This is a genomic window from Bacillus sp. AK031, assembly GCF_053903065.1.
The window spans coordinates 288358-403700 of the sequence record NZ_CP096424.1; the positions used below are offsets into that span (position 1 = coordinate 288358).

At 41.0% G+C, this 115343-nt stretch carries 88 protein-coding genes, 2 pseudogenes and 1 riboswitch (2 of these 91 only partly in view); of the genes and pseudogenes, 57 read left to right on the top strand and 33 right to left on the bottom strand.

The features are described from left to right. The 5 genes from M1E09_RS01420 to M1E09_RS01440 form a co-directional block, all read right to left on the bottom strand. A protein-coding gene (locus M1E09_RS01420; protein WP_456273129.1) for a L,D-transpeptidase crosses the window boundary here: on the bottom strand, positions 1–1175 show its 5' portion. 301 nt of this gene lie to the left of the window's left edge; only the first 1175 of its 1476 coding nucleotides appear in the window; it begins with the start codon at positions 1173–1175; its stop codon lies off the left edge, out of view. A gap of 416 nt (positions 1176–1591) precedes the next feature. Then, a complete protein-coding gene (locus M1E09_RS01425) occupies positions 1592–2092 on the bottom strand; it encodes a hypothetical protein (protein WP_456273130.1) in 501 nt (166 codons plus the stop codon). Between the two features lie 164 nt (positions 2093–2256). Continuing rightward, complete coding sequence (locus M1E09_RS01430) at positions 2257–2985, bottom strand: amino acid ABC transporter ATP-binding protein (RefSeq protein WP_456273131.1); 729 nt, start codon at positions 2983–2985, stop codon at positions 2257–2259. Next, entirely contained in the window at positions 2982–3626 is a 645-nt protein-coding gene (locus M1E09_RS01435; protein WP_456273132.1) for an amino acid ABC transporter permease, read from the bottom strand. The genes M1E09_RS01430 and M1E09_RS01435 overlap by 4 nt, the downstream gene beginning before the upstream one ends. A gap of 66 nt (positions 3627–3692) precedes the next feature. Further along, positions 3693–4484 (bottom strand): transporter substrate-binding domain-containing protein, encoded by a 792-nt coding sequence (locus tag M1E09_RS01440; RefSeq protein ID WP_456273133.1) that lies wholly within the window; start codon positions 4482–4484, stop codon positions 3693–3695. A gap of 813 nt (positions 4485–5297) precedes the next feature. Here M1E09_RS01440 and M1E09_RS01445 point away from each other — a divergent pair. Beyond that, positions 5298–6871, top strand: a pseudogene (locus tag M1E09_RS01445) (IS1182 family transposase). Between the two features lie 119 nt (positions 6872–6990). On the opposite strand, the gene M1E09_RS01450 reads toward M1E09_RS01445, so the two are convergent. Both M1E09_RS01450 and M1E09_RS01455 read right to left on the bottom strand, forming a co-directional pair. Then, positions 6991–7626: an S-layer homology domain-containing protein gene (locus M1E09_RS01450; protein WP_456273134.1), complete on the bottom strand. Its 636-nt coding sequence runs from the start codon at positions 7624–7626 to the stop codon at positions 6991–6993. A gap of 6 nt (positions 7627–7632) precedes the next feature. After that, positions 7633–8037, bottom strand: coding sequence for an S-layer homology domain-containing protein (locus M1E09_RS01455; RefSeq protein WP_456273135.1), 405 nt, complete (start codon positions 8035–8037; stop codon positions 7633–7635). 1878 nt (positions 8038–9915) lie between these two features. On the opposite strand from M1E09_RS01455, the gene M1E09_RS01460 reads away from it, so the two are divergent. After that, positions 9916–10407 (top strand): hypothetical protein, encoded by a 492-nt coding sequence (locus M1E09_RS01460; protein WP_456273136.1) that lies wholly within the window; start codon positions 9916–9918, stop codon positions 10405–10407. 121 nt (positions 10408–10528) lie between these two features. Here M1E09_RS01460 and M1E09_RS01465 read toward each other — a convergent pair whose 3' ends face one another. Continuing rightward, a complete protein-coding gene (locus M1E09_RS01465) occupies positions 10529–12190 on the bottom strand; it encodes a M4 family metallopeptidase (RefSeq protein WP_456273137.1) in 1662 nt (553 codons plus the stop codon). Positions 12191–12849: 659 nt separating this feature from the next. On the opposite strand from M1E09_RS01465, the gene M1E09_RS01470 reads away from it, so the two are divergent. The 10 genes and pseudogenes from M1E09_RS01470 to M1E09_RS01515 all read left to right on the top strand — a co-directional run. Beyond that, complete coding sequence (locus M1E09_RS01470) at positions 12850–13392, top strand: helix-turn-helix domain-containing protein (RefSeq protein ID WP_456273138.1); 543 nt, start codon at positions 12850–12852, stop codon at positions 13390–13392. A 24-nt stretch (positions 13393–13416) separates the two neighbouring features. Next, positions 13417–14412: an ABC transporter ATP-binding protein gene (locus tag M1E09_RS01475; protein WP_456273139.1), complete on the top strand. Its 996-nt coding sequence runs from the start codon at positions 13417–13419 to the stop codon at positions 14410–14412. Positions 14413–14428: 16 nt separating this feature from the next. Continuing rightward, positions 14429–15451: an ABC transporter ATP-binding protein gene (locus M1E09_RS01480; RefSeq protein ID WP_456273140.1), complete on the top strand. Its 1023-nt coding sequence runs from the start codon at positions 14429–14431 to the stop codon at positions 15449–15451. Positions 15452–15518: 67 nt separating this feature from the next. Continuing rightward, the gene (locus M1E09_RS01485; RefSeq protein ID WP_456273141.1) at positions 15519–16742 is read left to right on the top strand and encodes a dipeptidase; all 1224 of its coding nucleotides are present in this window, start codon (positions 15519–15521) and stop codon (positions 16740–16742) included. Positions 16743–16762: 20 nt separating this feature from the next. Beyond that, complete coding sequence (locus M1E09_RS01490; RefSeq protein ID WP_456273142.1) at positions 16763–18382, top strand: ABC transporter substrate-binding protein; 1620 nt, start codon at positions 16763–16765, stop codon at positions 18380–18382. A gap of 79 nt (positions 18383–18461) precedes the next feature. Then, positions 18462–19397 carry an ABC transporter permease gene (locus tag M1E09_RS01495; protein ID WP_456273143.1) on the top strand — a complete coding sequence of 312 codons (936 nt, stop codon included), beginning with the start codon at positions 18462–18464 and terminating at the stop codon, positions 19395–19397. 18 nt (positions 19398–19415) lie between these two features. Then, positions 19416–20315, top strand: coding sequence for an ABC transporter permease (locus M1E09_RS01500; protein ID WP_456273144.1), 900 nt, complete (start codon positions 19416–19418; stop codon positions 20313–20315). A 19-nt stretch (positions 20316–20334) separates the two neighbouring features. Then, positions 20335–21189: an alpha/beta fold hydrolase gene (locus M1E09_RS01505; protein ID WP_456273145.1), complete on the top strand. Its 855-nt coding sequence runs from the start codon at positions 20335–20337 to the stop codon at positions 21187–21189. 24 nt (positions 21190–21213) lie between these two features. Further along, positions 21214–22059, top strand: coding sequence for an alpha/beta fold hydrolase (locus M1E09_RS01510; protein WP_456273146.1), 846 nt, complete (start codon positions 21214–21216; stop codon positions 22057–22059). Positions 22060–22285: 226 nt separating this feature from the next. Beyond that, positions 22286–22396: pseudogene (locus M1E09_RS01515) on the top strand (ATP-binding cassette domain-containing protein); the annotation flags it as partial. 58 nt (positions 22397–22454) lie between these two features. Here M1E09_RS01515 and M1E09_RS01520 read toward each other — a convergent pair. Further along, positions 22455–24632 carry a peptidase M6 gene (locus M1E09_RS01520; RefSeq protein WP_456273147.1) on the bottom strand — a complete coding sequence of 726 codons (2178 nt, stop codon included), beginning with the start codon at positions 24630–24632 and terminating at the stop codon, positions 22455–22457. Between the two features lie 447 nt (positions 24633–25079). Between M1E09_RS01520 and M1E09_RS01525 the strand changes: the two genes are divergently transcribed. From M1E09_RS01525 to M1E09_RS01560, 8 genes are all read left to right on the top strand, one after another. Further along, complete coding sequence (locus tag M1E09_RS01525) at positions 25080–25832, top strand: transporter substrate-binding domain-containing protein (RefSeq protein ID WP_456273148.1); 753 nt, start codon at positions 25080–25082, stop codon at positions 25830–25832. 50 nt (positions 25833–25882) lie between these two features. Next, complete coding sequence (locus M1E09_RS01530) at positions 25883–26542, top strand: amino acid ABC transporter permease (protein ID WP_456273149.1); 660 nt, start codon at positions 25883–25885, stop codon at positions 26540–26542. Beyond that, on the top strand, positions 26535–27269 hold the full coding sequence (locus M1E09_RS01535; protein WP_456273150.1) for an amino acid ABC transporter ATP-binding protein: 735 nt from the start codon (positions 26535–26537) through the stop codon (positions 27267–27269). Before M1E09_RS01530 ends, M1E09_RS01535 begins: the two co-directional genes overlap by 8 nt. An 87-nt stretch (positions 27270–27356) precedes the next feature. Further along, positions 27357–28553 (top strand): M20 family metallopeptidase, encoded by a 1197-nt coding sequence (locus tag M1E09_RS01540; RefSeq protein ID WP_456273151.1) that lies wholly within the window; start codon positions 27357–27359, stop codon positions 28551–28553. Positions 28554–28850: 297 nt separating this feature from the next. Beyond that, the gene (locus M1E09_RS01545; RefSeq protein ID WP_456273152.1) at positions 28851–29048 is read left to right on the top strand and encodes a hypothetical protein; all 198 of its coding nucleotides are present in this window, start codon (positions 28851–28853) and stop codon (positions 29046–29048) included. Positions 29049–29203: 155 nt separating this feature from the next. Further along, positions 29204–30808 (top strand): gamma-glutamyltransferase, encoded by a 1605-nt coding sequence (gene ggt, locus M1E09_RS01550; RefSeq protein WP_456274867.1) that lies wholly within the window; start codon positions 29204–29206, stop codon positions 30806–30808. Between the two features lie 25 nt (positions 30809–30833). Continuing rightward, the gene (locus tag M1E09_RS01555) at positions 30834–31385 is read left to right on the top strand and encodes a chromate transporter (RefSeq protein ID WP_456273153.1); all 552 of its coding nucleotides are present in this window, start codon (positions 30834–30836) and stop codon (positions 31383–31385) included. Further along, the gene (locus tag M1E09_RS01560) at positions 31382–31912 is read left to right on the top strand and encodes a chromate transporter (RefSeq protein WP_456273154.1); all 531 of its coding nucleotides are present in this window, start codon (positions 31382–31384) and stop codon (positions 31910–31912) included. Before M1E09_RS01555 ends, M1E09_RS01560 begins: the two co-directional genes overlap by 4 nt. Positions 31913–31980: 68 nt before the next feature. Here the strand turns inward: M1E09_RS01560 and M1E09_RS01565 are convergent, their stop codons facing one another. Then, positions 31981–33123: an SEC-C metal-binding domain-containing protein gene (locus M1E09_RS01565; protein WP_456273155.1), complete on the bottom strand. Its 1143-nt coding sequence runs from the start codon at positions 33121–33123 to the stop codon at positions 31981–31983. A gap of 242 nt (positions 33124–33365) precedes the next feature. Between M1E09_RS01565 and M1E09_RS01570 the strand changes: the two genes are divergently transcribed. Together M1E09_RS01570 and M1E09_RS01575 are read left to right on the top strand one after the other, a co-directional pair. Further along, positions 33366–33773, top strand: a complete 408-nt coding sequence (locus M1E09_RS01570; protein WP_456273156.1) for a hypothetical protein — start codon at positions 33366–33368, stop codon at positions 33771–33773. Between the two features lie 67 nt (positions 33774–33840). Continuing rightward, positions 33841–34362, top strand: a complete 522-nt coding sequence (locus M1E09_RS01575; protein WP_456273157.1) for a type 1 glutamine amidotransferase domain-containing protein — start codon at positions 33841–33843, stop codon at positions 34360–34362. A 44-nt stretch (positions 34363–34406) separates the two neighbouring features. Here the strand turns inward: M1E09_RS01575 and M1E09_RS01580 are convergent, their stop codons facing one another. Both M1E09_RS01580 and M1E09_RS01585 read right to left on the bottom strand, forming a co-directional pair. Further along, positions 34407–34961 carry a hypothetical protein gene (locus M1E09_RS01580; protein ID WP_456273158.1) on the bottom strand — a complete coding sequence of 185 codons (555 nt, stop codon included), beginning with the start codon at positions 34959–34961 and terminating at the stop codon, positions 34407–34409. 14 nt (positions 34962–34975) lie between these two features. Beyond that, positions 34976–35413, bottom strand: coding sequence for a hypothetical protein (locus M1E09_RS01585; protein WP_456273159.1), 438 nt, complete (start codon positions 35411–35413; stop codon positions 34976–34978). A gap of 191 nt (positions 35414–35604) precedes the next feature. Here M1E09_RS01585 and M1E09_RS01590 point away from each other — a divergent pair, with 191 nt between their 5' ends. The 6 genes from M1E09_RS01590 (at position 35605) to M1E09_RS01615 (ending at position 42241) form a co-directional block, all read left to right on the top strand. Further along, the gene (locus M1E09_RS01590; RefSeq protein ID WP_456273160.1) at positions 35605–36741 is read left to right on the top strand and encodes a sensor histidine kinase; all 1137 of its coding nucleotides are present in this window, start codon (positions 35605–35607) and stop codon (positions 36739–36741) included. A gap of 451 nt (positions 36742–37192) precedes the next feature. Further along, positions 37193–38143: a hypothetical protein gene (locus M1E09_RS01595; protein ID WP_456273161.1), complete on the top strand. Its 951-nt coding sequence runs from the start codon at positions 37193–37195 to the stop codon at positions 38141–38143. A gap of 87 nt (positions 38144–38230) precedes the next feature. Then, entirely contained in the window at positions 38231–38872 is a 642-nt protein-coding gene (locus tag M1E09_RS01600; protein ID WP_456273162.1) for a DUF4129 domain-containing protein, read from the top strand. Positions 38873–38884: 12 nt separating this feature from the next. After that, the gene (locus M1E09_RS01605) at positions 38885–40009 is read left to right on the top strand and encodes a DUF4350 domain-containing protein (RefSeq protein WP_456273163.1); all 1125 of its coding nucleotides are present in this window, start codon (positions 38885–38887) and stop codon (positions 40007–40009) included. Next, entirely contained in the window at positions 40006–40935 is a 930-nt protein-coding gene (locus M1E09_RS01610; RefSeq protein WP_456273164.1) for an AAA family ATPase, read from the top strand. Before M1E09_RS01605 ends, M1E09_RS01610 begins: the two co-directional genes overlap by 4 nt. Next, positions 40886–42241, top strand: coding sequence for a DUF58 domain-containing protein (locus M1E09_RS01615; protein ID WP_456273165.1), 1356 nt, complete (start codon positions 40886–40888; stop codon positions 42239–42241). The genes M1E09_RS01610 and M1E09_RS01615 overlap by 50 nt, the downstream gene beginning before the upstream one ends. On the opposite strand, the gene M1E09_RS01620 is transcribed toward M1E09_RS01615, so the two are convergent. Beyond that, on the bottom strand, positions 42219–43199 hold the full coding sequence (locus tag M1E09_RS01620) for a stage II sporulation protein M (RefSeq protein WP_456273166.1): 981 nt from the start codon (positions 43197–43199) through the stop codon (positions 42219–42221). The genes M1E09_RS01615 and M1E09_RS01620 overlap by 23 nt on opposite strands. Before the next feature lie 109 nt (positions 43200–43308). Here M1E09_RS01620 and M1E09_RS01625 point away from each other — a divergent pair, with 109 nt between their 5' ends. After that, positions 43309–44121 (top strand): RDD family protein, encoded by an 813-nt coding sequence (locus M1E09_RS01625; RefSeq protein ID WP_456273167.1) that lies wholly within the window; start codon positions 43309–43311, stop codon positions 44119–44121. A 108-nt stretch (positions 44122–44229) separates the two neighbouring features. Here M1E09_RS01625 and trhO read toward each other — a convergent pair whose 3' ends face one another. After that, positions 44230–45204: an oxygen-dependent tRNA uridine(34) hydroxylase TrhO gene (gene trhO, locus M1E09_RS01630; RefSeq protein ID WP_456273168.1), complete on the bottom strand. Its 975-nt coding sequence runs from the start codon at positions 45202–45204 to the stop codon at positions 44230–44232. A 276-nt stretch (positions 45205–45480) separates the two neighbouring features. Then, a riboswitch (cyclic di-GMP riboswitch) is annotated at positions 45481–45566 on the top strand. A 70-nt stretch (positions 45567–45636) separates the two neighbouring features. Between trhO and M1E09_RS01635 the strand changes: the two genes are divergently transcribed. Continuing rightward, complete coding sequence (locus tag M1E09_RS01635) at positions 45637–46680, top strand: GGDEF domain-containing protein (protein ID WP_456273169.1); 1044 nt, start codon at positions 45637–45639, stop codon at positions 46678–46680. A gap of 39 nt (positions 46681–46719) precedes the next feature. Here the strand turns inward: M1E09_RS01635 and M1E09_RS01640 are convergent, their stop codons facing one another. After that, positions 46720–46917, bottom strand: coding sequence for a hypothetical protein (locus tag M1E09_RS01640; RefSeq protein WP_456273170.1), 198 nt, complete (start codon positions 46915–46917; stop codon positions 46720–46722). Positions 46918–47086: 169 nt separating this feature from the next. Between M1E09_RS01640 and M1E09_RS01645 the strand changes: the two genes are divergently transcribed. Continuing rightward, positions 47087–48001 carry an acetamidase/formamidase family protein gene (locus tag M1E09_RS01645; RefSeq protein WP_456273171.1) on the top strand — a complete coding sequence of 305 codons (915 nt, stop codon included), beginning with the start codon at positions 47087–47089 and terminating at the stop codon, positions 47999–48001. A 406-nt stretch (positions 48002–48407) separates the two neighbouring features. On the opposite strand, the gene M1E09_RS01650 is transcribed toward M1E09_RS01645, so the two are convergent. Continuing rightward, positions 48408–50177: a dihydroorotate dehydrogenase gene (locus tag M1E09_RS01650; RefSeq protein WP_456273172.1), complete on the bottom strand. Its 1770-nt coding sequence runs from the start codon at positions 50175–50177 to the stop codon at positions 48408–48410. 294 nt (positions 50178–50471) lie between these two features. Next, positions 50472–51392, bottom strand: coding sequence for a UDP-N-acetylmuramate dehydrogenase (gene murB, locus M1E09_RS01655; protein WP_456273173.1), 921 nt, complete (start codon positions 51390–51392; stop codon positions 50472–50474). A gap of 849 nt (positions 51393–52241) precedes the next feature. Here murB and M1E09_RS01660 point away from each other — a divergent pair. The 8 genes from M1E09_RS01660 to M1E09_RS01695 all read left to right on the top strand — a co-directional run bounded on the left by M1E09_RS01660 (position 52242) and on the right by M1E09_RS01695 (position 61298). Beyond that, the gene (locus M1E09_RS01660; RefSeq protein WP_456273174.1) at positions 52242–54770 is read left to right on the top strand and encodes an LPXTG cell wall anchor domain-containing protein; all 2529 of its coding nucleotides are present in this window, start codon (positions 52242–52244) and stop codon (positions 54768–54770) included. A 51-nt stretch (positions 54771–54821) separates the two neighbouring features. Next, complete coding sequence (locus tag M1E09_RS01665) at positions 54822–55520, top strand: class D sortase (RefSeq protein WP_456273175.1); 699 nt, start codon at positions 54822–54824, stop codon at positions 55518–55520. A 215-nt stretch (positions 55521–55735) separates the two neighbouring features. Continuing rightward, the gene (locus M1E09_RS01670; RefSeq protein WP_456273176.1) at positions 55736–56206 is read left to right on the top strand and encodes a hypothetical protein; all 471 of its coding nucleotides are present in this window, start codon (positions 55736–55738) and stop codon (positions 56204–56206) included. Between the two features lie 99 nt (positions 56207–56305). Continuing rightward, positions 56306–56440, top strand: a complete 135-nt coding sequence (locus M1E09_RS01675) for a hypothetical protein (protein WP_456273177.1) — start codon at positions 56306–56308, stop codon at positions 56438–56440. Positions 56441–56744: 304 nt separating this feature from the next. After that, entirely contained in the window at positions 56745–57605 is an 861-nt protein-coding gene (gene rbsK, locus M1E09_RS01680) for a ribokinase (protein ID WP_456273178.1), read from the top strand. 275 nt (positions 57606–57880) lie between these two features. Next, entirely contained in the window at positions 57881–59179 is a 1299-nt protein-coding gene (locus tag M1E09_RS01685; RefSeq protein WP_456273179.1) for a UDP-glucose dehydrogenase family protein, read from the top strand. 97 nt (positions 59180–59276) lie between these two features. Then, positions 59277–60551, top strand: a complete 1275-nt coding sequence (locus M1E09_RS01690) for a nucleotide sugar dehydrogenase (protein ID WP_456273180.1) — start codon at positions 59277–59279, stop codon at positions 60549–60551. Between the two features lie 39 nt (positions 60552–60590). Then, on the top strand, positions 60591–61298 hold the full coding sequence (locus tag M1E09_RS01695) for a WecB/TagA/CpsF family glycosyltransferase (RefSeq protein ID WP_456273181.1): 708 nt from the start codon (positions 60591–60593) through the stop codon (positions 61296–61298). A gap of 234 nt (positions 61299–61532) precedes the next feature. Here the strand turns inward: M1E09_RS01695 and M1E09_RS01700 are convergent, their stop codons facing one another. Together M1E09_RS01700 and secA2 are read right to left on the bottom strand one after the other, a co-directional pair. After that, the gene (locus M1E09_RS01700; protein WP_456273182.1) at positions 61533–62432 is read right to left on the bottom strand and encodes an accessory Sec system S-layer assembly protein; all 900 of its coding nucleotides are present in this window, start codon (positions 62430–62432) and stop codon (positions 61533–61535) included. 64 nt (positions 62433–62496) lie between these two features. After that, entirely contained in the window at positions 62497–64872 is a 2376-nt protein-coding gene (gene secA2, locus M1E09_RS01705) for an accessory Sec system translocase SecA2 (protein ID WP_456273183.1), read from the bottom strand. 203 nt (positions 64873–65075) lie between these two features. Here secA2 and M1E09_RS01710 point away from each other — a divergent pair, with 203 nt between their 5' ends. Further along, positions 65076–66494 carry an S-layer homology domain-containing protein gene (locus M1E09_RS01710; RefSeq protein WP_456273184.1) on the top strand — a complete coding sequence of 473 codons (1419 nt, stop codon included), beginning with the start codon at positions 65076–65078 and terminating at the stop codon, positions 66492–66494. 33 nt (positions 66495–66527) lie between these two features. Here M1E09_RS01710 and M1E09_RS01715 read toward each other — a convergent pair whose 3' ends face one another. After that, positions 66528–67499, bottom strand: a complete 972-nt coding sequence (locus M1E09_RS01715; RefSeq protein WP_456273185.1) for a C40 family peptidase — start codon at positions 67497–67499, stop codon at positions 66528–66530. 477 nt (positions 67500–67976) lie between these two features. Here M1E09_RS01715 and M1E09_RS01720 point away from each other — a divergent pair, with 477 nt between their 5' ends. Both M1E09_RS01720 and M1E09_RS01725 read left to right on the top strand, forming a co-directional pair. Beyond that, positions 67977–72995, top strand: a complete 5019-nt coding sequence (locus M1E09_RS01720) for an Ig-like domain-containing protein (protein WP_456273186.1) — start codon at positions 67977–67979, stop codon at positions 72993–72995. Between the two features lie 130 nt (positions 72996–73125). Further along, complete coding sequence (locus M1E09_RS01725; protein WP_456273187.1) at positions 73126–73584, top strand: hypothetical protein; 459 nt, start codon at positions 73126–73128, stop codon at positions 73582–73584. 1159 nt (positions 73585–74743) lie between these two features. Here the strand turns inward: M1E09_RS01725 and M1E09_RS01730 are convergent. After that, positions 74744–75499 carry a transposase gene (locus tag M1E09_RS01730; RefSeq protein WP_456273188.1) on the bottom strand — a complete coding sequence of 252 codons (756 nt, stop codon included), beginning with the start codon at positions 75497–75499 and terminating at the stop codon, positions 74744–74746. A 273-nt stretch (positions 75500–75772) separates the two neighbouring features. Here M1E09_RS01730 and istA (M1E09_RS01735) point away from each other — a divergent pair, with 273 nt between their 5' ends. Then, on the top strand, positions 75773–77347 hold the full coding sequence (gene istA / locus M1E09_RS01735; RefSeq protein WP_456273189.1) for an IS21 family transposase: 1575 nt from the start codon (positions 75773–75775) through the stop codon (positions 77345–77347). Further along, a complete protein-coding gene (istB, locus tag M1E09_RS01740) occupies positions 77344–78108 on the top strand; it encodes an IS21-like element helper ATPase IstB (protein WP_456273190.1) in 765 nt (254 codons plus the stop codon). The genes istA (M1E09_RS01735) and istB (M1E09_RS01740) overlap by 4 nt, the downstream gene beginning before the upstream one ends. Positions 78109–78563: 455 nt before the next feature. On the opposite strand, the gene M1E09_RS01745 is transcribed toward istB (M1E09_RS01740), so the two are convergent. The 3 genes from M1E09_RS01745 to istA (M1E09_RS01755) are packed head-to-tail and all read right to left on the bottom strand — an operon-like array spanning position 78564 to position 81060. Continuing rightward, positions 78564–78764 (bottom strand): hypothetical protein, encoded by a 201-nt coding sequence (locus tag M1E09_RS01745; protein WP_456273191.1) that lies wholly within the window; start codon positions 78762–78764, stop codon positions 78564–78566. Next, positions 78761–79516, bottom strand: coding sequence for an IS21-like element helper ATPase IstB (gene istB, locus M1E09_RS01750; protein ID WP_456274868.1), 756 nt, complete (start codon positions 79514–79516; stop codon positions 78761–78763). The genes M1E09_RS01745 and istB (M1E09_RS01750) overlap by 4 nt, the downstream gene beginning before the upstream one ends. Beyond that, positions 79513–81060, bottom strand: coding sequence for an IS21 family transposase (gene istA / locus M1E09_RS01755; protein WP_456273192.1), 1548 nt, complete (start codon positions 81058–81060; stop codon positions 79513–79515). The genes istB (M1E09_RS01750) and istA (M1E09_RS01755) overlap by 4 nt, the downstream gene beginning before the upstream one ends. Before the next feature lie 572 nt (positions 81061–81632). Here istA (M1E09_RS01755) and M1E09_RS01760 point away from each other — a divergent pair. The 4 genes from M1E09_RS01760 to M1E09_RS01775 all read left to right on the top strand — a co-directional run bounded on the left by M1E09_RS01760 (position 81633) and on the right by M1E09_RS01775 (position 88699). Next, entirely contained in the window at positions 81633–81773 is a 141-nt protein-coding gene (locus M1E09_RS01760) for a hypothetical protein (RefSeq protein WP_456273193.1), read from the top strand. A gap of 33 nt (positions 81774–81806) precedes the next feature. After that, positions 81807–82091, top strand: coding sequence for a nuclease-related domain-containing protein (locus M1E09_RS01765; protein WP_456273194.1), 285 nt, complete (start codon positions 81807–81809; stop codon positions 82089–82091). Between the two features lie 1514 nt (positions 82092–83605). Beyond that, positions 83606–87925, top strand: coding sequence for a S8 family serine peptidase (locus M1E09_RS01770; protein ID WP_456273195.1), 4320 nt, complete (start codon positions 83606–83608; stop codon positions 87923–87925). 402 nt (positions 87926–88327) lie between these two features. Beyond that, positions 88328–88699 (top strand): hypothetical protein, encoded by a 372-nt coding sequence (locus M1E09_RS01775; protein ID WP_456273196.1) that lies wholly within the window; start codon positions 88328–88330, stop codon positions 88697–88699. 427 nt (positions 88700–89126) lie between these two features. Here M1E09_RS01775 and M1E09_RS01780 read toward each other — a convergent pair whose 3' ends face one another. The 5 genes from M1E09_RS01780 to M1E09_RS01800 form a co-directional block, all read right to left on the bottom strand. Further along, positions 89127–90272, bottom strand: a complete 1146-nt coding sequence (locus M1E09_RS01780; protein ID WP_456273197.1) for an acyltransferase — start codon at positions 90270–90272, stop codon at positions 89127–89129. A gap of 193 nt (positions 90273–90465) precedes the next feature. Next, positions 90466–91593, bottom strand: coding sequence for an S-layer homology domain-containing protein (locus tag M1E09_RS01785; protein WP_456273198.1), 1128 nt, complete (start codon positions 91591–91593; stop codon positions 90466–90468). 685 nt (positions 91594–92278) lie between these two features. Further along, complete coding sequence (locus M1E09_RS01790) at positions 92279–93325, bottom strand: S-layer homology domain-containing protein (protein WP_456273199.1); 1047 nt, start codon at positions 93323–93325, stop codon at positions 92279–92281. Positions 93326–93597: 272 nt separating this feature from the next. Next, positions 93598–95769: a 5'-nucleotidase C-terminal domain-containing protein gene (locus M1E09_RS01795; RefSeq protein WP_456273200.1), complete on the bottom strand. Its 2172-nt coding sequence runs from the start codon at positions 95767–95769 to the stop codon at positions 93598–93600. A 232-nt stretch (positions 95770–96001) separates the two neighbouring features. After that, the gene (locus tag M1E09_RS01800) at positions 96002–98281 is read right to left on the bottom strand and encodes a S8 family peptidase (RefSeq protein ID WP_456273201.1); all 2280 of its coding nucleotides are present in this window, start codon (positions 98279–98281) and stop codon (positions 96002–96004) included. A 364-nt stretch (positions 98282–98645) separates the two neighbouring features. Here M1E09_RS01800 and M1E09_RS01805 point away from each other — a divergent pair, with 364 nt between their 5' ends. The 9 genes from M1E09_RS01805 to M1E09_RS01845 all read left to right on the top strand — a co-directional run bounded on the left by M1E09_RS01805 (position 98646) and on the right by M1E09_RS01845 (position 111406). Beyond that, positions 98646–100061, top strand: coding sequence for an N-acetylmuramoyl-L-alanine amidase (locus tag M1E09_RS01805; protein WP_456273202.1), 1416 nt, complete (start codon positions 98646–98648; stop codon positions 100059–100061). Positions 100062–100199: 138 nt separating this feature from the next. After that, positions 100200–101342, top strand: coding sequence for a polysaccharide pyruvyl transferase family protein (locus M1E09_RS01810; protein ID WP_456273203.1), 1143 nt, complete (start codon positions 100200–100202; stop codon positions 101340–101342). A gap of 451 nt (positions 101343–101793) precedes the next feature. After that, positions 101794–102261, top strand: coding sequence for a PssD/Cps14F family polysaccharide biosynthesis glycosyltransferase (gene pssD / locus M1E09_RS01815; RefSeq protein WP_456273204.1), 468 nt, complete (start codon positions 101794–101796; stop codon positions 102259–102261). Further along, the gene (gene pssE / locus M1E09_RS01820; RefSeq protein WP_456273205.1) at positions 102258–102740 is read left to right on the top strand and encodes a PssE/Cps14G family polysaccharide biosynthesis glycosyltransferase; all 483 of its coding nucleotides are present in this window, start codon (positions 102258–102260) and stop codon (positions 102738–102740) included. The genes pssD and pssE overlap by 4 nt, the downstream gene beginning before the upstream one ends. Before the next feature lie 21 nt (positions 102741–102761). Further along, positions 102762–104276 (top strand): murein biosynthesis integral membrane protein MurJ, encoded by a 1515-nt coding sequence (gene murJ / locus M1E09_RS01825; RefSeq protein WP_456273206.1) that lies wholly within the window; start codon positions 102762–102764, stop codon positions 104274–104276. A 242-nt stretch (positions 104277–104518) separates the two neighbouring features. After that, on the top strand, positions 104519–107656 hold the full coding sequence (locus M1E09_RS01830) for a M14 family zinc carboxypeptidase (RefSeq protein WP_456273207.1): 3138 nt from the start codon (positions 104519–104521) through the stop codon (positions 107654–107656). A gap of 86 nt (positions 107657–107742) precedes the next feature. Then, positions 107743–108633 carry a UTP--glucose-1-phosphate uridylyltransferase GalU gene (gene galU, locus M1E09_RS01835; RefSeq protein WP_456273208.1) on the top strand — a complete coding sequence of 297 codons (891 nt, stop codon included), beginning with the start codon at positions 107743–107745 and terminating at the stop codon, positions 108631–108633. Positions 108634–108883: 250 nt separating this feature from the next. After that, entirely contained in the window at positions 108884–110344 is a 1461-nt protein-coding gene (locus M1E09_RS01840) for an MBOAT family O-acyltransferase (protein WP_456273209.1), read from the top strand. Positions 110345–110359: 15 nt separating this feature from the next. Next, entirely contained in the window at positions 110360–111406 is a 1047-nt protein-coding gene (locus M1E09_RS01845; RefSeq protein ID WP_456273210.1) for a hypothetical protein, read from the top strand. A 683-nt stretch (positions 111407–112089) separates the two neighbouring features. Here M1E09_RS01845 and M1E09_RS01850 read toward each other — a convergent pair. The 4 genes in view from M1E09_RS01850 to M1E09_RS01865 are tightly spaced (each overlapping or abutting the next) and all read right to left on the bottom strand, a layout consistent with a single transcriptional unit that may run on beyond the window. After that, on the bottom strand, positions 112090–112416 hold the full coding sequence (locus M1E09_RS01850; protein WP_456273211.1) for an EamA family transporter: 327 nt from the start codon (positions 112414–112416) through the stop codon (positions 112090–112092). After that, a complete protein-coding gene (locus M1E09_RS01855) occupies positions 112409–112756 on the bottom strand; it encodes an EamA family transporter (protein WP_456273212.1) in 348 nt (115 codons plus the stop codon). Before M1E09_RS01855 ends, M1E09_RS01850 begins: the two co-directional genes overlap by 8 nt. Next, complete coding sequence (locus M1E09_RS01860; RefSeq protein WP_456273213.1) at positions 112749–114509, bottom strand: DUF6020 family protein; 1761 nt, start codon at positions 114507–114509, stop codon at positions 112749–112751. Before M1E09_RS01860 ends, M1E09_RS01855 begins: the two co-directional genes overlap by 8 nt. After that, positions 114502–115343, bottom strand: the 3' portion of a protein-coding gene (locus tag M1E09_RS01865) for a glycosyltransferase family 2 protein (RefSeq protein WP_456273214.1). Its footprint extends 100 nt past the window's final position; the window shows 842 of its 942 coding nt (coding positions 101–942); its start codon lies beyond the right edge, outside the window; its stop codon occupies positions 114502–114504. Before M1E09_RS01865 ends, M1E09_RS01860 begins: the two co-directional genes overlap by 8 nt.

A 115343-nucleotide genomic window follows, 5' to 3' on the forward strand; every position in this document is an offset into this window, starting at 1 on the left:
GGCTGCAATACCCTGTTTTGAACGAAGAATGTTCCTTCAGGAGTGGAGTCGTTTTTGCCAAGACCGACTGTTTTCTTGCTTATTATATAGGGGGAGCTTTCAACCATAAGGGTAAACGAGTCTTTGGCGATGGTCACCTTAACCGGATTGAACGGAATTTTTACCGAGGAATTCGAGGATTTTTCCTTAATATTTGGATAGATCATTTCGTCTAAAGTTTCAGCATTCTTATTGTAGACCCAGCCCCCATTACCGGAAAAAGCGGGGGAGGCCTGGTTCGAGTTTAAAAAGAGTTCTTTTGGAATAAAGCTGAGATAATTGTCGGGATAATCACCTGCAAGAGAGGCAAGCTCAGGAGGGGGCGTCCCCTTTTCATCAATATATGCCTTCAAAGCAGTCCTCAACAGGTTTGTACTGATGTAGGTATGTGAATAGGCGTCGTTCGATGCGTGAAGATTCTTTAAGAAACGTATCCGGACAGGTTGATCAAGTGTGGAATTGTATTCAGCAATGACGAACGCCTGATCTTTTATTTGAGCACTCTTTAAAGGCAGCACTTCCAGCGACAGGTCAGCATCCGTTGTCATAACACCATACAAAAGCACATTCTTATTTGATAGCTCATTGCCCATGCTGACGGCTCTATCATATAATGACTCCTCAACTTCTTTGGGTGTGGTATCTTCTGGGAAGTAGAAAACATAAGGGATATCTTCACTTTCATATACAACTTCCATGCCCGTATCCCAATCCAGCAAGCTCGAAGCCATCATTCTCATCGAGTCCGCTTTCCAGAGTACCATTCCTAAAATAAAAAGGTTTAATAAGACAAGAGACGCAATGACGGTTTTCAGGTGAAAGGGTATTTTAGTGGGGACTTCCAGTTCGTGATCATGATCCACTGATTTCATCAGTTCCTCAATGGACTTACAGGCTGTTTTCGCCTTGAAATAGTAGGGGGAGTCCGTCTGAGCGGCTTTTTGATAGTGATGATAAGCCTTGGCCAACACTCCTTCTTCTTCCCACTTTTTTGCAAGGTGGTAGTGAGCCTCAGGAGATTGAGGGTCTTTATACCGGAGGAATTTTTCAAAATACTGAGGGTCGCTTTTCGATATATATAGATTTTTGTGCAGTTTTACCAGGTTCTTTTTTACATGGCTGTCAAAAAGGCTCATGTTCTATCCTTCCTTTCTTTAAAGTCTCAGGAATCTGTCCCCTAAAAAAGGAGCAGGGGTTCACGTACTTTATTATGCTCTTCTTGTTCTTTATAATGAACTTAGTGTTAAACATACTGTACAATATTTAAAGGGGAAAGTAAAGAGAATTTTCTTTATTAAGAACAATAGGGTGGTAGAAGAAGTCGGGGCTTGGAACATAAGCAATTAGGTTCTGTATGGTACGAAGAGTGTGTAAGTTTTATACAGCTAATCTATTAACAGGTTAAAGGTGGAGGAGGTCTTGACACTGTTCTTCAAGGAAATATTCAGTAGGATTTAGGAGAGGGAATCCCATCTGAATTTTAGTTTATTAACACATTAACGGGCTAAAAGGGACAGTCCCTCTTAACCCGTTAATGTGTTAAAAGTTACTTTTAATGATTATACTTCTTCATAGCTTCCAGCATATTGAACTTGTCAAAAGGGATGATTCTCACAAACAGCAATAAGCCGGTTTTTAGTTTTGCAAGCGAATGACTCAGGCCTATATCAGTTACTGGTATGATGCCGCTTGAAGACTGGTAGATATCTTCCAAGTAAATCAAATGATTTTCAATGTCTATGGAATGGATGGAATAAAGGGAAGTAAAGGAATTTCTCACGGCTTCTATTACTTCTTTTTGAGTTTCTTCATTGAAGGAATCCGTATAGTTTTCATCAAAAATGATAGGCTTCTGGTCTGTAAACTTTTCATGAATAAGGAATTCCCAAAGGAAATCTGACTTTAAGTTGGTAGGAACACTGACTTTCCCGTTCATCCTCATAATTAATATCTCCGCAGCTTTCAAAATATGCTGCGCTGGTACTGAATCGATGATATTCGTGTTTATGTGCACCTGTACCTGGCGATATTTTTTGTACTCTTCTATGTTCATACTTTTCGCTCCTCACCACAAAATTTATTTAAAGAGGGTCTTTATTAATTTTTTTGGTAAGGGTTCTTCTTCAACTAAACTATAGCATTTTGAATAAGCGCATGACAGGCACGCATCGGTTTTTGTCGAATAAAAAAGTATCAGCAAGGGCTGATACTCTTTTGTTATAATACCTTTCCAAGAAAAGCCTTAGTCCGCTCATTCTTTGGATTTCCAAACAACTCACTGGGCACATCCTCTTCGACAATATAACCACCGTCCATGAAGATGACACGGTCTCCAACTTCCCTGGCAAAGCCCATTTCGTGAGTAACGACCACCATCGTCATTCCTTCGCGGGCGAGGTCTTTCATGACTTCGAGAACCTCGCCGATCATTTCTGGGTCAAGTGCTGAAGTCGGTTCATCGAACAGCATGACTTTTGGCTCCATTGCGAGGGCACGTGCTATGGCAACACGCTGTTTTTGTCCGCCTGATAACTCTCCAGGATAGCTGTCTGCTTTTGCCTCAAGACCTACTTTTTTCAGCAGTTCCGTTGCTGTTTTTTTTGCGGATTCTTTGTCGACCCCTTTTGTTTTCATAGGAGCCAGAGTAATGTTTTGCAGCACTGTTTTATGTGGGAAGAGGTTAAAGTGCTGAAACACCATGCCTGTTTCCTGCCTGATTTTATTGATATTGATTTTTGGATCGGTAATATCTTTTCCATTTACAATTACATTGCCGCCAGTAATTTCCTCCAGTTTATTTAAGCACCTGAGGAAGGTGCTTTTCCCGGAACCAGAAGGGCCGACCACACATACCACTTCCTGTTCATTGACCTCTGTGCTGATATCTTTTAACACTTCGAGGTCACCAAAGGATTTCTTAAGGTTTCTCACTTGTATGACACTCATCGCAGTTCATATCTCCTTTCTATGAAGTCACCGAGTTTAGTAAGAAGGTAAATGAGGACGAAATACATTAGTGCGACGGTTCCCCAAATTTTAAAGGCTTCAAAAGTGGCAGAGACCGCCGTCTGTCCTCTTTGTGTCAGCTCTGCAACACTGATAACGGACAGCAGCGAGGTATCTTTCAGGCTTATGATAGCCTGATTGACAAAGGCGGGAAGCATTCTTCTTAAGGCCTGCGGCAGAACGATATAGCGCATTGTCTGGCCACTCGACAGCCCTAGTGTCCTTGCTGCCTCTGTCTGGCCTTTATCGATCGATTGGATCCCTGCACGTATGATTTCAGCAATATAGGCACCGGCATTTATGGTAATCCCAATGATTCCGGCCGGGATCGGATTGAGTGAAACGAAATCGAGTGAGTTCAAACCGAAATAGATAAAGAACAATTGAACCAGGAAGGGAGTTCCCCGAACGAAGTTAATGAACCATATGGCGATCCACTTTAAAGGTGCAATCGGTGATAAGCGGAACAGTGCCACGACCAATCCCAGAATGAACCCTAACAGCAAACCAATGACAGTTATGTAAGCAGTAAGTTGTAATCCATCCCATAACATCGGGAGTATTTCTATTATGACATCCATGGCTTTTCTCCTTTCGTGCTGTGTAATTTAAAAAAGACAGCGCGCAGCAGGGCGCGCTGTGTAGTTTTACTCTTCCAGGTAGCGGTTCAGGATCTCATCATATTCACCGCTGTCGCGAAGCTTTTGAAGTCCACTGTTGATTTTATCAAGTAATTCCTGATTTTCACCCTTCAACACAGCTATACCATATTGGTCACCGTTCAGGCGGTCTCCGACTGTTTTCAAGCCAAGATCTTTCGTTTTGATGGCATAGGCAATTACCGGATAATCCTCAATCAGTACGTCAGCATTTCCGTTGGCGACTTCCTGGAACATGGACGGGCTGTCATTGAATTGGCGGATTTCCTTGATGCCGACTTCATCTTTCAGTTCTTCAGCTTTGTCAGCGCCTGTCGTACCATTTTTAACTGCAACGATTTTACCCTCTAAATCTTCGACACTTGTAATATCATTGTTATCTTCAGAGACTACCAGAGTCAGGCCGGCGTCAAAGTATGGATCAGAAAAATCCACTTTTTCTTTTCGCTCATCTGTGATACTCATCCCTGCGATGGCTACATCGAGCTGATCTGCCTGGATGGCAGGGATGATACCGCCGAAGTCCATTGGCTTTAATTCAATATTGAACCCTTCTTCTTCTGCAATTGCCCTGATCAGGTCAATATCAATTCCTTTATACTCTCCGCCTTCTTCAAATTCAAAAGGGGGATAAGTCGTATCTGTTCCCACCGTGTATGTAGTACCTCCATTGTCGCCCGAACCTTCATCCCCGCTGTCATTCGCGGCGTTGTTCGTTCCGCATGCTGCCAGAACCAGCACAAGAGCCATTAGTAAACTAAATAAACTTCCTTTCTTCATCGAACCCCTCCAAAAAATAGATTGATAATTCTGTATATAATTACCATAACAAATCATTACCCTGTATTTCAAAAGATAAACATATGGTGATTGTCACGTCTCGATAAATGTTGAATGGATGGAGAGTGTACTTCATTCTTCTCTGGAAGGTATGTGGGGCGATACTGTCGCTACTCGTTTTTTGTCGAATCACAAGTTTTTCTCAGCCTTAAAAAATTCTAGAAAGCAGGTGATATCCGCTTTTGTACACTGATCTTATCAAAGGTGGCGACTTTGAGAGCGGGTTAAACTTATGATCAAGGGGAATGCTAACAAACTGGCTTTGTCACTTGTGGTTTTTTCTGTGAATTATCTTTTGTTTGATACAGATTCTTTATTACTATCAATACTTGTATTGATTACACTTGCTAGGTTGTCTCGGGAACTATTATGGAATTAATAGTTAAGGACAGATTGAGGAAGAAAGGGTAGCACTCTTTATCTCTCTGGTTTTTAGCGGCGGTTCCTTGCTGCTTACCATTCCTGGAATGTTGAAAGAAGGCTTTGCAGATTTTGAGGGTTTCGTATGTCGAATAGCTTAGAGGGATAAATGTTCATTTTCTATTTGGAGGAGTTAGATGTTTGGGGCGTTACCACCCGGAATTTGTCGAAAGAAAGAGGCTGGGACAAAACCCTCCTCTAAGATGAAAAAGCCGGTGAAATTTTACGACGAGTAAAATTTCACCGGCTTTGATTATTTTTTGAATTAAAATAAGGACCTCTTCTGATAAAATAAAGTTACCACATAAAATTCCATCTGAAAGAAGGGTCCTTATGTTTAAAAATTATATCATGAATCAAGTGGTTTTGCCCCTGGATTTAGAAATCAAACTTCAAAAAAATGATATTGCCTTCTCCGTGCACGACCTCGTCGAGCAAATTCCACACGAAGCCTTCGAATCGTTCATACGAAGCACAGGCTGCCCTGCTTACCACCCACGTATGATGATGAAGATTATTTTATGTGCCTATACCCAATCCGTTTTCTCAGGAAGGAAAATTGAAGCTCTCCTCGGCGATAGTGACCGGATGATGTGGCTGGCCCAAGGGCATGAACCGAGCTACCGCACGATTAACCGGTTTCGTGTCTGTCCAGAAGTAAAAGCTCTTCTTCGTGAGTGTTTTGTTCAATTTCGCTGCCATCTCGTTAAGGAAAAGCATATTGATGGTGAAGCGATCTTCATTGATGGCACCAAACTTGAAGCCAATGCCAATAAGTTCACGTTCGTTTGGCGAAAATCGGTGGAGAAATATAGTGCTGGTCTTATCGAAAAATCGAATCAACTATATGATGAGCTAGTGGAAAAGGAAATCATACCTGAAATAGAACGGGAAAGTCCGGAAGTACTTTCTACAGAAGATCTGACTGAAGTAGTGGGGAAACTGGAAGGCACCGTTGATGAACTCACTCGAACCATCGAATCCAGTAAGGACGTAAGCGAACGGAAACAGCTTCGCTCAGCACGTAAAGTGCCCAAGCAAATCCTCAAACAGTTTAAGGATTTTGTCGCACGCAAACAAAAGTATGAACGGGCCATGGCCACTTTCGGTACGCGCAACAGTTATTCTAAGACTGATCGCGACGCCACCTTTATGCGGATGAAGGACGATTACATGAAGAATGGACAACTAAAAGCTGGCTACAATGTACAAATTGCGAGCGAAGGGCAGTACGCTCTTGCCTATGATGTTTTCCCTAATCCGACCGATACACGGACGTTCATTCCATTTCTGAATACGATCGAAAATCACTTCTTTAAACTCCCAAAATACGTAGTGGCTGACGCTGGTTATGGGAGTGAAGAAAATTATGAGGATGTCTTTGAAAATCGAACAGCTACGCCACTGATTACCTACAACATGTACCGCAAAGAGAAAACGAAAAGGGCTCAAAAGAATGCATTCACTACGGCCAATTGGAAGTATGATGAAGAAACCGATTCATTTACTTGCCCGAATAATCAACGACTCACATTCCGCCACCTGTCACACAAAACAGACCGAAACGGCTTTTCTCGGGAGTTTAAGGTGTATGAGTGCGAAAGCTGTACGGGATGTCCTTTCCGTTCTGAGTGCACGAAGGCAAGGAAGGAAATCATCGAAAACTATTACTCAATGAAAAATGGGAACAACAAAAAGAGAAGATAAGAACACTGCTTTCAGACCAGAAAACGGGTGAAATCTACGGGCGACGTAAAATCGACGTAGAACCAGTTTTTGGATTTCTGAAGGCTAATTTAGGTTTCACAAGATTATCGGTCAGAGGCAAGGAGCGCGTGCAAAATGAAATGGGCTTCGCGCTGATGGCGGTAAACTTGAGAAAGTTGACTGCCAGGAACGTAACCTAATCCATGAATCTTCGAGAGTAATGAAAGAAAAGGGCTTCAATCATCCGAAATGATGATTGAAGCCCTTTTCTCATGATTTTTGGCTAGTTATGTCCCAGCCTCTTTTTTATGTTTTTATATTAATCTCTGATTTCTATAAGTTCGGCAATTACTTGACCCTCTGGAATAGATGTGGATTTTACCAATCCGACGCCTGGGGCATAGTATTCGTGATAATAACCATTTCCGCGTACCTCTACGGCATTTGTAAATGTTCCGGCAGGGGTGGTGACGGTACTGTTCACTGATATGATTTCCATTGTTACAGCGTTCTGATCCATCCACCTGTGCCCGACTTTTACAGGGTAACCAAGGGTGAAGCTGAAGGACATTTGCGGCTTGCCAAAGACAATTCCATTCGCTGTTTCTGTGAATGGCCGCAGCCTTGGCGATGTCCAACCATTTGTTTCATCCGTTTCCCTCCACAGATTATCATGTGAATGCGTAAATGAAGAGATATACGGCTTCATATCATACACATACGTCTTGGAATGGTCTGGTTCAAAGCTTGTATTCTTCATTTCTGGTTTGAAGTCATCATTTAAAAGCCTTGCCATCATAACGGAAAAATGCTGGCGCGATAAGAAATCTTGCGGCCTGAATGTACTATCATCATATCCAGTGGTTATATTGGCGGTTGCTAACTTGTTTACATAAGGGTTTGCCCAATGAACCATCGGTACGTCAATGAAGGAAATACGCTGGTCCTGAAGCATGTTGTATCAAATATCCATCATTTTTGCCATCTGGGCACGGGTAAGGGACCCCCATGTATCAAAATACTTTGTTCCATCAGCGGCTGTTTTACCAGAAATAAAACCTAGCTCAACCGCTTTTGCGACTTCTTCATACCCATAATCACCAGGTTTCAAGTCACTAAAACCGGGATCGGGTGCAGAAAGGTCCGTTATCCTCATTTCGCGCAAAAACATCTGAACGGCATGGATTCTCCGCAGGTTGTCTTCAGGCTTAAAGGTACCATCGTCATATCCTCTGATAATCTCTTTGTCTGCTAAAAACTTAATTTCCTCTTCATACAACGAAACATCTGAAAACTCAGCCAGGGCTGGTGAGGTAACCGAAATGGACATGAGGGCAGCTGCTAGAGAAAGGGTGATTTTTTTCAAGTGAATCCTCCTAGATTTTTCGGGGAGTGACAGTTACGCCCCGGGTTTTGTCGATTTATCTTTAAACCTAAATTATTCATCCATTATCTTACTCACTTGTTTAGATTAGTCTGGCAATTCTTATACTACAGAGGTTTTTCACTAGTTACAAAAATACTCATGAATCACTATATCACAGAGAGGAGGTCTATTTAATCTATATTCCCAAATCTGCGTAATGATAAAGTTAACAATTTCCATTTATTTCTCTTCTCCAGTGCTTAATACGAATTTCATCATTGATAGTTGAATGGTTAAATAACAGCACTACTCGATATTTGTCGAATTTTCTATTTGACCTGAGAATAGATGAATTAAGAGCAATACTCTTTTCAGTCCTTGCTATATCAGGGTTCGATGGATGTCTATATTCATAGGAAATTGGGAAAATAGTTCTGCTCCTTTTTAACATCGACAAAAAACGACAATGTGTGATATAAATGATTTAGGCGAGCCTTTGGTTGGTAATCCAGCTAATGGCGAAAAGACATCGACCCTGGAAAAGTCGATGTCTTTTTTTGTGTCCGGCTAATTTTCCCCACATCACTTCTCATGTTATTCACACCAATCTCACTATTCCTCTGAAAATTAATCCTGATGGGCAGTGAGGTGGCGAGATTTTTATGTTCTGTGGAACTACTGACATTCCTGCAGTCTGAGCCTCCATAGGTTATATCTGCAATAACTTTTGATAAATTTAAAGATCACTCCGAAGATTTAAAGCATGTCACTTTTTTCGTAGGGAATTCCACAATGGCATTTGTGTTAACCATTCATCTATAATTGGAGCTTCCTTTGTGGATTTCAAGGATATTTGCTGCCACCAATAAAAAGGTAAGAGAACCCTGGATCTCCTTACCTTTTTATTCATAATTATATGGTAAGTGAGAGTTGTAGTAGCTGTTGTATTCCCCTATTAATAAAAAAGAATGATCAAAAACCTTTGATAAGGGGGTTATTTTTGAATAGAACAAGGTATATAATGGCTGGCTTGTTTATATGCTAATTTTATAAAGATAATAAAGCTGGCAGTGGGTTTCTGGTTTTCAGAAATATACCTTAGAAGGGTGTTCTATATGAATGATTTTATTAAAATTATCTATTCCTTTCTGCTCCCTCCGGGGATTTTTTTCATTATACTATTTTTGTTTAATGTGAACCTGTTCAGGATTAATAGGTCCTTGTCCCGAACCTTATTTGGGATTCTGGTGAGTTTTTTTATTCTCTCGACCCCATTAGCTGGGGATGTTCTTGCTACATAGATTGGAAACGATCCATCAGCCTCCCTCTTCTATTTGTTTATATAGACTTATATCATCTCCGGAGTTAAAAGCCCCTGTTAACTGTCTTTTTCTTTCCTTAATCTGTGCAACTTAAATCTTGATAGGGTAAAAAACTTTTTTGTTCTGAAAATTAATTGTGTCTCTGATTGAAAATGCAGAGAGCTGCCTTTTGAGTGTATATTGCTTACAGTAGTAAATTGCGTTTTCCTCACATGTTAGTTGGTTTTTTTAGTTTCGCAGGAGAGAAAGCTCTATCTATTGATAATATAATCACCTGTATTTATTTTAAAAAGCGATAAGGGTATCATTAGAAGCCCTTATTCTTAGTGATTTACATATTTAGTATAATATGGCATTTACTTAAATGATGATTACAAGGTAAATTAGGAATTTCATAGATTCGAAAGGAAAGAGAACGTAGAGGCTGGTCTCTGCGCTCTTTTTTGGTGTCACGCCTAGGGTTTTGTCGAATGCAACCGGCATTATTCAGAGCGGGAGTGTAAAATAAAAAAAGAGCAGTCCCAATCTGTTTTAGCATTGGGATTTCTCTTTTTTCGTGGTATTGGAAATTTACATAGTAAATATTAATCGACATGAATCGGGCGGTTGTGATACAACGAAAATTGAGTATCGAGTACAAGCATTCAAAGATTTTGTCAATGAAACGTGTTCCCTGACAGTTGACAATGAAAAGTTAAAAGCAACCATCCCAGTGCCAGAGGAGGAAGAAGCCGTTAAGGAATTGGAAGACATGGATGGTAATGTTAATGAAGATGAAGAAGAATTGAAAGAGGAGATTGAAGATATAAAAGATGAAGCAGAAGAACATGTAGAAGAAAAGGATGAAGCAGAAGGTAATCAAGAAAATGAAAAAGATGAGCAGGGATTGGTTGATGAAGAAGCTTGGGATGTAGAAACAATTAAAGAACCAGTGGAAGAAAAAGATGATGATGTAATGAAGGAAGAAGCGATACCCAAGAATTCCTCCACAATAGATGATAATTCAACTCTTGATCCATTGGATACCAGTGATGTATTAACAATTTAATATCATAAATAAAAAGAACTGCCAATCGTAATAAGATAGCAGTTCTTTTGTCTTTGAATTCAATACAGATCTTTGGTGGTTTTTAGGTTAGGTAACCTCTGACCCCTCCTGCATTCCAAGCTTAATTAGTTATTCCAACAGCATCAAACCCGCCAGCCGCCGCTGAAACTTCTGCACTTCCTTCGCCATAGATGTCAACAGCCGACTGGATGATGGATTTCCTCGCATGGCTGAAGTCAGAGTTTGGTGTCAGGTAAACTGTGAGTGCGCGGTAATAGATTTGACCGAGTTTTTCACGGCCGATTTCCTGCGCTGTCAGGTAGGCAGCGTGGTTGATGATAGATGAGTTGATGTGAACGCCACCATTGTCCAGTTCACGAGGCAGGTCATAGTATTCATCCATGTGAGAAGGATACATTCCCTCGCCATTTCCATACTCTACATATTTTGCCCCTACAGGGAATCTGCTTGGGTCACTCAAGCTTCTTAACGCATCTCTTCCGTCTGCTTTTGCAGCAGGGGCCATGATATCTTCACCCAGTTCCCAATCAGAATCATCAATTAAAGCACCGAAGATATCAGAGAATGCTTCGTTCAATGCCCCTGATTGGAACCGGTAGACTAGTCCAGCCGAGTTAGAAGTTACTCCGTGGGCCATTTCGTGGGCGGCTACATCCAATCCCGCAGATAATGGAACCATAAATTCTCCGTCACCATCACCATACACCATGAAGGTACCGTTCCAGAAGGCGTTGTTATAATTTTCGCCATAGTGGACCACTGATTGGATTGGCATTCCTTCATCGTCGAGAGAGTTCCTGCCATGCTCATTCAAATAGTAATCATATACTTTTTCAGAGTTGTAATGGGCATCCACTGCAGGTCTGTCAAAGTCATCTTTGAAAGAAGCGTCGTTGCCGGAAAATACCTCCAGATATCCTTTTGAGTAATCATATGTAATGATACCCTCCAAGCCTTCATGGCTGTAATCAGCTAAGTTAAATACTGTTCCTTCATGTTCCGCTTTGCTTCGTGAAATGTGAAGTTGGCGGTGGGCGCCTAATACACCAGTCCCGACGCCTTTTTGAGTTTTGATTTCTTCAGCATGCATGATGGCGTTGTACTGGTCAATCACTTCACCGGACTTCGCATCGACAAACACAAACCAGTTGCCAGGCTCGTCCCCAAGGAAGCTGAGGTTCACCTTATGAGCTAAATAGTTCTTCCCTTCGAATGGATAGATAACAAGGTCTGAGGATGGAAGCTGGTCCAGAACTGCGGGAGCATTCACAGATGATTTTGCTGTTTCCAGTGCTTTTTTAACTGAGACTGTTGGAGTTGTATCAAGGGTGCCTGCTTCAATTTGTGGATTGTGAGAGCCATTAACGGCGGTGACTTCGTTGTTCGCATTGTAATGAACAATGATTTCTGCACCTTCGACAGGTACACCATTTTTGGTCTGGTTAAATCGAACATGAGTCATGCCGAGTTCATCTTTTTGAGCTTTTTTGAATTGCAGATCGGCTTTAGGGTTTTTGATTTTGACTTTAGCTTTATTTTCTTCAAGAAAGTTTAGGGCATCACTTGATGTAGTTGAGGAACGTTTGGCAGCGTGCTTTTCTTTTACAAATAGCGGAACATTGGCTTTTTCATTCCATTCTTTTGAGACATCCGTTACTGCATGTCCATCAGGCTGAACGGCCAATACATTTCCATATGGAAGGGAAGCAGAAAGTAGAGCGGTAGTGATGACGAGAGGTGCAATAAATTTCTTTTTATTCAAATAAATTCCTCCTTAAAGTAGATTAGTACAAGTATAAAGAGGATTTGGGGTAATTTTCATGATTAGTTAGAATTATCTTACAATATGAGGAAATAGTAGAGTTTTCTATTATATTTCGATAAACGAAATAGATATAAAGGTCTGTTTCGTGACTGTCACGCCCCGGTTTTTGTCGAATTTCTTCACAGAGTATCGGTCTTTTCTATCAGACTAGAAAAAAGCAAGCTGCTAAAAATGCAGCTTGCAAAATGAAATTGGTGAATTATCAAGAAATAGAAATAAATGTACCGCCATTCTCAGCGTAAGTTCCCATGGTTGCTCTCAAATGGTTGATGATAATGTGCTTAGGATTATTTCTTTCTTGAATTTCATTTTTGATTTGTTGGACATCATCCTGGTTACCTGTGTGCCTATTGCAAATAGTGCTATCAGGGAAATCTTGTTGACGCTCCCCTGACATTTATAGCTTTTTTAAAAGATATCTTGGTTCCACGAACTTATTTAATTAACTAATAAAATTAAATTACATTTTAGTGAAAATATTTAGAAAATTTAAAAATAATTCTGTTATTATCATAATTTTATGTTATTATTGTAAATAATTTAAATACCACTTACATATTTTTAAGGTATGAGTCCCAAGACAGGCAGGTGATTATATGGAAGAGGTATGCCAGAAAATTAGAGAGCTTAGAAAACAATCTAATTTGACGTTAAAACAGATGAGTGAAAAAACAGATTTATCCGTAAGCTTCCTTTCACAAATTGAAAGGGGTTCCTCTTCATTAGCTATATCTTCTCTTAAAAAGATTGCAGAAGCATTTGAGATTAATATTTCTTATTTCTTTGATGACCGAAGCAATAACACCTACGTAACGAAAAAAGAAGACCAGTCACAGTTTAAAATAGAAGGCCTCCAGACTCTCTACACACAACTCAACGGTAACTTTGCCCAGCGCTCCCTAGCTCCCTACATCCTGACTTTGGCACCCAATCAAAAAGGTAAAAAGACATTTAAATATGCAGGTGAAGAGTTCTATTACGTATTAAAGGGGGTGGTCATTTTTAATATCGATGGCAAGTCTTACACCATTACAGAAGGTGACTCGATTCATTTCCCATCAAGCTTTGATCACTACGGAGAAAATCCTTTAAACGAAGAGAGTGTTCTGCTGGGTGTAATTACCCCGGTAGTTCTATAGATTAATAGAATGGAGGCAGCCTTTTTGAAACCTTTATTGGAGGTCAAAAATCTAAGCGTTGATTTCAAGAATGATCAGGGAAATGTCAGGCCGGTTGAAAATATCTCCTTTCAAGTTAATCCTGGAGAGACAGTGTGTATTGTTGGGGAATCAGGCAGTGGAAAAAGTGTTACCAGCATGTCTATTATGCGCCTTTTAGATTACGAGAATGGGTCCATTTCAGAAGGGAAAATCTTATTTCAAGGGGAAGACCTGGCAGTGAAGAGCAAAGAAGAAATGAGGCAGATCCGAGGGAATGACATATCGATTATTTTCCAGGAACCGATGACAGCTTTGAACCCGGTTTTTACGATAGGAAAGCAATTGACTGAAGCTATCTTGCTCCATCAGGATAAAAGTAAAAAACAAGCCTGGAATCGGGCTAAAGAACTGTTAGAACTTGTTGGAATAAATGATGTTGATGTACGCATGAAACAATATCCACATGAACTATCAGGTGGGATGAGACAGCGTGTCATGATAGCCATTGCTTTATCCTGTGAGCCGAAATTATTAATTGCTGATGAACCTACAACTGCTCTAGACGTAACGATAGAAGCCCAAATATTGAACCTGTTAAATGAATTAAAAGAAAAAATCAACATGTCGATCATCTTTATCACACATGATATGGGAGTTGCAGCTGAGATATCCGACAGGATTGTTGTTATGTATGCCGGGAAGGTAGTAGAAGAAGGAGATGTCTTTCAAATTTTCGATGAACCAACCCATCCATATACTCGAGGGCTGTTAAACTCAATTCCTTCAGAAGAAGGTCCTCGCCAGGAGAAATTGACTTCGATTAAAGGAACCATCCCGAGTATCAACAATATGCCTGACGGCTGCCGTTTCAATCCTCGATGTGAGTTTGCCACCTCACAATGTATTGAAAAAGAGCCACTGCTGTATAGGGAAAATGGGCGGCAGGTAGCCTGTTGGAATTATAAAGAAGTTTTAAAGAAGGAAAGTATGGCTCAGTGAAGGGGGGATTCTAATAATGGAATCAGAGTTGATCGGTAATGAAAAAATATATCATTCAAAGGAGGTGAGTTCAGAGATTCTGCTCGAAACCAAACACCTTACCAAGTGGTTTCCCATTAAAGCAGGTATGTTTAAAAGAACGACTGGTTATGTAAAAGCAGTGGATGATATTTCTTTTTCAGTTCGTAAGGGAGAGACCTTTTCACTGGTGGGTGAATCAGGATCAGGTAAGTCTACTTTGGGGAGAGCGGTCTTAAGACTTCACGAACCAACATCAGGAGAAATTCATTTTGAAGGGAAGGAAATTACAAATTTGCCTTCTCGTGAAATGAGGAAACTGAGAAGGGAAATGCAAATCATTTATCAAGATCCATTTGGTTCATTGGACCCCAGGATGAGTATAGGTGATATAGTTGGAGAACCCTTGGATGTACATCGGATTGTAAGAGGGAAGCAGAGGGATGAAAGGATCGATGAACTTCTTGAACTTGTCGGATTGGATCCTTCACGCAAATCAAGGTACCCCCATGAATTTTCTGGAGGACAACGGCAGCGTGTAGGAATAGCCAGAGCGATTGCATTAAATCCGAAATTTATATTAGCCGATGAGGCGGTCTCAGCTTTGGATGTGTCTGTTCAAGCACAAGTTGTGAATCTTTTAAAGGAACTTCAGCAAAAATTAGGATTAACTTATTTGTTTATCGCGCATGGCCTGAACATTGTAAGGCATATATCAGACCGTGTGGGAGTCATGTATTTAGGACAGATGATGGAGATAGGAGAAGTAGAAGAAGTGTATAAGCGGCCTGCACACCCTTATACATCTGCTTTAATATCAACTAAACCATCCCCCAATCCAAGAGCCAGAAAGAAGAAAGTGATCTTGGAAGGAGAAATCCCATCTCCGTCAAACCCGCCAACAGGCTGTCGATTTCATACGAGGTGTCCATTGGCTACAGAGAAGTGTAAGCAGGACACACCAGTATTATGGCCAATTTCAGAAAAACAGTCTGTCGCATGTCATTACCCGTTGGTATGAAAAGGCTTTCCCTTTTAATATACCACATTTTAGAAAAAATTACACACATAAATAAGGAGTGTATTAAATGGATGTAAAAACTACGAAAACCAAAACAAAACCTTATAACGGATATAAATCTTTTGATTACCTTGAGCCTGTTAAAGACTTTAAACCTTACAAACTTGCTAAAGAGGTTGGCCGTGTAGAGTCATTTACTTATCCAGTGTCAGATGATCAGGAAGAACTTGTACAGAAAATTCTGGAAGAAGATTATATTGTTTCATTGCATGAACACACTTTTGTAACACCTGAAGACGTAGACTCTATTTTTGAATTCCGCCGTCAGGGCCGGGATTGGACTGGATATGAAGGATTAAGTATTTCGGGACTCGACATTGTTTTCGAGAATTATATGGATGGTACTGCTTTTATTACTTCGAATGCAGGCTGGAAATGGAATGATGTCCTGCATGATTTAGGGATTCGCTACAGTGATTTTGCCCATCAAGATTTGGTCATCCGTGCCGAAACCATGGAAGATCTTTACCGTGCTAAAAAAGAAGGAAAAGTGGCGTTTGTTACTTCATTAGAGTCTGCTACTCAAATCGAAAACGAGATCGATCGTGTGGATGTTCTTTACGGATTTGGAGTTCGGGTAATGGGTATTGCGTATTCAGAAGCAAATGCTCTCGGCTGCGGGTTGAAAGAGAAGAATGACGGAGGCTTGACAGCATTTGGCCATAAAGTAGTGGAACGTATGAATAAGATCGGAATGACTATTGACGTTTCGCATTGTGGTGACCAGACAGCCAGAGATGTAATCGAAACCAGTGATAAGCCGATCTTCATTACTCATGTGGGTGCAAGGGCACTCTGGAATACTAGCCGTCTTAAGCCAGACGACATTTTGAAAGCATGTGCAGATAAAGGCGGTGTTATCGGAATTGAAGCAGCACCACACACAACTTTGACGAAGAAACATCGCGAACATTCCATCGAGTCAGTAATGGAGCATTTTGAATATGTAGCAAACCTTGTTGGGATTGATCATGTGGCATTCGGATTAGATACACTATTTGGTGACCATGTCGGACTGCATCATGCTTTCGCGAATGCTCTTTCAATCGGATCTTCACACTCTGGAGAACAGTTTAATGAGGTGGAGTATGTTAAAGGATTAGAGAATCCGGCAGAAGCTTACCCGAATGTTGTACGCTGGCTTGTAGATCACGGCTACAGTCGTGAGGCAATCAAAAAGGTAATGGGAGAGAATGTATTGCGCGTACTTAAGGAGACTTGGGTGAAATAATCAAATCAGGGGGGAAGATAATGAAGAAGATTTGGTCTTTACTGCTTGTATTGGTTCTATTGCTAAGTGCCTGCGGAGGTACAAATAATGCTTCTACAGATAGTGGTGATACTGGAAATACGGACAGTGGTGAAGTCAAAAAAGGTGGTAATGTTTCGATACCAATTGTCGGTGATCCCATCTTTAACCCGTGGCATCCCAATGCCTATGCAGAATCAAACGTCGTCAACCGTATCATCTTTTCAGGGCTGACTAAGCCTGGATTGGATAATGCCCCTGCTTCCAGTCTGGCAAAAGATTGGAGTACTTCAGAGGATGGAAAGGTATGGACATTTAATCTTCGCGATGATGTTAAATGGCATGATGGCGAAGCCTTTACGGCAGATGATGTAGCGTTCACCTTCAATGAATTGGTATTAAATGAATCATTAGGTTCAAATGGTGCATCTAATTACAAAGCGCTTGATAAAGTAGCTGTGGTGGATGACCACAAAGTTGAATTTCACCTTAAACGCCCTTGGGCTGCGTTACCTTCCTATCTGGCATTCAATTCAGAGATTATGCCAGAACATGTTTTGGCAGGAAAAGATCCATGGGAATTTACTGAATTCAACAAAAAGAATCCTGTAGGGACAGGTCCATTCAAGGTGAGTGAGTATACTTCAGGACAGCAGGTTGTTCTCAAAGCAAACGCTGATTTCTTTAACGGTGCACCTAACTTGGATACAGTAACATATAAAATCCTTCCAGATGTGAATACTCAAATTGCACAGGCGCTAAGTAATGAACTGGATATCTTCGTAATGGAAGATAAGGCGTCTCTAAAGAGAGTTGAAAGTGCTAATAACCTTGAGGTGGTTGCGTCGGACATCACTCGTTATTTCTGGCTTGTAACAGATTTGGAGAATCCTAAGTTCCAAGATAAGAAAGTTCGACAGGCCATTCTGCATGCTGTTGACCGAAAGGCTATTATCGACTCGGTTCTTCAAGGGTATGGAAAGATTGCAGATGCAGCTATCACTCCAGACCAAGAAAAATATTACACAGATGATGTGAAATCATATGAATTTGATCCAGAAAAAGCAAAAGAATTATTGAAAGAAGCAGGCTGGGAAGATACAGACGGTGATGGAATCCTGGATAAAGACGGCGAGAAATTCTCATTTGATTTTGATGTTGCCTTACAAGGGGACCTTGAACAAATCGCCGTACTTACTCAACAGTATTTAAAAGATATTGGTATGGATGTAAAACTTAACACACTTGAGTGGAATGCGATGATTCAAAAGAACGTCATTGACCGTGACTTCGATATGATTGTCAACTGGTGGTCTTATCCAAGCGATCCGGATGTGTATGCTCAGTATCATTCCTCTAATGCAGGAAAAGGAAATAATCTTCCGGGGTATAAAAATGAAGAGTTAGATAAGTTATTAGAAGCGGGTCAGGCGACAAGTGACCCTGCAGAACGTGTGGAAATCTACAAACAAGCACAAGAACATATGGCTGAAAACCTTCCTTATATTTATCTGTGGTATCCACAGGAGCTTAGTGTCAGAAGCAAGCGATTGCAAGGTGTCCCAGATATCTATTTTGGCGGTACGCTCCACTATATCAATGAGTGGTGGGTTGAGTCCTGATAATCTGTATAGCTTACTGCCTCCTTTCAACATTCTGAGGGGGCAGTATTAACTATCACCAAGGAAGGAGAAAAGCAAGATGGCCCATTTTATATTGACACGTCTTTGGCAAAGTGTTGTATTGCTCGCGATAGTAACTGTTATTACTTTCTTTTTAATGAACCTTGCTCCCGGTGGTCCTTCTTCCATGATGAGGATGGATGCAACAGAAGCAGAAAGAGAAGCGATTGCAGAGCAGCTCGGCTTAAATGAACCTGTTATTGTCCGTTATGGTGCCTGGGTCGTTGATGCTCTTCAAGGTGATTTTGGTATTTCTTTATCCAGCGGTGAGCCTGTAATCGACCGTATCATTGATCGTTTCCCGCATACCTTTAAATTAGCTTTGTGGACAGTGTTTTTCTCAGTGGTTATAGGGATTTTGTTTGGGATACTATCTGCTCGAAACAGAAATACGTGGCGGGACCATACCATAAATTTCACAAGTGTCATAGGTTTATCTGTTCCATCCTTCTGGCTGGCTATTATGTTTATCTTGCTGTTTTCTGTACAGCTGCAATGGCTGCCATCATCCGGTGTAGGCAGTGGTTCTTTTGCTGATGAAATTAAATCGATGATCATGCCTGTTATCATTCTGTCGACTGCAACACTTCCAACCATAGTCCGTTTTACCAGATCTTCTATGCTGGAAGTCATCTCTCAAAACTTTATACGTACTGCAAGAGCAAAGGGAGCGAAAGAAAAGACAGTCATTTATATTCATGGATTAAGAAATGCCCTGATTCCTGTTATCTCCATCATTGGAGTATTGATTCCGCGATTATTGAGTGGAACGGTTATTGTCGAGTCTGTCTTCGGTTGGCCAGGGATGGGAAGGCTGATTGTAGAGGCTGCTCAGGGGAGAGATTATAACCTTGTAATGGGAGTGACAGTTGTCGTGACTGCTCTTGTTATACTCTCAAACTTTGTCGTTGACATTATTTATTCCCGAGTAGACCCACGAGTGAAAAATATGTGAAAAGGCAGGTGAAAAGAGATGAATGGAGCAGTAAAAACCACAACTATTAAAGGGGCGCCTTTGTCATCTGGAAAGGAAAGTAAGTTATCGAACTTTTTTCATCAGTTAATGAAGAATAAAGTGGCTTGGTTCTCCTTCTGGTTCTTGATCCTTGCCCATTTACTAGTATTTGTTGGACCACTGGTTTGGAGGATCAGTCCTGAAGCGATAGATCCTATAAACGCATTTGCCATCTGGACTGCGGCTCACCCGTTAGGAACCGATGATATGGGCCGGGATGTCTTAAGCCGTATGCTCTATGGCGGCCAAGTTACACTGCTCGTCGGTTTTGGTTCAATGGTTTTTACAGTCTTAATCGGTGGTCTGATAGGAGCGGTTGCCGGTTTTTTTGGAGGCTGGATTGATAGTGTGCTTATGCGGTTTACGGAAGCTATGATGTCAGTGCCGAACTTCTTCCTTGCACTGGTTGCCTTGACGGTTCTCGGGAAAAGTCCTTGGATGGTCATTATTGTTATTGCCTTTACATCATGGATGGAAATTGCAAGGGTCGTTTACGGCGAGACATTAAAATGGAAAGCAAATGAGTTTGTGGAAGCCTCAATGGCGATGGGATCATCCTCCATCCGTACCCTCATCCGCCACGTAGTCCCGCAAGTGATACCTACCATTATAGTGGCAAGTACTTTGGGGATTGCCTGGGCCATCCTTACGGAGAGTGCAATTAGTTATCTTGGTTTAGGTATCCAGCCGCCGACTTCTACATGGGGAAATATGCTCCAGAATGCTCAGCAATACATTTGGACATCGCCTATCCTGGGGGTATTGCCTGGAGTAGCCATTACCCTGGTAGTGCTGGCTTATAATTTTTTGGGAGATGGCCTGAGAGATATCCTTGATCCAAAGCATGTGAAGAAATAAAGAGAATGAGGTGGAGAATATGAAAAAGGTCATAAATGGTTGTGAAATGTATTACGAAGTCTTAGGTAATCCTGAAAACGAAACAATATTCTTTGTTCATGGAGGACCTGGATTGGGTGATTGCAGGGGAGATCTAAATACTTTTCAAGATCTATCTGATAGTTTTCAGCTTGTGTTTATGGATATGAGAGGGTCGGGGAGGTCGGCAGATGTACCGCCATATACTCATGAGCAATGGGTGGATGACTTAAATGAATTGCGGAATCAGTTGGGTGTGGAAGAAATTATTCTTCATGGAGCGTCTTATGGCGGTTTTATCGTGCAAGAGTTTGCCTTGAGATATCCTGAACATACTAAAGCCATCCTTCTTAATGTTACGGCAGCGGATAATGACCACCATCATCTTGCAATTGATAATGCATTAAGAAGTAATCTTTCGGGGATTGATGAAGAAGGTCTTACCCGCTTATTTGAAGGTTATGTAAAATCTAATAAGGACTTTAAAGCGCTCTACCAAGCTATCCTGCCTTTATATACGATGGAACAAGACCTGGAAGCCCAAAAACAGAAGCTTGATCAAATATTCTATCACTATCAAACTCATAATGATGCGTTCCATCAAAATTTAAAGCATTTCGATTTGAAACCAAAACTCCACAACATCAAAGTTCCTGTAATGGTGACGGCCGGGGAACGTGACTGGATCTGTCCGCCGGTATGTTCAGAGGATATTGTGTCACGGATCCCACAGGCAAAATATGTCCTATTTAAAGAGTATGGACATTCCTTGGTACGTGAACAAGGGGATAAATATAAGGGTCTCTTGCGTCAATTTCTAAATGAGGAAATAACAGAGCCAAAGACGCTTGTATAGTAATAGAATAAAAGGAGGAATAGTATGAAGGTGAAATTAAATGGTTGTGAGATTTACTATGAGGTTCACGGTACCCCGGATAAAGAAACAATTTTTATCATCCATGGAGGGCCGGGGATGAGCGACTGCAGAGGAGATGTCCATTCCTTTAAGGCGCTGGCAGATGAATATCAATTGGTCTTCCTCGACAACCGAGGGTCAGGGCGATCGGAAGAAGTGCCTCCATATACTCATGAACAATGGACAGCAGATATTGACGCCTTAAGAGCGTACCTCGGAATTGAGAAAATTACTATTCTAGGAGGGAGCTACGGCGGATATCTATCCTTGGAGTATGTATTGAGATATCCAGAACGGGTAAACAGGGTTATTCTAAGAGATACGGCAGCTAATGATAGATATACGGATCTATCGATGCAAAAAGCATTAGACAGCAAGCTGCCAGGGATCAATGAGGAGATGCTGGAACGCTTATTCACTGGCAAAGTTTGTTCTAATGAAGAGTTCCGTGAAATGATCAAAGCGATCCTTCCCCTCTATACAGTCAAATTTGATGAAGCTAAGGCGAATGAAAAGCTGGATAATATCTTTTTCCACTATCAAACCCACAATTATGCCTTCAGTGTGAATAAGCAAAGCTATGATGTCTCCGGCAGGCTTGGTGAAATAAAGGTGCCTGTGTTAATTACGGTGGGAGTACATGACTGGGTTACACCGGTTGAATGCTCTGATGAACTGGCAGCGGGAATCCCGATTAATCAATATGTAAAGTTTCAAAACAGCGGGCACTCTCCTCAAATCGAAGAAAATGAGAAGTTCCTAAAGCTGATCAGGGATTTCTTGAAAACTCCTATTAATGCAACTGCATAACTAGATTCAAGAGAACAGGAGACTGTTCTCTTTTTTTCTTGAATAAAAGTTTCCAAATCTAATTCTACCAATTAGTCAGGATGAAATTATAGTTAAGATTAAAGCAGGGTGCAGGAAAGCCAGACGTGTTTAAAGGCATTTCAACGACAATCGATAAAGGGGAAGTCGTGGCGATTATCGGACCTTCCGGATCTGGAGATCTGGAAAATCGACAAGCCTTTCTGAGAAAGCCCATGACTATCCAAACAGGCTTTCAGGAGGGCAAAGACAGCGTGTCGCCATAGCCCGGGCATTAGCCATGAAGCCTGAAGTGATGCTGTTCGATGAGCCGACGTCAGATCCCTAAAAAGAAAGCCTGACGAATTAAATTCGTCAGGCTTGCCTGGAGATCAATCTTAGTTATTTTTCCCCTTACCTTTACCTTTACCTTTACCTTTCTTATCTTTCTTATCTTTCTTATCTTTGCCTTTCTTGTCCTTAGTAATGACTTCATATGAGAAGTCTACTGGGCTTTTATCGGAAGCCGGTGCTGCATAAGTCGTGATCATATAGTTGTTTCCGTCTTTGAATAACTGGCGAAGCTGTAATGCATCCTCTTCGGTTACATTGAACGGCTCTACATGATGGACCTTGTATTTTGTTTTAGCACCTTTTCCTTTGCCGACTGTGCGCTCATTAATGAAAGTTACTGTATACTCTACAAACTTTCCAAGCAGCTCATTCTGGGATAAGAAATCGTCTGCGGAGCTGCCGTCATTCGAATAGCCGATTTCAGGGATTTTGATATTATCGATGAACCAGCCAGTATCATTGTAGCCCCAGTCAGTTAAATAACGGAATGAAACGTGTACTTTCTGGCCTGCATACTCAGAAAGGTCAAAGCTTTCATTCTGCCACTCTTCAGAATGGCCTGTGAATCCAGGAACGTTCTCCTTGATTTTAGGGTAGCCTTCCTCTACAACATCTGAGCGGGTATTTTCGTTTTCAAGGCTGTTCCAGCTTTGTCCGCCATCGGTAGAAACCTGAACAACTCCGAAATCCCACTGTTCTTCGATATCGATGAAATTTTCGAATTGTAGAGTAGCTGTATCGACGTTAGAAAGGTCTGCTTCAAAAATTAAAGCATTATCCGCTTCGTCTCCTTCATTGCCCCATAACACTTGGTTGCCGCTTCTTAAAGGATCTGCAACACTTTCCCAAGGGATAGGCAGGAAGTCTACGCCATCAAAGGTAATCTTGTCGACTTTCTCTTGGAAATCAAGTTCTTTAAAGTCACCGCCCCATGCAGGTACGCCTTCTTTTTCAAACGTTAAGGCTTTTTCATAATCCACAGTAAAGCCGCGTTTTGTTCCTTCATTATCAATCTCTAAATCTCTTAAATCAATGCTGTCAAAATCGTACTTGCCGCCTGTACCGTCATCTAAGGCAAGGGCTGTAATGAACTGATTGTACAGCTCCGTGAAATCCATTTTAATATTGCTATCAGCAAGGGCATTGTTTACACCATCCAGCCCTGTGTCTTCACTTAAAGCCAATTCCCGAACGAATTCTTTACCAAATTTATCATATAGGTAAAGCGTGAACAGATATACCTGTCCATAATCTGCAATCGTTTCAGGTCCGGTTTCTGTTACTCGGTGCTCATCCCAGTTAACAAGGGAATTTTCCGGGTGATCCAGGTAGAAGTTGATGGAACCTTCTCCATGACCATATCCACCAAGGTATTCAGAGAATGTTGACATCCCTTCATTAATCCAAGTTTCTTCAGCCCCATCATTATCCGCATGGATCAAATGCTGGAGTTCGTGGATTGTCGTTGCATAAAAAGTATTTTCCAGGCGGGTTTCCCAGCTGTTGGTATCAATAGTAATAATGTTTCTATCAATATAGTTCTCCAGTGTCTGCCAGAAGAACCCTGCTACGAAGAATGGATAAGATGGGTCATAGTAGCCATCATCTTTAATGTTGTCTACAAGCATGATAACCTTGTCACTGCCTTCATAGTAATCTTCAGGAAGACCGACCATTCCTGGAAGAGGTGAGTTTGAACCATCAAGTTCATCAGGTGTGCCGAAGAATTCTGTTGCAACAGGATACATATTACTGTCAAATTCCGCTGCTAACTTATCAACCTGTTCTTGAGTCACCACATGGGCAGGGCGGGTATCTCCTTCAGGGAAGGAAAGGTCATTCGCCACCCAGATCTCTACGTTTTCTCCAACACTTCGAAGAGTAAATTCCTTGAAGGCTAAGTCGCGGTCCAAAAATAGCTTAGTGCCGCCATTGTATGTAAACGTAGAGTCTGCAGTGCTATCTTCTGTCACTTCTGTTTCATCCAGGTTGATTTGTCCAGCCTGGTCTTTGATTTTTTGTTCTGCTTGTCTAATAAAAGAATCGCTTTCCGAAAGTTTATTCAATTGACCGTCTATGTCAATCTTGTCACCATAACGTTCTATATTCCAATTTGGTGAAGTTTGTGCTTTAACGGTGCTTGTCCCTCCGACAGTTGGGATAGCAAGGGATAATGCAAGAGTACTAGTAGTTAAAATGGATAATAGCTTTTTCTTTTTCAATTAACATTTCTCCTCTCAAGAAAAATTGTTGGCAGATTATAATACTCCTTTCCAAGATTAGGGACTAATAACGATTGGGGAAAACAAAAGTCCCATAATTAGTATAATTCTGAATATATAGAAAGTTTGTCGGAATTTCAACTTAATGCCTAACTAATTTTATCGGAATTTGCAAAAAGGGGTAAATAGTTCTAATGATTTTCAAAATAAAGGAAGAAACACCCAGACGGTTAGAGATTCTAGTGGTGACAGTCACTACTAGAAAAATATTGTTTGACACTATGTTTCACGGCGAGGGGTTAATAAGAATGCGGAAAGAAAGCCTACAAAATCAACAAAGAGAGGGAGAATTATAAGTAATTATAAAACTTATTGCATAATTACTCATTTGTGTTAAAATACATTTTATCGAATAAATATTAATTTTACTTAGGGGGAGATTAGGAAATGAAAAAGGTATTGGCAGGTTTAATGGCAGTTGTGGTGGCAGGTTCATTGGCGGCTTGCGGGACATCAGAAACGAACGGAGAGGAACAAAAGAAGATCGTAATGGGGACATCAGCTGACTTCCCGCCATTTGAAACGCATGATAACAGCGGAGAAATCGTTGGCTTTGATATTGATTTGGCGAAGTACATAACAGAGGAACTTGGTTATGTACTTGAAATCAAAGATATGAATTTTGACGGACTGATCGGAGCGCTGCAGGCTGATACCGTTGATTTCGTTGCATCGGGAATGTCTGCTACTGATAAGCGTAAAGAAAATGTGGACTTTTCAGTTGAATATCACCGTTCCGGGGAGATGTTCATCACTTTGCCAGGTTCAGAGGTTGTGAGTATGGATGACTTAGACGGCAAGAAAATCGGTGTGCAATTGGGAACGATTCAGGATGAGGGGGCTAAAAAGCTGGCCGAGACGATTGATATCGAAGTAAAGGCTTTGGATAAAGTTCCAGCACTGATCCAGGAATTGAAGTCGAAGCGAATTGATTCTGTATACCTTGATAAGACGGTAGCGGAAGGGTATATCGATGAGCTTGGATTGAAAGGGTTTGATGATGAAAGTTCTGTATCCCCAGGGATGGCGGTTGCTTTTCCAAAGGACAGCGATATCGTGGAAGATTTTAATGAAGTGATTGAAGAAATGAAAGAAAATGGCGAGCTTGATAAATTGAAAGAGAAGTGGCTGGAAGAATAAATATACAGAAAAGCGGCTGAGAAATAATATACAGGAAATGAGGTGCAGGCATGGATTTGGATTTTCTCCGGATCGTGCCTTCTATTCCTTTTATACTGAACGGGATATGGGTGACACTCCTATTCGTATTGGTTTCAGGAATTGTAGGTTTTATCATTGGTACGATTTTATCATTATTCAAGATTGGCAGAGTGAAAGTTTTAAAATGGTTTGCAGATGCATATACATCCATTTTTCGCGGTACACCGTTAATTTTACAATTGATGCTGATTTATTTTGCAACCCCGCAGCTGACGGGGTATGACATTCCGCCGTTTTTGGCCGGGATGCTGGCGTTCGGGTTGAATTCAGGGGCTTATATATCTGAAATCATCCGCGCCGGGATACAGGCCGTGGATAAAGGACAGCGGGAAGCGGCTGAAGCATTAGCGATTCCATACCGTCCGATGATGAAGGATATCATTTTACCGCAGGCATTAAAAAATATACTTCCTGCTTTGATGAATGAATATATTACATTGACAAAAGAATCTGCGATTGTTTCGACGATCGGATTTTTAGATATTATGAGGCGGTCGCAAATCGTCAGCGCCAATACGTATACCGCGTTTGAACCACTGATTTTTGCCGGGTTCATCTATTATGTATTGGTGATGTGCCTGACCCTGCTCGGAAGACAATTGGAAAGGAGGTTGCGCCGGAGTGAGTAAACATTATATTAAAGTGAAGGATCTTCATAAGACGTATGGAAAACTAGAGGTATTGAAAGGCATTTCAACGACAATCGAAAAAGGGGAAGTGGTGGCGATCATCGGACCTTCAGGATCTGGGAAATCGACATTATTGCGTTGTTTGAATCTGCTGGAAACCCCTACTGGCGGAGAGGTATGGATTGGTGATGAGGAGATAACGGATCGAAGGACGGATATTATGAAGGTCCGCCAGAATGTTGGAATGGTTTTTCAACACTTTAACCTGTTTCCCCATAAAACCGTTCTTGAGAATGTAGTTTATGGGCCGATGGTGGTCAAGGGTGAGGCAGACTGGGAAGCAGAGGAACATGCGTTGAAGCTGTTAAAATCTGTTGATCTTTCTGAGAAAGCCCATGATTACCCAAACAGGCTGTCAGGCGGGCAAAAACAGCGTGTTGCCATCGCCCGGGCACTGGCCATGAAGCCTGAAGTGATGCTGTTCGATGAACCAACGTCAGCGCTCGACCCGGAAATGATTAAAGAGGTGTTGGATGTCGTGAAGTCACTCGCGCACACCGGGATGACGATGGCGATCGTCACACACGAAATGGGATTCGCCAAAGAGGTGGCGGACCGAATCCTGTTCTTGGACGGCGGAGTATTGCTCGAGGATGTACACCCTGAACAATTCTTCAACAGTCCGAAAAGCACGCGGGCCAAAGAGTTTTTGGAAAAGGTGCTTTAATACGGTGAAGCACTAAGAGGGACTGTCCCTCTTAGTGCGGTAGTGTGTTAAAGTGCGCTTGAATATTTTGTGAGTGAGGTTGAGTTAATGAATCCATTTAAGCAGCAGATTATTGATGAGATTGATGATTTACAGGAAGTTTTTAAGGAGATTAGCATTTATATTGGGGAGAATCCGGAGCTTGGACATGAGGAGTTTAAGGCGAGCAAGGTGCTTTCTGATGCTCTTAGGGATCATGGATTCGATTTAGAAATGGAAATTTGTGATTTGCCGACTGCTTTCAGAGCGGTGTTTGACAGCGGGAAGGCAGGACCGGCAGTCGGGTTGATGGCCGAGTACGACGCGTTGCCGGATGTCGGCCATGCCTGCGGACATAATTTGATTGGGACGATGGGGATTGCAGCCGGGATTGGTCTGAGCAAAGTGATCCATGAAACCGGCGGCAAAGTGATTGTTTACGGAACACCTGCTGAAGAAACACGCGGAGGAAAAGTCACGATGGCAGAAGCGGGTGTATTTAATGAACTGGATGTCGCGCTGATGGTCCATCCCCTCCACAGCTATGTGAAAAGCGGTTCATCCTTAGCCATGGATGCGATTCAGTTTGAGTTTTTCGGTAAGACGACCCACGCTGCCGCCAGTCCTCAGGAAGGCATCAATGCTTTGGATGCGGTCATTCAAACCTTCAACAGCATCAATGCTCTCCGTCAGCATATCCTGCCGAGTGCGAGAATCCATGGCATCATCACAGAGGGCGGAAAAGCGGCCAATGTCACGCCGGATTATGCGGTTGCCCAGTTCTATGTTCGCGGAGCAACCCGAGCGTATGTGAATGAGCTGACCGCAAAGGTGAAGAAGTGTGCGGAGGGGGCGGCTCTCCAAACAGGTGCCAAACTGAAGTCCTCCTATTATGAATTTTCCTATGATGACATGATCACGAACTCAGCATTGTCGGATGCTTTTACAAAAGAACTGGTCACGCTAGGGGTAAAGGAAAGTGAAATCCTTGAACAGCGCGACGGCAGCGGGTCGCTGGATATGGGGAATGTCAGCCAGGTTGTGCCGTCCATACACCCGTATATTAAAATTACCGATGAAGCCCATGCCTGCCACACCCATGAATTTCGTGAAGCGGCAATGAGCGGCCAGGCAAGGGATGCCATGATTCTCGGTGCCAAGGCGATGGCTTTGACAGGGTTAGAAGTGGTGGTAAATGAAAACCTGCTGGAAAAGATCAAGGAAGAGTTTTCTTTAACCAGAGATGCACCCTGTAGTATAGAATGATTTTCTGTTTATAATAGCTTGATTAGGGAGTAATCCCGGTATTATAGAATGGTTTTCTGTTTATAATAGCGTGATTAGGGAGTAATCCCAGTATTATAGAATGGTTTTCTGTTTATAATAGTGTGATTAAGGCATACAACCATCGATAGTACCCTGCCATGGCTTGTGATCTGCACTAGGATGTTATAATCTTGTCTGCTAAGCTCAGAAATTTTCTCTCCCATTGTAAAACCATTAGAATAAAGCCCGGCATACAGGAAACTCTAACTAGGTACAACAAGTAAAGGAGGGAAAGGTATGCCGGAAAACCGCAATAAACGCGAACCTGACCAGCAGCAGGAAAAAGTGATCAAAGCACAGAATCAGGCAGGACAATTTTCCAAAGCAGATACAGAGTTCTCTTTGGATGAAGACGTTCAGAAAGCAGTTGCCAAAAGCCAACAGTATCAGGCGCAGAACCAGCAGCCGACTTACGAACCTGACAAGCCCTTCTAAAAAAACCACCCGCCCTCATTTTGGGCAGGTGGTTTTTTTAGGCCGCCATCTAAGTGAAATGTTATAATACTCTAAGTAATCGGATTCTTAATTTAGCAAAAATGATAGATGATTTTTTACATAGAGTATGAAGGAGTCGATGCTAAGTGAACCAAATGGACTTTCAATATCATCCCTATTCATCCAGGAGAAATACGGTGTTTTCAAAGAAGGGGATGGTCGCCACTTCCCAACCGCTTGCATCCCAGGCAGGACTGGAGATACTCCAAAAGGGAGGCAATGCGGTTGATGCAGCGATTGCGACCGCTGCTGCCCTCACGGTTGTCGAACCGACCTCCAACGGAATCGGGGGCGATGCCTTTGCCCTGGTCTGGATGAAGGATAAGCTTCACGGCTTGAACGCAAGCGGGCCGTCTCCACAATCAATATCAATTGAAAAAGTGAAAGAACGCGGACATGAGAGCATGCCGACCTATGGAATGATCCCTATCACCGTTCCCGGCGTCCCATCTGCATGGACGGAGCTATCCAAAAAGTTCGGAAAACTGCCTTTGACGGAGGTACTTGCTCCAGCTATCCGATTGGCAGAGGAAGGGTACCCGCTCACGCCTACTTTGGGGAAATACTGGTCAATCGCTTATGACAAATTCAAGGACATATTTACAGGGGAAGTGTTCAAGCCCTGGTTTGATATCTTTGCACCGAAAGGAAGAGCGCCTTCAATCGGGGAAGTGTGGTCATCAAAGAACCATGCGGCCACATTAAAAGAAATTGCGGAAACCAAAGGTGAAAGTTTTTATCGAGGAAGTCTTGCTGAGAAAATCGCATCCTATATTCAAAAATACGATGGTTTTTTATCAAAAGAAGATTTACAGAGTTATCGCGCCGAATGGGTGGATCCTATTAAGACGGATTACCGCGGCTATGATGTGTGGGAAATTCCTCCGAATGGACAAGGGATGGTTGCTTTGATGGCTTTGAATATTGCAAAAGGGTTCACGTTCAACGAGAAGGATAGTGCCGATACATACCATAAGCAAATTGAAGCAATGAAGCTTGCGTTTACAGATGGGAAAGCGTTCATTACCGAAAAAGATGAAATGCCGGTTTCAGCAGAGGATCTTTTATCCGAGGACTATGCGAATAACCGAAGAGCCCTCATAGGGGAACAAGCGCTCAACCCCCAACCAATCGACCTTCCTAAAAGCGGGACGGTGTACTTGGCAGCAGCCGATGATGAAGGGAACATGGTGTCATACATACAAAGCAACTATTTTGACTTCGGGTCCGGCATTGTTATCCCTGAGACCGGAATCGTCCTGCAGAACCGCGGCCGTGATTTTTCCTTGAACCCGGGTCACCCAAATGCACTAAAGCCTGGCAAACAAACCTACCATACTATCATTCCGGGATTTTTAACAAAAGAGGGAAAAGCAGTCGGACCATTTGGCGTCATGGGAGGCTACATGCAGCCTCAAGGCCATCTTCAGGTGTTGAGCAATACGATTGATTTTCACCTTAATCCCCAGGCTGCATTGGATGCACCAAGGTGGCAGTGGCTTGAAGGGAAAAAAGTTCTGGTGGAACGCAGCTTCCCCGAACATATCGCTCATGCTTTAATCCGGAAAGGCCATGACATACACACGGCCACGGATGAAGATAAGTTCGGCAGAGGCCAAATTATTTGGAGAGATCCTGATTCAGGTGTGCTGATCGGCGGGACCGAATCACGTACGGATGGTTCAATCGCAGCATGGTAAATTCAGAAAAAGAGGTGAAAAGACCTTGAAGCAATGGCATTTATTCTTAGCGTTTTTTCGTGTGGGAATTCTGGGATACGGTGGAGGACCCGCGTCCATTCCGCTTGTACATAAAGAGGTCGTAGAAAAATATAAATGGCTGGATGATGATGATTTTGCCGATATTCTTGCACTCGGCAATGCCCTCCCCGGACCGATTGCGACAAAAATGGCAGGGTACATTGGCTGGAGGGTTGGCGGTTTCCTTGGGATGATTAATGCGGTATTTGCCGTGGTGATCCCGACTGTCCTGATGATGATCCTTCTCTTGACCGTATTGAATGCTTATAAAGATAAAGCGTGGGTGCAGGGGATGGCGAACGCAGTCGTTCCGGTGGTCGGTGTGATGCTGGGCGTCCTTACTTGGGATTTTATCAAAAAATCTAAAGGGCCACTCGGCTGGTCGGCAACAGTCGGCCTCCTGATTGGAAGCTTGGTCATCATTGAATTCCTTGGTATTCACCCGGCAATTGTGATCGGGGCTCTGCTCGTTTATGCCTTGCTTGGTAAAACAAAAGGGGAGGCGAAAGCAACATGATTTACTGGGAAATCTTTTTAGCTTTCTTTATCCCCGGTATCTTAGGGTATGGGGGCGGACCAGCCTCGATTCCGCTCGTAGAGAATGAAGTTGTCGACCGCTACGGGTGGCTGACCGTTAATGAATTCAGTGAAGTGCTGGCGCTTGCCAATGGACTTCCCGGCCCGATTGCCACTAAGATGGCAGGGTATATTGGGTATACAGAAGGTGGCATCCTCGGCAGTATCGTCGGAGTGTTCGCCACCGTTGCCCCTTCATTGATCCTGATGATCGTGCTGCTCGGCCTGCTGATGAAATTCAAGAGTTCTCCAAAGGTTAAACTGATGACCAATCTTGTAAAACCGACCATTGCCGTTCTTCTCGGAGTCATGACCTGGGGATTCATCTCTAATTCATATGAAGGAGTCGGCTTGTGGCAGACGATTTTCCTGGCGGCTGGAAGTTATATACTGCTTGAAAAGATGAAAATTCATCCGGTTTATGTAATCGGTGGGGCTTTAGTATACGGGGCGGTATTTCTCGCTTGATGGTGACAGTCATGCCCAGACGAATAACCAATAGAAAAATCCAAGCCGTTTCTGGCTTGGATTTTTTGTTATAGACAGCACTTCTTATATTTCTTTCCGCTGCCGCAGGGGCAGGGATCGTTCCGTCCGATTTTCTCTTCTTTAACGATTGGCGATAAGGCGTTTTGAATTTTTTTCTCTTTTTCAACCAGGTTCCTTTTCATTTCGAAAATCCCCGGATGGTTGATTCCGTTGAGAACCAGATTCGCATAAAAGGACTCTTCAAGATCAACCATGACACTGTCATAGCCCTTCTCTAATTGTTTTTCAACAAGGGGAATAGCCTCAACAGACAAGTGCTGGCACAGAGCATCCGCAATAATTGTCTGTATCGATACATCATCTGTCTTCTGCAAAAGCCTTTTAAGCGCTTGTTCTGCTTCATCTGATTTTATTTTTGCCAACACATCAAGGCTATATATGAACGTGCCTTCATCAAGGGCAATTTTTTCTACTTCACGAACAACCTCATCTGTACCGATTTTTATAAGAGCAGAAGAGATTTCTTCCAAGGCTTCGTCACCATCATCCCTGATGAGCAAGCTTATCAGGTCGGGAATAGTGGACTCTGCCCTGAGTTGTCCGGCCATATAAATTTGAAACAAGCCGATGGATGGCATGAATGAATACTCAAGGATTTCTTTCATCGCATTCTCTGCTTCCCACTCCTCGATAACGCCTCTGTCAATCAATTCATTAACGACGCGTTTGCCCATTTGGAAGAGGGAGTGGTCATACAATCCATTATCCAGGTTGTTCGCAATACCGACGAGTTTTAAGAAGAGGCCCTCTTCATCCAAATCTGCGAGAAGCTTTAACTCTTTATAGAATTCAATCCCCAAATATGGTTCCAGATTGTTCTGATATTTCAAGAGCACTCGGGTATCGGCATTCTTCAATAAATGGAGATACCATTCTTTGTTTATCTTATCATTCGCCACTCTGGAGATAAGCTCAAGTACTCCGTCCTCATCCACAGGCAAAAAGCCAATATGAGGCAAGATAGAGGTTGGAAAAATAGTGGGAAGTTTCCGGTCATATGCTTCCAGGGCTGTAAATAGCGTTTTGGGAGTCGCCAGATGGCTGTCCTGCAGAATGGAAACGGCATAATGCTGGATAAAGGGGTCCTCGCTTAACAATCCAGATTCAATTCTATGTAAAAAAGTAGTCATATAAAAACCCTTTCAGATTCATTTTCCTTCATTGTATAGTAGTCGCAATAGGATGTCACTCTCTGAGGGAGATGTCGATTATTCGCCAAGGTATTATCCTTTTATTTTACATTTGTGGAAATTATAATAGAGTGTAAAGGAGGTGTCTTGGATAATGGTCACTTCGAACCTCATGTGAATGCCCCTATCCCTCGTTTTTTTGCCACAGAAAATAATTTGTTAATAGAAAGGAAGAATCTACCTTGCCCAAAGCTTACCTCGTCAACACAAACAAATCCCAAAATCCCCATAATGAACCCGAAATGCTGGAAGAACAGAAAGTCGCCGCCTATTACTCCCCATGGAAATACCTCATCAACCATATTGAAGCCAATGACATGGTCTACCTGTACAGCAATGGAAACGGCATTATTGCCCGCGGCTTTGGTTCAGGAATCATTGAAAAAGCAGGAGAGGATGACTTGGAGCACAACATGCCTCTTCTTCAGTTTGAACAATTGGATGAGCCGCTGCCGCCGTCTGCTATCGTCCAGATTGCACAAGGAGTAACAGATGAAAATTACCGGATTAAATGGAATCAGACGTTGATTCCTTTGCAGCCTTTTATCGGAGAGGAAATCTGGAGGTATATTACGAAAAATAATATTTAACGCATCCTGAAAATTTGCTTTTCTCTGAAGGCTGTTCGAAAATGAGAAGCAAAGGAGGAATGTCCAAATGAAACTGAAAGATAAAAAAGTCCTTCAGCTTGTCAGTGATGACTTTGAGGATCTGGAGCTATGGTATCCGGTCCTGCGCTTAAAAGAAGAGGGTGCGATTGTGCATCTTGCCGGTGAACAGAAGGATCACCAATATACCGGTAAATATGGTGTGCCGGCTGTCTCGGATGTTTCGTTTAAAGACGTGGATCCTGATGGTTATGATGCCTTGCTCGTACCGGGCGGCTGGTCTCCGGATAAGCTTAGAAGGTATGAAGAAGTGATTTCAATAGTGAAGAGAATGAACGATCAGAACAAACCAATCGGGCAGATATGCCATGCTGGATGGGTACTTATTTCAGCGAAAATCCTTGACGGTAAAAAAGTAACCAGTACACCAGGGATTAAAGATGATATGGAAAATGCAGGTGCCACTTGGGTAGATGAGCCGTCCATCATTGATGGCAACATTATCTCGAGCAGAAGGCCGCCTGATTTGCCGGATTATTTGAGAGATTTTATCAGTGTTTTAGCTAAATAAATGGAAAAGACGAGTCCGGTGGGAAAACTGGACTCGTCTTTTTGTTATTTTTTGGATAGTTTTAATATATCGGTTTCTGCTTGAAAGAGCCTTCTGTTCAAAACTTCTGACTGGGAATCGATTTTAGTGTGGAATGTCTTTAGGAGAGCGATGACATCTTCGTTTTGATTGGATTCTATTCGCTTGACCGTTTCCTTGATCTCACCTTGGCCTGTTTCAAGCTTGGCCAGACGGCGGTCGATACTGTCGAATCTTCTGTCTTGCCTATCAAATTTTTCGTCATGTGAATCAAAACGTTTGTCCTGGGCATCCATTCGAGCGTCAAATTTAGCCTCTTGTTTATTGAATCTTGCAGTGAATTTAGCGTCTTGTTCATCGAATTTTGCACTGAATTTGGCATATTGTTCATCGAATCTTGCAGTGAATTTGGCGTCTTGTTCATCAAGTCTTGCTGTGAATTTAGCGTCTTGTTCATCAAATCTTGCGTTGAACTTTTCATCTTGTTTATCCATACGGTCATTGAAATTTCGTTCTTGCTCATCAAACCGTTCATCGATTTTATCTAACTTATTCAGTATTTCTTTTAAGGTCTCGTCCACGATTATCACCTCTTTTAAAGAGTATATCCCTTTCCGGCTTCGATTCCAAACTCGAAAATTTTGTAAGCTGTGAGGGTGAAGCATTCTACTTCCTGCTCGTTGAAGTCTCTCCTGGCGTCTTGGGCCATCGCATCCAGTCTTTCTTTTACTTCTAGTGAAATGTTTTCCTTCATAAAATCATTCAGCAAGTTGGCTTGTTTATAAAGGGAGAACATGAAGCCGTCTACGAAGAGGTTTAATCCGTAATGCTCAATGAATTTGTAGTGGAATGGGGATTCAAACAGGGGTTCCAGGTTCTGAAGCTTTTTTTCAAAATGGGCTTCTTCATACAAGATTTCGAGGGTATCAGGGATGCGTTCCATGTAAAACATACAAATATCTTCCTTGATCCGATCTCGTTTTTCCATCAATTCTTCATTCAATAGGGTTTGTTTTTTAGTGGTAGATTTCATGTAGGACCTCCAATTCTTTTTTTACCCGGGGCTGGGTTGGCTGGGGACTGGCAGATTTGAATGAATTTCCTTTTTTCACCTCCTGTTCCTATTCTATCATTAAATATATTTTTAAAAAGGAAAATTTTCCGAAAAATCACGATACTTTTTGTTATTATTAGTAGTAATAAGATTATTAAGGGTGTGGCTGAATGACAACAACTTCTGAATCGCTTGCAATGTTTTTGGATGAGAATTTCCAGGAATTTTTACAAACCTGGAGAAATAGAGTGGTAGTGGCGGAAGATGATAAATATAGAGAAGAAGTCGTGAAGAATGGAATTGGGATGTACAAGCTTGTCAGAAGGGCGATTGCCAGTCCGCTTAGTGAAGAGGAAATCAAGGTGCTGGCTGAAAAAGTTGCTGAGGAACGTGTGGAAGCCAATACGAATATCAGTGAGTTTGTTTACAATGTAAATGTGGGAAGAAGCGAGATTATTAGGTGGGTGAGCAGTTCTGGTATCAAGATCGAGGAACTGCATCCTTTTATCGAAGAAATCAACAGTGTTTTCGATCGTTTTTCCTATTTTGCTGTGCGTTTTTATACCGAGTTGAAAGATAAAGCATTAAAGGAAAAAGATCTTTATATTGATCAGACTCATAAAGAAAGGCTGACGATTCTGGGGCAGATGAGCTCGAGTTTTGTACATGAGTTCAGAAATCCTTTGACCTCCATCATTGGCTTTACCAAGCTGTTGAAAAATGATTATCCGGACTTGCCATACTTGGAAGTGATGGGCCATGAACTGGATCAGTTAAATTACCGGATTTCTCAATTTCTGCATGTCTCGAGAAAAGAAATCATTGAGAGCAAGAAAGAGAAGTTCCTTGTTTTTACAATGTTAAGCGAGTTGATAGAGTTTCTCTATCCAAGTCTGGTGGATGGGGATGTATCAATTAAATCTCATCTGGATTCCAATGTGTATATTCAAGGGAATAAAGAGGAGCTGAGGCAGGTTTTCTTGAATTTAATTATGAATTCCATTGATGCCTTGCAGCAGGTAAAAGGGGAAAGAAAGATAACGCTGAGCTGTAATTTAGTTGATGAAAACATTGAGATAGAAGTTTCTAATAATGGGCCGGAAATAGGAGCAGAGGCAGTGGACGCTATCTTTGAGCCGTTTTATACAACGAAGGAGCTTGGGACGGGGATCGGTCTGTATATCTGCCGCAAGCTGGTCGAAAAGCATGGGGGTGGTATCGATTGCACTTCAACGGCTGAACTTACCACCTTTACAGTGAGGATCCCAATGGCAAAAGGAGAGACTTTGACGGGAATGCTGCTTTAATCCTTTAACGCGCTAAGAGGGACTGTCCCTTTTTCTGCTTTAAAGGGTTAAAGTGAACGAAGACCATTGCTATCAATAATTGTCAATGATGATGAGACGGGAGTTGATTCATGTTGCGGTTATTGATAGTTTTTTTGTATTTAATCGTATTGGTGGCTTTAACTTGTACGTCGAGTTTTACTGATTTTTTAGACCATCAGCAGGTGAGGTTTATATTTGATTCTGATCCAGACACTATGAGTTTTTGAGTGTGCTATATTACGGTGAAGCGGGAAAGGGGACAGTCCCTTTTCTTGCACTACCGCGTTACCGCACTAAGAGGGCCTGGCTCTCTTAGTGCGGTGGTGCGCCAAAGCGCATTTGAAAAAAGTTACAGTTATTAGTCGAATTTGCCTGTAAAAATGATAAAATAGTCATTATATTGAGATTTTTTAATTTGGGAGGAAACGTAATGAATTCGGAGTTGAATAAGCCAAAGGGTTTTGGCCAGATTTTGGATCAGACATTTAGATTGAGCAAGAACAAGTTTATGGACTTTTTCTTGGTTTTCCTGATTTTGCTTGGGCCGATTTATTTGCTTCAAGCGCTGTTTGAGTTAATGGCAGGAACAAGTTTTTTCAGAGAAGTAGGCCCGGGGAATACCTGGTTTGAACAGATCCTGACAAGTTTTGAAGGCACGGCTGAAACGGAGCCGATGAATGCAGGAAGCATTGGAGCAGGAATTGCCTCTGGTTTGCTGGGCATTGTAAGTACGGTTTTCTCGCTGGTAGCAAGTGCTGCTGTATTATTCGGAGTGAACCATATCAGAAAGGGTGAGGATTTTACCGTAGGACAGATCATCAAGCAGGGATTCTCACGTTTCTGGCCGCTGGTTGGAAGCAGTATTGTGTTTGGATTGATTCTGTTTGGGATCATCGTCGTTCCATTATTCATCTTTGGCATCAGCGGAGTGTTTGTTGCCGGATTCTCAGGTCTTATGACAGGAGAATCGCTTGCGGGTTCAATCGTCACCATCTTGATTATGCTTCTGGTGCTACTGGCTGCAGCGGTTGGAATCGGCTATTTGGTCACGCGCTGGAGTTTTTACCTTGGAGTGGTGGCGATTGATAAAGATGCGCCGGGGATTGGCACGAGCTGGAATCTAACAAAAGGCCGCGGCTGGCTTGCGTTTGGTGTGTATCTTGTCCTCTTATTACTGACAGGAGTCATTACGACAGCCTTTGAATTTGTCCTGGGCGCAACCTTGGGGCTCAGCGTCCTGTTCACCTTGATTCTTAATCTTGTCACAATAGCTACATCCGTTTTTACATCCGTTGGTTTTGCTGTCATGTTCTTTGACCTGAAAGCAAGGAACGACGCGGAAGACCTGCAGGAAATGATTGAAGAATATAAAGAAGATTAATAGTTTGGCAGAAAAGAGTGCCTGGTACAAAACGAAGGAGTTGTACCAGGCAACATTGCTGCAAAGAAAGTCAGGTGAGTCCGTTTGTTGAATGAAGATAATGCCAGAGACGAACTGCAGGATATACTCAAAAGCAGGGAATACACCGTTTACGAACGGGATAACCAGGGCTTCTTTCAGCAGCTCTGGCAGGATATAAAAGACAAAGTAATAGACTGGCTGAACGGATTGTTTCCGGATTTTCAGGTTTCAGGCGGAAGCGGCGGGTCGATGGTTACATTTGCGCTTGTAATTCTGGGGCTTGTGGCATTGGCCGGCATCCTTATCGTCGTGTCCCGAAACTTTTATAACAAAAGAAAATTCGCTCACCAAAAGCCCCTGCAGCATCTCGCTCAAAAAGACTGGTCATTCACGGAGCATCTGGCTGAGTCCGAAAAGCAGGAAAACACAGGGGACTATTCACTTGCCGTCCGCCATCTTTTCTTGGCGCTGCTCCTTTATTTTCATGAAAAAGAATGGCTGGTGGCGAGGCAGTGGAAAACGAACTGGGAGTACTATGAAGAGCTGCAGAAAGTCAATCAGGAGTGGGCTCAGCAGTTTTATTCGCTAGCCTTGATGTTCGATGAAGCGGCCTATGGCGAAAGGGAAATCTCTCAACAGGAATTTGCCGCTTTCAAAGAAGCGGCGATGGAGCGTCTCGAAGAAAATCAACAGGAAATCGAAGCATAAGGAGGGGAAGGGATGGCGAGAAATAAAAAGATCATCTTACTTATAGCCGTACTGCTTGTATTCGCGGGACTCAGCGTTATCATCGAATCCCGTGCACCCAAGGAGTACACGAACTACCTTTCCCAATCTCCGGCTCCGATGGGAACGAAGGCGATTTATACATATCTGGAAAATGAAACAGGCAAAGTGGATAGATGGAAGCACTTCCCGGCAGTGCTCCAAGATGACGAAGAAAAAGAATTACTCATCATGATCGAGCCTTATTTCACCCCGGAAACAGAAGCGACAGAAGCGTACCGGGAGTTCATGGAGGCAGGTAACACCATCCTCCTTTTTAAAAGCAATCCTGCCGGGATGTTTGACATCAAGACGAGCAGTTTTGCCAATGCTCTTGAGGAAGTGTCGACGGTCACCAGCTCGGAAGGTGAAGAATGGCAGGCTGTCACTCCGTCACCGGTGAGAATTGAAACGGCTGAACAAGATAAAGTGCTTTTATCAGATGAAGCTGGAGCGATTGCGATCGAGCGTTCAGTAGGCGCCGGCAGCCTGATCGTCGCCACAACACCCATCTGGATGACGAACGATGCCATCTTGGAACACGATCACCTGCCGCTGGTATTGGAGCTTATGAATAACAGTAATGCAGAATATATCTTGTTCGATGAATACATCCATGGTGCTGGTAATGAGTCGACTGTGCTGACACTTTACCCAATGTGGTTCCTGGTGTTGATTTTACAAGGCGTCCTGCTGATCATCCTCTGGCTCTGGTATCGAGGAAAACGTTTCGGACTCATAGACATTGCCCGCGAAGAGCATGTAAGGTTCAGTGACGAACGAATCAAAGCCCTGGCAGCCTGGTATATCAGGGGGAAAAGGTTCACAGAGTCTCTCGGCATCCAAGCGGATTATGTAAAATTGCTTTTACAGGAAAAATGGGGCATCCCTTACAGCAAGGAGTGGGCTGACAGTACGGAAGGAATCCTCCGCAAATGGAAAACAGTCACTGAAAAAGAGGCAGACAGCTTCGTAAAAGGTTTAACAGCTGTTTTGGAAAAAGAAAAAATGAGCAAGCAGGAATACTTATTATGGTCGAAACAGTTGGATCGACTAAGGAAAGAGGTGGAGGAAGGATGAAGCCTGAATTAGCATCCTTACTGGAACAATATGAAAATCGAATTTTAGGACAGGGGAAGAATCTGCGTCTTCTGCTGTCTGCTATTTTAGCAGGCGGCCATGTGCTGATTGAAGGAGTACCAGGAACAGGGAAAACACAAATGGTGCGCACGTTGGCGAACCTGCTTGGAGGCAATTTCAGCCGTATTCAATTCACGCCTGACCTGCTGCCGAGTGATATTACCGGAAGCACGATTTACAATATGAAGGACAGTTCGTTCCAAACGCTGAAAGGCCCTATTTTTACCAACATCCTTTTGGCTGATGAGATCAACCGAACGCCTGCGAAGACACAAGCGGCCCTATTGGAAGCAATGGAAGAAAAGCAAGTGACGATTCAGGGGGAGACGTATCAACTGCCTGACGTGTTTTTCGTAGTTGCGACTCAAAATCCGATCGAATTTGAAGGGACCTATCCGCTTCCGGAAGCACAGCAGGACCGTTTTCTATTCAAATTGAACATTGATTTTCCTGAGTTGGAAGAAGAAAAAAGAGTGTTGAAGTCTGTTATTGAAGGTGTTTTCAGTGCTGGTTCCGTTCAGCCTTCTCTGGACACGGATGCTTTCGCAAGCATTCAAAAGGAAGTTGCAGATGTAACCATCAGTGACAGCGTCCTGGACTACATCATGAAAATCGTTCGCAAAACAAGAGATACCGAGGCAATCCGATTTGGCGCCAGCACGAGGGCGGCGATTTCAATCGGAAAAGCCGCTCAGGCCTGGGCGTATATGGCGGGCAGGGGTTATGTCACCCCGGATGATATCAAGATGACGGCGCGTCCTGCCTTAAGGCACAGAATTCAAATATCCCCGCATATGGAATTGGAGGGAGCGACGGTTGACACAATCATTGAAGAACTTGTGGGGACGGTTCCTGTTCCGAGATAAAGGGATTTTGCCGACGGGAAGGCTGGTCGGCGCACTTTTCGTGATATCCCTGCTTTTGATCGGGGGTACCTTTTGGGGGCTTTCGTGGCCAGAGGTAATCACAGTCAATCTGCTATTTTTGGTGGCTAGCCTCCTCGACCTGTTTTTTTCACCACGTAAAAAAGAACTGAGCGTAACGAGGGAACTGCCTGCAGAAATGGAAAGAGGGCTGACGTACTATGCACAGGTGAACATTGAGAGCAGATCCCGGCAGCCTTTTATCTATAAAATTGTCGACGGACTGCCGCAGTCTTTCGAAAGGCCGTTTCCATTGGAAGATACAACCGGTGAAGGATCGACAGCGATATTATATCAAACATCGGCACCAGTCAGAGGGAACTATTCGATAGAAAAATTGTTTTTCCGCTACCGCAGCAAGCTTGGCCTCTGGGAAAAACAAAAAACGTTTACAATAGAAGAAACAGTCAAAGTCATACCGGATTTAAGTGACACGAAACGCTTCCTGGAAAGCGCACAGCAGTTCCTTCTTTACGAGGGAGTAAAAATCCGCAAGCTGAAAAGCGGTGCAGGGGAGTTTTCAAAAATACGAAACTATGCAGTCGGTGATGATCCACGGAAAATCAACTGGCGGCAGACGGCGAAACTCCGTGAGGTCATGACGAATGAATTCGAGCCGGAGCATGGAAAGTATATTACTGTGTTAATCGATTGCGGTCGTATGATGGGAGCGGAGCTGACGAAGGGCAACCGGTTGGAACGAGCATTGGAAGCGGCGATGACCGTCAGTGCCGCTGCCTTGCAGAACGGTGATTATGTTTCAGTTCTTGCTTTTTCACGGGATGTGAAGGTATTCGTGCCGCCTGCCAAAGGGATGGCCCATCTTCAAACGATTTTACAAAGCATTTATAACCTCGAAGTGGATTCTGCTGAATCGAACTATGCAGCGGTGCTGGGATATCTCCAGACTGTGCAGAAAAAACGCAGCCTCTTATTGCTGTTCAGCGATGTTGGATCTTTTCTACATGAAGGCGGGGCGTTGACATACTTGCAGCGTTTGCGTCAGCGGCACCTGTTTTTGATGCTTGGAATAGTAGATCGGACGCTATTGGAGAGGGCAGGTGAGGAACCGTCTTCTGTAAAAGGAACGATGATCAAAAGCATGGCGCAAAAACAGCTGCTGATTAAGAGGCGTGAAAAAGTGAAGTGGGAAAAAAGAGGCCTCCAAGTGGCGGAGGCCCGTGAAGAGAAACTGGCAGCTTCGGCCGTTTCCCACTATATCGATATTATGAACCGGGGATTGCTGTAGGTTGTTTTTTCTTCAAAAGCATTGATCCGATTAGTACGTAAAGAACCAAGCCGATAAGGGTCAGGCCAGCAACCAGGTACTTCGCCTCGAATGAAAGGGTGGAAGGGGTAATGAATCCTTCGATGATCCCAGCGATGACGAATAAAGGAATTGTCCCGAGCAGCAGCAGAACTGAGCGTTTTGCCTGCTGCTTTAATTGATAGCCGCGCGAGTAACGGCCGGGCACGAACAGCTTGTAGCCCATGAGCAGGCCGGCACCTCCTGCGATGAAGATGGCGGTAAGCTCAATCATGCCGTGGGGCACAATGTAAGCCCAGAATTCATAGCTTTTACCGTAATGCCAGAAGAGCGCGGCAATCGCGCCGACGATGATGCCGTTATAGATTAATAGATAAACGGTTAGCAACCCAAAAGTGATCCCTCCGGCAAAAGCGAGGATGGCCACTTGAATGTTGTTGGTCATGATGGTCGCGGACATCATAGGTGAATCCACTGCCCCTTCATTATCGCCAAGCCGTTCAGGATCGAAGTTTTGTGCCATACTTTCGGGAAGAACTGAATAGATATGGAGCGGATCATCGGCTACAGAGAAGAAACTCCCCAGGGCGCCAATGGTAAAAAGCAGCATGGCAAACAGGATCATTTTCCACTGTTGGAGGAAAAGTCCGATGAAGGTGACGCTGAAAAAGTGGCGAACCTGCTTGAAACTGGAAACTTGGTCACGATATAAAAGATTATGAGATTTTGAGACGAGATCATTTAAATAAGGTGTGACTTCTTCCTGGGGAAAGTAGGTCTGGCTGTAAGACAAATTTTGGGCGGCTTTCTGATAGAGCCGGCTGAATCGGTCGATATCCGTCCCCTTGATTTTGCTTTTTCGTTTGTGCATGGTGGCGATAAGTTCCTCCAGCTCTTTCCACTCCTGGCGATTCTGCTGGATGAATTGTTTCGAATTCATATGTAACACCTGCTTTTTTAAAAATTCTGAATGTATTCGACAAACTTCGGGTCGTGCCTGTCACCTATCTACTATTATAGTACAAAAGACAAGAAATGAGGAATTCATAATGCATGATGAGCAAGTAGATATAAAGACTCCCGAGTATGTGTCTCTTCAGTTTCAGACTGCAGGGCTCGGGAGCAGGGCAGCAGCGTTCATGATTGACCAGCTGCTGTTAACGGTTATTAATATAGTCATCATTATTTTAGTGATCATGTCCATGAATTTGCAGACGTATGATCCTTTTTTGATGGAAACACAGGCGTTTAGTTCCGGCACGCTTGCGCTTGCAGTGGTGGCGATATTCGTCCTTAACTGGGGATATTTTTTCGTTTATGAATTCTTTTCCGGTGGAAGAACGCTTGGGAAAAAATTAATAGGTATCCGCGTAATCCAGCAAAACGGCCAGAGCATCACGTTGTTATCAAGTTTTATCCGTAACCTGGTGAGAATCATTGATATGCTGCCGGCTTATTACTTCGTCGGCATGCTGATGGTATTCTTCCACAGCAAACACAAACGCCTCGGCGATATCACAGCTGGAACGATTGTCGTCCATGAACGAGGGAAAAAGAAGCCGGGGAAGAAAACGGCAATTGAAAAAGAAATAGCGTCAAGAGGATTAAGCAAAGAAAGCATCAACTTCGATGAGGGAGCATTGAAGCCGCTTGGGGAAAAAGAGTGGAAGCTGCTCAAAACCTACAGCCAGCGTTTCAACGGACTGGAAGAGGATCAGCGAAACATCCTGACAAGGCAAATCGCCGAAATCATCCTCCCGAAAGCCGGAATCGACCAGGACGGCAAAACCTTCGAGCAGCTCGAAAACTGCCTGCTCGTCACCTATCTGTATATGAAAGATGAATGGGAATTCGAACTCTGACACTTCAGTACTCTAAAGCACTAAGAGGGACTGTCCCTCTTAGTGCTTTAAAGCGATGAAGAAATAAAAAAGCTTGAGGATGAGATCCTCAAGCTTTCAATATATAATTTATGCTTTTACAGCGTTATCTTCTTCTTCAATTCTCTGCAGTCTTTCTGCTACTTCTTCTTCAGAAAGGTTGTGCTCCATTACGTAGCGATTCTCTTCATGAGTACGGCATTCGTGAGAGCAGCTTCTCATATATTTATGCTCATTTTCTTTAGAGCAAAGGATTTTTTTGTTACATGGCGGGTACGCACAGTTCACATAGCGCTCACAAGGTTCGCCTGTGTAGTAGTCTTTCCCGACAACCACATGTTCTTTACGGTTGACCGGCACGGCAATTCTTTCATCGAATACATAGAGCTGGCCGTCCCATAGGTCGCCTTGAACTTCCGGGTCATACCCATAAGTCACGATGCCGCCGTGCAATTGTGCTACATCCTCAAAGCCTTCACGTTTTAACCAGCCTGAGAATTTTTCACAACGGATTCCGCCCGTACAGTATGTGATTACTTTTTTACCTTCTAGCATATCTTTATTTTCACGGACCCAGTTTGGAAGATCGCGGAAGTTTTCGATATCCGGTCTGATCGCTCCTCTGAAGTGTCCTAAATCATATTCATAATCATTTCTTGCATCAAGCAAGATTGTATCTTCGCGTTGAATCTGCTCATAGAAATCTTTCGGCTCCAAATATTCACCAGTGATTTCATGAGGGTTGACATCATCCTCAAGCCTTAGTGTAACAAGCTCCTGACGATATTTTACTTTCAATTTTTTGAAAGCATGCTCATCCGCTTCGTCAATTTTGAAAATTGTATCATGGAAGCGGTGATCGTTTTTCATCATTTCCATGTATTGGTCTGTCGCTTCGATCGTTCCGGAAACCGTTCCGTTGATCCCTTCAGATGCGATCAGAATTCGACCTTTAAGGCCCATTTCTTCACAACGTTTCTTGTGATACTTCGTGTAAGCCTCAGGGTCCTCAATTGTTACATAGTTGTAGTACAGAAGGACTCTGTAAGGTTTTGTTTCACTCATATTCAATTCCACCTATCGATTTATATTTGCAAGATATAAATGCAATATGCCATTTCTCTTACGATTGTCTATTATAGCAAAAAAACGTAAAAAGTATTACTGTAATTTTTTACATTTCAGTGTCATTCGACAAAAACCGGGTCGTGACAGTCACCACACACAGTCCCTCTTAGTGCTTTAAAGTCATAAAGCAAAGATTGGGGTAATAGCTTTAACACACTTAAATCTTGAATTGAAAGTAAATCAGGTGTAAGATATAGGAAATAAGAACTACATTTTGAATATTGGCAAATCAGTCGAAAGGCTGGGACGCAAAACTACAGGGGCTACCATCCGAAGGGATATGCCAGCCAGTTGCACAACACGAATTGCGCCCATTTTAGTGCGTTTTTTTATTTGCACAAGAATAGATGATACAGGGAGAGAATTCTTATGGTAAACGCAATTCCGTTGTCGTTACAAAAATTAAAGTACAGATTTTATGCTTTTTTGCTGCCGATTTTTTTGATTGTCGCCAGCTTGGGCTGGTACGATGAAAGCCGTTTGCCAAATCCGGACCCTGTTAATATGATCATTCTTCCTGTCCTTGTTGCCCTTTATAGTTTTTCGCTTTATATTGTATTTTTCAAACGAGACTGGATTGAAATGGCAGAAAAATTCATGATTATTGCCATCTGTTTTGTCGCTGCCATCAAGTTTACCTATGTTGTCAGCTATGAATTAGAGCAAACCATGTCACTCGGACCTTTTACATTCTGGATGCCGATGTTTTATATGTTCCTGTTTCTGCTTCTGAATATCCGCTGGGCATTGATTGCGACAGCCATTACGTATTGTTGGTTCTTGTGCGTAGGGATATATAAGCTTCCTGACTTGATCGGCACTCCTGCGGTATCGATCCTTATTCAATACATGTTCGCAAACCTTGTTTTCATCATGACCCTGTTTTTTTTACAGACGGTAAAACAAACCTATATTAAAGCAGAGGTACTGGAGGAGATGGCCAACACTGATTATCTCACGGGCCTTCCCAATCGCAGAAAAATCGACAAAGTGCTGCTGAATGCAATCAAGGCTCAGCGAGAACTTTCGATTATCTACCTGGATATTGATCATTTTAAGCAAATCAATGATTCTTATGGTCACAGCACCGGTGACCTTGTGCTGAAGGAGTTCACCAAAATCACAAAGGGAATGCTAGAGAAGAGGGATATCCTCGGACGCTGGGGCGGCGAGGAATTCATGCTGATAGTAAAAAATAAAGATTTAAAAGAAGCACAAACTTTTGCTGAAAGTATCAGGGAGCATATCTCACAGCATTCATTTTCGATTATCGGAAATCTAACCGCGAGCTTCGGAGTGACGGAATTGAAAAGCGGCGATACTCTGGACTCCCTATTGAACAGAGCCGATAAAGCCCTTTACGAAGCCAAAAACAGCGGAAGGAACCTGGTATTGACATACTCCCGGGCATAAAAGAAGGATGAAAGCAACTTGGCTTTCATCCTTTTAGTGTTAGTCCACTTCTTTAATCGAAACATGAGTCACTTTGTCCAGCGCCACGCGATAAAGGACATTATCTTCCTTATAATCAAAGTAGCTGGAGTTATTGCCGAAAACCTTATGAAGCACCTGGGATTCCGTCTTTTCTTCTATAAAATTAACAACTGTATGGTCACTGGCGAAATGAAATGTTACTTGAAAGTTCTTCAATGTGATTTTCTCCCTTCGCGGTAAGTGTCTGGTATTTTCAGTTATTACTTTCCCGCTGAAGGCTGACATAAACTTAAAAAAATTTCGAGGGTCATAGCCAGAGTAGGGTAAGTATCTTTAACACGATATGGTACTCTAAAGATAAAATCGTAAAGAAGGGGGATCCACAATGACCACTATATCGAAAAAACACATCTTTTACGCTTTCAGCAAGGCAAATATAATCTCACACAAAGTACCATCCGGCACAACTCTGACTATTGAAACCTGCGACTGTTTTCGAGACCAGATCACTTCAGAGAACACGGTACTGACTGCCATGGACTGGGACCAAATCAATCCTGCAACAGGCGCAATCTATGTCGAGAATGCTGAACCGGGAGATATTTTAAAAGTAAGCATTGAAAAAATCGAATTGGAAGACCGGGGAGTCATGATGGTAGAACCGGGCCAGGGGGTGATGGGCCACCGGATCGAGAAAGCGGAAGTCAAAATGATTCCGATAGAGGATAACTATGCTGTTTTTAACGATAAACTGAAAATTCCGCTCAATCCGATGATCGGCGTCATTGGAACCGCACCCGCTGAAGGGGCTGTCTCCAACGGAACGCCTGGACCACACGGCGGAAACATGGACACCAAGCTGATCGCCGAAGGAAGTACAATATATTTACCGATTTTCCAGGAAGGAGCACTTTTTGGACTGGGAGATCTGCATGCCGCAATGGGAGACGGGGAAATCAGTGTGACCGGAATTGAAATTGCCGGAAACGTGACAGTGAAATTGGAAGTGCTGAAAGGCACAGCCATTCCTTATCCTTTTGTGGAAAATAAAGAGGGGCTTGCAGTCATCGTTTCCAAGCCGACCGTTGATGAAGCTGCCAAAAGTGCAACTGAAATCATGATCAACACTCTGCTGCCGCATACTGAATTGACTCTCAACGAACTCACCATGCTTTTCAGTGCATCCGGACAGTCGCAAATCTCACAAATCGTTGACCCGTTGATGACGGCAAGGTTTTTTGTACCTAGATATGTTTTAGATGGAATCGGTTATCCAACATTTGTGAAATCAAATGAGTAGAGTTGGAAGAGGGAAGGGTTTTAAGGAAGAAAAAATGAACGAACTAGGCCGGCCAAAACTTGGATAAATTAGTGTAGATATAGGAAACTTCAGGCACTTTGTTTCAACTGAGAACGTTGGCTGATTGCTTTCAAGATGAACATTTTATCCTGCAGCGTAAGCATTCTCCAGCTTTTCACTTTAATCTTCATAAGAATCGCTCCTTTTTTGGATTTTTCCTAGTGATGTCTTGATGAAGAACTGCTCTAATTGGCCTAGTTTGTATATATAACCTTAATACCGCAGTTAAACACAATATAAACAACAAAAATTCCAACAATTCCCGGGGAAATATGTCGAAGGGACAAGGTTAAAGAAGCAGCCTTGTCCCTTTCTCTATGGGCGAGAGGTCATTCCGGCGCTCAACTCACTCATCTGATTCTTTATGAAAAAATGAATAGGTCATCAGCAAACCGCCAATATAAAGCAGGATGGCAAAATATGCTGGTGATAAATGAACAAAGCTCGTGTACCCGATGGCAATATGAATATAAATCCCTGCGATAAAAGCGGGTAACCCTCCTAACAGAAACGTCCACCACACCCAGCGACTTCCTTGGTGAAAGCCCCAAAGAGCAAGCATCAGAACAAGCAAACCTACACTCAATAATGCACTTCCGAATCCAGCCCGGTCGTGAGCAATTACCGGAATGAGTTTTTCGTTAAAGGACTGTAATTGCTCAGGAGACATACACAGATACAGCAGATCGGTAGGGACGAAAACAGATGTCACGCCGTATAACGAGATGACAACCCCTCCAAGCACAAAGGAAAACCCTAATAACACAAACAGAAACTGTCCATATAAGGACTTCTTCCACGAGCGGTGGTTCCTCAGGTTGGCCGAAGCGGGAGTTCCCGCAATCTCCTTAGTTTTAACAAAGCCGTACACGAAAAACGGAAGCAGCACGAGCCAGAAAATCAGGTGAAGCCAGTCAAAATAGCCGAATCCTATAAACGCAAAAATCCCAAGGAACCCGGTGATACCTGCTGCGTCTATTGCCTGCTTAGCCCACCTCAGCTGCTTGCGAACTCCATACTTGGCCAGTTTCATATAAACGATCCCGCCGGAAACCATCGTGCCGGCGAGCGTCATCCGGTCATGAGCCATAAACAGCATAATTCGTTTGTTGTATGACCAGATTGCTTCCCGTTTCATTCCCAGGAACATTTCGTCATAAGGCAAAATAATTGATGTAATGCTGAATAACAGAGCAAGCAACCCGCCGAGGAAGATAAACAGACCGAATAGCCAATAGGCGAACCAGCCTTGTTGTGGCAAGACCGCAGGTTCGGCTCTGGACACCAATGCCTCTTTAATCCGTTTCGTCAGCCCGGGGCCAGAAAATACATAGCCGCCAGAGAGCATAACCAAATCGGCACCCGCATCAAGCAATTCCATTGCATCCTGAGGTTCTCTAATAGCACCAGATGTAATGATCGTTTTTGAAAAACCGCGTTCTCTAAGTTTCTTAATTTGAATCGAATCTGCATCCTTATTCTGTTCATCCAAATCTATGATGACACCCGAATGGAAATCGGGCTCGCCAACTTTAAAATTATCAACAGATGAGATAGAAAGGTAGATCGGTTTCTCTGTAAGGGAAGCGAAGCTGTCATTAGCCTCATCTAAAATAAATCCGTCGGCAAACCCTTCAAGCTGCTGTATCAAGGTCTTGATTTCACTGTTACTGCCAGCCAGCCTAATAAGAATAGGTTGTTTTCTCTTAACGTTTCTAAGTTTATCGATGGCAACATTCGCCCCGATTGAACTTTTCTGAAACAAGACCTTCTGATTCGCATTGTCGACAATTGGCCCATCACAATCTCTTTTTCCCTCTAATGAAACGGGGCCAACCTCTAGGAAGCCAAACCCTAAATTTGTAAAAGCTTTTGTGCCCGACAGGAAAGGGTCAATTTTTCCCGACAGCCCCACAGGATTGGCAAAAGCCACTCCATCTATTTGCTGCCTCAAAGAGAGAGAGCTTTCTTCCCTCCCTAAAAAATTGATGACATGAGAACCGAATGGAAGGGAGGCAATCCGGTTCATTCCTTGATGTATAAAATCCCGCGAAGTCACAGGAGAGAGCTTATTCAATATCGGTTTAAAAACAACATGATAAGACCAATCTGGCATGTCAATTCCTCACATTCAGGTGGACATGGGGAAAGCGGCCGTATCCATCCCTCTCCGGAGAGATCCACTCTCACTTTGTCCCTAGTTTTCTATTGTTAGTTTAACATGTCCAAGGATTGCAGATGGATGATAAATGAATATAATGGGAGGAATTTATTAGAAGTTTAATGGAGGTTATAAAATATAAAATCTTTAACACTTTAAAACACTAAGAGGGACAGTCCCTTATAGCGCATTAAAGAAAGGACGGCTGTGTGCTTCGCCTATTGAAGCGTACAGCCGTCCTTTGTTGACTTATTCTAAATCCTCACCAATAATCCGCACTTCACGCTCAAGCTCGACGTCAAACTTCTCTTTAACCGTCTTCTGTACGTGTTCAATCAATGAGATATAGTCTTTCGCCGTCGCGTTGTCTTTGTTGACGATGAAACCGGCATGCTTCGTAGACACCTCGGCACCACCGATGTTCGTCCCCTGCAGCTGGCTGTCCTGAATCAGCTTTCCGGCAAAATAGCCAGGCGGTCTCTTAAAAACAGATCCGCAAGATGGATACTCAAGCGGTTGCTTCGACTCACGTTTGTACGTCAAGTCATCCATCACAGCTTTAATTTCCTCATATTCACCAGGCTTCAGTTTGAAAGTCGCTTCCAGCACTATATCGCCATTGTCAGGGATATTGCTCGTACGGTAATCCAAATCAAGCTCAGACGCCAGACGCTTCACGAGATTCCCTTCCTTATCTACGACATAGGCATAATCAAGAACGTCCTTAATTTCACCGCCATAAGCACCGGCATTCATATAAAGAGCACCGCCAACCGTTCCGGGAATTCCGCAAGCAAACTCCAAACCGGACAACTTTTCGGCAAGAGCCCTCCTTGAAGCATCAATGATACGGGAACCGCTCTGCGCAACCAGCGTCGTACCGTCCACAGAAATATCATCAAGATGCTTCAGATTGATGACAATCCCACGGATACCACCGTCCTTAATAATCAGATTCGATCCATTCCCCAGCAGCGTGAAAGGGATGTTCTCTTCATTCGAAAGCTTCACGACATTCTGGACTTCCTCATACGTCGTCGGTGTAATGAAGAAATCCGCTTTCCCGCCAAGCTTTGTATAGAGATGATCCTTCAGCATTTCATCCACTTTAATGTTTTCGGTTTTAACAACCGCCATCAATTTATCATGAATTTTCTTGTTATCGATCATTGACATCATTCCCATTTTTAAGTTTTATTTCTCTTTTAGGTATAAGCCTTGCTTCTATAATTATATGCCTAATAACCCTTGAAGTTAAACTTTTTCAAGCGGTTTTTTTATGGGCAGCTACTTAATCATAATATATTCATCTACATTTTTGAATGGAAAATCTGTCGTGTTCAAAAGAGGGGATAAAAGTATGTAGAGAATCAACTTCACTTAAATAAAGTTGATATTCTTGTATCACTTTTATTTTGTGATAATCAATTTGGGTTTTTATCTTCGTCTTTAACTCTTCGTCCAGGCAGCCTTCCAATATCGTTTTATGGTATCCAAGCATGAACTTGTGCCAAAACGATCTGATCTTGGTTAAGGTGTGCATTGTGATATTAAGCCTCCCATAAGAGTTGTTTAGGAATATTTTTCCTTTTTATAGATATTTAACACCAAAAATAGAGATCGCCTGGGAAGGTAGTGAATCCTTCATGATAATTAGTGCTTAAATAGTTTTTTTGAATGAAAATCTTCAATTTTTTTAGGACTAATGGTTTATCTGTTCTATTGCCGGGTAATCCCCTTATTGTAAGTCGCTAACTGATCAGGTAAATAAAGGCGCATACATAACTAACTGAGAAGGACATGATCTGTGTGACCGAAAATCCTTGAAGGCGGCCAAAATCTTGAAGGGGAAGGAGGAAGAATCAGAACAATTAAACTAATTGATTGCAAGTTCGATTTTATAACTGGATTGATAGTTGAAAAAGAAAGCATAACTTAGAAGCCCATCTGTACTCGGACGATCGACTTATGAAATTGAATGATTCTAATACTACTAATTTATGAAAAGAGGTATGGAGATTGAAAAAAAATAATAAGATTTTACCCCTTACACTCAGTACTACTTTAACTCTATTTAGTTTCAGCGCATTGCCTGCAGCGGCTAATACAGACGATCAGGCGGAGGTCCCGGTAAATGTATTGAACGAAGAAAATGTTGAAGCCACTCAAACTAGTGAAACAGTTACACAAACCGAAGAGGTTACGGAACCTGCAGAAGAAACAGTAGAAACGGCCGAAACGCCAGCAGAGACAACTGAAGCAACTCCTCAGGCAGAGGAGGATGAGGGGGAAACTGTGACTGCTGAGACAACTGAAGAATCTGCAGAAACAACAGAACAACCTGCTGAGACAGAAGAAGAGAAAGCGACAGAAGAAGCTGAAGGTCAGGACGAGTCTTCAGAAAGTGCCAATAATGAAAATGAAGAAACTGCAATTGAAACAACTGAACCTGAAACTTCCACAGACACTTTTTCACTTGAAATCATTAAGTCTATCCTGGAAGGTGAAATTTCTGCCTTTTCCCTTGTGCTTTCTGACGGTTCCCGGGTTGTGCTTGAATACAATGATGGAACTTGGTTTAATGGAAATTTGGAGGATTTAGACAATGTAGCAGGTATTGAGATCGTTGCAGACGGTCAGACTTACACTTATCTATACTCAGAGCTATTGGCAGAAGTACAATCCTATATTTCAGGCTGGATTGACTCTTGTGTTTCCCTTTCAGACGAAGAGGAGCCAGCCAACCTGCTTACCAGTGTCAACCTTGTTCTACCTGGTGGAATCAAAGTGGATGATGCCAAGCTGAAGCTTGGCGATGGGTCTTACGTTGAACTTGATGAGGATGCTGACTTCGCTTTCCTTGGTGAGACTAAAGTGGATGCTGACAGTGTGACAGCACTTTGGCTAATGATTGATGGAGAGGAATATACAATCGATTTGACTGAAGTTACTGATGAAAATGGTGTCCTTAAAATCACAGTGACAGAAGCAGATCTGGGTCTTAATGTAGACATTGTCAACAAAGTTGAATTGAATCTTCCTGAAGGAATCGAATTAGAAAAGGCTAAATTAGTACTGGCGGATGGTACTTTGGTAGATCTTGAAGTATCAGGAGAGTTGTACGCACTGATCGCGGAAGGAGAAATTACCCTTGATGAAATTGCCCAGTTGTGGGTGTTGATTGACGGAGAAGAATATACAATTGACCTTACTGCAGAAGAGATGAAAGATGGCGTACTGGATATCATTATCGACAAAGCTGACCTTGATTTAGATGTTGTTACAAAGGTGAACTTAACGCTTCCGGCAGATATTGAAATGGAAGGTGCTAAGTTAGTGCTAACCGATGGTACATTGGTTGAACTTGAAGCTTCAGAAGATTTATTCGTTCTGCTGGCAGAAGGGGAAGTTACTCTTGATGAAATTGCTCAGCTTTGGGTAATGATTAATGGAGAAGAATATACAATTGACATTACTGTAGATGATTTAACAGATGGTGTGCTGGATATCACAGTAGAGGAAGCTGACCTTGACTTAGATTTAACAGCAGTGACGGGGCTTAATCTAAATGTTCCAGATGATATCGAAGTGGAAAGCGCAGAACTGATTCTGGTTGACGGGACGGTTATCGACCTGGATATTACGGATGGCCTTGATTTCGAAATTGACCACGAACTTTTAATAGAAGATCTTGGATACCTCACAGTGATGGTCAATGGTGTAGAATATGCTATCGACCTATCTGAAAAGGATGCTATCGAAGGTGTATTGAACATCGACCTTGGGCTGGATGTATTCTACGAACCAGTAAATGACCTGAATCTTGAACTTCCGGAAGGCATTGAACTTGATCACGCAAAAATAGTTCTTGCGGACGGTACTCTTGTGGATGTTGATGATTTAGAAGACTTTTACCTTGAAAATGCTACTGCTATATGGCTGATGATTGATGGGGAAGAATATACTATCAATCTTGCAGACTTGGAATATGAACTCGATGCAGACGGAGTCTTGGCTATTACGATTACTGAAGATGTAATTGAAGTTCCGGATGTACCTGAGGATGACAGCGATTTTCTTACTGGCATCACTATCAATCTTGGAGAATTCGAAGGTAATATCGAAAGCGCGGTTCTTGTATATGGCGATGATGAAGAAGTGGAACTTGAAATTGTTGACGGCAAGCTTGTACTTGATTTAGCCGATCTTGATATTACTGTTGAAGAATTGCTGGAGCTTAAGCTGGTCGTGGCCGGTGTATCCCATGTAATCGAAATTGATGAAGATAGTCTTACAGTAGAAGACGGAGAGGTTACGGTCGACGTTGATGTTGATGTGGAAAATGACACAGACACAGATACAGATAATGATACGGATAACGATTCAGACTCCGATGAGGCAGCTGCCGATGACTCTGATGAAGACACAAAGAAAAGCGGCATGCTTCCTTACACTGGAGAGAAGAGCAATATGCTGTTCTATCTTACAGGCCTGCTGATTTCCGCACTTGGTGTATTCGGCATCAGAAAAAAGAAATTTGAAGAGTAATAAAGTGGGAGGGGAAGCGGTTCCCCTCCTATTCCAATATTGAGGTGAACTATGAAAAGGGCGATAGCATTTTTATTCATTCTTATTGGCATTGGGGTCATGCTGTATCCAACAGCAACTGACTACTATAACTCCTATAAGCAAAATAATCTAATTGAGGACTGGGAAAGCCAGGAAATCAGGACTGAAAATAATGACCAAATCAACCAGAATCCTGATGAACAGGAAGCCCGGTCAAACTATATAAGCCTGGATGGTATCTTTGATTCATCTGAAAATACAGTCGAGGCAGCAGAAAGGGAAACCTCCCCAAATGATAATGATTTGACAGAGACAGAAGATAAACAAGAGCCGTTGAAAGAAAATATACTTGGAATCATTACAATCGATAAAATCAATGTCAAACTGCCAATATTGAGAGGAGCTTCTCAGTATCATCTAAAGTATGGAGCAGGGCACCTTAGCGGGACTGTGTTGCCGGGTCACAATGGAAACAGTGCTATTGCCGCCCATCGAAGCAGGCAATATGGCAAGATGTTCAACAGGTTGAATGAGGTAGAGAAAGGTGATTTGATCAAAGTAAGGACAAGGGAAGGAACTTTTGAATATAAAATCCTCAGCACAAAAATCGTAAAGCCAGATAATCTCTCTGTACTCCAAAACAGTGATGAACCAATTTTGACACTCATTACGTGCGACCCCGTTGATAATCCGATAAATCGGTTAATTATCCGGGCTGAAATGCAATAGAAAAAGCAGCTCGTTTGAGAAGCTGTTTTTTCTTGTTGTAAAGTAAAAATGCATTGTTAGAACTTTGGTAAGATGATTCTGAACCGAGCTCCTTGAAACAAAAGGGAAACCAATCCCTTTTCCCTATGTCGGAATAAGGTGGCGCATGCATTTTTTTCATAGTTCTCTGAAGGTTGTCATACATATAGACCAAGGCATTTAATAAGGAGAATACTATGCGGAGAAGAAGAAACACACCACTGCCTCTGATTGGGGTAGTCCTGTTTGTCATTCTCATTCTAATCTTGATACTGCGCTCTTGTGGGGGGCCAAACAGTCCTCCATCTTCCCCGGAAAGTGTCATCAAACAGTTTTACGAATATGAACAAGATGCCGACTTCGGAAATGCCTGGGAGCTGTTTCACTCGGAGATGAAGAAGCGATTTAAGAAATCGTCTTATATTCAAACCAAAAACCATGTTTTCCTTGGGCATATGGGAGTGGAGTCATTTGATGTGGAAATCGGGGAAATGGAAGAAGTCGAAGAATGGAAGCTGTCCAAAGACGGTCCGGTGTTCAAAAATGTGACGCTTGCTGATGTGACCATGTTCTATAACAGTCAATTCGGCGTGATGGAGATCAAGCAAAAGTGCTATGCTGTCCTTGAAAAGGGAGAGTGGAAGGTTTTATGGGATTACCGGTTTTAATCAAACGTTTGATTAATAAATTTCTTTTTGAAAAAATGTTTAAAAAACTTGATGGCCGGGTATCTAGAAACTAACTTTTTTATAGGAGGGTGAGAGACTGTGACACTGTTGTTCATGAAAGCACGTGAAATGTATGAAAAGGATGCCAAACGAATGGAAAAAAGCGGAGAGGATTTATCCGCAAACCGTGTCTATCGCAGCAAACCTTCACCCATGGGCTACAAAAAGAAGTAACAATCATACATTTAAACAAAACCAGCCCATCAGTGGACTGGTTCTTTTTTTGTTTTTCGAGCCCTTCCTGAACCGAGGATGGAATGTGTGTGAACCCATTCCCAGCTTTTTAACCAATAAAATTTATAATAGATTCTGCAACCAAGCTTTTAACTTTTCCTTTGCAATGGTAGGCAGATTAGCGAAAAAACTACTCATTTCCCAACAAACTCCCTCTTAGCGCTTTAAAGGATTGAAGAACTATGCTTTTTATGCCATTTACTATAATATTTCCATTAAGAGGTACTACGGGAGGAGAGGTTTGATGATTACGGTTATTGGAAGCATCAACATGGATCTGGTGACCATCACCGGGAAGGATCCTGGGTGGGGCGAGACAATCATCGGGGAACAGTTTGACACAAACTTCGGCGGGAAAGGTGCCAACCAGGCAGTAGCTGCGGCAAAACTAGGAGCTGAAGTCCAAATGATCGGGGCGGTCGGTAACGATCTATACGGACAGGAATATCTAAGCCACCTGGAAAACCAAGGGGTCCAAACCCAAGCTATTAAAGTAATACAAGGAGAACGAACAGGCATTGCCGCCATCACAGTCTGCAAAAGTGAAAATAAGATCATTGAAGTACCTGGCGCAAACGCTCATATCACTCCGAGAGTTATTGAAGAACACAAACACATCATACTCAACAGCGACTGGCTTCTTCTTCAACTGGAGATTCCAAAAGAAAGTGTTGAAAAAGCCATACAGTTTGCAAATGAGGGAAAAGTGAAAGTCATCCTGAATCCTGCTCCATATATCACGATGCCGGAGGATATCATCGAACAAGTCACTTGGCTGACACCTAACGAGAACGAAGCTGTAAAATTGTTGAATCAATATAAAGGAGATAAAGAAAAACTTCTAAAGAAACTCATCATCACCAAAGGTGAAAAAGGTGTCACTTATCCAGACCACGGAATGACAACTTCACTCTTTCCGCCAAAGGTAAAACCAAAAGATACAACAGGAGCAGGGGATACCTTCACCGGGGCGCTCGCCGTTGCACTTGCAGAAGGACAATCCCTGAAGGAAGCCTGTCAGTTTGCCGTTAAGGCAGCAGCTCTTTCTGTAACAAAGCTTGGCGCCCAATCAGGGATGCCAACTAGGAAGGAGCTCGAAGAATGATAAAAACTCCCCCCACGGGAGAAGTTTTTCACCCATTTATAAAGGGTAAGGGATAGGACACATACATAAATACAATATTTACACTTTTATTACACATTTATTTTCATGTATCTATTACACTGAAGATATAATAAAATTGATGTTTGGATAGGTACATATCCATTTAAAAGGTTTTAACTATGTAAATTACTGAAATAGATGTTACTATAAACTTGCTAAAACCGGTGGTTGGAGTTAACTCCACCATTATATATAGAAGGGATACGTTTTATATTATGAAAATAGCGGTTGCGGGTACAGGGTATGTAGGGCTTGTAACGGGAGTGTGCCTGGCGGAAGCGGGCCATGTGGTTACTTGCTACGACATATCCCAAGATATAATAGATTCTCTGAACTCGGGTCAATCTCCCATATATGAACCGGGGCTTGATGAACTTCTAAAGAAAAATATAGAAGCTTCAAGGCTGCTTTTCACTACCGATGCCAGTATGGCCTATAAAGAAAAGGAATGTATTTTCATTGCAGTCGGAACACCTGAGGGCCCTGACGGTTCCGCCAATTTGGAGTATGTGGAGAGTGTGCTCAAGAAAATTGCAGACACTATAAAGGATGACACTATCCTGGTCATAAAGAGCACTGTACCGGTCGGAACCAATGACTGGGCAAAGCGGATTATGAAAGAAAGAACACCTTCATCTGTAAAAGTGGAATTTGTGTCCAATCCTGAGTTTCTAAGAGAAGGCTCTGCAATACAAGATACCTTTCATGGCGACAGGATTGTTATAGGCAGTTCAAGCAGGGAAGCTGGCGATCTTGTCCAAAAGATTTACTCAGGCTTTAACATACCTGTTATTCGTACGGATACGAAAAGTGCAGAAATGATCAAGTATGCTTCCAATGTATTTTTAGCAGCAAAGGTAAGTTTTATAAACGAAATCGCCAATCTTTGTGAAAAAACGGGGGCAGACATCGAACAAGTGGCAGCCGGTATGGGAATGGATCATCGGATCGGCCCTCATTTTCTGAGAGCGGGGATAGGTTATGGCGGTTCGTGCTTCCCAAAAGATACAAAAGCGCTGATAAAATTGGCGGAACAAGTGGAAGCGCCAAGCCATATAATGGATGCTGTGCTTGTCGTTAACCAAAATCAAAAGAAAAAACTCTTTGAAAAAGCCAGGGATCACTTCAACAATCACCTTTCCGGGAAAAAAGCAGCTGTTCTTGGCCTTTCTTTTAAACCAAATACAGATGATATCAGAGAGTCGCCTTCACTCGAACTGATCAACGAACTACTGCTCGAGGATGTTGACATTTCAGTGTATGACCCGATTGCCCAACCAAAAGCCCAAAAGGTCTATGGTGATAAGCTTGTATATAACGATACAATCGGAGAGGCTCTGAACCAGGCGGATATGGCTTTTATTGTAACAGATTGGGATGATATAAAATCCTTTTCTCTGAAAGGGTATAAGACCCATATGAAAAACCCTGTCCTGTTCGACGGGCGGAACTGCTTTTCACCCCGTAAAGTTGAGAAAGAAGGTATTCAATACTTTTCTATAGGAAGAATATAAAAAGATATTGACAAAAATATGGTGTTAAGTAACCCTTAAATTCGATATAATAAACTTTAAAGCTTATGTTAGTACTTACGAAAGGAAGTTTTGTGAGATGTTCAACAAGATTTGTGTCGTCGGCTTAGGATATATCGGCCTGCCTACAGCTGTCATGTTTGCAAACCACAGCATCAAAGTGCATGGCGTGGATATCAATGAACGTGCAATTAATATGATTCAAAATAAACAGCTTCATATAGAAGAAAACGGCCTTCAGGAAAAACTGGAAACTGCAATTGACAGCGGTAATCTGACAGTATCTACCACTCCGGAAGAGGCGGATGTATTCATCATCGCCGTGCCATCACCAATCAAGGAGGATAAATCAGCTGATCTGGAATATGTCCGCAAGGCGACAGAAGCCATCACGCCTTATGTGAAAAAAGGAAACCTTGTCATCCTTGAGTCCACTGTACCACCGCGTACGGTGCAGGATGTCATGCTTCCGGAACTGGTGAAATCCGGTCTGGAAATGGGGACGGATTTATATGTTTCCCATTCTCCTGAACGTGTTATCCCAGGGAAAGTGTTTGAAGAACTTGTTAATAATGACCGCATCGTAGGCGGCATTAATGAAAAATCATCAAAGTTAACAAAAGAATTGTATGAGGTTTTTGTTAAAGGGACCATTCATTTAACAAATGATACAACAGCAGAAATGGTAAAGGTCATTGAAAATACCTACCGTGATGTAAACATCGCTTTTGCAAATGAACTCGCAAAAATCAGTGACAAAATCGGAGTGAATGCCTGGGAAGCGATCAAGCTGGCGAACTTCCATCCTCGAGTGAATATCCATTTGCCAGGACCGGGTGTAGGCGGACACTGTATTGCGGTTGATCCTTGGTTCCTAGTCGAGCTGCAGCCAGAACTGTCACAAATCATTCATCTTGCAAGAACGACCAATGACAACATGCCGAAATATACAGCGGAAAAAGTAAAAGCGTTGCTGGATACTAAAGGTATTCAGCATGGAAGAGCGGCTGTATTCGGACTTGCGTTTAAAGGAAACATCGATGATATGAGAGAAAGCCCGTCCCTTCATGTCCTTCAGGAACTTGAACATTTGGGAATTGACTATACAGCGTATGACCCGCATATAAAAGAGAATAAGTTATCGAAGCAGACGCAGGATTTACATGAAGCGGTTAACCATGCCGATATCATCGTTGTACTGACAGACCATAATGTATTCAAAGAGTTCGATCCTTCCACAATTTCAGGTGATATTCGAACAAAGATGATATTCGATACGAAGAACTGTATCGACCGAAGTGCTTGGGAAAAAGAAGGATTTGAAGTGAAAGTAATTGGAGATTCCAAGAACTAATGAATTCTTTAAAAAGCACTTCTGAAAACAGGTGATAAAATGAAGGAAAATTTCCTGGGAGTGGATGTTTGTAACCTGACTTACGAACAGATCACGACCTCCATATTAAATGATATAGAAAAGCAGAAGAAATCGTTTATTGTTGCGATTAATCCCGAGAAGATTATGAAGGCCAAAGAAGACGAAGGCCTTCGCAATCTTCTTAACCAGGCTGACTATCAAATTCCAGATGGTATCGGTGTCATTATTGCCTCCAAGCTTAAAGGAGGGGGCATTCGGGAAAGGGTGACGGGAATCGATATGATGCTTGCGCTGTGCAAGACAGCAGCCGAAAACGACAAAAGCATCTTCATGTATGGAGCCAAGCCGGGAGTAGCTGATGCAGCAGCAAAAGAATTGAAAAAGCAATTTCCTTCGTTGACTATTGCAGGAACGCTGAATGGGTATGAGAAGGATGAAAATGTAATAAAACAGACGATAAATGAAACCAATCCAGATATCATTTTTGTTGCAATGGGAAGCCCGACGCAGGAAAATTGGATTCTCGGCCACATGCATGAACTGGCTCCAAGCATTTATCAGGGAGTGGGCGGATCGTTTGACGTTATCTCCGGAAGGATCAAACGTGCACCGGAGGCCTATCAGAAGGCCGGCCTGGAGTGGCTGTACCGGCTGTTGAAGGAGCCTTCTAGAATTAAACGGCAGATGATTCTTCCTAAATTCTTAATTGAGATACTAAGAAAGTAGACCGAGAGACAAAATTCCTATAATCTTCAAATAGTAATTGAGATAATTTTCTACTAGTGGTAAAATATGAGTCAGAGAGAAAATATTTCCTTTCTTTTATACAAGAAAAATCTAGGTTGGTAGCCAAATTGGAAAAATATCTGAATGATTTCATTTTAGGTATTTTTCCTCTCTTTTCTTCGTAAAAAAGGAAAAAAAAAGACCCTCCTCGATTTATCGAGAAGGGTCTTTTTTTTACTTGGTAATAGGATATACTTTCCACTTCGATAAATCCGGCGTTTGCTTAACTACAAGACTTTCAGGAAAGATGAAAGTCCACGGCTTGCTAGTATTTGCTTTCACCTTTAATTCTTCCAATTGAAATCCACCTTTTGCTACTACATCTCCGTGAGCATCTTCGACAATTAAAGGAATCTGCTTCAGGTTAATCTCTTTTTCACTGCCGTTGCGAATCAACAGGATAGTGTGCAATTGGCCATTATCAAGAAGCTTAATCGCAATGCCCATAAAGTTGACTTCACCTGGTTTTGGAGCATCCAAGGATTTTACCATAGTCTCCAATTTTCTAACTTCCTCATCTGCTAGACTTTTTTTCCAGCTATCCTCCAGATCAAGTCCATGGGGCAGGTTTACTTTCTTTAACTCAAATGCAAGCTTCCAGCCTGTTAAAGAGATTTCCTTAGCTTCAATCTCTGCCTGTGAGAATTTGAATTGCCATGGTCTGCTGCTTTGTGCAGGCAATTCTCCCAATGTTGATAAATCGAATTCTTTTCTTGCAAGACGTTCTCCATCAGGTCCAATCAGTAGAAGAGCTGTCTTTTCAAATTTAACGGATTTCCTAAGGCTGTTTCTTACAAAAGCGGTTATCAATACGTCGCTATCGGTTCTTTTTAAATCTACCCCTGAGATTGAAATCTGATTTTCTTTTAAATCCGGAAGTTCATTATGTAGAAACTGCAAGAAATACTTTTCTTCGTTCGTTACTTGAGATCCGGGATGGATAGACAGTTCTGTTTTAACATTGGTGCCTGTTTCTTCTTCATTTCCTTCAAACAATTGGTCAGAGGAGATTGTGCTGTTTTCTCCAGTAGCTTTCATTGAATTTTTTTTAAACTTATCCAAAAACTTAAACATGATTTCCCCTCCTAAATACTGTTTAGAACTAGAAGCAACCGGTTATCACCGGCTGCTTCTTTGATTAATTGTCTTGTTTAGTTCGATTTCTTTCATCGAGTTTCACCGTTAGTTGGGCTAACTGCTGGCTGACATTCTGTTCCATTTCATAATACATTTGTGAGAACATTTCCAGCCCTTCCCGTGCATATTGCCTCATCGGATCTTCCTGGCTGAAGCTTCGCAACCCGATTCCTTCTTTGAGCCGCTCCATCGCATCAATGTGGCCAAGCCAGTGGAAGTCCGTAGCAGACAGCAAGAAACGGCGGACATCTTCGGTAAAGGCTTCCTGGCTGAACCGTTCGTTGATTTGGGAGATGTAGTTTTCCAGTTCTTTTTCTACATCTGCTTTAAGTGCTTTCAAAGTGAAGTCCTCTCCTATCAGGCTAATGCTGAAGGAAGGAATAGCTTCTTTTAGTTGTGCTTCTAGTGCCACCAGGTTCCAGTTGGCTTCCGGTTCATCTTCAGGGCAGCTGCGTTCAATAGCTTCACTTATATAAGATTTAAGCATGGTGACCATGATGGAAGTCACTTCATCACGATTCAACAATTTATCTCGAAGCTCGTAAATTGTATTTCTCTGTACATTGAGCACATCATCCAACTTAAGGTTGTACTCTCGGATAGAGAAGTTTGAGCCTTCACAGATCCTTTGAACACGATTGACGAATTCATCAATATTTTTATTGAGCACTTCGCCATCCTCGGAAACCTTCAAGTTCTTTTGGAGTTTTTCTAGGTCTTCCTGTGCATATCTGCTGAACATTTCATCTTCAATCGATATGAAGAACTCTGATTTTCCGGGATCTCCCTGACGTCCTGAGCGACCCTTTAACTGGTTATCAATACGGCGGGATTCATGGCGTTCTGTGCCAATTACGTAAAGGCCTCCCAGTTCTTTGACACCTTCACCGAGCATGATATCTGTTCCGCGTCCGGCCATATTGGTAGCTACTGTGATGTTGCCTCTTTGACCTGCTAATGAAATCAATTTGACTTCCTGTTCAACACTCTTGGCATTAAGGATTTCATGTTTAAGACCCAGTTTCTTCAAGTAAGAAGAAAGCTCCTCTGATTGTAGGATGGACGTCGTGCCGATCAAAACAGGCTGGCCAGTTTCATGAATACTCTTGATTTTTTGGGCGACAGCCGTGTATTTGGCCTCAACGCTATGAAATACATGATCATGAAGGTCTTCACGGATCACAGGCTTATTTGTTGGAATTTGAATGACACTCATTCCGTAGATTTGTTCAAATTCCTTTGCTTCCGTCTTGGCAGTTCCAGTCATTCCACCTAGGAAAGGATACATCCTGAAGAAGTTCTGTATCGTAATGGATGCTTGTGTTTTGTTTTCCTCTGTCACTTCAAGACCTTCCTTTGCCTCGATGGCCTGATGAAGCCCGTTGCTAAGAGTGCGTCCTTCCATAGGGCGACCGGTGAACATGTCAACAAGGAGCACTTTTCCTTCTTTGACTATATAGTCAACATCCCGTTTGAACATTACAAAGGCCCTTAACGCCTGGATGACATAATGATAGAGAGTTTGATGTTCAATATCATAAAGGTTATCGATGCCAAATCCTCTTTCAATCTTTGCGATTCCATCATCTGTTAAATTCGTTGTTTTTGTTTCAATATCGAACAGGTAATCGACATCCTGCTGAAATGTTTTGATCACTCTTGCACAGAGATAGCTCAAGTCGGAATTAATGCCGGTTTTACCTGCAATGATGAGTGGAGTTTTAGCTTCATCAATCAAAACGCTGTCCACTTCGTCGACGATGGCGAAGTGAAAAGGCCTTTGGACCCTTTGGCCTTTGTTATATACCATATTATCTCGGAGGTAGTCGAAACCGAACTCACTGCCGATGCCATATGTGATATCCGATAGATAGGCATTTTTTTTGCTTTCTGGGTCGAGTTCAGGTAAATTCAGGCCGACTGTAAGACCTAAGAATTCATGGATTCGTCCAATTAAGTCCCGATCCCGCTTTGCCAGGTATTCATTGACAGTGATGACGTGTACTCCTCTGCCTTCGAGCGCTCGAAGGTAACTGGGAAGCGAAGCTACCAGTGTCTTTCCTTCTCCGGTTGGCATTTCAGAGATATTACCCTCTGATAACACCATACCGCCGATTAGCTGCACATCAAAATGCCTCAAGCCAAGTACGCGCTTAGAAGCTTCTCTGACAACAGCAAATGCTTCCGGCCTAATAGCCGAAATGTCATGTCCCTCTTGCAAAAGCTGTTTAAAATGATTCGTTTTTTCTCTCAGCTCTTCATCCGTTAATGAAGAAAGCTGTACTTCAAAACAATTTATCTTTTCAACTTCCGTGTAGTACTTCTTGATAGTTCGTTGGTCTGAAGTACCAAAGACCTTTTTGATATATGTAATCACAGGGTTCTCTCCTTGTTCCTATAAATCAATCCTACCTTAGTATAGCATTGTTGATTTGTTCTTTCATTAGTCTCTGGTAAAGATAAATATTACAGTTTTATCCAATAATAGAATTATGAATATATTAAAAAGATTAGTTTTCTTCTTTTACAAAAAACGGAAGTCAGATAGAATAGAAGAGAGATTAATAGAGGAGGAGAAATATGAAAAGAATTTTAAGAATTGCCATCTTTTTTACAATGATGCTGACTGGAGGCCTGTTTGCAGGGAATGTTCATGCCGATACGGCAGATACCTATACAAAGGCAGAAATTAAAAAGATGTTAAGGGATGTTGCCATTGAAAAAGGGATACCTCCAGAAATTTTGAAAGGAATTGCACTTTCGGAGTCTGCGGAATTAAGGCAGTTTAACAATGATGGGACACCTCTTATTACCGAAGACGGCGGAATTGGTTTGATGCAGATAACCATGTCAAAGGAAGAAATGGCCTCTAAAGGAATTAGTGAAGAGAGGTTAAAGTCGGATATCCGTTACAATATCGAGCAAGGTGCAAATAAACTGCTTGAAAAGTGGAATTTAAACCTTCCCTTGGTCAATGATCATGATAAAAATTACCTTGAAGACTGGTATTTTGCTGTTATGGCTTATAATGGCCTTTCTAAAACCAATGATCCAGGATTGAATCCAACGGGCACATACCAGGAAAGAGTATATGAAAATATTAGAAGATATGCTAAGCAGTTTGTAGGAGAAACTCCACAATTGCAAATAAGCTATGAAAATTCTAATATCATGAAATTTCCAACGGGGGTAAATTACACTTGGCCAACATCAATTAGGACCTCGCAAGATCTGGAGTTAGGTGATGTAGTTTATACATGGAATCCTGAACTTGCTTATTCTAACCTTCGCAAAGATATCAACAGTACATCAGGTGCTGATAATTTATTACATTATACTCCGCTGGAAATAACAGGGGGACCTTATGAAACTGAGAACGAGTCAAATTTGCTGGTAATGTATAAAGTTAAAGGGAATGGGGAGAAAGCCGGTTACATCTCATCTTCTAATATTATTTATACTGAAGATATGATGCTATTTCCTGATATTGATAGAGGGGAAGTTGCTAGAGCTGTTGGTTTCCTGCAATCCAAAGGAATTATTAATGGGCATGATGACGGAACATTTAAACCGGATGATATATTGTTAAGAAGGCATGCAGCCAAGCTACTAGTAAAAGCCTTAGATCTTAAACTTCCAGAAGGGTATTCTATGAAAGCCACGGATATGGACCCTGAACAATTAGGATATCAAGATATGCTTATTGCTGAGGCAAACGGTTTAATAATGGGGAGTGAAGGAAAGCTAAATCCTAATGATGATTTAACCCGATCCCAAATGGCCAAGATCTTGGTAAGGGCCTTCAAAGATGTTTATGAGACTCCAACAAGTAATAAAACATTTAATGACCAAAGTGAATTCTGGAACTATGAAGATATTAACAGGCTTTATCATAATGGCATTACAGTAGTGGATACTTTTAAGTCGTTTGATCCAACATCAAGGTCGCATTTCGCTTTATTTCTTGAAAGGTCGATTAAATTAGGAGAAGGTCAATAAAAAACGTGTGTACCTCAAGGGTACACACGTTTTTTAATACATTCCCCTATATAAGAATGCTGTAAATTGAGCTCTTGTAACGTGATTTTCAGGTTTGTAGGTACCATCGTCATAACCAGTTGTGAGGCCGGATGCTGCTAGTTTATTGATATATTCATGTGCCCAATATGATGAAGGGACATCGGTAAATTGCTTATTAGTAGAACCTTTTAACCCAAACGCACGTACCAGAATCGCTGCCATCTGAGCTCGATTTAAATAATCATCAGGCCGGAAGGAGTTGTTACTTCCTTCGAATATCCCTTCTGCCCTTACTGCGTTTATGACACCTACTGCCCAATGAGAACCGGAAATATCATTGAAAGATTCCACCCTGTTATTCATTGTCAATTCAAATGCTTGTGCCATGAGTCCGGCAACTTCAGATCTTTTTATGTATTGGTTTGGTTTGTAATAACTGTTTTCGTAACCATGAACTATATTTTCCTGAGCCAATTTGCTAACAGCAGGGTAAACCCATAATGAACTGCTGATGTCGCGGAATTGTCCGGGCGAAGCACTGTACGACAGAACCCTTTTCGCACCGATATAACGGCTGCTCCAATAATAAGGGTCATTGATATTCGTTATATTCACACCACTGTTGGAAGCATGGATGAACTCATTATTCCCAATGTAAATACCGGCATGACTTACTCCACTTCCATAGGTATTAAAGAAGACCAAGTCGCCAACTCGTAAGTCCTTTTTGCTAACATAAGACCCTACATTATACATAGATGCTGACGTGCGCGGTAATGTTATTCCTAACTCTTTAAAGACAGTCACTATATAACCGGAACAATCAAAACCGCTGGCCGAAGTACCACCCCAAGCATAAGGCACTCCTAGGTATTTCTTTGCAACTGGAATAAGTTTTTCATAATTTCCTTGAGCTGAAGCGCTAGAGTGTCCAATGAATAATATAATGATAAACAAACCGACAGAGAGTGATAGTTTTTTCATCTGAATAATGCCCCTTTCAACAATTCATTTGTTTTATTCGACATTCTTTATGAGAGTAATTTTATCACAGACCTGATTTTCGGTATTTTACAAGTTTGTAACAAAAATAGGTTCAAAGAATCACTGGATTGTAATGATTATGACAAAAATAAAACCAAAAAGAAAATATAGATTTCAGAAAAGACCCTCAAGAAAATTGGCGAAATCAATAAAAAAATAGCTGAAAAGGTAAAAAAATGTTAATTTGCTATTGAAATCTGTGGAAAAACTTGTAGAATAAGAGAAGCAGGACATAGAAATTTCCAAAATAGTAAATGAGATAAGAAATCTACTTTCAATATATTGACTATTTTTACAAAAAATTCTATGATAAACCCTGTGAATTTAAACAAGCTAGATTAAGAGTTTTTTCCTATTACATATCTCTTAATTTAGAAAATACTTTACAGAAACATATCAAGGGAGGAAATATTTACAATGGCTAACCAACCAAAGTCTTACCGTAAGTTTTTAGCTGGTTCTGTTACTGCTGCTTTAGTAGCTTCTGCGGTAGCTCCAGCTGCAAGTGCAGCAGTTTCATTCACTGACCTGAAAGACGACGCTCACAAAGAAAATATCTTGAAAGCAGTTGAGATGAACCTTATCAATGGTTATGATGACAACACTTTCAGACCATATAATGAAATTTCTCGTGGATCTGTAGTTAAAATCATCTCTCGTTATTTAGATGCTGCAGGAGTTGAAGTTGATACTACTGGTGTTGATCAGTTCGAAGATGTTAAAGGTACTGGAGACACAGAACTTCCTGAAGCAGCGCTTAAAGTAAGAGCAAAAGGAATTTTCGTTGGTTCTAACGACAAATTAGATCCAGCTGATACAATCACACGTGAAGAAATGGCAACAGTTTTAACTCGTACATTTGATCACCTTGTTGATCGTGAAAATGTTGAATCTAAAGTTACAGATATTGAAGCTGCATATCCTGTACACCAAGACAACATTAACATCATCTCTGAGTGGGGAGTTACTGATCAAGAAGTCTTCGACCCTAAAGGTGACGTGAAACGTGCACAATTCGTAACGTTCATGATTCGTGCTATTGAAGCAGCTACTCCTTCTGTGGAAGCTTCTGATATTGCTGATATCAAATCTGAAAGCAGCACTTCAATCCTAGTATCAATCAACGGAAACGTTGAAAGTGTAGAAGCATCAGACTTCGCATTTGATAACGGTCTAGAAGTAATTAGCGCAGAAATCGTTCAAGACCCAGCGGCAGCTGCTGAAGTAACTTATGTACGCTTGACAACTTCTGAGCAAGTAGAAGGTCAAACATACAATCTAACTTCTTTCATGGGTACTGAAGTAGTAACTGGAGTAGTTCCTCCTGTGGTAGTTCCAGTTGTAACTCCTGAAGTAACTGAAGTAAGTGCGATTGACGCTATTACTGTAACTGAAGGTGGAGAAGTAACTCTTCCAGAAGTTGTTGGTGTAACTTACTCTGACGATTCTACTGAAGAAGTTGCCGTATCTTGGGATACTGCTGAACTTGATGTAGAAACTCCAGGAACTTACACTCTTACTGGTACAATCGAAGGAACTGATCTTACTGCTTCTGTAGACGTAGTAGTAGAGAACGTTCTTGAAATCGCTGAAGTTACTGCAGTTAATACAACTACTGTAGAAGTTGAATTTGATGGAGCAGTTGATGCTGATGCTATTGAAGATCTTAGCTTGTATGCAATCTCTCCTGAGCTTGATGTAACTAAAGCTGAACTTAAAAAGGATACTGACAACGTAGTTGTTCTTACACTAGGTGACACTACATTCGGTCTTACAACATATACACTTACAGTAACTGGTCTTACTGATGTAGCTTTAACTTCTGATTTCCTTGGTACAAACCTACCTGAAATCAAAGTTGACTCTGCTTCACTAGGTGGAGATCGCTTTGATCAAGATGGATACTCTGTTTCAGCTAACAGAGGTGGAAACATCACAGTTGACTTCAACCTTGATGTAGTATCTACTTCTTTATCAGTAAATACAGTTAAATTATACGATGTAACTGCAGGTAATTACGTTGCAATTGCTGCTCCTACTCTAGGTGCTTCAGCTTCTGTATCAATTAACCCAGTTTCTGATTTAGCTGCTAACCATGTTTACCGTGTAGAATTAGACGGAGTTAAAGTTGAAAATAGCATTGGTTCTTATGATGTGCCAGCTCAAAACATGGACTTCATCATTGGTGATGCGGTAACTATCTCTGGACCATCTAACGGAACAATTGCAGTAGATACTAAGGATGCTGTTGGTAACGACTTGCTAGTTGCTACTTACACAACTGGTGCCTTAGATGCTGATACAATCAATGCTGAAACTGTTCGTCTATACAAAGTAACTAGCCCGGTAGATACAGCTACTTACAGCTACGATGTTACTGATGAGCGCGTAGAAAATAACAGCAGCGAAGCTGTTGAAACTACATTAGTTGAAGGTAACGTTGTATATGATGCTGCTCGTAAGAAAATCACTTTCGTTCCTACTGATGATTTAGATGGGAATGCTGAATATGTATTTGTTATTGAGGGTGTTAAAAACACTGTTGGTATAAAATCTGCTACAGTTAGCGATGCATTCTCAACTGCAGCTACTGAAGTTCCACAACTTGCAAATGTAGTTTCTGAAGATAAAGATGGAGATCAATTAGATCTATTATCTGCAAATACAGATGTAGCAGTCACTCCTAATCTTGATGCAGGTTCATATGACTTCTACCTAAACTTTGACTCTGCAATCGCTAAAGGCAACGATTTTGCAGTTGAGTTATATGATGTAACTGATGGGGTTTATGTATCTCTTGCTGGTTCAACAATCGACATTCTTGACCGTACAAGCATTACTACCCTTGATGAACTTGAGCAAACAATTACTGATGGCCGTCTTGGTGTTGATCTTGGTACTAACCTAGATTATGGTCATGAATATAAAGTGATTGTTCGTGGTCTTGAGGCTGACAATGCAAATGCTACAGCTGTTGGTACTGTAGAATTTGACTTCACAACAGATTTCTCTCGTCCGACTGTAAGCAAATTCTACCAAGACACTAGAAATGACGATAACGCTCTAGGTGTTGCGACAGACTGGACAGAAGTGAAAGACGGTGCTACTAACCTGAAACCAATCGGTGGTGGGGATGTAGATGGTAAGTTTGTATTCAAGTTCTCTGAAAATATCGATTACACTACACGCTCTGCTATCAAGGTCTATGACGTAACTGCTAACAATGCGGACGTTACAAGTGCTGTAGCTGTTACAGTAGGAGCTAATAACACTGCAAATGCGGACTATGTAACAATCAATGATGAAACATTGAAAGACGGTCATAAATACCGTGTAGTAATTGGTAAAGATGTTAAAGATGCTGACGGAAATAGCTTTGGTGAAGATGTATCTTACACATTTGTAATTGGTGACGGCCCTACAGTATCTGATACAAACATTGAATACAATGCTGATAACGTAACTGGACTTGAGAACTATGATTCAGTTAAGACGGGTATCAAAGTTGATTCGGATATCAAAGTAACATTTGGCTTAGATAGTGATGGAACTGACTTCTTTGCTATCGACAAGTCAACTGTTAATGCTGATACAGTTTACCTGAAGAATACTGCAACTGGTGAAAAAGTTGCTGCAACACTAACTACATCTGGTACTGATAACAAAGTTGTAACTATCAACCCAAGTGAAGAATTGTCTCAATACACTTCTTACACACTAGTTGTAAGTGGAGTTAAAGATGCTGCTGGAAACAAAGTTTCTGCGATTTCTAAATCATTTGTAACAGAACAAATTGCTACAGTTTCTACAAATATTGAAAATGGAGCAACTGTTGCTGCTGATTCTAAGGTTGCAGTTACATTCAACAAATCTATTGGAAATGTAACAGCAGATGATGATCATGATGTAACTGATGGACGTTCAAACGCTGCTCTAAGTGACGAAATACTTGTTACTCTTGTAAAACTAGATGCTGACGGAAACCCAGACGGAACTACGGACATTGATCTAAGTGGAGCTGTTAAGAAAGTACCTGCTACAAACAGCATTGAACTTGACCTTGCACAATTAACTTCTGATCAAGCAACTAGCAATGTTCTTGAAGAAGGTGCTTCTTATAAGCTAATTATTACTGATGAGCAAACTGTCAAGCTAGGTCTTGAGAACGACAAAGTTGAAGTGAAGTTCACAGTCGCAGCAGACACTACTGCACCTGGCATTGATGGATTCTACTCAAGTGCGGACGGTTCATTAGATAGCAATGATCTATTAGTTACAAACAATGCTACTAATATTCCAGCTACTAATAACTTGATCGTTAAGCTGGATTCAAAAGATTTAACAGCTGGTAGCTTGAAATTAAATGTGTTTGATGTAACTACTCAATCATATGTGGTTCAAGACCATGCTGTAGATGCTAGCCAATTTACAGTTAACTCAAGTGCTGTAGCTATTGATCTTACTGACCTTAACGGTTCAACTGCAGCTACGCCAGCTATATCTGCAGATCACAAATATGTATTCACTTTCACTGATGGTGAGGATGAGTCTGAAAATGTGATGGCTACTTCAACAATCACATTGACATTTGATGAAGTTGCTACCCCGTTTGCGTTGTTAAAATCTGCAAGCATTAACGGTGGTACTGACATTGCTGCAAACCTAAATAACAAGAACAAAGGTTACACTGCTACTAACGATGTCCTTGTAGGCACTGCAGCAGCTGGAGATGCTGATATCGCACTTAACTTCAATGACACAGTTAACTACACAAATGCAGAAATCGTTCTTAAGAAAGCTGATGGAACTGTAGTATCTACAACTACTGCTTGGACTTCTGATGGTAGTAACCTAGATTCTGTCTTAACTGTAACTCCAAAAGCTGCTCTTGATGAAAGAACAGATTATGTATTAACAGTTAAAGGTGTTAAAGATCTTGCAGGTAACACTACTCCTGACCGTACTGTTAAGTTTACAACTGATGGATATATTGGTATGGCTAATGCGGAAGTCCAGAATGATGCTGGTGATGCAATCGCTAATGGTGCAACTGTAACTGCTGCTAACGCTGCAAGCTTCAGCCTAGTATTTGATAACCAAACATCTTCTGATGATGGTACTGTTGATGCAGATGCTGTTGATCTAACTGGCCTAACTACAAGTTACATTAATGAGTACTTTGAAGTTACAAACCTAAGTACTTCTGAAGCAGTGACTGTATTGAATGCACAGTTATCTCTAACTAGCTTAAATGATAGCTCAAATACTTCTCCTGCTGGAACTGATCGTAGTGAAAAAGAAACATTAGTGTATACTTCAAATGGAACACTTAAAGCTGGAAACATCTACGAAATCACATTAAAAGCTGGCTTTGAAGATGCAAACGGTAAAGTATTACAAGAAGATTGGACAATTCAAGTTATTGTAACTCAATAATTTCCTTTCTTTGAAGCCCTGTGAGTACTCTCACAGGGCTTTTTAAATGAAAGGAAATGTTGTTTCTTTAGATGAAAAATTTAGAGGTTTCTCTCGCGCTAGATGAGACCTATTTTAGGAGGGAGTACCCATGTTTAAAAAGTTACACTTTTATTCTTTTTTGTTATTTATGTGCTTAGGAATTATTTTAAGTGGTTGTAAAGAAGAAGATAAAATAACTGAACAATTGAAAAGTGAAGAAGAATTTAATATTGATACTAGTTCACCAATTAAGACACTAGAAAGTTTTATTAGTATTTATCATTTTGACAAAGGTACCTATAATAACTACGAGAACCTTTTTGCAGGTAAAGAGAAAATACGAGAAGAGGGAGAATTTAAGGAATTTCGTGAATCCACTAAACCGGAAGATGTTTTTTCAACAGGATCTAAATCAATTGATGAAACATTATCACATATAAAAGTAGCAGAAATTGATGAAAATAATGCTAAAGTATATTGGGTGGAAAACGCTCAAGAAGATGAAGAAGAAAAAGCAAAGTTCTATTGGTTAGTAACAAAGAAAGATGGGAAATGGTTACTTAATTAATGTGAAGACCATTTAAAACTAATAAGGCAATCAATTACGAAGAGATACCCTGATTGAGCAATATAAAATGAACTGACTAAGAGATATTCAGTTCTGAATATAATGTTAGGGTCAATGAGAGACTAAGTAATTCAGTTAATAAATACACGAAAATAAAAAAAACAGCCTCAACTCGATGTGAGGCTGTTTTAAAAAAAGAATAATAAAAGAAAACCCCTAAGTCTAATTCGATATCTTCAATTAACTCTATTGCCTCTTCAATTCAACAACAATCTCCTCCTTTGTTGTTGGTCCATCACATAGAGACAAACCAATATTACAAAGCTTTATTTTTAAGTTGCCCAATTCAGCCTTTGCTGCAAAAACCCTCATTCATATTTATCACCACTCTTTCTGCCTATAAGTCAATAAAATACTGAGCCAAAGGTTTAAATCACACCAAAATCAGACTTCAGTTTTCTTTTGTTTTTTCCTAAACCAATGTCGATTATTTTAGATACCGCCTCAGTGTTCATATACTACTTCTCCCTTTTCTCATTCTGACAAATGTTTATGAGATAAAAAGTATTAGCATTCCAAAACTACTATATTAATATGTGTGGTCTTTATTTCCAGAATAATTAAGAAGGAATAAAAAAATACTCTAAGCATACCCCGCTCTTTACCCGGCGAAGGGTATGCTTTTTAGTTAAGTCCCAGTTAAGATAACTGGTTATATTAACTGTTTACTAGTTATGCTTTCTAGTTTACTTAACTTGTAAACATGGAGGTGAAAACCGAGTTAACTGTAACTATTTTACCCTTTACCTAATCAATCATCGAAAGTAGTTACATGTTAAACTAGTTAACTTTCTTTTTTTACTTGAGTAACAAAAATTTCAAAGGTTTGGTTAACTATGACTAAAACTTCAATTGGTTATGCAAGGAAGTCCATAAATGTTAAAGGTTGTCGCCTTCAAAAAGTCCATCCGAGGAGATTTCACTCGAAAATTCCTTGGGTGGACTTCTTTTTTTACATTTTCTCAGGAAATAGTTGATAAATAAGATGAATTGGAACTGCTTGTGATAATGAAGAGAATACATGTTAAAATTTACCATGACAAAAAAGCCTTAATAAATCTGTTTTAAAAAGGCTAACCTTTATTCTATAAATGTGAGATTAAGCAATCCGTTTGTATGTATGATAGAGTCCATTCAAAACAGGAGTTGCTTTTAACTTAATATCTGCTGCTTTCACAGGCAGGTGCTTAGGCGTAGGAACCGGTGTTTGCCCATGTATGCCTTGATGAGTGCGGTCAGTATTGTAATAATGGTTGATATATTCTCTAAGGAGACGATACGTGTGTTGCTCGTTTAAAGGGATTACTTGGTCTATTAACTCTCTTTTAATCGTGCCAATGACTCTTTCAGCATAGGAATTTTGCCACGGAGAACGGTAAGCCGTTTTCTTGGATGTTATGTCCGATGAAGTTAAAAAGGCTTGAAATGCTTTGGAGCAAAAGATTGGATCATTGTCATGAATCAGATAGTGCGGGACCTTCCCATAGGGTGTTGCATTCCTGAATTGTTGAATCGTCCATTTGGCGGTAGGGTTAGTGGTGACATTGAAATGGATGATTTTACGAGTTTGGTGATGAATAATGACCAGTACATACAACACATTAAAAGTTAGTGTGGGAATCGTAAAGAAGTCAGTTGCCCATATTTCATGTTGATGGTTTTTCAAAAATGTCTTCCATGATTGAATCTGTTTGTCAGAAGGTTTCTTACGTGTGCTAGGAAGGTATTTTGCAATGGTGTTTGGTGCAGGAGGGGTTTCAATTCCTAGAATCAGAAGTCTTTCACGGATTTTCTCAGGTGATAACAAGGGATTCTCTTTATGTACTCTTTTAATCAAACGAACTGTTGCTGGCAATATCGTGGGCCGTCCTATTTTTTTCGACTTTTGTTTCCAAAAGAATTTGAAAGCTGTTCGATGCCATCTAATGACCGTATCTGGTTTTACTATAATTAAGACTTCTTTCCAATTTTCTAAGTGCATTGAGAGGATGTGACTGCTAAACTAAAGTAGACAGTTTTTGCTAGATAAGATGAAACACTTATTTACCCTAATATACCAGTAAAATATAAGGCCCTTCCATTGTATGATGATGGTTTGATTCTTAAATCATTGGAGGGCTGAGAAAAGGTGGATAAGTGGGAAATGTATATGGAAATACAGCAGTTACTCAAGAAAGGATTCAGTAAAACAAAAGTAGCAGATAAGCTGGGGGTGTCCAGGGCGACTGTATATCGTCACCTTAAGAAATCTCCTTCGGAGATGGCAGAATGGGTTGAATCCTTACAAACAAGAAAGAAAAAGTTGGATCCTTATAAAGAGTTAATCTTGAATTGGTTAAGGGAACATCCTGATCTTTCAGCAGCACAAGTAGAAGATTGGTTGATGGAAAGGTATAAGGAACAACTTGAAGTGGGTGAAAGTACAGTCCGTGCTTACGTAAGGGAGCTAAGAGTTGAATATAAAATAGCTAAGGAATCTTCACCAAGGGATTATGAAGCAATTCCGGATTCACCAATGGGGGAACAGATCCAAGTTGACTTTGGGCACACCAAGCAAAAAACGTCTGGTAATAAAGAAGTAAAGCTTAACTTTATTGCCTTTGTGCTATCTAACTCGAGATACAAATATAAAGAGTGGTTAGATCGCCCCTTTACAACTCAAGATGTCATTCAAGCTCATGAAAATGCCTTTCAATGGTTTAGTGGGATTCCAGGAGAACTCGTGTATGATCAGGATAGCTTAATTGTGGTGAGCGAGAATGGCGGTGATCTCATTTTAACGAAAGAGTTCCAGCACTATAAACAAACTCGCAAATTAAACCTTCGGGTTTGTAGGAAAGCCGATCCAGAAAGCAAAGGGAAAATAGAAAACGTTGTAGGATTTATTAAGTACAATTTCGCCAAGTATAGAGTGTTCAATAATATTGATTCCTGGAATGAGCAAGGATGGGAATGGTTAAACCGTACAGGTAATAGAAAAATCCATAACACAACAAAAAAAAGACCGGTCGAAGTGTTCTCCTTGGAAAAGCAACACTTAAGACCAGTCTCAGGAAACATTAATTTCCTAAACAATCATGAAAATAGTATAACAAGAAGCGTCCATAAGGACAATACCATACGGTATTTATCCAATAGGTACTCCCTTCCACTTGGAACTTTTCATATGAATGAAACTGTCTCAATAAAAGAAACAAAAGACAGAGAACTATTAATCTATCACTCTGAGACAGGAGAACTCCTGGCCAAGCATCAGATTCCAGATGGTAAAGGACAATTAATTAAAGACAGAAAGCATACAAGAGATCGCACAAAAGGAATTGATGCATTCATTGATACTGTGGCGAACCGATTCGAAGAAACAGAAACGGCCTACGATTACTTGGATAAACTTCGTGAGAAGTACCCACGGTATATTCGTGATCAGTTACAAATGATACTAAAAGAAACAAAACAAAATAACGAGCAGCTCCTAACAGCAGCCCTCTCGGAATGTATCAAGAGAAACTTATATAGTGCAACAGATTTCAGCGATATCATTTTATACCTCAAGCGACAACGCCAGGTTCATGATACAACAAACGACAAAGCTGAGACTGTTTCACCATTAAATAGCATATCCGGTTGGATTATAGAAACAGAAGCACAAAAGAGAAATGTCGATACCTATACTGCCTTATTGGAAGAAGGTGATCAAAGTTGAATCAGCTTCAGGAGGTCCAAGATATATTTAGATCCCTTCGGTTAGCTGAAACAGCTGATCGATTGCCAGAGTTAATAAGAGAAGCTGAGAAAAGGGATTTGTCCTTTACTCAGTTTCTACTAGATGTAGCAACCTATGAACAAAAACGCAGAGATGAAAAGCAGCTGGAAAGGCGATTTAAGTGGGCAACGTTTCCCTTCCATAGAACAGTGGATGAGTATAACGTGAAAGAGCAAAAGTCTTTGAGCAGTAAGAAGTTGAACCAGTTAAAAGATTTAACTTGGATTGAACAGCTATATAATATCATTTTTCTAGGACCGCCAGGTGTCGGTAAGACCCATCTTTCGATAGGTCTTGGAATTGAAGCTTTAAACCAGGGATATAAAGTGATCTTTACCACTATGGGAGATCTAATTCAGGCATTAAAGACAGAAGAAATAACGAGGAAATCCAAAACAAGAATGAAGCGAATTAGAGAGGCAGATTTGGTTATCATTGATGATTTGATGTTTATGGCAATGGATAAACAGGAAGCTAATATGTTCTTCCACCTCATTAACAACCTTTATAATCAATCCTCGATTATACTAACATCTAATAAAGGACCCAAAGAATGGGGTGAGCTATTGGGCGATCAAGCCATCACGACAGCTATACTGGACCGGATATTACATCGAGTGGAAATAGTTCATTTAAATGATGATAGTTGGAGAATGAAACATAGAAAAACGATTTTTGGTGAACAAAGTGTCTCAAATTAATCAGCAAAAATTGTATCATTCTACTTGACGGTCACAGAGGAATACAAGAAGCTGGCGAAAGCCTTGTGTCGGCCTTGGCTTCGCTAGGTTTTCCTTTTCAAATCGTTGAGCATATAATGCTAATTGACTACGTAGAGCGATATTTTCCAATTTAATTTCGTTTGATGATTTTAGATGAAGTTTCAGAAACTGAGCAAGGTAACTCAGCCATTCTTTCATGCAACTATAGACTGAACGAATAAGATACAAATAAATCCTCTCCCCAAATCTTGTAGATATGTCTATCATCATTGTATGAGTATTGCGGACAGATTGAGCCATCAGTGCGTAGATTTGAGCCACTATTTGCGGCCAACTGAGCCATTAAGTGCGGGGGTGAGAGCCACTCTTATTAATGTAGCTAATAATATAAACAACCACTGGAACTTCACTCGCTCCAATGGTTGTTTATATTATTATTTGAATCTCTTATCTCTCAATTCCTGATCAATAATCTCAATAGCCCAACGAACTAATTCATCCTGATTTATATCCTCTTCATCGTTCCAAATGCATGAGGGTAATAGTTTTTCCTCTACAGCCTGCTGTACCTTATCAGGTAAATACATATGCAGAAAATATTTAGCTATACGGTTTTCAACTGCTGGCGGAATCATTTTAATATCCGCAATCCATGGCGTTCCCTCATCGAAACTTCACCATCAACTAGAATCTTATATGAATCATGAACGATTCTGTCAAGAATCGCATCTGCTATTTGTGCCTGTCCCAGTTTGGAATGCCATCCCTCTGGTGAAAATTGAGAACAGAATATAGTAGAGGCTCTTTTGAGCCTTGCTTCAATAATCTCCAACACATGAAGTACATTTTCCTCTGACAGCTCTGTTAGTAGCCACTCATCGAGGATTAATAAATCAATCTTTTTGTACTTCTGAATTAACTTACGGAAGCTGCCATCTGCTTCATACTTTGCTACAGCTAATTCATCTAGTAATTCTGGTAACCTTATATATTTCACTTTATAAAATTGGCGACATGCATGTACCCCAAAGGCATTGGATATCCACGTCTTTCCGTTCCCAGAGGCGCCCATTAAAATGATGTTATGGTGATTTTGAAGGTAATTTCCTGTTGCTAACTCTAGTATTTGATTCTTATCTAAATTACGATCCGGATGATATTCGATATCTTCAATAGCTGCTGTTGGTTCGCTGAGTGTAGCCTGTTTAATTAGTCGTTCAAGTCGATTCGATTTACGTCTATCATATTCATAATCTACCAGGAGATTGAACCTATCATCAAAATCCATGTCCCTATAATCATTATTCTGCTTTTGCTGCTGATATAATTCCGCCATCGCACCCATTTTCATTTCTACTAGTTTACGTAAAGTTTCTTGGTTCATTATTTTGTATCCCTCCCAAAGTATTTAGCTCCACGGACAAATCCATAGTCGTCAGATGTAGTGCGAGGTCTATTAATATCCGTTTTTTTAGTTTGTTTTTTCTTTTTATTTCTTTCTACTACACTTTTAAAGACAGAAACCGTTGGGTTTGTTGAAATTTCTAGTAAAGTTTCTGTCGCTTTCTCTATTTCTTCATTTGGGTATTTCTTAGCTATATTCCTCAGTGTGCTAAGGCTATTTAATGCTTTTTTCTCTACATTCATTTCTAAGATATGAGAGACAAATTGGGTCATAGATGGTCCAATTGTTTCTGCCCACTTTCGGTTATTTTCTGGATTATGATCTAAATATAATCGGTGATTGTCAGGCATATGGTCTGGATTGGTCTCTAACTGGCCAATTTCACCATGTTGTCGTTTATGGGATGCAATCCGGACTTCTTTGAAGTAAACTTCAATTAAATCCGTGGTCAGTCGAACATCGACATTCTCTCGGACATAATCATATGGAACGGAATAATACATTCGATCAACTTGGATGTGGTAGTTCAGTTGAACTTTTGCTGTTTTCCATTCCGCAAGTTTATACCTTGTTTGAGGAAGCTGTTGAAGGTAGGATTTCTCTTCTTCCTCAAACACCTTTTTACGAGAACCTGGTCGCTTTTGAAATTCAGTGGTGTTGATTTCCTCTAACTTTTCAAAGATTTTCTGGTTTAAATCTTGAAGATGAAAACACTGATAGTTTCTTAATGGAGCGATAATCTGCCTGGAAATATATCCAACAGTGCCTTCGACACTTGCTTTATCTTTTGGCCTTCGAACACGGCTTGGAACAATGACAGTACGGTAGTAATCTGCCATTTCACGATAGGCTTCATTTAGAAGAGGCTCTTCACGATGTGCTTTCGTAACCCCTGTTTTCAAATTATCAGGAACCATTGTTTCAGGAACTCCATCAAAATACTCCAATGCATGAATATGAGCAATAAGCCAATTAGCTGATTTCATATCTAAAAAGGCTTCAACATAACTGAACTGACTATAAGGTAAGGTCGCAATAAAAACATACGCCGGAAGCGTTTCTCCCGTTGAACGATCATATATTTTCAGTGTAGTTCCAGCCCAATCAACTTCCATGACTTCACCTGGTTTTCTTCGAATAGGCATTGTCAATTTATACTTTTTCGCATATTTCCCATAGTTCTCACAAAAAGTACGATAGGCATAGGGGATCTTTCCACCTTCACGTGCCTCTGTCGAGTACTCGTGATGCAGTAGGGAGAGGGTTACATTCTTCTTTTGTAGTTCCTTATGCACTCTTTCCCAATCAATTGGGAAGTACCCTTTCTCGACAGCCTGTTTCTCTGGGAAGAGAAACGCTTCTAGCCATGGATTGGTCATGGTGTCATTCAAGCTTTCTACACCCAGTTCTTTGGCACGTTGAACGACATCTGAAACTGTATTCCTTGAATGCCCAGTGCTTGAACTAATCGTTCTTTGACTGACTTCTTCAAAGTGAAGTTCCAAAATCTTACGGTAATTAACCATAAAAAAGCCTCCTGTATAATAATGTCATGCTTGATGGCATGCAAGATAATTATACAGGAGGCCTTTCTCTATTCTATTTATAGTGGCAACGCATTCCGCAAAGGGTGGCTCTTTTCTCCGCAATGACTGGCTCAAAACTCCGCATAAGTGGCTCATTTCAACTGCAATAATCAATTGTAATCACACCATACAAATTTTGTCGAAGATTAGTAGCTAGATAGTAAAATAATGAAGGACAAAGGGACAGGTTCTGGCTGAAAGGTATGTAAAGCTCTGCAGTGAGAAGTCGCTAAAAGCTTTTCTAATTTTAATTTGGTGGTAAAAGACAAGTTTAGTAAGAATGTGAATCAAATAAAGTTTACAACTTACGAAAGCTGTAGATTTTTTGTCGGTAACCTAATTTTATTGCCATCCAAGCTTTGGGAAAACTTAAATTAAGCATAGGAAAAACGAATTTTGTGAATTGTTTTTCTGTAAGAGTTTCCCTTTATTCCTCGTTGACTATTTATCACTCTGTATATATACCGATATAACAAAAGAAGGAATAGTATGAACCAAGGAGGCAATTCTTAATGTTTAAGATATTAAAGAGGTTTCTGGGTGAGAAAGAACAAAACCAGCAGTTACAGAATAAACAGAATACTCATTCAGATAAATTAGCAACTAGAAAGGGAGAGTTGGGCGAGTATAAAATTGATATTCAATTGGTCTAGTTGCCCAAGGACCATCTTTGCATAAGTGATCTAATGATTAAGAATTCCCATTCAAGATCAGGTTACTCACAAATTGACCATGCTATCATTATCCCTTATGGCATTATTGTTATTGAGACAAAGAATTACCAGGGAACTATATATGGCGGAAAAGACAGAAAGAACTGGTTAATTAATGGGAAATTCAAGATGTTGAATCCTTTGAAGCAAAATTATGGTCATATACAAGCTCTAAAAAAACTGGTAAAACCAGAATACCAAGATAGTTCTATTCCTTTGTCACCTTTACCAAGAGATGTAGTCTTAAAGTGGATTTAGAGATTCGGGATGTCAAATCAGATGAAGTTGTACTTTACGATCTTCAACTGACTGAGTATATAAATAGGAAAGTATCGTTCTTAAATTGATTCATAAACAACCACTTATATCTCAAGAAGAAATGAAAAATATCTATGACACGTTTTTGAAGGCCAACATTACTTATCCTATTATACGAGAAAAGCATATAGCTAAAATTGAAGGACCAAACAACTGCTTCTAAAGATATCAATGAATATAAGTGTTCTGTATGTGGTACTTCTGTTTCAGAAAAGGTAAAGCGTTATTGTGATTCTGTTAAAAGATTTGAGGGAAAATTTTTTTGTTACTAACACCCCAAAAATGTAGGTTAAAGTTAAAAAGCCTGTAAATTTATGGCGAGGGAGTAATCAAGTGTCTAAGAGTCAGAGAAAATCTATATCCAGTACTATTTCAGGAATAATGTTAATTGGCTTTTTATCTTTATATTGATTTGTATTGGACTCACATAGCATCTACCTGTTTTTTGGGATCATTATCTTAATACCAATATTTGGAGGAGTTGTATTTAGAGTATTACCCGCTAAAAATTATGCTTAACGGGAATAAACAAGTGATATATTCTGTAATTTACCTTGTTAATGTACTTAAGATCATAAGGCAATCCTAATGATCTTCTAATTCTGTTATACCCAAATAAAACTTCCTGTTCAGGTCATAGTAATCATCCAAGTGATATGGAGCTTTAATCTCCTAATAGTGTTGATGAACCATATCTTCTATATAACCTTCAACGATATATTCTATTTTAGGCTAAACCAGTTCTTTCTTATTATCAAGTACTTCCTTTATATCGGAAATTTGTTACAGGGTAAGTCCATTATAGCCATCTCCTGGATAGTATCCCTGATGCATAATATCAAGTATGGGTATATATTACACGAAGAGTATCCTCTACATACTTATATGAAGATATCATTCTTTCGCGAATAAAAGAGAAAAAAAATATTAGCTATGGCAGTTAAAATTGCAGTTAGGATGATGATTGATATTTGGTTTGACATTGGCTTAGTCCCCTTTTAATTAACTCCCTTCATTATTAAAGAATTATCAGCTTCTTTCTACTACATTTTAAATATTTTGAACTAAAATACGGTAATAGTTTGCACTAAGTAATTAGCTGTCCTTTGAGATTGGAAATATACTCTGAAAGGGGTAATATAATACCGGGTTCTTGCCCATTTAAGTAAATCAGAAAAAGCAAAAGATTGATTTCTCTTTTAGAGGTAGATACCGAGAGTTATTAAGGAAACCAGTTTCGAAGGTATTTTATGGATACTACATCAATTAATACTTGATTTTTCATAAATTTAAACGCCAGATTTTCTAGAGTTAAAGGCTTAATATCAATAAATTTCAAACAAACCCAAAATTGACTAATCTGAAAATTTAAATTACAATAAAAGTGTGAATTTTATGCAAATAGTCCTAAATTTGTATAAAATAACAATAATCTTTTAGGGGGTATTTAGTAGGTGAAGAATTTCAAAAAGATCTTCTTAGGTCTGGTAATCTTCTTGCTGGCCTTTGGCAACGTTGCCATGGGTGCTGCCAGTGCAGCTGTCGGTAAGAGTTTGCTGGAAAACAGCCAGAAGGCAGAAAAGTCGCTGGTTAAGTCGTTTGCTAAGCAAGGTGGGGACGAGGAGTACAACCCAGGGGACAAAGTCCGTGTCATCGTCGAGTTAAAAGATGAACCGGCAATGTTCGCTGCACAAAGTACAGGAAAGAGTTACAGTGATCTATCTGAATCTAGTAAACAGGAATTAAGAAATAAGGCACTTGATGCTCAATCTAAAGTAAAGCTGGACATTAAGAAGGCTGCTATTCCGATGGAGTACAAAGAAAGCTTTACTACTGTTGTAAATGGATTCAGTGGTGAGGTTACATACAAATCCATCGAAGTCATCAAAAGTCTTTCAAATGTAGAAAATGTTTATGTTTCTCATGAGTATGAAAGACCTGAAGAAGAGCCTGAAATGCTTTATAGTAAAGAACTTGTCAATGCACAGCAGACTTGGCAGGACTATGGCTATGAAGGTGAAGGTATGACAGTAGCTGTTATTGATACAGGAATCGACCCTTCTCACCGCGATATGGTGTTGAGTGAGGATACTGAACCTGAATTATCTCAGCAGGCTGTTGAAGAAATGGTTGATGAAAAGAACCTTTTAGGGAAATATTACACTGAAAAGGTTCCATATGCATACAACTATGCAGACCAAAACAATCAGATTCTTGACATCGGTCCAGACGCAAGCATGCATGGTATGCACGTTGCCGGTACTGTTGGTGCCAACGGTGATGAAGAGAACGGTGGTCTTAAAGGTGTAGCTCCAGAAGCGCAAATTCTGGGAATGAAAGTATTTGGAAATGATCCTGAAATGCCTTCTACATGGAGTGATATCTATGTAAAAGCAATTGATGAAGCAATTATTCTTGGTGCTGATGTTATCAACATGAGTTTAGGTTCTACAGCGAGCTTCGTATCTCCTGAAGATCCTGAGCAAAAAGCAGTGGCAAGAGCAGTTGAAAATGGTGTAATGATGGCAATCTCTGCAGGTAACTCTGACAGATTTGGTTCTGGCCATGCCAATCCATATGCTAGCAACCCTGATATCGGGTTAGTCGGAGCTCCTGGACTTGCTGGTGAATCATTACAGGTTGCTTCTTTTGAGAATGAATACCTTGATTTGGATGGCTTCAATGTCAAGATTGATGGAGAAGATAGTGAAGCTGTAGCGTTCCTATCTGCGAGCTCTGTCGATCCTAGTTCATTAGGAGAAGGTTACTTTGAAATTGTAGACGCCGGCTTGGGTAGGGTTCCTGGTGATTCAGATGTCGCACCTGATGCAAATGACTTTGAGGGTGTAGATCTTGAAGGGAAGATTGCATTTATCCAACGTGGAGAATCTGCATTCGTAGATAAGACGTTAAATGCCCAAGAGCGTGGAGCAGTTGGGGTTATTATCTATAATAATGTCTCAGGATATATCAGCATGGCATCAAGTGCAGAAATCACAATTCCTCAATTAGCGATTTTAAAATCGACGGGAGAGGAGTTAAAAGCTGCTCTTGATGAAGGTAAAAAAGTAGAAATTGCTTTCCAGGGAGAAAAGGTTACTTCACTAAATCCTGAACATACAAGTCTCTCTGCATTCACTTCATGGGGAGTTACACCGAATTTAGATTTCAAACCTGAAATCACTGCACCAGGTGGTAATATTTTATCAACTTTAAATGATGATCAGTACGGGTTGATGAGTGGTACTTCTATGGCAGCTCCTCACGTTGCTGGTGGATCAGCACTTGTTATGCAAAGAGTAGATGAAGATTTTGGACTTTCTGGTTCAGAAAGAGTCAATATGGCAAAGAATATTCTTATGAATACTTCCAAGCCGCAAATGGATACAGGTCTATACAACGATTACTATCAAGTTGGAATTCCGTATTCACCACGCCGTCAAGGTTCTGGGCTAATGGATCTTCATGCTGCGATGAGTACTCCGGTTGTAGCGGTTGAATCAGAATCCGGAATTGGTAAGGTCGCACTAAAGGAAATAGACAATAGTGCTACTTTCAAACTTGAATTAACAAACTACAGCGATAAAAATACTGTTTATAAAACTAGTGGTACAGTGCAAACTGATTTAGTTGAGGAAGGTGCCAACTTAGTTGAAACAGGTGGTATCTTCAAAGAAGGTACTATTACAGGTGATGCTCCTTATTTGGGAGAATATCCAATTGACATTACTTCTGAAAACGGAAGTGAAGTAAATGGAGAGTATGTTGTTCTGGTACCTGCCAATGAAACAGTTGAGGTTGAAGTAACAGTTGATTTGACTGATGGTGTTGACTGGTATTACAATGCTCCACTAGAAGAAATTTTTGAAAATGGATACTTCGTAGAAGGTTTCGTAACTTTCACTGACGTTAACGATGTCAACCCTGAATTAACAGTACCGTACGTAGGTTTCAACGGTGACTGGGATCAGGCTCCAATCGTTGATGAAACAATCTATGAAGACAATTCTTTCTATAATGAAACAGGACTTGTTTCTCCAGAAGGAAATGAATATCATTTCTTAGGAACTAACCCAGTTTCAGAAGAAGCTTTCGGTGATAAGGTTGCGATTTCTCCAAACGGAGACGGAGTACAAGATGTCGTTCTTCCTTCTCTATCTTTCTTGAGAAATGCCGAGCATGTGAAGTTCAAGGTTCTGGATGGAAATGAAGATGAGATCCTGACTCTTCGCACTCAAAATCAAGTACGTAAACATTACTATGACGGCGGAGCAGGAGCAAAACATACTGACTTCACAGGCGCTGCTTGGGATGGTAAGTTCAAAGGTAATGTACTGGAAGACGGTATGTACTACTATGAAATTGAGTCTGTGATCGATTATACAGATGCTGTTTGGCAGTCTAAGCTGATCCCATTCTATATCGATACGAAAAACCCTTCTGTAACAGCTTCTTATGATGCTGATATGAAAACTGTTTCTTGGACTGCAGAAGATCAAGGTGTAGGAGTTTCTCATTTTGATATTCTTGTAGATGGCAAGAGTGTATTGGAAAAACCATTGGCTTCAGACCAAACAGAATATGTCCTTGAAGGTGTAAAGGACGCTAAATTCGTGAAAGTCGTTGCTGTAGACTGGGCAGGAAACACAGCTGCTGACACAGTAGGCGAAGACACTACTATTCCTTTCGTTATTGCAACTGCTCCAGCAGCACTTGGAATCAGCAGTGAAAGAATTGTAGCTGTTAGAGGATATGTCACTGATTCATCTTCTGTTGAGAAACTGACAATCAACGGTAAGGATACGACTCTTACTTGGAACACAACTGAAAAACGTTATGAGTTCAATACTACTGTTGAATTCAAGTCTGACGGCGTACAGGAAATCCGTTTCATTGGAACTGACTCTGAAGGAAATGAAATCTCCTTCTTGAGAAAAGTATTCATCGATTCTGCAAAACCTGTATTAGAAGTAGATGCTCCATTCTATACTGATAAAGATTCAGTTAACCTTGGTATTAACTTAACTGATAATTTCAGTGAGATGAGATTCTACCTTGATGGCAGTGAAAAATACTTTAAAGAATTATTAGAGCCATACGTTATGGAAACTCATAACAAATCTCTGACTGAAGAAGTTCAATTACAAGATGGTGCAAATGAGTTTGAATTGAAACTTGTTGATTTAGCTGGTAATACAACAGTTAAAAATATTACAATCTATAAAACAACTAAAGCACCAAAATCATTTAATGATCTTTACAGCACATTCTGGGCAAAAGATGCTATCGAAGCATTGAATGTTAGAGGAATCATCAATGGCTATGACAGTGGTGAATTCGGAGTTGCTGACGAAATCTCCAGAATCCAAGCTGCACAAATGATCGTTCGTGCATTGGACCTGGATACTTCTAACCGTCCAAACCCTAACTTGAAAGACGTTAAACCTGGGGACTATGGATACGACGTCATTGCTACCGTTGCTGATGAAGGAATCATGACTGGTAACGATGAAGGCAAATTTAACGTATGGGGTACGTTGACTCGTGCTCAAATGGCTAAGATCCTGGTTGAAGCATATGATCTTGAAGGTTCAGCAAAATCATCATTTAAAGATGTTCCAGCAGGCTATTGGGCTGCAGGTTATATCGATACACTAGCAGCTAATGGCATCACGACAGGATATGATGATAATACGTTCAAACCTCAAGATAAGATCACTCGCTCTCAATTTGCGATGTTCTTAGCAAGAATTTTGGACGATCGCTTTAAGTGATCTAAAAGCTATAAGAAAAAGGACACCTATCAAATAAGATAGGTGTCCTTTTTCGTCTATTTTCCATAGAAAAAGACACTGGCTTTTCCAGGGCCAGTGTCTTTCTTAGATCAAGGTTGGTAGACCAACCAAAATCTTACCGTATCCTCATCATAGCATCTATTATCAGAATATTCTTGAGTCTATAGGGGGAATATTTCTGGAATTCCTCTCTTTAGAAAGAGCTATTTTACAGGAAGGGAATAGGCAATTCCTTGGGTTTATAGTCTCTATAGGGGAACTGATAATAGATAGAATTGATGCCTACTACACAAACGAATTATTCTTTTCCGATTTATTAACAATTGCATACACAAGCCGATATAATTAGTAGAAATCATTTAAAAGCAGAGGTGATTCTTCTTGAAATTACTTAATCTTACATTCTTCGTACTGCTTACCTTGATGCTTACAGCCTGCGGAAGCAATAATGAAGGAGCTGGAAATGAAAACTCCAGTGAAACAAATGAAATTGCAAGTGTAGATGACGACGCAGAAGAAAAAACAGAAAGTGTTCAGAGTGAAGAGGAAACAATTACATTGGATGGTACATTTGTCGGTCAGGTAGATCCTCAGTCGATTGAATTCAAAACAGCTGAAGAGATCTACATACTCCAGACGATGGAGGCAGAAGTGGACTTTAATACTGTACCTGAAGGCAGCAGCGTAACAGTGGAGTTTTACGAAAACGAGGCAGGCCAAAATATTCTTAAAAACATTGAAGTCACAGAATAACAATACTCCCTTTCCTATTATGGAAGGGGATTTTTTTATGTTTTACACAAAATAAAGGGTTTGTTAGTTAATGATGTTATTATTTAGTTTAAAAGTATCCATTGGTTAACAGAGTGGATTTCTCTAATTCAACTTCTGTTAGTTATTGTCTGAACATCCTGAAATCTGATTATAAAATCAATGTTGTATTTTAAGTAGCATACTAAGGTTGATTGCACCTGGAGCGGAAATCATGCAGCACTACCTAAATAGGCTTATTAAAAACAACATTATCTTTAACACAGCCAAAATAAAAGAAGACACCAGCTTTTCCAGAGCAGGTGTCTTCTTAGCCAGGGCTGGATAACCAACCAAAGGCTTACCGTGATTTGATCATATCACTTTATGTCGTATTTTGTCGATAGGATTTTCGATCGGTATATTCAATCTACCCTCCATGACTCTCCTTGGCATTATAATCGATCCTTGAACGTTCCTGTTTACCCACCAGGTTAAACGGAGGTGGGTCTTTCGGCAGTTTTCCAAACAGCAGTCCGGGATATGGGAAGAACTTGTGCACTGTCCAGATGACTGCATAGCATAGGAACACGGTTAGAATATACCGGCCCAAAATTTCTACATGGAATAAATAATTGCTGTGAACCGGTATAATCTGGGACACTTCTCTAAGAATAAAGGGGTGAATCAAGTAAAAGCCGAAAGAATAAAGGGCGATGTTACGAACAAAGGTCATCGCTCTTTCTGATGCCTTTTTTTGAAGCCGCTCTGCTATCCTGAATAAAAAGTAACTTCCTCCTACCAAATAGGTGGTGTTTATGATTTTGTAATAGATTCCTTCGAGGTGGAAGGATTGAATTGTATATAAATGATAGTAAAGCAGCGAGATAGCTGAACCAAAAATCAAGAATACCGCTCCAAAGAACACAGTGGATACTACTTTGTTTACCTTTCGCTTCTCTTCCGCATAATGCATTCCAATCCATCCTCCCAGTAGATAAGGACCGATCAGGCTTAGGAACATCTTAAAGGAGAATAGATTGTAGGTTGAATTAATATCATAATAGGCAACCCCGATCACTATTCCAATAATCCACATGTATTTACGGAAAAAGGCCGATTTCTTTGCAAGGATCATCAAAACGGGAAACACGAGATAGAATTGTACAATCAAGAATATAAAATGAAGCTGGTAATATGACTGTCCATGAAGAATTCGATCCAGGACCTCAGAGAATACCAGTTCCCTGTTAATGGTATAGTAGGCGTAAAACTCATAAAGAACGGCCCATACAAGGTAAGGAACGACAATATATAGTACTCTTTTTTTATAGTAATCAATAAACAACGGAACCGTAAGTTTCTTTTTCGAATAGTTATAGAAGAAGACAAGTCCTGTCAGCATGATAAATATCCCGGCTTCGATTCTGATGAACCGGTTCAGGAAGTGATACTTGGCAAATGCATCGCCCTCCATCGGAAGGGTGTTATAAAAAGTGCCGGTTACATGCACCAGGACGACAAGCAGCATGGCAATCAATCTTAAAAAATATATCGATTCTATTCTATTTTTCATCGTTTTCTCCCTAATATAGTATTTTAAAGACAACCAGGTAATGAGTTGCTTTTCAAAGAACCATCTTAGATACCCGGGATTTATCATTCTTATCCTAACATAAAAAGGGATTCACTTACAAAAAATGCAAAATAGATATGTAGTGCACAAATAATAAAGAACCTTCACTGATAAAGAGAAGGTTCTGAATCTATTAATAGTAGGAGTACTCCGAAAGAACCTCGCTTGTGGTCATCTTTTTAAAATATTCATCCTTTTCGATAGGAACACCTTGATAGTAGGGACCAAGTTTAAACCTATTCCTGTACTCAACTCCGTCATTTACTTCAGAATCAGTCATAAAGACATGGTTAGAATAGGCAGGGAAGTAGTAGTGAAGCCAAGGGTCATCACTCTGGGAAATTGTTTTATTCTCCCCATAAATATCCCCGCTGAAGTCATAGACAAAACTGTCGATGACGCTTTGCGGAAATGAGGTAAACGTTCTGTAGTTGATGAATGCGACTTCACCAGAAGGGTCGAAATAAACATCCAGGACGTCATCAAATAGTGGTGATGGATTATAGAAGTAAATTTCACCAGGGTTCATTTCACTAGGACTGACACTATCCGGATTGCCCAGCTGTTTTATAACCTCACTTTTTTGGCTGCCCAAGGTGATACCGTGAAAATAAACGCTGCCGTTCCGATAAGTAATGTCGATTTCAGGATTTCTGAAATCGTTATTGATTTGCCGGGCAAGGAAGACTGAAAAGTGCTGGCGTGAAATGACTTCCTGGGGACGGAAGGTATTGTTGTCATAGCCTGTTGTGATTCTGTGGTGGATCAGCGTACTTATATGTCCATATGCCCAATGAGATTTCAATACATCGGAAAAGTTGGCAGAGTTACTGCCGGTAAGGTCATATGCTTTAACAATGATTTTGGCCATTTGTCCCCTTGTTAAGGAGCCCCATGTGTCAAAGTATTTACTTCCATCTTCTGCTGTTTTTCCTCCGATCCAGCCCATCTCAACGGCTTTGGCTACCTCTTCATACCCATAATCGCCTTTGTTGATATCGGTGAATCCTGGATCCGGGACATCAGAAAAATCCTTAATGCCTTTTTCTCTCAATATTATTTGAATAGCCTGAACCCTTCTGACTGGATCCCACGGTTTGAAAATGTCGCCATAACCTTCGATAATCTCTAAATCTGCTAAATAATTGATTTCTCCTTTATATAGATGTACATCATTAAAATTTCCTCTAGCATTGGGTGAAAGGCTAAAAGAAAATAGTAGTCCGATAGTAAAGAAAAGAATAAATATGGTTTTTTTCATTTGTTTCCCTCCTCATTTTAGCATACCCACAAAAAGGAAATATATGACTGGTTTTCTATTTAAATAGTAAATTGTATAAGGTGACAATTGGACAGTGTTAGGTGAAACTTTAGTGGTTAGGGATACGTCAAATGAGGTTCTGGACGAGAAATTTTTAGGGTTGTTTTAATTTTATTATCTTGATGCTTTCTGTGAAACGTGTTCCTATAGAGAAGCAGGAGAGCAACCAAAAGATCATTGCAAGCGAAAAGCAGCTTCCATAAAACTTTAATATGTGTGCGATTCAGAGACAGGATTCTCTTGGTTTTGATACTTAGTGAGGAAAATGGAAAATAGGCAGAAGTATGAAGGTATCTGGGATTATTCAATAGAAGTGAGCCTGCACCAGAAGTGGATTTAGAAGAACGGTGATTCTGCTCGCTTTAAATGAATCGGGCAGCTGCCCGTATGAATCAGAAAGTACAGAGCTTATGATGAAATAAGGAGACGCTCGAGGTCTATCTGGATGGGCCGGATAGTGACTGTAGCAGATGCGACAGTGAGAACATTTGTCATAAAGCTTGATAGTGAATCGGCACGAGAACTTAACAAAGTAAGGATCGACCAGTAGGATACAGTTACTGTCTTGTCTTTAGAAAGGTAAATGGAAAAACCCCCTGGTCTCGCTTCAGGGGGGTTCAGTTTGTTATTCTGCTGGCAGATAGTTGTATATCTTCCATTTCCCGCCGTCATCTTTTTTCAGTGAAAACGTTCCGGAATAGTCTATGATATCAGTATAGTCTACTTCGCCGTCATAGTAGTAGGTTTCTCTGTAAGAAAGTCCATCTACACTAACAGAAGAATAGCGGTTATTCAGCCTTTCTGCAGATACAGTGAATTCGCCGACAGGCTCCATGGTCACTTTATCTTGTGTTCCGGCTGATTCTTCCACCCATGACAGGCTCTCAAGGGAGATTGTTTTGTAATAACCGGTTGCATCGGCAGTGTAAAGTTCTCTAAGAGCCGTATAGTTTTCATCAATAGAATATTGGCGTTCTTGATTGAAGTGATTTGTTACCATATTAATAATGTCCTGCTCGGAAGGAAGGCTGCTTGTTTCCTGGCGCAGTGCACGGTGGATCATGACGATTCCTTGAGCTCTTGTAGCGAGGTTTCTTGGTTTAAACAGGGTATCGTACCCTTTAATGATGCCATTTGCAGAAGATTGGCTGATTTCATTCTCAGCCCAGTATCCGGCAGGGACATCCGTGAAGTTCTTCCCGTTTGCATTAAAGGCAATTGAATTTTTGAAGGCCCGGTGTATCATCACGGCCATTTGTTCGCGATTGATTTTATGATTAGGGTCGAAGCGTCCGTCTCTTCCTGTAATGATCCCGTGGCTGTTGGCAATTCCGACATAGGGATAGAACCAGTCAGAAGTCTTGACGTCAGAGAATGTCTGCGGTGTTCCTTTTGGTTTCAATCCAAGTGCATTGACAATCATTTTAGTGAACTGTGCCCGTGTAATCTGGTTTTCCGGATTAACATATACCACCGGGTAGCCTTCTTCATGCATGCTTACAGACCCGTCAATGATATTAGCTGACATAAAGTCATCAATCTCTGAAAACGCCCAGTTGTCCCAAGAGTCTTCCGGGAAATATAAATGTAATTCTTTTTCTTCAGCAGTTGCCGACATCGGGATCAGAGCTGCTCCCAGCAGTAAAACGAACAATAAGCGCAATGTTTTCACTTATTTACTTCTCCTCTCAAAATCATAAAATAAAAACCTAAAATGATTTTACTTTACCGGGAGAAAAATAGATAGATAGAAATATATGGATTTGAAAATATTTTTTTTCTGAAATGAGCACCATAAAGTGGACCCTTGTTTTCCGTTATTGACGTTCGCTTATATCGCAAGAGCCAAAGCCTTTCTGTTCCATCACTTTTTTATTCGTTTCCAAGTAGTCTAAGAATAAAAAAGAAGACAGGCTTTATAAAAAACTGTCTCCTTTTTTGTCATTATTTAATGAAATACAAGGCTAATACTTTAGCAGCCTGTCCGCGTGTGGAGCCTTCTCTCGGCTTGAAAGAGTCCCCATATCCGATGACATATCCTATTTCAGCTGCGGCATTGATAGCCGCCTGCATCTCATAGTTGTAAATATCTATATCTTTGAATCTATTTTCTTCAACAGGTACATAGACTTCCCCGTTCTCATACTCATATGCACGCATTAGCATTGTAACCATTTGTGCTCTTGTAATCGGCTTGTTGGGTTCGAAAGTATCCGGGTTGACTCCTTCAATGATTCCAGCTTCATAAGCTGCCGCGATCTCCGCTTGTGTTTCTTCTTTCAGGTCCACTGTATCTTTAAACGGAGCAGCATCATTTGCTTCAAGCTCAAGGGCACGTGTAAGCATGGAAGCAAATTGAGCGCGCGTTAAAAATCCTTGAGGATCGAAATAATCAGGTGTCTTTCCTTTGACAATTCCATTATGCGCCAGGTCGAAGATGTACGAGTTAGCCCAGTGGCTAAGAGGCACATCCATGAATGTATCGGAAACCTGCATAATGCGTCCTTCTGCTTTCCAGTCGATCGGAGACTCCAACTGTTTTACAAAATCCGCCGTTGCATCTGAATCAATCGGTCCCATTTCTGTATCGCCGATTGACACTTCATGCATGCCTTTGTTCGCAAAGCTATAGTCATTTGTTGTAACCGTGAACTGGTCATCATCCCCGATTGGTGTTCCATCCGGAAGAAACATGTCTGCAATTTCACCAGTTTTTGCTTCATGATCATAGGTATAGGTATACTTGAATCCGGCAATTGAGTAATCCAGGCCATATTTTGAAATCTGGTCATTAAGGATAGTGCGAAGCCCTTCTCCATCTGTCTTGAATTTTTGAAGCATATTCTGGAATGGCTGGATTGTATAAAGCTCACCGAATGTTACTGGTCCTGCATCAAGCCCGGCACGGATTCCGCCACCGTTCATAAGTGCAAAATCAGAATTCATCGCCCATTTCATTGAATCGGCAATCATGTTGCCAAGGCCGTGATCCGCATAGGCTCTCTCGTTGAACGGGTAACGCTGGGAAACGTAATCAAACGAGCTTTCCCCGACTACTTCATTCTTAACCGGTGCAATTTCTGTTTCATATTTATCGAGGATTGCTTCAACAGCCGGATCTGCTTCAACGTCCTGGGTACTGTAAACAACCTCGGCATCTGTATTTCCACGAACGATATCGCCGGTGGTAGGGGCGATTTCGATATCTACAGCACCGAACATGTAGCCGTATTCCCAAGCCTGTATGACTGCAACATTATTACCGATAGTTGAATTGACTGTTTTATGGTTATGACCGGCAAAAATAATATCGACTTGTTCATGAAGGCCGTTTTCCCAATCGGCTACGTCCCCTGTAAGCCCTGATTCTGTTTCTTCCGCCGTGTTGTGGGCAAGGACCACAATTGACTTGACACCTTGCTGAGTAAGTTCTTCTGCATATTTGTTGATCGCTTCAAGTTCATCTGTGACTTGAAGGTTTTCATTGCCTTTTGCCTGAACCATTCCAGGTGTGGCGGTGGTAGCAACTCCAATAAATCCGATTTTTACACCGTCAACCTCTTGGATGTTGTAAGGATCCAGAATTAGTTCACCAGTGGCCTTATCATAGACATTGGCAGCGATATTAGGAAAGTTCATTCCGTCATAGCCTGCAGTCCCTTTTCCTTCCGGGTGTTCGCCGCCTTCCACCATTCGCTTGAATTCGGCAATTCCTTCATCAAACTCATGATTCCCGACTGTTCCAACATCTACCCCCATCGCTTCCATGACTTCGACGGTAGGTTCATCCTGAAAAGTAGAGGAGATCATGGGAGAGCCGCCGATCATGTCACCGGCATGAATAATAAGTGTGTTATCATTATGGGCCTCATAGTTTTTCAGGTGCGTGGCAAGATATTGCGCTCCACCGACATTTGTTTCCTTAGTATTGTCGCCATCGAGGTCTACAGAAGTAGTGGCATCAATCTGGCCATGCCAGTCATTCAGGCTGAGAAGCTGTACTTTAATATTTTCCGTTTCTGCTTTTACAAGTTTAGAAGAAAAGGGGGCAGCAAAGGCTCCGACAGATAACGCGGAAGCGACTGCTAGACTTACTATTTTTTTTGAGTTGAACATTGGATTCTCTCCTTTAAAAGTTTATTTGTAACTGTATTAAATTCTAGCAGTCTATTTTTAATAAACTGTAAATTTTCGTCGAAGGTTATGTTAAAGTTTGGAAAATAGAACAAAAGTCCTCCTGATTGAAAATAAAACTAGGTCAGAGGTTTCCCGGTTTCCATATCAAAAAAATTACAAAATAAAAGACACCTGCAAGAAAGAATCTTGAAGGTGTCTTAAATATTCATCCTCATTGAGTTTTGTTGGCCAGATAGTCGTGAGTCCTGTTCACCATTGCTGCAAACTGGGCGCGGTTGATGTTATCAACAGGCTTATAGAGTTCCTGTTTGGTGATGATTCCCAATTCGGTAAGGTTAGTTATCGGAATAAATGTTTCACTCCCGGGTGATACATCTTTGAAGTGGTGGGGAGATGCATTTATTAGTTCGGAATCTACATTTAGCGCCCTGGCTAATACAAGTGCCATCTGTCCTCGAGTCAAACTGTTCTCAGGATAGAAATGCTTATCAGGGTAGCCTTTGATGATCCCTTCACTTGATGCCGCCAGCATGGCGATATTGGAAGGGGTTATTTCCGCACCTACATCCGTGAAAGGGGAATCGAGACTCTTCAGGTCTTCCCATCTGAATAGGCGGTTCATCATCATCGTTGCATGCCGGCGGGAAATATAGTCATGTGGCCTGAAATAACCATCATCATGTCCATGAATGTACCCATTATCAGCTGCCTGGGTGATTTCATTGAACGCCCAGTAACTTGTTGGTATGTCTTTAAATCCGGGTTGAGCAGCGTCGGTGTTCAGCAAATAAGTATAGTCCATAGATGAAACGATGCCGTCGTCCACGGCAAGTGTTAAAATCTTTGTTGTTGGTTTGGAAGAAGAAGGTGAAACTACAACATCCTCCAAGTTTGAATCAATCGTCTGATGCAGAATTACCTTTTCATTGCTGAATACATATAGTTCCTCAGCTCGCAGATCCTGTGATATACCCAGTGAATAGCTGTTTTTCAGGTGCGGCTGGCCTTCTTTAGCATTCAGCCATTCCAGTTTGCTATTTTTGTGTGTTTCATAGATTTTACTGTAGTTGATCATCCCCGCACCGCTGTATATATCATATCCTTGTGTCAATATGTCATTGGTTGAATCGTACAAAGCCCCTCTTAGTCCTGTAATATCGAGTGATGGATTGTTTTCCAGGACCAGGGCTGCCGCTGCTGTCACTAACGGTGTTGCCATTGATGTACCTGTCAGCTCTTTATAGGAATTGTTCGTAAACGTACTCAGAATCCCTTCCCCTGGAGCGCTGATATCTACTTCCCAGCCAAAGTCGGAGTTTGCTACTCTATTCATTTTTTCATTTAAAGCCGATACTGCCATGACAAAAGGATAGGAGGCAGGATAGACGGATTCTGTTGATGTATTGTAGTTCCCTGCTGCTGCTATCACTAAAACCTGGTTAAGGTAAGCTTTCTTGATGGTGTTTTCCAACATGAGGGTTGTCCCGCGGCCGGCAAGGCTTAAATTTACAATATCAACATTCATTTCTATGGCGTCTTCAATGGCCTGGCTGATTTCAAAATCTCCGCCAAGTCCATCATCATTCAGTACTTTGAATGGAATGATATCGAGAGGGGCATTGCCGCTGGTTCCGGAAACCCCGATTCCATTATTGCTGCAGGCTCCAATAATGCCGGCAACATGAGTCCCGTGTCCATATCCGTCATAAGGAAGAGGCTGGTTTGACTTATAGTCTTTCCCTAGACTGAAGAGCAGGTTCTCGCAGAAATCTTCATGAGGCGATATTCCGGAATCCAGGACACCGACCCTTACATGGTTTACACCTGTAACCCTTTCAATAAGCGGCGCTGTTTGCCAGTCTTCATCAGTTGAAATCTTGATAGTAAGAGTTTCATATGATTGTTCTTCTATCAGCACATCCAGCTTGGAAAGAGTTCCGCTGTTTACCCCGATTGTTTTTCCTGAAGAGTCCTGAACGGTCAGGGTCCATGAGCCTCCCGGGTTTTTGAGGGTAACGGAGACGCGGTTTACCGTTTCTCCTCCTAAAGTAAAAGTAGCCGGGTGTACGGCAATAGGCTGGCCGGTATAGATGGTTGATTTTCCGGAATAAAGAAGGGGTTTATTTAAAAAAAGATTTTCATAGGAAGCAGGAAAATTTTCTCCTACCGTTTGAAAGTTTATTTTATTCAAATACCATTGTTGATTTATCAAGGGATCATTAAAAGCAAAGGAAGCAGCGTGCTTGGCATGGTTCGGTTCCACTAACTCGATATTTGGCTGGTTTGACAGGTATTGACTGCTGAGTCCTTTTGTATTTAATATTCCATCTTGGATTGATAATATATATTCGCTGTGATTATTGGCAAATTCACGGGCAGACAATTCATCAGTGAAATAAACGATTCTTTCTTCTTCATCGGCAAAAGAGGCTGGGGCGGACATGAAATAAAATCCAAGAAATATAACAAAACAAACAATTGATTTACTCAAAAAATACACTCCTCATAAGTCACACCTGTTTAGTCAATATATCGGTTAAAAGGAAGAATTTATTTAACAAGACGGCATTCCTTCAATGGTGAAAATTGGCCGGATTTATTGGTTTGTTCAAACGTCTCAAGTTGAATTACTGATGAAGTGCAGAGGAACTTACCTTTACACTTTTTTCTTCCTTTCTACTATCTTACTATTTTTAATAGTAGAAAAGATTAAAAGTTATATGTGGAAAAAATTACATGTTTAATAGAAGGATTATTTATTAATCTTTTGAAAACATTGCCGATATAGAAAATGACAGGATTTGCATATAACAGCGCAGGCTTGTCGAAATAAGGCAGTGAAGGGAGTTTATTGAATGTCGTCGAAATGGACGAAAGTTCTAGCTATGTTCTTACTAATTGGCGGGTTTGCTTTAGGGATAAACGGCAAAGCTGAAGCGGGTGGTTTGTTCAGCGATATTGGGACAAGTTACTGGGCTCAGCAGGAGATTGAATACTTATATTCTTTGGAGGTCATCCAGGGGTACGATTATTCAAATGGTACATTTTTTAAGCCGGAGAATAATGTAACAAGGGCGCAGGCTGCCAAAATGCTTGTCATTGCGAAAGGACAAACGGAGTTAAAGCCGGGCAAAGCCAGATTCTCAGACGTTCCAGTAAATCACTGGGCTTCAGGCTGGATTGAAAGAGCTGTACAGCTCGGGTATTTCCAAGGTAAAAATGACGGTAACTTTGACCCTGAAGGATCTTTGACAAGGTCACAAATGAGTAAGATTGTAGCTAAGGCTTTTGGATTGAATTGGGAAGCATCTTCTGAAAAGGCCATTATCTTTAATGATATTACACCGGATTTCTGGGCGGCAGGCTATATCAATGCCCTGTTTTATAACGGGATTACAAATGGCGAGGTTGAAAATTACAGGCCGCAGGAACATACAACACGTGCACAGTTCTCAGTCTTTTTGAGCCGTGCCTTAAGTGAAAAGTTCAAGCTGCAGCTGGGTGAAACCGCGGTTGCCCAAGGGAAAGTGACTTCTGATACATTAAACGTACGATCTTCACCAACAACGGGCTCCTCGATTTTGGGCCGCCTTTATCAGGGAGATGTTGTTAAGATCAATTCCATTGATGGTTATTGGGCATCCATCCAGTTTAATGGAAGAACAGCCTATGTGCATAAGACGTATCTTAAATTAACGAACCTTAACAGCAGCCCTCTGAAGAACAGGATCATAGTTGTCGATGCAGGCCACGGAGGCAAGGATCCCGGAGCGGTAAATGGTTCGGTATATGAACGTGATATTGTCATGGATGTAACCGACCGCCTGGCAAGAAAGCTTGAAGCTGCAGGTGCACGAGTTATGAAGAGCAGAAGCAGCAACTCTGAATTTCTATCTTTGGAAGAGCGTGTCCAGTACTCAGAAGGCAAATATGCCGAAATGTTCGTAAGCGTCCATGTGAATGCAGCACTTTCCGAAGCAGCCAAAGGGGCAGAAACGTATTATAATGACAGTCAAAATGACAATGGTACGGAGAGCTATTATTTGGCAAGAGAAATACAAGAAGAGATTGCAAGCATGGTCAATATGTATGACCGGGGAGTTAAAGATGGTGAATGGTATGTGATCAAGTACCAGGAAATACCTGCTGTGCTAGTGGAATTAGGGTTCATTTCCAATAACGGTGATCTTGCCAAACTTACTTCTTCACAATACAAAGAACTGTATGCGGAAGCGATTTACAGGGGAATTGTTAATTACTATAGCCAGTAATAAAAGAAAAGCCGGGCAAGGGAAAATGAAAATTCCCTCCCGGCTTTTTATTACTTTATTCTCCAGATTGCATGTGCTACTCTTTATAAGATACGAAATGAAATGATTTACTATAAATGAAATGACAGGTGTAAGGATATGAATATAGGAATAGTAGGTAATTATGGACATGATAATAATGGCGACGAAGCTATATTGGAGGGGATCCTCTTGCAGCTTCGTGAAGAATACGGACTGAAGAAAGAGGAGACTGTGATTTTCAGTAATAATCCTGAAAATACTGAAGCCCGCTATGATATCAAGTCTGTTTACCTGATTAAAAAAAGAGGCTCATTTCTGAAGTCGGTTCTCGCTACCATCCGTCAGCATATTCAGGTTGTACGTTCCCTGGATGTTCTTATCATGGGAGGAGGCGGCGTACTGATGGATATGTTTAAAAGGGATGCTCCCTTATACAGTACGCTGGTATTCATTGCCCGGATGTTTAACTGTAAGATTGTTATTTATGGAGTGGGAGCGGGGCCGATCAATACCGCGCTTGGCAAAACGCTCATTTCCGGAATGGCAAAAGCGTCATCTGTGATTGCTGTCAGGGACGCCGACTCTAAAGCTCTATTGAACTCGATAGGAATAAAAAAACAGATAGAAGTCATACCTGACCCTGCGCTGGCACTGGGAGGAAAAAACACGAGAGAAAAAACCGATCAAATTACAAAGGTTGGCGTTACGGCTGTTCCTTACTATAGTGCAGCTTATTGGCCTGTAAGTGATGAACAGGTGTATGCGAGCTATACCAACAATCTAGCTCGCTGCCTGGATGAAATAGTTGGTGACCATGGAGCAGAAATCACATTTTTCTCTACCAAATACCCCCAGGATGTCCAGGTGACGAAAGATATCCTTGGAAAAATGATGAAGCAGTCATCTGCTGTTGTTATAGAAGATAACCTTCATCCACAACAGCTTCTCGAGATCTCGAAAAACCTGGATGTGGTCATTGGAACACGGCTCCATTCAGTGATCCTGGCGGTTGCAGCCGGCACTCCTGTTATTGGAATCGGTTACCATCATAAAGTAGAAGCCTTCATGAAGAGAATAGACCGTACGGACATGTTTGTTTCACTTTCAGAGCTTGAAGATGCCGGGTGTTTATCCAGCAAGGTCTCCCTGTTGGCTGGAGAATGGGAGAGCGTCCAGGAAAGCGCTGAAATGCTCTCCAGTAAACTGAAGGGTGAGACAGAAGATGCCAGAAGGCTGCTGGATAAAGTTATTGATAGATGAGCCGATTGCCTTCATGAATGGCAAATTGTTAGGTACCGTTCTACAGATTCCGGAAGGTAAGCTTCCATGGCACCTTAGTAGCATTGTGATAGATTAGAAACACCTTATTCCAAGTGTTGAATAGAATTAACAGGGTAATAATTAGGTGAACACCCTACTATTGAATGAGAATACTGAGAGCTGGGTAATACTCAGAAAGAACCCCATCACCGGTTTATGGATAAATGTTATAGGGTGATGAACCATTAAAGCATCTTGCATGAGTGTATGAGAGGTTGCCTGCTTTACTGTTTGATTATAGAAGTTTTAATTAGCTGCTTTGACAGCCTGCTATTAAAAAACAGTTTTAGTAGTAAGGAAATTAGGTAATTGTGGTAAAATAGAACAATACCTGTTATCAAAGCATGATTTTCAGATAAATAATATTTTCCTACTGGAGGGTAGGAGTTCTATGAAAAAGAGAGTTTTATTTATATCATCATTGGGAGGACATCTGACTCAGCTACTGCAGCTAAAGCCGCTTTTTGATGCCTACGACTACCATATCATCACGGAAAAATCGGTCATTACAGAAGAGTTGAGCGAGAAATACTCGATGTCTTTTCTTGTTTATGGAGCAAGAAATTATCCCTTTAAATACTTTTTTAAATTTACATTTAATATATTGAAATCTTTCTACTTCTTCATGAAATTCAAGCCGGATGTCGTTGTCACAACCGGTGCCCATACAGCGGTTCCGATGTGTTATATTGCAAAGCTTTTCGGGAAAAAAGTCGTTTTTATTGAAAGTTTTGCCAAAACTTCTACACCAACGCTTTCAGGCAAGATGGTTTATCCGATTGCGGACCTGTTCATTATTCAGTGGGAAGGGATGAAGAAGCATTATCCAAACGCGGTGCTGGGAGGGTCAATCTATTGATATTAGTTGTATTGGGCACACATGAATTGCCGTTCACCAGGCTTCTGATGGAGATCGAGGTGCTGATAGAAGACGGCACCATTGAAGATGAAGTCATCGTCCAAGTGGGGCATACTCCATACAGAAGTGAGAATATGACGTTTATTCCATTCATGACTTATTCGGAGATGGAAGACCTTTATGAGAAAGCCCGGCTGATAATCACCCATGGAGGCACTGGATCGATAACATCAGGTGTGAAAATGGGTAAAAAAATGATTGCCTCACCCCGCTGGCAGAGGCACGGCGAACATAATGATGATCACCAGCTTGAAATCGTGCGCCAGTTCTATGACTCGGGCTATATCCTTTACTGGGATGAAGGGATGAACCTTAAAGAGATTGTCAGACAGGCGGAATCTTTTCAACCGAAAAAATTTATAAGCGGCCAGGAAAAAATCATTTCGATACTGGATGATTTTATCCTGAACAATGGTTGAATCCAGAGAGCCGGTGTTATATTGAATGCAAAATCTCTGATTAAAATCATTGGTGCAGTAGCTATTATCAATCTTGCAGCTCGATTAATAGGTTTTTTACGGGAAGTTTTAATAGGCTTCCACTTCGGCACGTCGATGGAAGCGGACAGTGTGGTTGCTGCTTATACCATTCCCAACTTCCTTTACCTGGCTGCAGGAGGTGCTATTGCCACTGCCTTTATCAGTGTTTATTCCAAGACTGAAGGAAGACTGCAGCAATCTTTCCGCCAATTGGTCTTCACGTATACTTTCACTTTTTTCTTTGTCGTCAGTCTAGCCTTCTTCCTTTTCCCGAACTTTTGGATCGATCTATTTTTCTGGGGATTCGATATGAAGGAGAAAGCACTTACTTCGGATTTATTCAAGCTTATGGGAATTTCAACTGTTTTTCTTTCCATATCTATGTTTTTTACTGGTGTCCTTAATGCACATGATCGTTTTAGAGCTTCTGCACTGGGTCCGCTCTTCAATAACCTTATCTTTGTGGGTGTAGCGGCCTTATGTTATTCAGGCGCAGGAATTGAGGCTTATGCCTACGCTGCTGTACTTGGAGCGCTTTTCATGTTTGGTGTTCTCTTCCATTCGCTGCGTAAGGAACAGCTCCTCACTTTTCGGTTCACATGGAGCTTGTCGGAAAAAGGCTATTTCAAGAGGTTTTTGTTTATTGCCCTTCCGATATTATTCGGGGGAGCAACCCTTCAGTTTTATTTTTTGATTCATCGAATCTTTGCTTCCCAACTTGCCGAAGGAGCGATTGCAGCCTTAAATTATTCTTCTAAATTTGTACAGCTGCCGCAAACAATATTAATGACTGCAGTTACGACCGTCATATATCCTCTGATTGCAAGGACGATTGCTGCAGGGGACCGGGAGAAACTGGATGACATCCTTAACAGAGGTTTGTCCTTGCTAGCTTTTGTAATGGTACCCGCTTCGATCTATGTGTTTTTCTATGCTGAAGAGCTGATCAGCCTGCTGTTTGAGTATGGTCAATTTAATGCCGAGTCAACGGTCGTGACAGCAAGCCTGCTGCAGATACTGGTTGTGGGCATGCTGGCACATGCCGGTAATGTTTATTTGACAAGGTTTTTCTATGCAATGGAGAGACCAGCTTCTGCTATTATAACCGGGTTGATTGCAGTGTTCGGGGTCAATGTATTGATTTCGGCCTTATTTATCGGAAGATATGGGGAAGAGGCCATAGCATGGGCCACTACTGTCAGTGCCTATGTGCAGATGATCCTTCTGTTAGTTCTTCTAACCAAAAGGCTTGACCTGCGAGTGAGGGATTACTGGAAGTATGGAAAGCAGGGATTGTTTTTCCTGGTGCTAATCTCGATTATGCTGGTTTCAAAATATCTTTTGGACTGGCTGGCTATGGGCAATCTACTACAATTGCTATTATCAGGTATCGTTTTCATTTGTGCATTCACCCTTTTAGCGTTTCTATTCAAGATACCGGAATTGAATACAATCGGAAAGATGATCAGGAAATGATAGATTCATACCAATGATGAGCATTGATCGTATCTTAGCTGGTACGAAGAGAGTGAATCATGCCAGCTAAGCCTTATGATTTATTATTATATGTTATGCAACCAGTTGTTTTTCAAGCAACCTTAAAGAAACCAGGCTGAACCAGCAGCCTGGTTTCTTTGTGCTATTTTCTGGAATCTCCTTGAATATAGTGTTGCAAATATATAGAATAATAGAGTACTAAAGTAGAATTGGAGGTAAATATGTATAAATTTGTTCGACAGACAGTTATCATGCTGCTGTCAATCATGATGATTGTTCCAACCCTTGGAACTGCTGCTTACGCCTCGGAAGATCTCAGCTATGTTAAGGCAATCCAACAGATAAGTGCTGTAACAAGTGAAGGCAAGGAACTGGAGATACTGGAAGGAACAGAATTTTTCAGTACCAGGACAGAAACTGGCTCTTATAGAATTGTATTGAATGATACATACGTTGAGTTAAATGAAGAAGATGTAGAAGTAATTGATCAGCCGGAGTCCACTGTTTTTATAAATGAAACAGAACTGGCAAAACAGATTTTGCCTAAAGGTACTGTTTTAACAGAAGATGGAAAAGAGGCTGTGATTCTTCTCTCGGACACTGAGCTGTCAACGGATAAAGAGGGAAAGCAGGCGGTAATAGGCAATCAATTCTACCAACTTTCTGCTAATCCTGCAGGACAGACAGAAGATGATGAACCGGAAGCTGAAGAAGATACCGGTTTGTCAGAACAAGTTTCCTTATCGTTTTCTGACGAAAAGACATTTACTGCAGCAGCAGATAATGCATCTTTTTATACGAAAAATCAGGAAGGTGAACTGATTAAGCAGGGGGAACTGACACCAGGTGTGCCTCTCAAACTTTCAAAGGAATACGGAAATTGGCTGGTATTCCAATATGGCGGTGAAAAAGCATACGTTTGGAAGGCTGCAGCAAAACCGGCTGCTGAAGAAGAGTTGGAGGGAGAACCTGTTCCTGACGAGGTTGGGACGCCATTTGAAGCTGTAGAAGATATACCGCTTTATATCCAATCTTCAGGGGAACAAGTAGAAATCGCTTTTCTAGCCAAAGGGGCGAAAAGTCATTATATCTCCACAGAAGGAAAATGGCTGAACGTCTACTTTGCGGGAAGATTTGCCATGGTAGAAAAGGACGCTGTTAATGCAGATAGTATGGCGGCGGCCTCTCAAAGCGACTCTGACTATATAGAAGTAGTGCTGGACAATACTTCCTTCTATTCCAATGAAGGAGGTTCCCTAACAAAACTAGGACAAATCCAAAAAGGTGAAATATACAAGAAAGTAAGGGACTTAGGCAACTGGTATGAAGTGTCGGTTGCGGGCAAACAAGCTTATGTATGGAAGAAAGCTGTTTCCCCTTCACCTAAGGCAGCCGTTCCTTATCTTGAAGAAGCAGGCTCTCAGGAACTGGAGCTGTCCAGTGATGCCAAAGCTTATGATAATTCCAGCGGTTCATTGATTGAAATCGGTTTACTGCTAAAAGGGCAAAAGCTGAAATATATAAGCAAGGCTGGCAATTGGTACATCATAGAAATGCTCGGTCGAAAAGCATATATCCATGATTCTGCTGTAAGTATTAGTTTTAAAGAAACAGACCATTACTTTAAGGTAAACCAGGAAAATGTTTCAATAGTAGTTAACAACGGAGGGACGCTTGAACCGCGTGGAATTCTATCTAAAGGACAGGTATTCAAGAGACGTGGAGATGCAGGGAATTGGCATATTATTGATGTAGCAGGGACCACAATGTATGTGTGGAAGAAAGCAACAAATCCTGCAGCAGATAATATACCTGATGGATCGGCAGGTTCAAGAAAATTGACGTTGGAACTTGACGCGACTGTCTACGACAATTCTACCGGAAGCCTTGTGCCGATTACGGTTCTTAACAAAAATCATTCCTTTACTTATATTGAAAAGCTCGGTAATTGGTATAAAGTCAATATAGCCGGCCGAATGGGATATATCCATAAAGATGCTGTCCAGCTTGATTTTGAAGATGGGGATCGGTATTTTGAAGTACTTCAAGACAGGGTGCCTGTTGTGAAAAATGAAAATGGCACACTTGTAGATGTGGGTTACCTTGTAAAGGGCCAAACATATGAAAGGGTCAAAGATTATGGCAGTTGGCACCTGGTTGAGTTCGGGAAAACACAAGGCTTTGTATGGGAAGATGCAACAGCCCCATACAGGGATTCCGATTTGCCGATCATGTCAGGCAGCAGTTCTGAATCTGTCACTTTTACTGCCCTTAAACCATTAAGTGTATATGATAATTCTTCAGGAGAACTTATCCAAATCGGGGAGATCAAAGAAGGTTCTGTATTTGGAGTTGTCAGCCAAATGGGGAATTGGTATGAAGTCAATTTCTCCGGACGGAAGGCATATGTTTATGCTCCGGCCACTGGATTGAATGCTTCCAGAGTAGTAAATGCAAGAGAACGTGTTTATACCTATGAAGAAATGGTGGGCGATTTGAAAGAGATGGCCCGCATGTATCCTGACTTTACTGAACTGACAACCATCGGAAAGTCGGTAGATGGAAGGGATATTTATGCCATGAAACTTGGGAAAGGCTCCAAAGAGGTATTGGTGGATGCCTCTACCCATGCAAGGGAGCATATGACAACCAATATTGTCATGACCATGCTGGATAACTATGCTTATTCTTATGCAACTAATCAGCTGTTTCAAGGAATGAATGTTAAACGGATTTTAGATGAGACCAGTATTTGGTTTGTTCCAATGGTGAACCCTGATGGAGTTACACTGGTCCAGAAAGGCCATACCAGTGCGAAGAATCCGCAAGAAGTATTGCGAATCAATAATTTGAGCACGAACTTCACTTCTTGGAAGGCTAATATTAAAGGAGTGGATATTAACCGCCAATTCCCTGCTGATTGGGATAATATTACTAACAATACCGGCAGGCCTTCGAACAAAAACTATAAGGGTGTGGCACCTTTAACAGAACCGGAAGCACAAGCTGTGGCAAATTTTATACTAAGCTATGATTTCAAGGCATTTGCCAGCTATCATTCTTCAGGAGAGATTCTGTATTGGCATTTTAATCAAGTAAAGAACTATGCAAGGGATTATGCGCTTGCGAGAAAACTAAGCAATATTACTGGATATCCCCTGGTCAGTCCAGATTACGGTCCTGGCGGCAGCGGGGCTTCACAGGACTGGTTCATCAGACAGGTGGGCAAGCCTGGTTTCACAATCGAGATTTCGCCTCATGTAGTAGAAAGAGAAGTGCCTTTGTATTACTTTGACCGGATATGGAACCAGAATAAAACCATCGGACTTGTTGTCGCAGACGAAGCGAAGAACTACTAAATATTTGCCAGGCCGGACAAGGTTTAATCACACAATCAGATGAGGTATAATAAGGTATGTATGACTGTCGATAGGAGTGGATAATCGTGAATAAGAAAATCAAAAAAGCAATCATCCCAGCAGCCGGTCTAGGTACGCGATTTTTGCCTGCCACAAAGGCGATGCCGAAAGAGATGCTTCCGATCGTTGATAAACCTACGATTCAATATATTGTAGAAGAAGCCATCGAGGCGGGAATTGAAGATATCATCATTGTTACTGGTAAAGGAAAGAGAGCGATTGAAGATCATTTCGACAGCGCCCCTGAACTGGAACAAAATCTGATCGAAAAAGAAAAGTTCGAACTTCTTGAAAAAGTGCAGAAAGCATCCAATCTGGTAGACATTCACTATATCCGCCAGAAATCTCCGCAAGGTCTTGGTCATGCCGTTCTGTGCGCAAAGAAATTCATCGGCGATGAGCCTTTTGCGGTTCTGCTTGGTGATGACATCGTTCAATCAGAAAAGCCTTGTCTCAAACAGCTCATGGAGCAATATGAGCAGCTCGAATCATCTGTAATCGGTGTTATGTCAGTTCCTGAATCAGAAACACACCGTTATGGCATTATTGATCCGCTCGAACAAATGGGACGCCTGTTCCAGGTGAAAGAATTCGTTGAAAAACCGAAGCAGGGCACAGCGCCATCCAACCAGGCAATTATCGGACGTTATGTTTTCACGCCACAAATCTTTAAATTCCTTGAGGAAAAAGAAGTAGGTGCCGGCGGTGAAATTCAATTGACGGATGCCATCCAAAAATTGAATCAAATCCAACGGGTATTTGCCTATGAATTTGAAGGCAGCCGTTATGATGTCGGTGAAAAGCTTGGGTTTGTACAAACTACATTAGAGTTCGCCCTCCAAGATGAAGGTATCAGAGATGAATTGATTCAGTCCATGAAGTCGATGTTAAACAAGTACGAATTATCAAATGAATAACTCCTAAAGACCCCATTAATAAGGGGTCTTTTTTCTTAGCTTAATTTTAGTCGGAAGGGGAATTTAATCAGTACTATGCTGAATGCTGATTAATCATTTTGTTTCAAGATGGAAAAATATGATAAAAGTTACATAAAAAAATAAATAGGTATCGTGAAAAATTGTGATATAATATCCTAGGTTTGAAAAAGTCAAATCTTGACGACGTAATTCAAATGTTAGATCAATACAAAAATAAGAGAGTGATAGAATGTTATTTAATTCTTTTGTATTTATATTTTTGTTTTTGCCGATAGTATTTACGGGATACTATCTGTTAAACCATTTTAAGCAATATAAGGCTTCTCTTTTATGGTTAGTGGCAGGGTCACTGTTTTTTTATGGCTATTTCGAGCCTAGATACCTTATTCTTATAACAACATCGATTGCTGTTAACTTTTCGATCGGCCATCTGATGAACAGGACTGATAGAATCGGATGGAAGAAGGTCCAGTTGACGATAGGTATATTATTTAATGTTTCCCTTCTCGGTTACTATAAGTATGCCGATTTCTTTTTAAGCAATGCTAACAGCATTTTTGGTACAGATTACGTCCTGTTGCATTTAATTTTACCATTGGGACTCAGTTTCATTACATTCCAAAAGATCGCCTATTTAGTAGATACCTATCGTGGTGAAACAAGGAATTACAATCTTCCTACCTTTGCGTTGTTCGCTACATTCTTCCCGCAATTGATTGCGGGACCGATTGTCCATCATAAAGAGGTTATACCTCAATTTGAAAATGAAAAAAACAAAAGAATCATATGGGATAATATCTCTATGGGTGTCTTTATTTTCATTATAGGTCTGGCTAAGAAAGTAGCCATTGCTGATACGGTGGCACTTTGGGCTAATGATGGTTTTTCAAATTATCAAAATCTGACTTTCATTGAATCCTGGGTGACTTCCCTTGCCTACACAATTCAGCTGTATTTTGATTTTAGTGGTTACTGTGACATGGCAATTGGATTAGGACTATTATTTAATATCAGGCTGCCTATAAACTTTAATTCTCCTTATAAGTCCAGGAATATCCAGGACTTCTGGAAAAGGTGGCATATGACCTTAGGGCGGTTCATGACCCAATACATTTATATCCCGCTTGGTGGAAATCGCAGAGGGAAGATCTTGACGTATGTGAACGTCTTCATTATTTTCTTTATCAGCGGCTTCTGGCATGGTGCGGGATGGACATTTATTGTATGGGGGATCATGCACGGAGTTGCCTCTATAATCGTCCGGATGTGGGGGAATACAAAAATTACTCTCCCATACTGGGTATCTTGGTTTATCACATTTCAGTTTGTTAATGTTGCTTGGGTCTATTTCAGGGCGACAAGTATTGAACAGGCGAATGTGATTATCGGGAAGATGTTTAGTCCTAACTGGTCCGAATTTTCGACATTCTTTACACATCCAATTAGGAATTTCGCTTATTCTTCTACCTTTGAGCTGCCTTTCTTTACAATTAATAATCCTAAGGTAGTTGTTTTCTCATTGATCGTTCTATTATTATTCGCATTTTCTGTTAAAAATTCGGTTGAGTGGATTGAAAACTTTAAGCCTAAGTGGAGCTATATTGTAGCTTCACAGGTATTGCTCCTGCTGGTATTGACGAGCGTTTTTCTTATGCAAAAAAACAATGTATTCTTATATTTTAACTTCTAACAAGGTGTGGTGGCTTTGGGTTCAAAGCAATGGTTTATAAAATTATTAGCAACTTCAATGGTGTTTGTGATTGTGCCGGTTGCAGGAATCATGGGATTCAATTATTGGATGGATCCCCTATGGAACTTTTCGCATCAGCATAGTTTTAATGATTATCAAATAGGTTTTAATGAAAGACAGCAAAAGACCAATATGATCAATAGCGAAGATTTTGACTATGACGGGTTGATGATCGGGACAAGCAGGGTCACGTATATGAATCATCATGATTATGAAGGGCAAAAAGTCTATAATTATTCTTTAAGTTCCCTGCATATTGATGAATACCTGCCTTATATTGAGTATGCAGTAGAGAAGAACGATACAGATTTTGAAACGATTTATATGGAGCTCTATTTTAATTCTTTCAATGATGATCTAGCTAATAATCAACAAGATCCTTCCGTCTATATTGATAAAGCTGAAGATCCATTATATAAGTTTACATCATTGTTTTCATTAAGCACTTTAGAATCATCGATGGAAAACTATAAAATTTCTAAAGAAAACAGTTATGACGGCCCTAGAAGTTACACCCGAGATAATGTGGCACAAACCACCTTTCCGAATGACGGGGTACCAGGTTCTTGGGGCAGATTTGTTGAGAGGTTTAAAAAAGAAGCTGAAGTGCCATTTGCCTATAGTGAGCAATATAAGTCTAAATTAGAAAACATAAAGCAAAAGTACCCCGAGACTGAATTTAAAGTATTTACGGACCCTATCCCGGCGCAAAGGCTAGACCTGATTTTAAATGAAGAAGATCAAAGAAAAGCCTACGAAAGATGGTTCAAAGACATGATTGATGTGTTTGGAAAAGTTTACAGTTTTCAAGGGCATACACCAGTTACTACGAATATAGATAACTACTTTGACTGGTTCCATTACTATCCTTCTGTTGGCCATCAAATGAACTTGGCGATACAAAATCCTGAAGCGTATGAAGATATTATGGAAGTAGTGACAGAAGAAAATCTCGACGAGTATTTAAAAGAATTGTATAAGCAAAGTGGAGTAATTCAATAACAGATTACAAATGTCCATATAATAACGAGCCTCTCAAAAGGGTAAGTAGTTCAGTTTTGGAGGACAAAACTAGAAAAAGCAGTCCAAAACGGACTGCTTTTTTACTATGAATTCGTAATTAAAATCACATAATAAATTTCATTAATTGAGTAAGTCACCAAAGGAAGGGAACTCGAATAAGGGAAAATTTTTCCGTTAAACCTCAGAATTTAGCTGGAGAGAGGTAAATAAGGGAAGAAATTTCCGTTAAACATGCTCCGTAACCCAATTTTCATGTTATTTAAGTAAATAAGGGAAAAATCTTCCTCTAATTGACCTATTTTCCCCGACATTTCTTACATAAGGGAAATTTCTTCCCTTATGGTATAAGCTCATGGTGCTGGTTCTTTTTTTGATTCGAACTTTTAAAATTCGTTATGTTTTTTGACACCGATCCGCAAGTGAATTCGACACGTAATCAAAAGACTCCAATATATTTCAGTGTTGCGAAAACGTGACGCGATTTCAGGTGCGAAAATACATTTAAAAGAAAAAGATAAGCCGTATTAATAATAAAAAACAGCATACGAATAATATTGTGAATTCGTATGCTAAAAGACATTGGATTTTACCATTTTGTACCTCTAAACTGAACTACTTACTCAAAAGTGAGGCTTCGTTTTTGTTTGAAAACATTAGGTGAATTACAGGACAAGCAACAGACAGCCGATTCCTATCAAAAGAATGCCTATCATTTTCTTAATCGTAATTTTTTCACCAAGCAATTTGTATGAAATACCTAATGTCCATATATAAGTGATCGCCGTAAGTGGAAAAACGACACTATAAGGGAGTTCTTTAAGCAGTAAGATATTAAGTATGGCGCCTGCCAAATACAAAAATCCACCGATGGCGAGGAACAAAAGTGTCTTGAGTAAGGCATCCTTTGTAACAGCGCTTGTTTTTTTGAAGAAAAAGCCTCCAAGAGATCCCAATAACGTCATGGTCAATAATAAAAAGATACTACTCATCTCCGCCACCTATCAATGCAACGCCTGTAATAATCAATCCAATACCGATTATCCCAAAAGCTGAAAGCCTTTCTCCCAGTAACAGAACACCGAGGAGTGTACTGATAATATATCCAACACTCAGAAAAGGATGAAGAACAGACAGACTACCGAATCGAAAGGCGACAATCATCAACGCTGCACCAAGCCCATACAAGCCAAAACCTATTATGAGGTTAAGGTTTATCTCGGATTCTGACAGCTTCCAGAACAACTGGCCGGTGGCTGTGAAAATGGCGGCGAAGATCATTATTCCAATCCCAACTCCGTTCTTCTTAAAAGAAGCTAATGCCTTATTCATTAAGAACTCCTTCATTCTTTTGTTTATCTGTAATAAACATCATGACAAACAGCAGGAAAGTGACAAGTGTATTTGAAAACAGATACCTAAAATCCTGCGCAGGCAGAGCGGCCATTACAGAAAGGATATTCAAAAGGATAGGAAGAGATACCAATACGTATTTAAATCCATTCCGCACAATGGCAACCATTGTGAAAAGAGCAATCAAGCTGAAGTAAACAGCAGGCCTCCAAATGATAAAACCAAACACTTCTTTGGTCTTTTGCAGATACGCACTAGCAGCCGCTGTGACAGTCGGGTGAATCACTTTATCCAATAAACCTTGCGGGTTACCATAATAAATATTGGTCACGTACGTATCTGTATAACCGTCTTCTGGCATATTGATCTGCCATACCATGGATGTTTGATCGAAAAAGGCTTCAAAAGCAAGACCAGGATTTTGAATAACAAGAGAAAACCAGTTTTTTATATATTTTCCAAAGTCGTCAAAGATCAATTCACGATCATAATGCTCCCATGAAAACTTAATCGGATCTACATTGTAAGGATTGTATTTGTCTTTCCACATTTGCAAAGGCAAAATATCGTCAACGTATTCCCTCTGATCTTCAGTCATATGTCCGTCTTCGTTCACAATTAATGCAATCTGCTGGGTTGGAATGCTTAAAGCTTCATTTGGATCTGAAGGTTTAACATCCAACGCTTTAAAAACAGGACCGGTAATCAGAAAATGAATTGCGATTATACCGATGTATACTGGCAGCAGAAACTTCAGCTTTTTACGATAGACAACAAGGAGGCACAGCCCAACAATGATGAAAACAGGGAACCCGTTGTGTCTAAAGAAGACAAGTGCAAAAGAGGACAATGCCAACCCGGCCAGACTCCATTTATTCTTGAGCCATTCTCCCTTTGAATAGACTATGTTGAAGATATGGATACTGAATAACAAGAGGAAGGTTGAATAAAGTATGTCCTTCCAGATGATTATAGGAAAAATCCCTGTAACAGGCAGGGCAATAAAGATAAAAGTAATGATATAAAGGAACACTTTCTTTACTCCAATTCGTTCGAATTGGAGCATCATATAAGCAAATACAGCTGAAATCGTTACGATTTGAAACAAGCTGATTATACCTGGAGAGTCCCAAATATAAGTGAGGAACATGATGATCCAGGTAAATATAATTGGATGCCAGTCGTGAAATACTTTAGTATGGGCCTGATCCCATTGGGCTAATGAGTCAGGTGTCATGGCAGCAGGGAAGAAAGCAATCCAATATATTAAAAGGCCAAGCAGTACAGGCAGAAAATACACCCAAAATCTTTTATAAGAAAAATCGGCTTCAGAATAAGGGATTGTTTGGAACCAGAGTGTCAGAAGAAAGAAGACCACGACACTTACAGTCGAAAATATGAGAGCAAATGTACCTGCATACACAAGGGCAATCAATACCACCGAGTTATCAGAAAGGTACATTTGTTCTCCTTTTATACTAAACAATAGAAATATAGAAAATAGAGCGACGATGATTAAAATCCATTTATTGTATTTCTCTCTTGTTACAGAAGAAGACCTTAAAAAAGGTCTCGATTTAGAATGCATAAAGGTAATAAATCCGGAAAATACAAAAGCCAGGACTAGTAAAGGCAATCCTGCATTTCTAATAGGATAAAAATAAAAAACACTTGAACATGCAAGAAATCCTGCAACAAGAACAAGACTGATATATTTAAGGTAATTATTCATATCTTTTCTCACCCATGGAATTTGACAGACGGTTCAATTCCAGCTCATACTGCTTTTTATTTAAGGACGCAATGGTATCCAGGATTAATGCACAAGCAAAGGAAATGACAGCAAGGAGCACCAAACCTACTGCAAGAATTGCCAGCGGAACCCTCGTGATAAACTGGTCAGTCACATATTCATAGATGACTGGCGTACCCGCAGCCAGACCTAAAAGCAGGAATATGACTGAGAAGATACCGAAGAACTGGAATGGTTTATACTCCTTGAAGAGAGTGAAAATCATATTCAACACTTTAAAGCCATCAGAAAATGTGTTTAATTTTGATTCACTGCCTTCAGGGCGGTCCCGATAATCGATTGGGACTTCGATAATCTTAAAGCGCTTATCTAAAGCATGTAAGCTCATTTCAGTTTCAATTTCAAAGCCGGGACTCATTACAGGCATTGATTTAACAAACAGTTTGTCAAATGCCCGGTATCCAGTCATGATGTCTTTAATATCACTCTTATACAATGAATTGATAAGACCTTTAACAAGGTTGTTCCCGAAGCTGTGAAACGCTCTTTTGTTTTCATTGAAATATGTTCCATTGGAGAGGCGGTCTCCTATTACCAGGTTTGCTTCTTTGTTTTGAACAGGTTTCAACAGTTCATGGACAAACTTGGCCGGGTAAGTGTCATCGCCATCAACCATCACGTAGTAATCTGCATCAATGTCCTGGAACATAGAGCGGACTACATTTCCCTTCCCTTGCCTTTTCTCTTTCTTGACAATAGCCCCATTTTCCTGGGCTACTTCGCTTGTCCTGTCTGAAGAGTTATTATCATAAA

What these genes read in the sequence shown, in the direction of transcription:
- M1E09_RS01425 (WP_456273130.1), bottom strand. Translation starts at nt 2,092, where the DNA reads ATGAACATAGAAGAGTACAAAAAATATCGCCAGGTACAGGTGCACATA.
- M1E09_RS01430 (WP_456273131.1), bottom strand. Translation starts at nt 2,985, where the DNA reads ATGAGTGTCATACAAGTGAGAAACCTTAAGAAATCCTTTGGTGACCTC.
- M1E09_RS01435 (WP_456273132.1), bottom strand. Translation starts at nt 3,626, where the DNA reads ATGGATGTCATAATAGAAATACTCCCGATGTTATGGGATGGATTACAA.
- M1E09_RS01440 (WP_456273133.1), bottom strand. Translation starts at nt 4,484, where the DNA reads ATGAAGAAAGGAAGTTTATTTAGTTTACTAATGGCTCTTGTGCTGGTT.
- M1E09_RS01450 (WP_456273134.1), bottom strand. Translation starts at nt 7,626, where the DNA reads ATGCTTCAGGACCAGCGTATTTCCTTCATTGACGTACCGATGGTTCAT.
- M1E09_RS01470 (WP_456273138.1), top strand. Translation starts at nt 12,850, where the DNA reads ATGGAAGAGGTATGCCAGAAAATTAGAGAGCTTAGAAAACAATCTAAT.
- M1E09_RS01480 (WP_456273140.1), top strand. Translation starts at nt 14,429, where the DNA reads ATGGAATCAGAGTTGATCGGTAATGAAAAAATATATCATTCAAAGGAG.
- M1E09_RS01485 (WP_456273141.1), top strand. Translation starts at nt 15,519, where the DNA reads ATGGATGTAAAAACTACGAAAACCAAAACAAAACCTTATAACGGATAT.
- M1E09_RS01490 (WP_456273142.1), top strand. Translation starts at nt 16,763, where the DNA reads ATGAAGAAGATTTGGTCTTTACTGCTTGTATTGGTTCTATTGCTAAGT.
- M1E09_RS01495 (WP_456273143.1), top strand. Translation starts at nt 18,462, where the DNA reads ATGGCCCATTTTATATTGACACGTCTTTGGCAAAGTGTTGTATTGCTC.
- M1E09_RS01500 (WP_456273144.1), top strand. Translation starts at nt 19,416, where the DNA reads ATGAATGGAGCAGTAAAAACCACAACTATTAAAGGGGCGCCTTTGTCA.
- M1E09_RS01505 (WP_456273145.1), top strand. Translation starts at nt 20,335, where the DNA reads ATGAAAAAGGTCATAAATGGTTGTGAAATGTATTACGAAGTCTTAGGT.
- M1E09_RS01510 (WP_456273146.1), top strand. Translation starts at nt 21,214, where the DNA reads ATGAAGGTGAAATTAAATGGTTGTGAGATTTACTATGAGGTTCACGGT.
- M1E09_RS01525 (WP_456273148.1), top strand. Translation starts at nt 25,080, where the DNA reads ATGAAAAAGGTATTGGCAGGTTTAATGGCAGTTGTGGTGGCAGGTTCA.
- M1E09_RS01530 (WP_456273149.1), top strand. Translation starts at nt 25,883, where the DNA reads ATGGATTTGGATTTTCTCCGGATCGTGCCTTCTATTCCTTTTATACTG.
- M1E09_RS01540 (WP_456273151.1), top strand. Translation starts at nt 27,357, where the DNA reads ATGAATCCATTTAAGCAGCAGATTATTGATGAGATTGATGATTTACAG.
- M1E09_RS01545 (WP_456273152.1), top strand. Translation starts at nt 28,851, where the DNA reads ATGCCGGAAAACCGCAATAAACGCGAACCTGACCAGCAGCAGGAAAAA.
- ggt (WP_456274867.1), top strand. Translation starts at nt 29,204, where the DNA reads ATGGACTTTCAATATCATCCCTATTCATCCAGGAGAAATACGGTGTTT.
- M1E09_RS01560 (WP_456273154.1), top strand. Translation starts at nt 31,382, where the DNA reads ATGATTTACTGGGAAATCTTTTTAGCTTTCTTTATCCCCGGTATCTTA.
- M1E09_RS01565 (WP_456273155.1), bottom strand. Translation starts at nt 33,123, where the DNA reads ATGACTACTTTTTTACATAGAATTGAATCTGGATTGTTAAGCGAGGAC.
- M1E09_RS01575 (WP_456273157.1), top strand. Translation starts at nt 33,841, where the DNA reads ATGAAACTGAAAGATAAAAAAGTCCTTCAGCTTGTCAGTGATGACTTT.
- M1E09_RS01585 (WP_456273159.1), bottom strand. Translation starts at nt 35,413, where the DNA reads ATGAAATCTACCACTAAAAAACAAACCCTATTGAATGAAGAATTGATG.
- M1E09_RS01590 (WP_456273160.1), top strand. Translation starts at nt 35,605, where the DNA reads ATGACAACAACTTCTGAATCGCTTGCAATGTTTTTGGATGAGAATTTC.
- M1E09_RS01595 (WP_456273161.1), top strand. Translation starts at nt 37,193, where the DNA reads ATGAATTCGGAGTTGAATAAGCCAAAGGGTTTTGGCCAGATTTTGGAT.
- M1E09_RS01605 (WP_456273163.1), top strand. Translation starts at nt 38,885, where the DNA reads ATGGCGAGAAATAAAAAGATCATCTTACTTATAGCCGTACTGCTTGTA.
- M1E09_RS01610 (WP_456273164.1), top strand. Translation starts at nt 40,006, where the DNA reads ATGAAGCCTGAATTAGCATCCTTACTGGAACAATATGAAAATCGAATT.
- M1E09_RS01620 (WP_456273166.1), bottom strand. Translation starts at nt 43,199, where the DNA reads ATGAATTCGAAACAATTCATCCAGCAGAATCGCCAGGAGTGGAAAGAG.
- M1E09_RS01625 (WP_456273167.1), top strand. Translation starts at nt 43,309, where the DNA reads ATGCATGATGAGCAAGTAGATATAAAGACTCCCGAGTATGTGTCTCTT.
- trhO (WP_456273168.1), bottom strand. Translation starts at nt 45,204, where the DNA reads ATGAGTGAAACAAAACCTTACAGAGTCCTTCTGTACTACAACTATGTA.
- M1E09_RS01635 (WP_456273169.1), top strand. Translation starts at nt 45,637, where the DNA reads ATGGTAAACGCAATTCCGTTGTCGTTACAAAAATTAAAGTACAGATTT.
- M1E09_RS01645 (WP_456273171.1), top strand. Translation starts at nt 47,087, where the DNA reads ATGACCACTATATCGAAAAAACACATCTTTTACGCTTTCAGCAAGGCA.
- M1E09_RS01650 (WP_456273172.1), bottom strand. Translation starts at nt 50,177, where the DNA reads ATGCCAGATTGGTCTTATCATGTTGTTTTTAAACCGATATTGAATAAG.
- murB (WP_456273173.1), bottom strand. Translation starts at nt 51,392, where the DNA reads ATGATCGATAACAAGAAAATTCATGATAAATTGATGGCGGTTGTTAAA.
- M1E09_RS01665 (WP_456273175.1), top strand. Translation starts at nt 54,822, where the DNA reads ATGAAAAGGGCGATAGCATTTTTATTCATTCTTATTGGCATTGGGGTC.
- M1E09_RS01670 (WP_456273176.1), top strand. Translation starts at nt 55,736, where the DNA reads ATGCGGAGAAGAAGAAACACACCACTGCCTCTGATTGGGGTAGTCCTG.
- rbsK (WP_456273178.1), top strand. Translation starts at nt 56,745, where the DNA reads ATGATTACGGTTATTGGAAGCATCAACATGGATCTGGTGACCATCACC.
- M1E09_RS01685 (WP_456273179.1), top strand. Translation starts at nt 57,881, where the DNA reads ATGAAAATAGCGGTTGCGGGTACAGGGTATGTAGGGCTTGTAACGGGA.
- M1E09_RS01690 (WP_456273180.1), top strand. Translation starts at nt 59,277, where the DNA reads ATGTTCAACAAGATTTGTGTCGTCGGCTTAGGATATATCGGCCTGCCT.
- M1E09_RS01695 (WP_456273181.1), top strand. Translation starts at nt 60,591, where the DNA reads ATGAAGGAAAATTTCCTGGGAGTGGATGTTTGTAACCTGACTTACGAA.
- M1E09_RS01700 (WP_456273182.1), bottom strand. Translation starts at nt 62,432, where the DNA reads ATGTTTAAGTTTTTGGATAAGTTTAAAAAAAATTCAATGAAAGCTACT.
- M1E09_RS01710 (WP_456273184.1), top strand. Translation starts at nt 65,076, where the DNA reads ATGAAAAGAATTTTAAGAATTGCCATCTTTTTTACAATGATGCTGACT.
- M1E09_RS01715 (WP_456273185.1), bottom strand. Translation starts at nt 67,499, where the DNA reads ATGAAAAAACTATCACTCTCTGTCGGTTTGTTTATCATTATATTATTC.
- M1E09_RS01720 (WP_456273186.1), top strand. Translation starts at nt 67,977, where the DNA reads ATGGCTAACCAACCAAAGTCTTACCGTAAGTTTTTAGCTGGTTCTGTT.
- M1E09_RS01725 (WP_456273187.1), top strand. Translation starts at nt 73,126, where the DNA reads ATGTTTAAAAAGTTACACTTTTATTCTTTTTTGTTATTTATGTGCTTA.
- M1E09_RS01745 (WP_456273191.1), bottom strand. Translation starts at nt 78,764, where the DNA reads ATGATTCCGCCAGCAGTTGAAAACCGTATAGCTAAATATTTTCTGCAT.
- istA (WP_456273192.1), bottom strand. Translation starts at nt 81,060, where the DNA reads ATGGTTAATTACCGTAAGATTTTGGAACTTCACTTTGAAGAAGTCAGT.
- M1E09_RS01760 (WP_456273193.1), top strand. Translation starts at nt 81,633, where the DNA reads ATGTTTAAGATATTAAAGAGGTTTCTGGGTGAGAAAGAACAAAACCAG.
- M1E09_RS01765 (WP_456273194.1), top strand. Translation starts at nt 81,807, where the DNA reads ATGATTAAGAATTCCCATTCAAGATCAGGTTACTCACAAATTGACCAT.
- M1E09_RS01780 (WP_456273197.1), bottom strand. Translation starts at nt 90,272, where the DNA reads ATGAAAAATAGAATAGAATCGATATATTTTTTAAGATTGATTGCCATG.
- M1E09_RS01785 (WP_456273198.1), bottom strand. Translation starts at nt 91,593, where the DNA reads ATGAAAAAAACCATATTTATTCTTTTCTTTACTATCGGACTACTATTT.
- M1E09_RS01795 (WP_456273200.1), bottom strand. Translation starts at nt 95,769, where the DNA reads ATGTTCAACTCAAAAAAAATAGTAAGTCTAGCAGTCGCTTCCGCGTTA.
- M1E09_RS01805 (WP_456273202.1), top strand. Translation starts at nt 98,646, where the DNA reads ATGTCGTCGAAATGGACGAAAGTTCTAGCTATGTTCTTACTAATTGGC.
- M1E09_RS01810 (WP_456273203.1), top strand. Translation starts at nt 100,200, where the DNA reads ATGAATATAGGAATAGTAGGTAATTATGGACATGATAATAATGGCGAC.
- pssD (WP_456273204.1), top strand. Translation starts at nt 101,794, where the DNA reads ATGAAAAAGAGAGTTTTATTTATATCATCATTGGGAGGACATCTGACT.
- M1E09_RS01830 (WP_456273207.1), top strand. Translation starts at nt 104,519, where the DNA reads ATGTATAAATTTGTTCGACAGACAGTTATCATGCTGCTGTCAATCATG.
- M1E09_RS01840 (WP_456273209.1), top strand. Translation starts at nt 108,884, where the DNA reads ATGTTATTTAATTCTTTTGTATTTATATTTTTGTTTTTGCCGATAGTA.
- M1E09_RS01850 (WP_456273211.1), bottom strand. Translation starts at nt 112,416, where the DNA reads ATGAGTAGTATCTTTTTATTATTGACCATGACGTTATTGGGATCTCTT.
- M1E09_RS01855 (WP_456273212.1), bottom strand. Translation starts at nt 112,756, where the DNA reads ATGAATAAGGCATTAGCTTCTTTTAAGAAGAACGGAGTTGGGATTGGA.
- M1E09_RS01860 (WP_456273213.1), bottom strand. Translation starts at nt 114,509, where the DNA reads ATGAATAATTACCTTAAATATATCAGTCTTGTTCTTGTTGCAGGATTT.